Source organism: Rhodoferax ferrireducens (assembly GCF_031458075.1).
Classification (GTDB): Bacteria; Pseudomonadota; Gammaproteobacteria; order Burkholderiales; family Burkholderiaceae_C; genus Rhodoferax_B; species Rhodoferax_B ferrireducens_A.
Genome location: NZ_JAVDXT010000006.1, coordinates 113,199 through 221,268 on the forward strand (window position 1 = coordinate 113,199; position 108,070 = coordinate 221,268).

The 108,070-nt window shown below is 63.9% G+C and carries 102 protein-coding genes and 1 pseudogene (1 of these 103 running past the window's edge); 62 read left to right on the forward strand and 41 right to left on the reverse strand.

Translation table 11 applies throughout. The annotated features are described in order from the left end of the window. Positions 1-570 carry the 5' portion of a Bug family tripartite tricarboxylate transporter substrate binding protein gene (locus J2X19_RS23715; protein ID WP_310377049.1) on the reverse strand. 363 nt of this gene lie to the left of the window's left edge, so the window shows 570 of its 933 coding nt (coding positions 1-570); it begins with the start codon at positions 568-570; its stop codon lies off the left edge, out of view. Between the two features lie 139 nt (positions 571-709). On the opposite strand from J2X19_RS23715, the gene J2X19_RS23720 reads away from it, so the two are divergent. Beyond that, positions 710-1,633: a LysR family transcriptional regulator gene (locus tag J2X19_RS23720; RefSeq protein ID WP_116607433.1), complete on the forward strand. Its 924-nt coding sequence runs from the start codon at positions 710-712 to the stop codon at positions 1,631-1,633. Positions 1,634-1,701: 68 nt separating this feature from the next. On the opposite strand, the gene otnI is transcribed toward J2X19_RS23720, so the two are convergent. The 10 genes from otnI to J2X19_RS23770 all read right to left on the reverse strand — a co-directional run bounded on the left by otnI (position 1,702) and on the right by J2X19_RS23770 (position 11,831). After that, a complete protein-coding gene (gene otnI / locus J2X19_RS23725) occupies positions 1,702-2,493 on the reverse strand; it encodes a 2-oxo-tetronate isomerase (protein ID WP_310376972.1) in 792 nt (263 codons plus the stop codon). Between the two features lie 27 nt (positions 2,494-2,520). Then, the gene (locus tag J2X19_RS23730) at positions 2,521-3,582 is read right to left on the reverse strand and encodes an alpha/beta fold hydrolase (RefSeq protein WP_310376973.1); all 1,062 of its coding nucleotides are present in this window, start codon (positions 3,580-3,582) and stop codon (positions 2,521-2,523) included. 295 nt (positions 3,583-3,877) lie between these two features. Beyond that, a complete protein-coding gene (locus J2X19_RS23735) occupies positions 3,878-4,534 on the reverse strand; it encodes a class II aldolase/adducin family protein (RefSeq protein ID WP_310376974.1) in 657 nt (218 codons plus the stop codon). Continuing rightward, positions 4,527-5,792 carry a 3-oxo-tetronate kinase gene (gene otnK / locus J2X19_RS23740; RefSeq protein ID WP_310376975.1) on the reverse strand — a complete coding sequence of 422 codons (1,266 nt, stop codon included), beginning with the start codon at positions 5,790-5,792 and terminating at the stop codon, positions 4,527-4,529. The genes J2X19_RS23735 and otnK overlap by 8 nt, the downstream gene beginning before the upstream one ends. Position 5,793: 1 nt before the next feature. Then, positions 5,794-6,810 carry a D-erythronate dehydrogenase gene (gene denD / locus J2X19_RS23745; RefSeq protein ID WP_310376976.1) on the reverse strand — a complete coding sequence of 339 codons (1,017 nt, stop codon included), beginning with the start codon at positions 6,808-6,810 and terminating at the stop codon, positions 5,794-5,796. Beyond that, on the reverse strand, positions 6,807-7,802 hold the full coding sequence (ltnD, locus tag J2X19_RS23750) for an L-threonate dehydrogenase (protein ID WP_310376977.1): 996 nt from the start codon (positions 7,800-7,802) through the stop codon (positions 6,807-6,809). The genes denD and ltnD overlap by 4 nt, the downstream gene beginning before the upstream one ends. Next, on the reverse strand, positions 7,729-9,033 hold the full coding sequence (locus J2X19_RS23755; RefSeq protein WP_310376978.1) for an MFS transporter: 1,305 nt from the start codon (positions 9,031-9,033) through the stop codon (positions 7,729-7,731). The genes ltnD and J2X19_RS23755 overlap by 74 nt, the downstream gene beginning before the upstream one ends. 119 nt (positions 9,034-9,152) lie before the next feature. Then, entirely contained in the window at positions 9,153-9,992 is an 840-nt protein-coding gene (locus J2X19_RS23760) for a FadR/GntR family transcriptional regulator (protein WP_310376979.1), read from the reverse strand. 193 nt (positions 9,993-10,185) lie between these two features. Continuing rightward, positions 10,186-11,061 carry a phenylalanine 4-monooxygenase gene (phhA, locus tag J2X19_RS23765; RefSeq protein ID WP_116607425.1) on the reverse strand — a complete coding sequence of 292 codons (876 nt, stop codon included), beginning with the start codon at positions 11,059-11,061 and terminating at the stop codon, positions 10,186-10,188. Continuing rightward, positions 11,049-11,831: a transporter substrate-binding domain-containing protein gene (locus tag J2X19_RS23770; RefSeq protein WP_310376980.1), complete on the reverse strand. Its 783-nt coding sequence runs from the start codon at positions 11,829-11,831 to the stop codon at positions 11,049-11,051. The genes phhA and J2X19_RS23770 overlap by 13 nt, the downstream gene beginning before the upstream one ends. Before the next feature lie 139 nt (positions 11,832-11,970). Here J2X19_RS23770 and J2X19_RS23775 point away from each other — a divergent pair, with 139 nt between their 5' ends. Beyond that, the gene (locus tag J2X19_RS23775) at positions 11,971-12,444 is read left to right on the forward strand and encodes an Lrp/AsnC family transcriptional regulator (RefSeq protein WP_116607423.1); all 474 of its coding nucleotides are present in this window, start codon (positions 11,971-11,973) and stop codon (positions 12,442-12,444) included. Between the two features lie 4 nt (positions 12,445-12,448). On the opposite strand, the gene J2X19_RS23780 is transcribed toward J2X19_RS23775, so the two are convergent. Then, entirely contained in the window at positions 12,449-12,973 is a 525-nt protein-coding gene (locus tag J2X19_RS23780; RefSeq protein WP_116607471.1) for an HdeD family acid-resistance protein, read from the reverse strand. 228 nt (positions 12,974-13,201) lie between these two features. Here J2X19_RS23780 and J2X19_RS23785 point away from each other — a divergent pair, with 228 nt between their 5' ends. The 3 genes from J2X19_RS23785 to lnt all read left to right on the forward strand — a co-directional run bounded on the left by J2X19_RS23785 (position 13,202) and on the right by lnt (position 16,470). Next, entirely contained in the window at positions 13,202-13,936 is a 735-nt protein-coding gene (locus J2X19_RS23785) for a GNAT family N-acetyltransferase (protein ID WP_116607422.1), read from the forward strand. A 123-nt stretch (positions 13,937-14,059) separates the two neighbouring features. Continuing rightward, positions 14,060-14,944 carry an HlyC/CorC family transporter gene (locus tag J2X19_RS23790; RefSeq protein WP_116607421.1) on the forward strand — a complete coding sequence of 295 codons (885 nt, stop codon included), beginning with the start codon at positions 14,060-14,062 and terminating at the stop codon, positions 14,942-14,944. Continuing rightward, on the forward strand, positions 14,944-16,470 hold the full coding sequence (gene lnt, locus J2X19_RS23795; protein ID WP_310376981.1) for an apolipoprotein N-acyltransferase: 1,527 nt from the start codon (positions 14,944-14,946) through the stop codon (positions 16,468-16,470). The genes J2X19_RS23790 and lnt overlap by 1 nt, the downstream gene beginning before the upstream one ends. Positions 16,471-16,480: 10 nt before the next feature. Here the strand turns inward: lnt and J2X19_RS23800 are convergent, their stop codons facing one another. Next, the gene (locus tag J2X19_RS23800; RefSeq protein WP_310376982.1) at positions 16,481-17,098 is read right to left on the reverse strand and encodes a helix-turn-helix domain-containing protein; all 618 of its coding nucleotides are present in this window, start codon (positions 17,096-17,098) and stop codon (positions 16,481-16,483) included. Positions 17,099-17,175: 77 nt separating this feature from the next. Here J2X19_RS23800 and J2X19_RS23805 point away from each other — a divergent pair, with 77 nt between their 5' ends. The 4 genes from J2X19_RS23805 to J2X19_RS23820 all read left to right on the forward strand — a co-directional run bounded on the left by J2X19_RS23805 (position 17,176) and on the right by J2X19_RS23820 (position 22,184). Beyond that, positions 17,176-18,312 (forward strand): NAD(P)/FAD-dependent oxidoreductase, encoded by a 1,137-nt coding sequence (locus tag J2X19_RS23805; protein ID WP_310376983.1) that lies wholly within the window; start codon positions 17,176-17,178, stop codon positions 18,310-18,312. 35 nt (positions 18,313-18,347) lie between these two features. Beyond that, on the forward strand, positions 18,348-19,346 hold the full coding sequence (locus J2X19_RS23810) for a Bug family tripartite tricarboxylate transporter substrate binding protein (protein ID WP_310376984.1): 999 nt from the start codon (positions 18,348-18,350) through the stop codon (positions 19,344-19,346). A 7-nt stretch (positions 19,347-19,353) separates the two neighbouring features. Then, positions 19,354-20,874, forward strand: a complete 1,521-nt coding sequence (locus J2X19_RS23815) for an amidase (RefSeq protein ID WP_310376985.1) — start codon at positions 19,354-19,356, stop codon at positions 20,872-20,874. 230 nt (positions 20,875-21,104) lie between these two features. Next, on the forward strand, positions 21,105-22,184 hold the full coding sequence (locus J2X19_RS23820; RefSeq protein ID WP_116607416.1) for an asparaginase: 1,080 nt from the start codon (positions 21,105-21,107) through the stop codon (positions 22,182-22,184). A gap of 93 nt (positions 22,185-22,277) precedes the next feature. Here the strand turns inward: J2X19_RS23820 and J2X19_RS23825 are convergent, their stop codons facing one another. After that, the gene (locus J2X19_RS23825; protein WP_116607415.1) at positions 22,278-22,472 is read right to left on the reverse strand and encodes a hypothetical protein; all 195 of its coding nucleotides are present in this window, start codon (positions 22,470-22,472) and stop codon (positions 22,278-22,280) included. A gap of 201 nt (positions 22,473-22,673) precedes the next feature. On the opposite strand from J2X19_RS23825, the gene glyQ reads away from it, so the two are divergent. The 4 genes from glyQ to J2X19_RS23845 all read left to right on the forward strand — a co-directional run bounded on the left by glyQ (position 22,674) and on the right by J2X19_RS23845 (position 27,092). Continuing rightward, complete coding sequence (glyQ, locus tag J2X19_RS23830; protein WP_116607414.1) at positions 22,674-23,591, forward strand: glycine--tRNA ligase subunit alpha; 918 nt, start codon at positions 22,674-22,676, stop codon at positions 23,589-23,591. Position 23,592: 1 nt separating this feature from the next. Then, positions 23,593-25,710 carry a glycine--tRNA ligase subunit beta gene (glyS, locus tag J2X19_RS23835; RefSeq protein ID WP_310376986.1) on the forward strand — a complete coding sequence of 706 codons (2,118 nt, stop codon included), beginning with the start codon at positions 23,593-23,595 and terminating at the stop codon, positions 25,708-25,710. 1 nt (position 25,711) lies between these two features. Next, the gene (gmhB, locus tag J2X19_RS23840; protein WP_310376987.1) at positions 25,712-26,287 is read left to right on the forward strand and encodes a D-glycero-beta-D-manno-heptose 1,7-bisphosphate 7-phosphatase; all 576 of its coding nucleotides are present in this window, start codon (positions 25,712-25,714) and stop codon (positions 26,285-26,287) included. Positions 26,288-26,351: 64 nt separating this feature from the next. After that, a complete protein-coding gene (locus J2X19_RS23845) occupies positions 26,352-27,092 on the forward strand; it encodes a lysophospholipid acyltransferase family protein (RefSeq protein WP_310376988.1) in 741 nt (246 codons plus the stop codon). Between the two features lies 1 nt (position 27,093). Here the strand turns inward: J2X19_RS23845 and J2X19_RS23850 are convergent, their stop codons facing one another. Both J2X19_RS23850 and J2X19_RS23855 read right to left on the reverse strand, forming a co-directional pair. Continuing rightward, positions 27,094-27,291 carry a hypothetical protein gene (locus J2X19_RS23850; RefSeq protein ID WP_116607411.1) on the reverse strand — a complete coding sequence of 66 codons (198 nt, stop codon included), beginning with the start codon at positions 27,289-27,291 and terminating at the stop codon, positions 27,094-27,096. Continuing rightward, on the reverse strand, positions 27,291-29,024 hold the full coding sequence (locus J2X19_RS23855; protein ID WP_310376989.1) for a methyl-accepting chemotaxis protein: 1,734 nt from the start codon (positions 29,022-29,024) through the stop codon (positions 27,291-27,293). The genes J2X19_RS23850 and J2X19_RS23855 overlap by 1 nt, the downstream gene beginning before the upstream one ends. 257 nt (positions 29,025-29,281) lie before the next feature. On the opposite strand from J2X19_RS23855, the gene J2X19_RS23860 reads away from it, so the two are divergent. After that, complete coding sequence (locus J2X19_RS23860) at positions 29,282-30,220, forward strand: M48 family metallopeptidase (protein WP_405048740.1); 939 nt, start codon at positions 29,282-29,284, stop codon at positions 30,218-30,220. A gap of 31 nt (positions 30,221-30,251) precedes the next feature. Here the strand turns inward: J2X19_RS23860 and J2X19_RS23865 are convergent, their stop codons facing one another. Beyond that, positions 30,252-31,439, reverse strand: a complete 1,188-nt coding sequence (locus J2X19_RS23865) for an MBL fold metallo-hydrolase (protein ID WP_310376991.1) — start codon at positions 31,437-31,439, stop codon at positions 30,252-30,254. Positions 31,440-31,481: 42 nt separating this feature from the next. Between J2X19_RS23865 and J2X19_RS23870 the strand changes: the two genes are divergently transcribed. Next, a complete protein-coding gene (locus tag J2X19_RS23870; RefSeq protein ID WP_310376992.1) occupies positions 31,482-31,901 on the forward strand; it encodes a MerR family transcriptional regulator in 420 nt (139 codons plus the stop codon). On the opposite strand, the gene J2X19_RS23875 is transcribed toward J2X19_RS23870, so the two are convergent. Further along, positions 31,898-32,299 (reverse strand): cupin domain-containing protein, encoded by a 402-nt coding sequence (locus J2X19_RS23875; protein ID WP_310376993.1) that lies wholly within the window; start codon positions 32,297-32,299, stop codon positions 31,898-31,900. The genes J2X19_RS23870 and J2X19_RS23875 overlap by 4 nt on opposite strands. Before the next feature lie 193 nt (positions 32,300-32,492). Between J2X19_RS23875 and J2X19_RS23880 the strand changes: the two genes are divergently transcribed. The 8 genes from J2X19_RS23880 to J2X19_RS23915 all read left to right on the forward strand — a co-directional run bounded on the left by J2X19_RS23880 (position 32,493) and on the right by J2X19_RS23915 (position 42,921). After that, the gene (locus J2X19_RS23880; protein WP_116607406.1) at positions 32,493-33,671 is read left to right on the forward strand and encodes an isovaleryl-CoA dehydrogenase; all 1,179 of its coding nucleotides are present in this window, start codon (positions 32,493-32,495) and stop codon (positions 33,669-33,671) included. A 153-nt stretch (positions 33,672-33,824) separates the two neighbouring features. Continuing rightward, a complete protein-coding gene (locus tag J2X19_RS23885) occupies positions 33,825-35,453 on the forward strand; it encodes a sensor histidine kinase (protein ID WP_310376994.1) in 1,629 nt (542 codons plus the stop codon). After that, positions 35,434-36,141: a response regulator transcription factor gene (locus J2X19_RS23890; protein ID WP_310376995.1), complete on the forward strand. Its 708-nt coding sequence runs from the start codon at positions 35,434-35,436 to the stop codon at positions 36,139-36,141. Before J2X19_RS23885 ends, J2X19_RS23890 begins: the two co-directional genes overlap by 20 nt. Before the next feature lie 157 nt (positions 36,142-36,298). Next, the gene (locus tag J2X19_RS23895; protein ID WP_310376996.1) at positions 36,299-36,766 is read left to right on the forward strand and encodes an SgcJ/EcaC family oxidoreductase; all 468 of its coding nucleotides are present in this window, start codon (positions 36,299-36,301) and stop codon (positions 36,764-36,766) included. A 330-nt stretch (positions 36,767-37,096) separates the two neighbouring features. Next, positions 37,097-37,756, forward strand: a complete 660-nt coding sequence (gene can, locus J2X19_RS23900; protein WP_116607402.1) for a carbonate dehydratase — start codon at positions 37,097-37,099, stop codon at positions 37,754-37,756. A gap of 36 nt (positions 37,757-37,792) precedes the next feature. Continuing rightward, positions 37,793-39,583 (forward strand): bifunctional isocitrate dehydrogenase kinase/phosphatase, encoded by a 1,791-nt coding sequence (gene aceK, locus J2X19_RS23905; protein ID WP_310376997.1) that lies wholly within the window; start codon positions 37,793-37,795, stop codon positions 39,581-39,583. Between the two features lie 229 nt (positions 39,584-39,812). Beyond that, positions 39,813-41,705 carry a phosphomethylpyrimidine synthase ThiC gene (gene thiC, locus J2X19_RS23910; protein ID WP_310376998.1) on the forward strand — a complete coding sequence of 631 codons (1,893 nt, stop codon included), beginning with the start codon at positions 39,813-39,815 and terminating at the stop codon, positions 41,703-41,705. A gap of 25 nt (positions 41,706-41,730) precedes the next feature. Continuing rightward, complete coding sequence (locus J2X19_RS23915) at positions 41,731-42,921, forward strand: acetyl-CoA C-acyltransferase (protein WP_310376999.1); 1,191 nt, start codon at positions 41,731-41,733, stop codon at positions 42,919-42,921. A 335-nt stretch (positions 42,922-43,256) separates the two neighbouring features. Here J2X19_RS23915 and J2X19_RS23920 read toward each other — a convergent pair. Together J2X19_RS23920 and J2X19_RS23925 are read right to left on the reverse strand one after the other, a co-directional pair. Then, a pseudogene (locus J2X19_RS23920) lies at positions 43,257-43,814 on the reverse strand (IS30 family transposase); the annotation flags it as partial. A gap of 124 nt (positions 43,815-43,938) precedes the next feature. Then, a complete protein-coding gene (locus tag J2X19_RS23925; RefSeq protein ID WP_310377000.1) occupies positions 43,939-44,859 on the reverse strand; it encodes an alpha/beta hydrolase in 921 nt (306 codons plus the stop codon). Between the two features lie 148 nt (positions 44,860-45,007). Here J2X19_RS23925 and galE point away from each other — a divergent pair, with 148 nt between their 5' ends. After that, the gene (gene galE / locus J2X19_RS23930; RefSeq protein WP_310377001.1) at positions 45,008-46,018 is read left to right on the forward strand and encodes a UDP-glucose 4-epimerase GalE; all 1,011 of its coding nucleotides are present in this window, start codon (positions 45,008-45,010) and stop codon (positions 46,016-46,018) included. Between the two features lie 3 nt (positions 46,019-46,021). On the opposite strand, the gene J2X19_RS23935 is transcribed toward galE, so the two are convergent. Next, on the reverse strand, positions 46,022-47,245 hold the full coding sequence (locus J2X19_RS23935; protein WP_310377002.1) for a multidrug effflux MFS transporter: 1,224 nt from the start codon (positions 47,243-47,245) through the stop codon (positions 46,022-46,024). Positions 47,246-47,382: 137 nt separating this feature from the next. Continuing rightward, a complete protein-coding gene (gene metK, locus J2X19_RS23940) occupies positions 47,383-48,570 on the reverse strand; it encodes a methionine adenosyltransferase (RefSeq protein WP_116605677.1) in 1,188 nt (395 codons plus the stop codon). A gap of 149 nt (positions 48,571-48,719) precedes the next feature. Here metK and J2X19_RS23945 point away from each other — a divergent pair, with 149 nt between their 5' ends. Further along, a complete protein-coding gene (locus tag J2X19_RS23945; protein WP_310377003.1) occupies positions 48,720-49,568 on the forward strand; it encodes a lysophospholipid acyltransferase family protein in 849 nt (282 codons plus the stop codon). 11 nt (positions 49,569-49,579) lie between these two features. Further along, positions 49,580-50,446 (forward strand): lysophospholipid acyltransferase family protein, encoded by an 867-nt coding sequence (locus J2X19_RS23950; protein WP_310377004.1) that lies wholly within the window; start codon positions 49,580-49,582, stop codon positions 50,444-50,446. 64 nt (positions 50,447-50,510) lie between these two features. Here the strand turns inward: J2X19_RS23950 and yihA are convergent, their stop codons facing one another. Beyond that, the gene (gene yihA, locus J2X19_RS23955; protein ID WP_310377050.1) at positions 50,511-51,173 is read right to left on the reverse strand and encodes a ribosome biogenesis GTP-binding protein YihA/YsxC; all 663 of its coding nucleotides are present in this window, start codon (positions 51,171-51,173) and stop codon (positions 50,511-50,513) included. Positions 51,174-51,380: 207 nt separating this feature from the next. Between yihA and J2X19_RS23960 the strand changes: the two genes are divergently transcribed. The 5 genes from J2X19_RS23960 (at position 51,381) to J2X19_RS23980 (ending at position 57,396) form a co-directional block, all read left to right on the forward strand. Next, the gene (locus tag J2X19_RS23960; RefSeq protein WP_116605685.1) at positions 51,381-52,019 is read left to right on the forward strand and encodes a c-type cytochrome; all 639 of its coding nucleotides are present in this window, start codon (positions 51,381-51,383) and stop codon (positions 52,017-52,019) included. A gap of 119 nt (positions 52,020-52,138) precedes the next feature. Continuing rightward, positions 52,139-54,247: a cytochrome c biogenesis protein ResB gene (locus J2X19_RS23965; RefSeq protein ID WP_310377005.1), complete on the forward strand. Its 2,109-nt coding sequence runs from the start codon at positions 52,139-52,141 to the stop codon at positions 54,245-54,247. A gap of 1 nt (position 54,248) precedes the next feature. Beyond that, the gene (ccsB, locus tag J2X19_RS23970) at positions 54,249-55,592 is read left to right on the forward strand and encodes a c-type cytochrome biogenesis protein CcsB (RefSeq protein WP_310377006.1); all 1,344 of its coding nucleotides are present in this window, start codon (positions 54,249-54,251) and stop codon (positions 55,590-55,592) included. A gap of 170 nt (positions 55,593-55,762) precedes the next feature. Beyond that, entirely contained in the window at positions 55,763-56,752 is a 990-nt protein-coding gene (gene msrP, locus J2X19_RS23975; RefSeq protein WP_310377007.1) for a protein-methionine-sulfoxide reductase catalytic subunit MsrP, read from the forward strand. Beyond that, the gene (locus J2X19_RS23980; RefSeq protein ID WP_310377008.1) at positions 56,752-57,396 is read left to right on the forward strand and encodes a protein-methionine-sulfoxide reductase heme-binding subunit MsrQ; all 645 of its coding nucleotides are present in this window, start codon (positions 56,752-56,754) and stop codon (positions 57,394-57,396) included. Before msrP ends, J2X19_RS23980 begins: the two co-directional genes overlap by 1 nt. Before the next feature lie 16 nt (positions 57,397-57,412). On the opposite strand, the gene lysA is transcribed toward J2X19_RS23980, so the two are convergent. Together lysA and lptM are read right to left on the reverse strand one after the other, a co-directional pair. Next, a complete protein-coding gene (gene lysA / locus J2X19_RS23985; protein WP_310377009.1) occupies positions 57,413-58,690 on the reverse strand; it encodes a diaminopimelate decarboxylase in 1,278 nt (425 codons plus the stop codon). 133 nt (positions 58,691-58,823) lie between these two features. Then, positions 58,824-59,012: an LPS translocon maturation chaperone LptM gene (lptM, locus tag J2X19_RS23990; protein WP_116605692.1), complete on the reverse strand. Its 189-nt coding sequence runs from the start codon at positions 59,010-59,012 to the stop codon at positions 58,824-58,826. 11 nt (positions 59,013-59,023) lie between these two features. Between lptM and cyaY the strand changes: the two genes are divergently transcribed. After that, the gene (gene cyaY / locus J2X19_RS23995) at positions 59,024-59,353 is read left to right on the forward strand and encodes an iron donor protein CyaY (RefSeq protein ID WP_310377011.1); all 330 of its coding nucleotides are present in this window, start codon (positions 59,024-59,026) and stop codon (positions 59,351-59,353) included. Here cyaY and J2X19_RS24000 read toward each other — a convergent pair whose 3' ends face one another. Further along, on the reverse strand, positions 59,354-61,744 hold the full coding sequence (locus tag J2X19_RS24000) for a penicillin-binding protein 1A (RefSeq protein ID WP_310377012.1): 2,391 nt from the start codon (positions 61,742-61,744) through the stop codon (positions 59,354-59,356). A gap of 268 nt (positions 61,745-62,012) precedes the next feature. Here J2X19_RS24000 and J2X19_RS24005 point away from each other — a divergent pair, with 268 nt between their 5' ends. The 12 genes from J2X19_RS24005 to J2X19_RS24060 all read left to right on the forward strand — a co-directional run bounded on the left by J2X19_RS24005 (position 62,013) and on the right by J2X19_RS24060 (position 73,788). After that, positions 62,013-63,092 carry a pilus assembly protein PilM gene (locus tag J2X19_RS24005; protein WP_310377013.1) on the forward strand — a complete coding sequence of 360 codons (1,080 nt, stop codon included), beginning with the start codon at positions 62,013-62,015 and terminating at the stop codon, positions 63,090-63,092. Continuing rightward, complete coding sequence (locus J2X19_RS24010) at positions 63,089-63,703, forward strand: PilN domain-containing protein (protein WP_116605696.1); 615 nt, start codon at positions 63,089-63,091, stop codon at positions 63,701-63,703. The genes J2X19_RS24005 and J2X19_RS24010 overlap by 4 nt, the downstream gene beginning before the upstream one ends. A gap of 10 nt (positions 63,704-63,713) precedes the next feature. Next, on the forward strand, positions 63,714-64,373 hold the full coding sequence (locus J2X19_RS24015; RefSeq protein ID WP_116605697.1) for a type IV pilus inner membrane component PilO: 660 nt from the start codon (positions 63,714-63,716) through the stop codon (positions 64,371-64,373). Beyond that, positions 64,370-64,912 (forward strand): pilus assembly protein PilP, encoded by a 543-nt coding sequence (locus J2X19_RS24020; protein WP_116605698.1) that lies wholly within the window; start codon positions 64,370-64,372, stop codon positions 64,910-64,912. The genes J2X19_RS24015 and J2X19_RS24020 overlap by 4 nt, the downstream gene beginning before the upstream one ends. After that, positions 64,909-67,050, forward strand: coding sequence for a type IV pilus secretin PilQ (locus J2X19_RS24025; RefSeq protein ID WP_310377014.1), 2,142 nt, complete (start codon positions 64,909-64,911; stop codon positions 67,048-67,050). Before J2X19_RS24020 ends, J2X19_RS24025 begins: the two co-directional genes overlap by 4 nt. Before the next feature lie 25 nt (positions 67,051-67,075). Further along, positions 67,076-68,620 carry an Ig-like domain-containing protein gene (locus J2X19_RS24030; RefSeq protein ID WP_310377015.1) on the forward strand — a complete coding sequence of 515 codons (1,545 nt, stop codon included), beginning with the start codon at positions 67,076-67,078 and terminating at the stop codon, positions 68,618-68,620. Positions 68,621-68,623: 3 nt separating this feature from the next. Beyond that, on the forward strand, positions 68,624-69,163 hold the full coding sequence (locus tag J2X19_RS24035) for a shikimate kinase (protein WP_310377016.1): 540 nt from the start codon (positions 68,624-68,626) through the stop codon (positions 69,161-69,163). Between the two features lie 27 nt (positions 69,164-69,190). Beyond that, entirely contained in the window at positions 69,191-70,306 is a 1,116-nt protein-coding gene (aroB, locus tag J2X19_RS24040; protein WP_310377017.1) for a 3-dehydroquinate synthase, read from the forward strand. A gap of 80 nt (positions 70,307-70,386) precedes the next feature. Next, positions 70,387-71,541 carry a deoxyguanosinetriphosphate triphosphohydrolase gene (locus J2X19_RS24045; protein ID WP_310377018.1) on the forward strand — a complete coding sequence of 385 codons (1,155 nt, stop codon included), beginning with the start codon at positions 70,387-70,389 and terminating at the stop codon, positions 71,539-71,541. A gap of 160 nt (positions 71,542-71,701) precedes the next feature. Beyond that, a complete protein-coding gene (locus J2X19_RS24050; protein WP_310377019.1) occupies positions 71,702-72,352 on the forward strand; it encodes a hypothetical protein in 651 nt (216 codons plus the stop codon). Between the two features lie 4 nt (positions 72,353-72,356). Continuing rightward, positions 72,357-72,929, forward strand: a complete 573-nt coding sequence (locus J2X19_RS24055; protein ID WP_310377020.1) for a DUF1415 domain-containing protein — start codon at positions 72,357-72,359, stop codon at positions 72,927-72,929. Further along, the gene (locus J2X19_RS24060; RefSeq protein ID WP_116605705.1) at positions 72,910-73,788 is read left to right on the forward strand and encodes a class I SAM-dependent methyltransferase; all 879 of its coding nucleotides are present in this window, start codon (positions 72,910-72,912) and stop codon (positions 73,786-73,788) included. Before J2X19_RS24055 ends, J2X19_RS24060 begins: the two co-directional genes overlap by 20 nt. Positions 73,789-73,804: 16 nt before the next feature. On the opposite strand, the gene J2X19_RS24065 is transcribed toward J2X19_RS24060, so the two are convergent. Both J2X19_RS24065 and J2X19_RS24070 read right to left on the reverse strand, forming a co-directional pair. Continuing rightward, entirely contained in the window at positions 73,805-74,017 is a 213-nt protein-coding gene (locus J2X19_RS24065; protein WP_116605706.1) for a DUF1059 domain-containing protein, read from the reverse strand. Between the two features lie 27 nt (positions 74,018-74,044). Next, positions 74,045-75,100, reverse strand: a complete 1,056-nt coding sequence (locus tag J2X19_RS24070; protein WP_310377021.1) for a class I SAM-dependent methyltransferase — start codon at positions 75,098-75,100, stop codon at positions 74,045-74,047. A gap of 225 nt (positions 75,101-75,325) precedes the next feature. Here J2X19_RS24070 and J2X19_RS24075 point away from each other — a divergent pair, with 225 nt between their 5' ends. The 16 genes from J2X19_RS24075 (at position 75,326) to hisD (ending at position 93,060) form a co-directional block, all read left to right on the forward strand. Next, the gene (locus J2X19_RS24075; RefSeq protein WP_310377022.1) at positions 75,326-76,024 is read left to right on the forward strand and encodes an REP-associated tyrosine transposase; all 699 of its coding nucleotides are present in this window, start codon (positions 75,326-75,328) and stop codon (positions 76,022-76,024) included. Positions 76,025-76,203: 179 nt separating this feature from the next. Continuing rightward, positions 76,204-80,934, forward strand: coding sequence for a glutamate synthase-related protein (locus J2X19_RS24080; protein ID WP_310377023.1), 4,731 nt, complete (start codon positions 76,204-76,206; stop codon positions 80,932-80,934). Positions 80,935-80,951: 17 nt separating this feature from the next. Then, positions 80,952-82,430, forward strand: coding sequence for a glutamate synthase subunit beta (locus J2X19_RS24085; protein WP_116605710.1), 1,479 nt, complete (start codon positions 80,952-80,954; stop codon positions 82,428-82,430). A gap of 102 nt (positions 82,431-82,532) precedes the next feature. Further along, a complete protein-coding gene (locus J2X19_RS24090; RefSeq protein WP_310377024.1) occupies positions 82,533-83,375 on the forward strand; it encodes an ABC transporter ATP-binding protein in 843 nt (280 codons plus the stop codon). Next, a complete protein-coding gene (gene mlaE, locus J2X19_RS24095) occupies positions 83,372-84,154 on the forward strand; it encodes a lipid asymmetry maintenance ABC transporter permease subunit MlaE (RefSeq protein ID WP_310377025.1) in 783 nt (260 codons plus the stop codon). The genes J2X19_RS24090 and mlaE overlap by 4 nt, the downstream gene beginning before the upstream one ends. Positions 84,155-84,163: 9 nt before the next feature. Beyond that, a complete protein-coding gene (gene mlaD / locus J2X19_RS24100; RefSeq protein WP_116605713.1) occupies positions 84,164-84,670 on the forward strand; it encodes an outer membrane lipid asymmetry maintenance protein MlaD in 507 nt (168 codons plus the stop codon). 27 nt (positions 84,671-84,697) lie between these two features. Beyond that, complete coding sequence (locus tag J2X19_RS24105) at positions 84,698-85,420, forward strand: MlaA family lipoprotein (protein WP_310377026.1); 723 nt, start codon at positions 84,698-84,700, stop codon at positions 85,418-85,420. Positions 85,421-85,536: 116 nt separating this feature from the next. Further along, on the forward strand, positions 85,537-86,178 hold the full coding sequence (locus J2X19_RS24110) for an MlaC/ttg2D family ABC transporter substrate-binding protein (protein ID WP_116605715.1): 642 nt from the start codon (positions 85,537-85,539) through the stop codon (positions 86,176-86,178). 3 nt (positions 86,179-86,181) lie between these two features. Beyond that, positions 86,182-86,454, forward strand: coding sequence for an STAS domain-containing protein (locus J2X19_RS24115; protein ID WP_310377027.1), 273 nt, complete (start codon positions 86,182-86,184; stop codon positions 86,452-86,454). Positions 86,455-86,528: 74 nt separating this feature from the next. Next, positions 86,529-87,659, forward strand: coding sequence for an aminotransferase class V-fold PLP-dependent enzyme (locus tag J2X19_RS24120; protein ID WP_310377028.1), 1,131 nt, complete (start codon positions 86,529-86,531; stop codon positions 87,657-87,659). Positions 87,660-87,707: 48 nt separating this feature from the next. After that, positions 87,708-88,646: an ABC transporter ATP-binding protein gene (locus tag J2X19_RS24125; protein WP_310377029.1), complete on the forward strand. Its 939-nt coding sequence runs from the start codon at positions 87,708-87,710 to the stop codon at positions 88,644-88,646. Then, positions 88,643-89,398, forward strand: a complete 756-nt coding sequence (locus tag J2X19_RS24130) for an ABC transporter permease (protein ID WP_310377030.1) — start codon at positions 88,643-88,645, stop codon at positions 89,396-89,398. The genes J2X19_RS24125 and J2X19_RS24130 overlap by 4 nt, the downstream gene beginning before the upstream one ends. A 16-nt stretch (positions 89,399-89,414) precedes the next feature. Then, positions 89,415-89,657, forward strand: coding sequence for a BolA family protein (locus J2X19_RS24135; protein ID WP_310377031.1), 243 nt, complete (start codon positions 89,415-89,417; stop codon positions 89,655-89,657). A gap of 19 nt (positions 89,658-89,676) precedes the next feature. Next, positions 89,677-90,957: a UDP-N-acetylglucosamine 1-carboxyvinyltransferase gene (gene murA, locus J2X19_RS24140; RefSeq protein WP_310377032.1), complete on the forward strand. Its 1,281-nt coding sequence runs from the start codon at positions 89,677-89,679 to the stop codon at positions 90,955-90,957. Next, entirely contained in the window at positions 90,954-91,604 is a 651-nt protein-coding gene (hisG, locus tag J2X19_RS24145) for an ATP phosphoribosyltransferase (protein ID WP_310377033.1), read from the forward strand. Before murA ends, hisG begins: the two co-directional genes overlap by 4 nt. A 133-nt stretch (positions 91,605-91,737) precedes the next feature. Continuing rightward, on the forward strand, positions 91,738-93,060 hold the full coding sequence (gene hisD / locus J2X19_RS24150) for a histidinol dehydrogenase (protein ID WP_310377034.1): 1,323 nt from the start codon (positions 91,738-91,740) through the stop codon (positions 93,058-93,060). Between the two features lie 195 nt (positions 93,061-93,255). Here hisD and J2X19_RS24155 read toward each other — a convergent pair whose 3' ends face one another. Both J2X19_RS24155 and J2X19_RS24160 read right to left on the reverse strand, forming a co-directional pair. Next, positions 93,256-94,944: an asparagine synthetase B family protein gene (locus tag J2X19_RS24155; RefSeq protein WP_310377035.1), complete on the reverse strand. Its 1,689-nt coding sequence runs from the start codon at positions 94,942-94,944 to the stop codon at positions 93,256-93,258. A 46-nt stretch (positions 94,945-94,990) separates the two neighbouring features. Beyond that, entirely contained in the window at positions 94,991-96,166 is a 1,176-nt protein-coding gene (locus J2X19_RS24160) for a hypothetical protein (protein ID WP_310377036.1), read from the reverse strand. A 79-nt stretch (positions 96,167-96,245) separates the two neighbouring features. Here J2X19_RS24160 and J2X19_RS24165 point away from each other — a divergent pair, with 79 nt between their 5' ends. Together J2X19_RS24165 and J2X19_RS24170 are read left to right on the forward strand one after the other, a co-directional pair. Continuing rightward, the gene (locus J2X19_RS24165) at positions 96,246-97,490 is read left to right on the forward strand and encodes a glycosyltransferase (RefSeq protein WP_310377037.1); all 1,245 of its coding nucleotides are present in this window, start codon (positions 96,246-96,248) and stop codon (positions 97,488-97,490) included. Between the two features lie 86 nt (positions 97,491-97,576). Continuing rightward, positions 97,577-98,419: a class I SAM-dependent methyltransferase gene (locus J2X19_RS24170; protein ID WP_310377038.1), complete on the forward strand. Its 843-nt coding sequence runs from the start codon at positions 97,577-97,579 to the stop codon at positions 98,417-98,419. 98 nt (positions 98,420-98,517) lie between these two features. Here the strand turns inward: J2X19_RS24170 and J2X19_RS24175 are convergent, their stop codons facing one another. The 11 genes from J2X19_RS24175 to J2X19_RS24225 form a co-directional block, all read right to left on the reverse strand. Next, entirely contained in the window at positions 98,518-99,924 is a 1,407-nt protein-coding gene (locus tag J2X19_RS24175; protein ID WP_310377039.1) for an FAD-binding oxidoreductase, read from the reverse strand. Between the two features lie 92 nt (positions 99,925-100,016). After that, the gene (locus J2X19_RS24180; protein ID WP_310377040.1) at positions 100,017-100,922 is read right to left on the reverse strand and encodes an ABC transporter permease; all 906 of its coding nucleotides are present in this window, start codon (positions 100,920-100,922) and stop codon (positions 100,017-100,019) included. Next, entirely contained in the window at positions 100,919-101,743 is an 825-nt protein-coding gene (locus tag J2X19_RS24185) for an ABC transporter ATP-binding protein (RefSeq protein ID WP_310377041.1), read from the reverse strand. Before J2X19_RS24185 ends, J2X19_RS24180 begins: the two co-directional genes overlap by 4 nt. A 77-nt stretch (positions 101,744-101,820) precedes the next feature. Next, a complete protein-coding gene (locus tag J2X19_RS24190; RefSeq protein ID WP_310377052.1) occupies positions 101,821-102,825 on the reverse strand; it encodes an ABC transporter substrate-binding protein in 1,005 nt (334 codons plus the stop codon). Positions 102,826-102,906: 81 nt separating this feature from the next. Continuing rightward, positions 102,907-103,770 carry a creatininase family protein gene (locus J2X19_RS24195; RefSeq protein ID WP_310377042.1) on the reverse strand — a complete coding sequence of 288 codons (864 nt, stop codon included), beginning with the start codon at positions 103,768-103,770 and terminating at the stop codon, positions 102,907-102,909. Positions 103,771-103,802: 32 nt separating this feature from the next. After that, the gene (locus tag J2X19_RS24200; RefSeq protein WP_310377043.1) at positions 103,803-104,258 is read right to left on the reverse strand and encodes a RidA family protein; all 456 of its coding nucleotides are present in this window, start codon (positions 104,256-104,258) and stop codon (positions 103,803-103,805) included. Further along, positions 104,255-105,568 (reverse strand): amidohydrolase family protein, encoded by a 1,314-nt coding sequence (locus tag J2X19_RS24205; protein ID WP_310377044.1) that lies wholly within the window; start codon positions 105,566-105,568, stop codon positions 104,255-104,257. Before J2X19_RS24205 ends, J2X19_RS24200 begins: the two co-directional genes overlap by 4 nt. A 10-nt stretch (positions 105,569-105,578) precedes the next feature. After that, positions 105,579-106,166 carry an NAD(P)H-dependent oxidoreductase gene (locus J2X19_RS24210; protein ID WP_310377045.1) on the reverse strand — a complete coding sequence of 196 codons (588 nt, stop codon included), beginning with the start codon at positions 106,164-106,166 and terminating at the stop codon, positions 105,579-105,581. A 22-nt stretch (positions 106,167-106,188) separates the two neighbouring features. Beyond that, entirely contained in the window at positions 106,189-106,491 is a 303-nt protein-coding gene (locus J2X19_RS24215) for a 2Fe-2S iron-sulfur cluster-binding protein (protein WP_310377046.1), read from the reverse strand. Between the two features lie 150 nt (positions 106,492-106,641). Further along, positions 106,642-107,298: a TetR/AcrR family transcriptional regulator gene (locus tag J2X19_RS24220; protein ID WP_116605735.1), complete on the reverse strand. Its 657-nt coding sequence runs from the start codon at positions 107,296-107,298 to the stop codon at positions 106,642-106,644. A gap of 59 nt (positions 107,299-107,357) precedes the next feature. Continuing rightward, the gene (locus tag J2X19_RS24225; RefSeq protein WP_310377047.1) at positions 107,358-107,876 is read right to left on the reverse strand and encodes a nucleoside deaminase; all 519 of its coding nucleotides are present in this window, start codon (positions 107,874-107,876) and stop codon (positions 107,358-107,360) included. Positions 107,877-108,070: the final 194 nt, after the last annotated feature.

Below are 108,070 nucleotides of genomic sequence, written 5' to 3' on the forward strand. Positions count from 1 at the left end.
AAAGCTCATCTGCACCTGGCCGCCGATCAGGTCGACCATGGCCGGGCCGCTGCCGCGGTAGGGGATGTGGGTGATGAACACGCCGGCTGATTCCTTGAACAGCTCGGCCGCGATGTGCTGGGTGCTGCCGGCGCCGCTGGTGGCGTAGTTCAGCTGGCCGGGCTTGACCTTAGCCAGCTTGACCAGGGACTGCACATCGTTGGCGCCCAGCGCGTTGTTGACCACCAGCACATTCGGCACCGATCCGACGAAGGCCACGGGCACCAGGTCCTTGTTGCTGTCGTAGTTGAGCTTCAGCAGATGCGGCGCAATCGCCTGGGCGGTGGATACGCCCATTAGCAGGGTGTGGCCGTCGGTGGACTTGGCCACCGCGTCGGCTGCCAGGGTGTTGGACGCGCCGGGTTTGTTCTCTACCACCACGGCTTGCTTGAGCAGCGGGCCCAGGCGGTCGGCCACGGCGCGGGCCATGGCATCGGTGCCGCCACCGGGGGCCGAGCCGACCAGAATCCGCACGGGTTTGCCAGGCCATTCCTGCGCCAGTGCCGGGGCGGCGATGCAGCAGCAGGCCATGGCGGCAGCAGCAGCCCACGCGGTGAAGGGAATGTTCGCCATGCTTGTCTCCAGATGTATTTATGGACTGCATCTTAGAAAGCCGATTGATTCCCGTATATTGAAAGAATTTGATGCATTGATTCCAAGGGGTTATCAAATGAGCGCCACCACCGACACCACCTCGCAGCTGCTGAACCGCTTGCGCATGCGCCAGATTGCCCTGCTGCTGGCCATCGACGAGCACCGCACCCTGCATGCGGCCTCGCAACAGCTGGGCATGACCCAGCCCGCAGCCACCAAGATGCTGCACGAGCTGGAGGACGCGCTGGGCCAGCCGCTGTTCGACCGCGTGGGCCGCGGTCTGCAGCTCAACCCCGCGGGGCAGGCGGTGATGAACACCTTCCGCGGCATGCGCGGCACCATGGAGGCCTTGAACCGTGAGCTGCAGGCGCTGCGGCTGGGCGGGGCGGGCAAGCTGTTCATCGGCAGCATCATGGCTGCGTCGCCGGTGCTGCTGACCGACACCCTGATCCGCCTGAAGGACGAGTACCCGCTGCTGGCCATCGAGATTGCGGTGGACACCAGCGACCGGCTGATGGACCAGATGCGCGAAGGCGCGCTGGACGTGGTGATCGGCCGCATGCTGGGCCCGGTGCGGCAGAACCACCACTTCCGGCCGATTGGCGAGGAGCCGCTGTCCATCGTGGTGGCCACCGACCACCCGCTGGCCGGCAAAGCCCGCGTGTCGTTTGACGACATGCTGCAGTTTCCGTGGATTCTGCAGCCGCACGGCAGCCCGATGCGCGAGGTACTGGAGCAGGAATTCCGCGACCACCACACCACCTTCCGCCGCGGCCTGATCGAGACTTCGTCCATCCTGACCACCACCAACCTGATCTTCAAGACCCAGATGATTGCGGTGATCCCCGAGTCCAGTGCCAGCCGCTACCAGACCCACGGCCTGCTGAAGATCCTGCCCTACACCATCGACCACAAGCTGGCCGCCTACGGCAGCATCGTGCGCAGCGACCGGCCGGTCAGCGTGGCGGCCGCGCGCTTTCTGGAATTGCTGCACGCGTAGATTCAAGCCATTTAAGGCTCTGGCGCAGGTAGGACGTGCGCATGAAGCTATAAATTGTGTAGCGAGCGCTATCGCGGTAGCCAGCCCAGCCCTGCAGATGTGCCGCCGGCTACAGCACCGCGCCGGGGCCGGTATTCGCAGCCTACGTGGCCGGTGTAGCCCAGCGTGTCGAGCAGCGCGAACAAATAAGGGTAGTTGATTTCGCCCTGGTCCGGCTCATGCCGCTCGGGCACGCCGGCGATCTGGATGTGGCCGACCCGGCCGGTGGGCAGATGCCGGCGCAGCTGCATCGCCAGGTCGCCCTCCATGATCTGGCAGTGGTACAGGTCCATCTGCACCTTGAGATTGGCCGCGCCCACGGCCTGCACGATGGCATGCGCTTGGTCTTGCCGGCTCAGGAAGTAGCCGGGCATGTCGCGGCTGTTGATGGGCTCGATCAGCACGTCCACACCCGCCGCCGCGGCCTGCTCTGCGGCCCAGGCCAGGTTCGCTTCGTAGCGCGGGAGCAGCTTGTCGCGGTCCTGGTCTGTCGGCACGATGCCGGCCATCACATGGATGCGCGGGCAGGCCAGGGTCTGGGCGTAGTCCAGGGCCCGCTGGATGCCATCGCGGAACTCGGCCTCCCGGCCCGGCAGGCAGGCCATGCCGCGCTCGCCCGCCTCCCAGTCACCGGGTGGCGCGTTGAACAGCACCTGGCGCAGGCCGTGGGCTTGCAATTGCGCGGCCAGATCGGCGGCAGGGAGGGCGTAGGGGAACAGGAATTCGACGGCGCTAAAGCCGTCCGCGGCGGCGGCAGCAAAGCGATCGATGAAGGCATGCTCGGGATAGAGCATGCTGAGGTTGGCGGCAAATTGGGGCATGGTGTTTTCTGGTGGCGTAAGAAGGAGTCAAGGGGTTTTGCGGGGCACATCCTGCAGCAACCGGGCGAGTTCGTGCTTCCAAAACTTGGCGCGGGTCGTGGTGCCGTGGCCCGAGGTCTCGGGACTGGCGGGGATCAGAAAAACCCGCCCATTCCTGACGCGGCGGATCTCACGGTCCAGCAGGCCCAGCTCCGGCGGGTTGCGTTCGTCGTCTGCAGAATTGATAGCAAGCAGCGCAGCCTGTATGCGTTCCAGGCCCGCAGAAGGGTCGTAGTCGCGGGAAGATTCCCACTGGTACAAATGGTCGTTGGCGTCGCCGGAGAACTTGGCAGCCAGGCGCTGGTCCAGCCAGGTGTCGGCCTGGGCGCTGGTGGGGGCTTGCTGGTACCAGCCCAGGTTACCGCCGTTGGTGGCCAGGCCGTAGAACACCGAGGCGAACTGCAGACTGCGCGGCTGCTGGGTGTATTGGCCGTTCATCCATTCGGGGTCGTTGCGGATAGCGTCTATGACCAGCCTGCGCATCATCCAGTTGCGGCCGGCCATGGCCGTGGGCAGCGAGGCCATGGGCACGGCAGCGTCCATGAAGCCGGGGTGCTTCTGGGCCCAGATCCAGGTCTGCATGCCGCCCATGGAATTGCCCAGCACCAGGCGCAGGTGTTGGATGCCCAAGTGCTCAGTCACCAGCCGGTACTGCGCCAGCACCGCGTCGTCGTAGTTGTACTGCGGGAAAGCCGTACGCATGCCGTCCGATGGCTTGGCCGACTGGCCCGCGCCAATCGAGTCGGGCAGGATGATGTAGTAGCGGCTGGCGTCCAGCGGCTGGCCGGGGCCGAACAATTCGCCCGCAAACTCGGGCGTCAGCATGCCCTTGCCCGAGCTGGTGGTGCCGTGCAGGATCAGCACCGGCTCGCCCGTGGGCTGGCCCACGGTGGTGTAGTGCATGCGCATGCCGGGCAGCACCTGGCCGGTGTGGAAACGGAAGTCGGGTGCCATCCAGTCGCCCTCCTGGGGCGCAGGGTAGTCCGCTGCGTGGCAGGCGATTGCCGCCAGCGACAGGCCCAGCGTGGCCAATGGTTTGCGCAATTCCATGTGCTTTCCTAAGAACCTGTTCAGAGTCATTTTGGGGCCGCGCAGATACCTTTTCGGGATGCGCTGCTAGGCGCAAAACCCAAGCCAAGGCTGATGCCTTGGCTGGTTTTGTAACGACGCAGAGCGCCCGAAAAGGTATCTGCCCTTCGGGTTGGGGTGAAATCGGGCGATTTGTCCGCCATCACCCTTGCATGGGCAGAGAGCCCATGCTGCGGGCGCTGACAGCCAACTCATCCCGATTGCACCCCAACGCGGTCTCAAAAAGACTTTGAACAGGTTCTATACGTGCTTCAGTTCACCAGGCCGCGCCGAACTGCTCGCGCAGTACCTGGATCTGCTGATCGGTTAAAGGATTCGCCCGGGTCATCTGGTACAGACGGGCGGTTTCTTCCAGCTCTTCGAGTACGGCACTGGCCTCGGCCGGGCTGCCGTGCCAGACGTTCGGGCCGAGCCGGTCCAGCATCACGGCGCGTAGCGGCGTGCCGCGCTCCTGCATGGCGGCAATGCGCTGCGCCACCAGCAGGCCAACGGCCGGGTCGCCGGGGCGGTGGTAGGGAATCAGTGGCACATGGCCGACCTTCATCACAAAGTACGGCGTGATTGGCGGCAGGATGTCGTCTGGCTGCCAGACCCCGGACAGGGTCAGCGCCACCAGGTGCGTGCTGTGGCTGTGGATCACGCAGTGCGCCTGCGGCTCGGCGGCGTAGATGGTCCGGTGCAGCACCAGGGTCTTGGAGGCACGGGCGCCGCTGCGCTGTACGCCGTCCGGGCCCACCCTGGCCAGCGTGGCCGGGTCCAGGTTGCCCAGGCAGGCGTCGGTCGGGGTGATCAGGTAGCCGGCATCGTCGGGCAGGCGTACGCTGATGTTGCCGGCGCTGGCATGCACATAGCCGCGTGCATACAGCGAGGCGCCGACGCGGCAGATTTCTTCGCGCAGTTGGAGTTCATTCATGGAGTTGGGCAAAGGCTTGGGTGAAGAAATCCGGGCTGCCGAAGTTACCCGACTTCAGCGCCAGGTGCAGCGTGTTTTCGCCGCTGCGGGCCGAAGTCCAGGGCACACCCGGTTCGATTTGCGGGCCGATCACCATTTGCGTGATGCCCAGCGCCTGCACCACCGCACCCGAGGTTTCGCCGCCGGCCACCACCAGTTGGCGCACGCCGGCATCGACCAGGCTGCGCGCGATAGCGGCCAGGGCGTGCTCGACCAGTTCGCCTGCAGCTGCCACGCCGAGCTGGGCTTGCACGGCCTTCACTGCCTCGGGCTCGGCGGTGGCGTAGACCAGCACCGGGCCGTCCTGCAACAAAGGCGCGGCCCAGGCCAGCGCCTGCGCCACCACATCGTCGCCGCGCGCCAGGGCCAGCGGATCGATGGCGAAACTGGGCCGGCCGCTCAGTTGAAAGCGCAGAACCTGGCCATTGGTGGCCACCGAGCAGCTGCCCGAGACGATGGCGCGCAAGCCGGTGGCCGAGGGCAAACCATCGGCGGCGGCATTCGTGATTTGCCAGTTTTGTGGCAGGCCGATGGCGATGCCTGAGCCGGCGGTGACCAGCGGCATGCCCGTCAGCGCCGGGCCGATGTGCTGCAGGTCGGCGTTGGAGATCGCGTCCAGCACGGCGATCTGCACGCCCTCGGCCTGCAGTGCGGCAAAGCGTGCGCGGATGACATCCGGCCCCTGCGCCACCACGTCATAGGCCACCAGGCCGACCTTGCGCCGGGTCTGCTGCTGCATTACGCGCACCAGGTTCGCATCGCCCATCGGGGTCAGCGGGTGATTGCGCATGCCGCTGTCGGACAGCAGCTGGTCGCCGACGAACAGATGGCCTTTGAAGACCGTGCGCTGGTTCTCCGGAAACGCCGGGCAGGCGATGGTGAAGCGGCTGTCCAGCGCGTCGAGCAGCGCGTCCGTCACCGGGCCGATATTGCCCTCGGCGGTGGAATCGAAGGTCGAGCAGTATTTGAAGTAGATCTGCTGCACGCCCTGGGCCTGCAGCCAGCGCAGCGCTTCGAGAGATTGGGCGACGGCATCGGTCGGGGCGATGGTGCGCGACTTGAGCGCCACCACGATGGCGTCGGCCTGCACCGGCGCCGCGTCGTCCTGCGGCACGCCTATGGTTTGCACGGTGCGCATGCCGTTGCGCACCAGGTTATTGGCCAGGTCGGTGGCACCGGTGAAGTCGTCGGCAATACAGCCGAGCAGGGGGCGGGTCATGTTAGGTCTCCAGAAGCGGGAGCTGCACGGCAGCTGGATTTTCCTGCACGTACTCGTGCAGGATGTCGTTGAAGCTGGCGTCGGCCAGCAGGCCCAGCGCGTTGGCGCGGGCGCTGTGCACGCGGCTGGGCCAGGCGGTGACGATGGCAGCGACGCGGGTATCGGGCACCCAGTCAAGCAGCGCGGTGGCAGCCGGGCCGGCGATGTCGGCCAGCGCCTGCGCCATGGCGCCCACGCTGGTGGTCAGCGCGGGCAGGTTCACCGCTGTGCGCGCGCCCCACTCGGCGGCACTGGCCTGGGCGGCCCTTAGCAAGCCCTGCACAGTGCGGGTCGGCGAGGACAAAGCCACCAGCGTATCGGCGGCCACCGGCACATTCGCGCGCTGCCCCGCCAGCGGTTCGCGCAGCATGCCGCTCAGGAAGCTGGACGCCGCCGCATTGGGCTTGCCGGGGCGCACGGCCACCGTCATCAGCCGCACATTGCGGCCCTGCACCAGGCCGCGGCGGCTGAAGTCGGTCACCAGCTGCTCGCCGATGAACTTCTGGATGCCGTAGCTGTTTTGCGGCGTCGGCAAGGTATGGTCTTCGATCACCGCGGGCAGCGGCTGCTCGGACGTGCTGCCGAACACCGCGACCGAGCTGGAGAACACGAATACCGGCGCCGTGCCCAGTCTTCGGCAGGCTTGCAGCAGGCCTAGAGTGGCGTCCAGGTTGCTGTGCAGGCCCAGGTCCAGATCGGCCTCGCATTCGCCGCTGACGGCGGCCGCCAGATGGAACACCAGGGCGGTGTCGGCCTTCACCAGTTCAGCGCTGGCCAGCAGCGCGTGCAGATCGCCGGCTAGGTGGACCACGCGCGGATCGGCCACCAGGTCGGCCGGTGGCGCAAAACGGTCGGCCAGCACCAGGCGCGCAATCGGCTGCGGCGCCGCGCCTGCGAGGGAGAGCGCGCCGTGGGCCAGCAGGGCCCGCGCCAGGCGCAGGCCCAGGAAGCCGCAGCCGCCGGTGATGAGGATGTTCATTTGTTGGATGCAGGCAGGGTGATGCCTGGGAAGATTTTGATCACCGCCGAATCATCCTCGCGTCCATGGCCGGCTGTCGAGGCCTGCATGAACATTTGGTGCGCGGTGGCCGACAAAGGCAGGGGGAATTTCGTGGCCCGCGCGGTATCCAGCACCAGGCCCAGGTCCTTGACGAAGATGTCCACGGCCGACAGCGGCGTGTAGTCGCCAGCCAGCACATGGGCCATGCGGTTTTCGAACATCCAGCTGTTGCCCGCGCTGTGGGTGATGACCTCGTACAGGGCATCGGCCGCCACACCTTCGCGCAGGCCCAAGGCCATGGCTTCGGCGGCGGCGGCAATGTGCACCCCGGCCAGCAGCTGGTTGATGATCTTCACCTTGCTGCCCGCGCCGGCGGCGTCGCCCAGCTGGTAGACCTTGGCGGCCATGGCGTCCAGCGCCTGGCCGACCTTGGCGTAGGCCTCGGGGCGGCCCGAGGTCATCATGGTCATCTCGCCCGACGCGGCCTTGGCGGAACCGCCGGAGATGGGTGCATCCAGGTACTGCAGGCCCAGGCTGCCCAGGCGCTGCTCCAGCGCGATGGACCAGTTCGGGTCCACGGTGGAGCACATCACGAAGACGCTGCCCGCGGCCATGGCGGCAGCGGCGCCATGCGGGCCGAACAGCACTTCCTCGGTCTGCGCTGCGTTGACCACCACGCTGACCACCACTTCACAGTGCTGCGCCAGTGCGGCCGGATGGGCGTGGGCCACGCCGCCTTCTGCGGCAAAGGCCTGCGCGGCTTCCAGGCGCACGTCGCAGACGTGGACCGTGTAGCCGGCGCGGCGCAGCGACTGGGCCATGCCGCGGCCCATGGCGCCCAGACCTATGACTCCAATGTTCTGACTCATGTGATTTCTCCAGGGGATGTGAAAAAAGTTATCGGTTGACCAGAGCGGCCGGTGTGCGCCAGACGGCAAAGGCCCCCAATACCAACATGCCGGCCAGCACATACATGCCGATCTGCGTGCTGTGCGTCAGGTCCTTCAGATAGCCGATCAAATAGGGGCTGACGAAGCCGGCCAGGTTGCCGACCGAATTGATCACCGCGATACCGGCGGCCGCACCAGTGCCCGACAAAAAGGCCGTGGGCAGTGACCAGAACAAGGGGGCGCAGGTCAGCGTGCCGGCGGCTGCCAGCGACAGGAAGGCGATCGCTACCACCGTGTTCTGCGTGTAAGAGGCGGCCACCGTGAAGCCGATGGCGCCCATCAGAGCCGGAATAATCAAATGCCAGCGGCGTTCACGCTTGGCGTCGGCGCTGCGGCCGAACAGGTTCATGGCGATGATGGCGCAGATGAAGGGAATGGCGCTGAGCAGGCCGATGTTCAGGTTGCCGGTGATCCCGGTGGACTTGACCAGGGTGGGCAGCCAGAAGGTCAGCGCGTACTGGCCCATGACAAAGCAGAAGTAGATCAGGCACATCCACCAGACCCGGCCGTCCTTGAACACGGCCGACACCGAATGCGGGCCTTGCTTGGTGTGCTGGACATCGGCCGCCACTTCGCTGGCCAGAAAGCGCTTTTCATCGTCGCTCAGCCATTTGGCCTTGGCGATGCTGTTGTCCAGCACCATGATGACGGCGATGCCGACCAGCAGCGCGGGCAGGGCTTCGAGGATGAACATCCATTGCCAGCCGTTCATGCCGTAGACGTCGTGGAAGCGGTCCATGATCCAGCCCGAAAGCGGGTTGCCGAAGATGCCTGCCACGGGAATCGCCGACATGAACACCGCCACGATTTTGCCGCGCCGGTGCGCCGGGAACCAGTAGGTCAGGTAGAGGATGACGCCGGGGTAGAAGCCGGCTTCGGCCAGGCCCAGCAGAAAGCGCATCACGTAGAACTGGGTGGGCGTCTTGACGAAGATGAAGGCCGCCGACATCAGGCCCCAGGTGATCATGATGCGGGCAATCCAGATGCGTGCGCCGATCTTGTGCATCAGCAGGTTGCTGGGCAGCTCGAACAGGAAGTAGCCGATAAAGAACACGCCAGCGCCCAGGCCGAACACGGTTTCGCTGAAGCCCAGGTCCTGGCCCATCTGCAGCTTGGCAAAGCCGACGTTGACCCGGTCCAGGTAGGCCACCACGTAGCACAGCATGAGAAAGGGCACGATGCGCCAGAACACCTTGTTGTAGACGCGGGTTTCGGCGTCGTCGCCGGGCAGGGCGAGGGTAGCGGAAGTCATGGAATTGTCTCCTTGGTTGGATTAAGGCCCGGTAGACAGCAGAAATATTTGTCTACTAAGCATGTTGTCGTACAACTTTAATCCAAGCAAAAGATACCCGTATGCGTGGTTTCCCTAGGTTAGCGGGGAGGGCGCGGGCGCTGTGCGGCGGCTGCGGGGCTGGCCGTATGCGGCACGACCAGCTCGCCCAACAGGCGCTCGGCCAGCTGCTTGCCCTGGGCGTTCCAGAACACCGGGTCGGCGCTGCCGATGCGCCGGGCGGCATTCACCATGTGGGTGGCGCCGGCCAGTCGGGCGGCGGCGCTGTCGCCATCTTCAATCGCTTGCACGATGAGCGCGTGCTCGTCGCGCACCTGTTGCGCGAAATCGGCGCGCGTGGCCTCGTTGGCGCGGGTGACGCGGGTGGCATCGAGCAGGAACTGGTTGAGGTAGGCCAGCGTGGCCAGCAGGAAGGGGTTGCGTGCGGCGGTGGCAATGGCGGTATGAAAAGCCACGTCTTCGGCCACGCCGTCGCCGCCGCTGGCCACGGCCCGCTCCAGCGTCTGGATGGTGGCTTTGATTTGCTGGATGTCCTGCTTGCTGCGGCGTGCCGCGGCGAGTGCGGCGGACTCGGCCTCCAGCGCGCGGCGCACCTCCACCATCTGGATCACCGCGTCGATCGAGCCGTCGGGCGCCAGCACCAGCGGCGCCAGGGTGGAGGCCTCGCGGCGCATCACGAATGCACCCGAGCCCTGGCGCGACTCGATCAAGCCCAGCATCTTCAGCCGTGACAAGGCCTCGCGTACCACGGTGCGGCTGACGCCAAAACGCTCGACCAGCATGCCTTCGGTGGGCAGGCGTTGGCCCACGGGCAACTGCCCTTCGCGGATGCTGACGGCCAGGGCATCCGCCAGTTGTTCGGATAAGCGGGCACCCACGCGCAAGGCGGGCATCTGGTCTAGGGGAAACGGGCTGTCCATGGAGGTCTCGGGAGGGCGTTAAGGCTGTTGTGGCAGCGGTGCTGCCGCGCCGGTGAGGGTGCAGAGCCAACAGCTTACACACAAGATGGGGCGAATTCAGGCCCAAGGGCTGCGCGCCCGCGCCAGAATTAACAGCGTTTTAGGCCTCTGGTGCAGGTGTGGATTGCGCAAGTAGCTATTTAATCAATAGCGTTCAAGCCAAGCTGACCAGGGTATCACCTGCGTTGCGCGCATCCGCCGCCAGCTCGCCCAGGGTCTGCACCTGCGCATACAGCGGCGTGAAGTCGGGCGCCGTCAGGTCAAACAGCTGCTGGAAGCTGTCGATCACAAAATAAGTCTGCTGGTAGCTGTCGATCTTGTAGCGGGTGCGCATGCAGCGCGTCACATCCAACGCCAGCCGCTGCGGTTCGGGGCTGCGCACGCTGTGCTGCAGCTCGCCGGACGAGCTCAGGATGCCGGCACCGTAGGCGCGCAGTCCATCCGCTTGCCGCACCAGGCCGAACTCGATGGTGTACCAGTACAGGCGCGACAGCTGTTCGCAGGCGCCCAGGCCATGGGCCTTCAGGCCACCCGCGCCGTAGGCCTGCATGTGGGCGGCAAACACCGGGTTGAACAGCAGCGGCACGTGGCCGAACAGGTCGTGGAACACATCGGGCTCGACGATGTAGTCCATCTCCTCGGGCGTGCGTATCCAGTCGGTCACCGGGAACTTGCGGTTCGCCAGCAGGGTGAAGAACGGCACCTCGGGGATCAGCCCGGGCACGGCCACCACCTCCCAGCCGGTGGCCGGGGTCAGGCGGGCGTTGATTTCCTCAAAGCGTGGAATCCGGTCCTTCACGCCCAGCAGGGGCAGGGCGGCGATAAATTCATCGCAGGCCAGGCCCGGTACCAAGGCCGACTGGCGGTCAAACAGCTGGCGGTAGGTGTCGTGGTCCTGCGCGGTGTAGGCCGCGTAGTTCTGCGGGCAGGTGTAGTCGGCCAGTACCAGGCCGTCGCGCGCATAGTCGCCGCGCGGCGGCCGGCTACCCTCGCCGTAGACCACCGGGGCCGGGGGGGTTAGCGCAGCCATTTGTCGGCCGTGCGTTGGTATTCGCCGGTCACCTGGGCCAGGTGCAGCCACTGGTCGACAAAAGCCTTCATGGCCACATCGCCGCGCGGCAGCAGATAGGCCATTTCGCCGTATTGCAGCGGCTTGTCGGGATTCACCGCGCACAGGCCGGGCTTGAGTTTTTGCTGCACCAGGGCTTCGGCGGCTTCGGTCACAAAGATGTCGGCGCGGCCCTGTAATACCTCGTCAAAGATGGTCAGGTTTTCGGGGTGGATGGTCAGTGTGGCCTGCTTGTAGTTGGTCTTGGCAAACTTTTCGTTGCTGCCACCGGGGTTGGCGATGGCGCGCACGCCGGGCTTGTCGATGTCGGCCAGGGTCTGGAACTTGGTTACATCGGCACAGCGCACGATGGGGGTCTTGCCGTTCACCATGTAGGCGGTGCTGAAGAAGGCCTTCTTCTGCCGCTCGGTGGTCACCGAAATGCCGCCCACGCCGATGTCGCACTTGCCCGCCAGCATGTCGGGCATCAGATTCGCCCAGCTGGTTTTGACGAAGCTGACTTTGGCGCCCAAGGCGGTGGCCAGCGACTGCGCAAGGTCAGCGTCTATGCCTTCGAACACGCCGTCGGCGCGCAGAAAGCTGAACGGCTTGTAGTCGCCCGGGGTGCAGGCGCGCAGCACGCCGGATTGCATCACGTTGTCCAGGGTGGACGGCGTCTGGGCCTGGGCGCACAGCGCGCTGCCCACGGTCAGGGCCAGGGCGGCGGCGGTCTTGCGGAGCGATGTTTGCATGGGGATTCCTGTTGGCGGTGGAGGGGGCTGAATAGCGGCAAAGCCGCTGTTACAACTGTAGGGGTGGGGAAAGGCATTTTTGCTGCAAGTTGGGGCCTGTGCATAGCCTCCTGCGCAGGAAGGTTGCAAAATACAGGCCATGGAAGCACTAGACAAGATTGACCGCCTGATTCTGCGCAGTTTGCAGGCCGACGGCCGGGCCACTTACGACCAGATTTCGGAGCAGGTCAGCCTGTCGCCCAGCGCGGTGCTGCGCCGCGTCAAGCGGCTGGAAGACACGGGGGTGATCGCCCGCTACGTGGCGCTGGTCAAGCCCGAGGCGGTCGGCCTGGGCCTGACGGCCTACCTGAATGTGCGTCTCGAAAAGCACACCGAGAGCCACAAGCGCAACCCCATGGATGTGTTCCGCGCCAGTGTGCAGACCTGGCCCGAAGTGGTGGAATGCGCGTCGCTGACCGGCGAGATGGACTATCTGCTGCGCGTAGTGGTGCAGGACATGGCAGCCTATTCGCGCTTCATCATGGACACCTTGCTCAAGCACCCGAGCGTGGAAGATTGCAAGACCAGCTTTGTGCTGGACCACGTGAAGGCCACCACCGCGCTGCCGGTGTAAAACTTCAGACCGCGTTCGCCACGCTGCGCAGCCGCAGGCCAAAAGCAATCACCAGCGCGCCAAAGCCGATCGCGTAGCTGGCAATCAACCAGACCACGGCCAGTGCATTGCCCGGCGCCACAAACAGCAGCAGGCCGAACAGCACCGCCAGCGCGCCCGACAGGATCAGCCGCCACTCGCCTTCAATCGACTGGCGCATGCGCAAGGCCGCCAGGATCTGGAAGCCGCCCATGGCGACCGACCAGCTGGCCACCAGGGTGGACAAAGCCAGGCTGCTGGTGCCGGGCCAAAAAATCACCAGGCCCGCACAGGCGCCGGCCGCGCCTACCAGTGCCAGCGACCACCAGGGGCGGTCTTCCTCGCGGACCTGGTAGGCGGTGAGCAGCGCCAGAAAGCCGTCGGCCAGCACATAGGCGCCCCAGATCGGGGTCAGGGCGTCCAGTTCGCGGCTGGGGACCAGAAACGCCAGGCCGCCAAACAGCACGGCCACCGCGCCACGGAACACCACCCAGCCCCACTGCCGGCCCATTTGGGTCAAAAAATAATCCGTGTGTATGCGCATGCAGCCGCCCCATCATTTGCTTTTAGATTCCATGCAAAGTTTATGCCTTGAAGCGTAATTTGTGAAATTTTCTGCAACGGTTTGTACACAATTTTTTGGAGGAAAATGTGATTTCTGATCGCAATACCGCGTTATTCCGCAGGGTTTCGTGCGGAACTGCCGCGCAAAACTGGGGAAAACCCTTATATTCGACGGATGCATGAATTGAAGCACCCGTCCCACAGCTCTGCCGATGCCGGCCGGGACCTGTGGCGCTCGCCCTTGGTACGCGGTGGCGTCCACGGCAGCCATGCCGCGGTGGCTTCCACGGTGGTGCCGATCCGCTCCCTGGGCGAGGGGCACCGTGAGCGCATCGCCAACCATTTGCTGGCCCTGGACGCGCGTGACCGCTATCTGCGCTTCGGCTACAACGCCGCCGACCGGCATATCCGCGACTATGTGGATGGCCTGAATTTCGAGCGCGACGACATCTTTGGCATCTACAACCGCAAGCTGGAGCTGATCGCCATGGCCCACCTGGCGTATTCGGTGAATCCGCAGTTCAAGTCCTGCGCCGAGTTCGGCGTGTCGGTGCGGCCCCAGGCGCGCGGCCGGGGCTATGGCGGCCGGCTGTTCGAGCGGGCCGTCATGCACGCCAGCAACGAAGGTGTGGACTTGCTGTTCGTCCACGCACTCAGCGAAAACACCGCCATGCTGAAAATCGCGCGCAAGGCCGGCGCGGTGGTGGAGCGCGATGGCGCCGAGACCGAAGCCTTTTTGCGTCTGCCCGAGGCCACACTCGACAGCCGCATGACCGAGATGGTGGCCGAGCAACTGGGCCAGACCGACTACCAGCTGAAAACCCATGCCAAAAGCTTTTGGGACTTGCTGGAGGCCCTGCAGAACGTGCGCCAGGGCGTGCGCGAAGGCCGGCATAAATCGGCCATGTAAACCCAGGCGCGCCAGGCCGCGTTACAGAGGGTTGTACTGGAATTTGCGCGGCGGGCCGTTGTGTTAACCGCAATCCGCTATCCTTGAGGCTTATCCACAACCGCACGTCCTGCATCCAAGGCTGTGTCAGACCCTTACCCCGCGCGCTCGTCCTCTGTTCCTGAACGTGAAGACAAGCGTGGCTTTCTGCAAAAACTCGCCGAATTCATACATCCCGGGCCGGATTCGCGTGACGAGCTCCTAGAAACCCTGTCCGAAGCCGAGGACAACCACATCATTGGTTCCGAGTCGCGCGTCATGCTCGAAGGCGTGATCCGCATGGCCGACATGACGGCCGGCGAGGTGATGGTGGCTGCCACCCGCATGGACCTGTTGAACATCGCGGCGCCCTTCGACGAACTGCTGCACGTGGTGATCGAAACCGCCCACTCGCGCTTCCCGGTGTTCGAAGGCGAAAAAGAAAACATCATCGGCATTCTGCTGGCCAAGGATTTGCTCAAGTTGCAGCGCGCACCCGAGCTGAACATCCGGGCCCTGCTGCGCCCCGCGGTGTTCGTGCCCGAAACCAAGGGCCTGAACGACCTGTTGCGCGATTTCCGCGGCAACCGCAACCACCTGGCCATCGTGATCGACGAGTTCGGCCGGGTCGCCGGGCTGATCACCATCGAAGACGTGCTTGAGCAGATCGTCGGTGAGATCGAAGACGAGTTCGACATTGCCGAGGACGACGGTGACATCTTCGGCCTGGCCGACCGCACCTACCGGGTCAGCGGCGTGACCTCGATCGAGCGGGTCAACGAGGCCTTCGGCGTGAAGCTGGCCAGCGTCGATCCCGACGACGCGTTTGAAACCATCGGCGGCCTGATCGCCCACGAAATGGGCCATGTGCCCAAGCGTGGTGAGCACTATGCGCTGGCCGGGCTGAATTTTGTGGTGCTGCACGCCAAGGGCGGGGCGGTGCGCTGGTTCAAGGTCTCGCCCGCGGCCGACAACGACAACACCGGTTGATGCGCAGCCTGTTTCGGCGGCGGCCCGGCGCGGTTCCGGCGCTGCTGCTGTGCGTGGTTGCGGGCCTGGCCCAGGCCGCGTCGATTGCCAACCCCTGGAATGGCCTGCCCCTGTGGTGGCTGCAGCTGCTGTCGCTGGGCGGCCTGGTCTGGCTGCTGGAGCGCGCCGACACGCCGCGGCAAGCGGCGCTGCGCGGCTGGCTGTTTGCCAGCGCTTGGCTGACCGGTACCTTCTGGTGGCTGTTCATCTCCATGCACACCTATGGCGGCCTGCCGGCGCCACTGACCGTGCTGGCAGTCGGCGGGCTGGCCATGGCCCTGGCCTTGATCTATGCGCTGGCTTGTGGAGTTTTCAAGGCTCTGGCGCCCGTCCATCCTGCGCTGCGTGCTATCGTTTTTGCGTCTTCGTGGATGCTGGCCGAGCTGGCCCGCGGCCAGTGGTTTACCGGCTTCCCCTGGGGCGCAGGCGGCTATGCGCAACTGGACGGGCTGGCGCTGTTTGCCCGCTATGTAGGCGTGTATGGCGTGGGCTGGATCGCGGCGCTGGTGGCGGCCTGTGTGGTGTTGCGCCAGTGGCTGCCCCTGCTCGCCGTCGGCCTGCTGGCCGGGGCCGCGTTGGCGGTACGCCTGCCGCCCAGCGACCCGGCGGCCGTGCTGCCGGTGACCCTGCTGCAAGGAAATATCCCGCAGGACGAAAAGTTTGAAATGGGTGCCGGTGTGCCGGTGGCGCTGAACTGGTACGGCGAGCAACTGGCCCAGGCGCGTACGCCGCTGGTGGTGGCGCCCGAAACCGCCATCCCCATGCTGCCGCAGCAGCTGCCGGCCGGCTACTGGCCCGGCCTGCTGCAGCGCTTTGCCAGTGGCGGCCAGACGGCCCTGGTCGGCGTGCCGCTGGGCAATGCGCGCGACGGCTATCTGAACGCCGTGGTCGGTCTGCAGCCCGGTAGCCCCAAGCCCTATGAGTACGCCAAGCACCACCTGGTGCCGTTTGGTGAGTTCATTCCGCCGCTGTTCAAGTGGTTCACCGAGATGATGAAGATCCCGCTGGGCGACTTCAATCGCGGTGCGGTCGGCCAGCCCTCGCTGGCGGTAGCCGGCCAGCGGCTGGCACCCAACATCTGCTACGAGGATTTGTTTGGCGAAGAACTGGGTGCGCGCTTCATCGACCCGGCGCAGGCGCCAACTATCTTTGTCAACGTCAGCAATATCGGCTGGTTTGGCAATTCGTTGGCGATCGACCAGCACCTGAGCATCTCGCGCATGCGGACTCTGGAGTTCGAGCGGCCGATGCTGCGTGCCACCAATACCGGCGCCACTGCGATCATCGATTACCGCGGCCAGGTAACGCAGGCCTTGCCGCGGCTGACGCGCGACGTGCTGGTCGGCGAGGTCGAGGGCCGGGGGCTGAACGCCGCCAGCGGCTGGCGCATCACGCCCTATGCCTGGTGGGTGGCCCGCGGCGGGCTGTGGCCGCTGTGGGGGCTGGGCCTGTTGGTCTGGCTGCTGGCCTGGCGCACCCGGCGCTAAGTTGGTGCGCTCAGGCGCTCATCACCACCAGCATCTGGGCTTCGGTACGCCCTAGCGACAGATAGATGTGGCCGACGCCACTGTCGAAGTAGGCCGATTCATTGCGTCCCAGCTCGATGCTTTCGCCGGTTTCAAACTCTAGCCGCACCCGGCCGGACAGCACGGTGACGAACTCCTGGCCCGCATGGCGGATGAAGTCGGGAAACTGGCTGCGCGCGCGCGCCAGGATGCGGCCGTGCATGGGCGTCATGCGCTTGTCTGGGAACTCCGTGGCCAGAGCGCGGTACTCGTAGTTGCCCGAGCTGTACACCGGCGCCGCCGCCACCGAAGACCACACCACTGTGGGCGCAGCCAGGTCGGCCGGCGCGGGTGCGCGGGTGTCGAACAGCTGGTTGATGTCCAGCGCCAGTGCGCGGGCCGCGGCTGCCACTTTCTCGTAGCCCACCGACGATTGGCCGAGCTCCATCTTCGACAAGGTGGACAGCGGTACGCCCGAGCGGGCTGACAGTTCCTTCAGCGTCAGCTTGCGCGCCTTGCGGTAGCTGCGCAGGCGCTGCCCCAGGCGTGCGCGGTCGGCTTCGGGGGCATCGGGAACGTCGAGAGGAGGGCTGGCAGGGCGTGCGGGCATGTCGTTTTCCCTAGGGTGGGCCGGAAGCATCCAGATTTTTCTGGACGGGCATGATTCTCGCATGTGAGAATTCTCATATGCGAGAATTTGACGTCATTATCCTGGGCGCCGGCATTGCCGGTGCCTCCCTGGCCTGGCGCTTGGCGGGCCACTGCAGCGTGGCCTTGCTGGAGCGCGAGAGCCAGCCCGGCTACCACGCCACCGGCCGTTCGGCGGCCATGTTCATGGAGAGCTACGGCCCGCCCATGGTGCGGGCGCTGACCCGCGCCAGCCGGGCGTTCTACGAGCAGCCACCGCAGGGCTTTGCCGAGGTGCCGCTGGTGCATCCGCGCGGCGTGCTGTACCTGGCTTCGCCCGGGCAGGAGGCAGCGCTGGCCAGCACCCGCAGCGCACTCGCATCTACCTGCCCCGGTCTGGAGGAGTGGGATGCCGCCGCCACCCTGGCCTGCGTGCCCTGCCTGCGACCGGAAATGGTGCACGGCGCGCTGTACGACGGCGGTGCGCAAGACCTGGATGTGCACGCCCTGCACCAGGGCTTTCTGCGCGGCTTCCGCAAGGCCGGGGCGCACAGCGCCGAGCTGCGCACCGGCGTCGAGCTGACCCGGGCGCGCCACGATGGCCAGCACTGGACCCTGGAGTTCGCCGATGGCCAGAGCCTGCGCGCCCGCACTGTGGTCAACGCCGCCGGCGCCTGGGCCGACGCGCTGGCTGCGCTGTTCGGCGCCCAGCCGATCGGCCTGGTGCCGCACCGGCGCAGCGCCTTCACCTTCCCGGTGCCCGTGGGCCTGGACGCATCGGCCTGGCCGGCCGTGGTGGGCGTGGACGAGAGTTATTACTTCAAGCCCGATGCCGGGCAGCTGCTGGGCTCGCCGGCGAACGCCGACGCCACCGTGCCGCACGATGTGGTGCCCGAAGAGCTGGACATCGCCATGGGCATCCACCAGATCGAAAGCGTCACCACGCTGCACATCCGCCGCCCCGGCAGCACCTGGGCCGGTTTGCGCTCCTTCGTGGCCGACGGCGAAATGGTCATCGGCTTCGATGCGCACTGCCCGGGCTTTTTCTGGCTGGCGGCCCAGGGCGGCTACGGCATACAGAGTGCGGCCGGCGCCAGCGCCCTGGCCGATGCGCTGATCCGCGGCCTGCCTGTGCCCGACGAGCTGCAGCGCCAAGGGGTAGACCCCGCGGTGCTGTCGCCAGCCCGGCTGCGCTAAACGCACTCTTTTGTTCACCCACCCACGAGGCCACCATGCACCTAACGCCATTCCACGCCACGCGCCGCCGGCTGATCGCCAGCGGCATTCTTGCCTCCACCCTGGCTGCGGCCGGCGGGTTGGCGCAGGCGGCCGACTTCCCGGACCGGCCCCTGACCCTGGTGGCGCCGTATCCGGCCGGCGGTGCGGCCGACGTGCTGGCCCGCATCCTCGGCAAAACGCTGCAGGAGCAGCTGGGCCAGCCGGTGGTGGTGGAGAACAAGCCCGGCGCCGGCACGGCGATTGGCGCGGCCTATGTGGCGAATGCCAAGCCCGATGGCTACACGCTGCTGATCAGCTCCAACTCCACCTTTACCCTCAACCCCGCACTGCAGCCAAAGCTGTCCTACGACGCGGCCAAGGGCTTCGACGCCATCGGCATCGTCGGCTCGGTCGCACTGGCCGTGCTGGTGAACCCGAACGTCAAGGCCACCAACGTGCAGCAACTGGTGGCGGCGGCCAAGGCCAAGCCGGACGATTTCGTCTACGGTAGCTTTGGCAACGGCACCAGCTCCAACTTTGCCGGCGCCATGTTCAACAGCGCGACCGGCCTGAAGATGACCCACGTCCCCTACAAGGGCAGCGCACCGCTGATGACCGATCTGATCGGCGGGCAGATCCCGGTGTCGTTCGATACCGTGGTGGCGGCCTCGCAGCAGCTCAAGAGCGGCAAGGTCCGGGTGCTGGCCGTGGCCACCGCCAAGCGGTCGGCTCTGCTGCCCGACGTGCCCACTGTGAGCGAAGCCGGCTTTCCCGGCGTGGACATGAATGCCTGGCTGGCCCTGGTGGCGCCGCATGGCTTGCCGCCGGCGGTGAAGGCCCGGCTCGAGAAGGCGCTGGCGGCGGTGATGGCCAGCCCGGACACACAGGAGAAGATGAAGCAGGCGGGCTTTGAGCCCGGCTACAGTGCAGTGGCGGATTGGCCGGGCATGGTGACGGCCGATATCGCCAAGATGAAGGCCATCGCCGAGCGTTCACAAATCAAGATTGAGTAAGCCAGATATGGACTCCAGCCTGCCCGAAACCTCCGCCGTTGAACTGCGCCGCCTGATCGGTACACGCCAGCTCTCGCCCGTCGAGCTGATGGACGCCTGCATCGCGCGCATCGAAGCCCTGAACCCGGCCATCAACGCCATCTGCGCCACCGACTTCGACCGCGCCCGCGAAACCGCGCGCCAGGCCGAGGCCCAGGTGATGCGCGGTGCACCGCTGGGCCCGTTGTACGGCCTGCCGCTGGGCGTGAAGGACTTGCAGGACACCGCCGGCCTGCTCACCACCTACGGCAATGTGGGCCTGCGCGGCAACGTGCCCACGGCCGACAACCTGCTGGTGGCGCGGCTGCGCGCGGCCGGCGCCATCGTCACCGCCAAGACCAATGTGCCCGACATGGGGGCGGGCGCGAACAGCCGCAATCCGGTCTGGGGCGCGACCGGCAATCCGTTCAACCCGGCGTTGAATGCGGGCGGTTCATCCGGCGGCTCGGCGGCGGCGCTGGCGGCCGATCTGCTGCCGCTGTGCACCGGCTCGGACACCGGCGGCTCGCTGCGGATTCCGGCTGCGCTGTGCGGCGTGGTGGGGCTGCGGCCGTCGCCCGGCCTGGTGGCGAACGACGCGCGGCCGCTGGGCTGGTCGGTGATTTCGGTGCTCGGGCCTATGGGCCGCACGGTGGCCGACACTGCGCTGCAGTTCGCCGCCAGCGTCGGGCCGGACCCGCGCGACCCGCTGTCGTATCCGGTGGACGCTTCGCAGTTCTGGCCGCTGAAGGACATCGACTTGTCTCGGCTGCGCGTCGGCACCACCGAAGACTTCGGCATCTGCATCGTCGACCCGGAGATCCGCCGCGTGTTCCGCCAGCGGGTCGAGGCGATCCGCCCGCTGGTGGCGCAATGTGAGCCGGTCGACTTGCAGCTGGGCGACGCCGACCGCGCCTTCGACGTCCTGCGTGCCGAGAGCTTTGTGGCCGCGTTCGCCGACACCTTCCGCAATGCGCCCGAGACCCTGGGCCCGAATGTGCGCGCCAACGTGGAGATGGCCGCCGCCATCACCCTGGCCGACCGCGCATGGGCGCACCTGGAGCAGACCCGTATCCAGCGGCGCTTCGCCAAGGCCTTCGAGCAGTACGATCTGATCCTGGCGCCAGTCACGCCGGTCTCGCCATTCCCCTGGACCGAGCTGTTCGCCGGCCGCATCGACGGCCAGGACATGCGCAACTACTACCACTGGCTGGGCCTGACCTATGTGGTCACTCTAGCCACCAACCCGGCGCTGTCGCTGCCCTGCGGCACAGACGAACACGGCATGCCGTTCGGCCTGCAGATGGTCGGCCGCCTGCATGGCGACGCGCAGCTGCTGTCGGCCGCGCAGGCGCTGGAGCAGGTGTTTGCCGCCAGCCCCACGTTGTGCCGGCCGCGGCCCGATCTGCAGGCGCTGGCCCAGGCCCGGCCGGAGCTGAAGTCCATCGTCACCCACCCACCCTTGCACGGCGAACCCGGTAGTTTCCCGGGTGGGCGCACCGCGGTGTAGCGGAATTTGCTATTGAATAAGTAGCTGCTTGCGCAGGTGATATAAGCGCTAAAGGCACTTTTTATATAAATTTTAGAATCCCCACGCCAGCATGCCGATGACCGGCAGCGATGGGGTTATGAAAAGAAGGCATGGGTCTTGCGAGGCCTGTGGGGTGTGCGTCGCTACCATCAGGCACCTCTGATTCGAGGCGGTTTTCATAAGCACAACATCTACAGGAGCAACTCTTTATGCGCATCCATTTCGGGATCGACAAATTCATGGCAGGCGCCGCCATTGCGGCCTTGTCCGCCTTCGCCTCTATCGCCCACGCCCAGGCAGCCAAGCCGAATGTGGTGATTCTGGCCACCGGCGGCACCATTGCCGGCGCCGGCGCTTCGGCCATCAATAGCGCCACCTACGCGGCCGCCAAGGTCGGCGTGGAAAAGCTGATCGCCGGCCTGCCCGAGCTGGCCAATGTGGCCAATGTGCGCGGCGAGCAGGTGTTCCAGGTAGCGTCGGAAAGCCTGACCAATGACAACCTGCTGACCCTGGCCAAGCGCGTCTCGGCACTGGCCAAGCAAGCCGATGTGGACGGCATCGTCATCACCCATGGCACCGACACGGTGGAAGAAACCGCCTACTTCCTGACCCTGGTGGAACGCACCAACAAGCCCATCGTGATGGTGGCTTCGATGCGTCCGGGCACGGCCTTGTCGGCCGACGGCGCGCTGAACCTGTACGACGCGGTGGCCGTGGCCGGCAGCAAGGACGCCATGGGCAAGGGCGTGCTGCTGACCATGAACGACACCATCGACAGCGGCCGTGATGTGAGCAAGAACGTCAACATCAAGACCAATGCTTTCTCCAGCCAATGGGGCCCGCTGGGCATGATCGTCGAAGGCAAGAGCTACTGGTTCCGCGCGCCCATCAAGCGCCACACCATGAACTCCGAGTTCGACATCGACACCATCACCTCGCTGCCGAACGTGGAAATTGCCATGGGCTACGAAGGCGTGGCACCCACCGCTATCGAAGCCCTGGGCAAGAGCGGCATCAAGGCACTGGTCCACGGCGGCCCGGGCAATGGCTCAGTGGCCGACCGCATCGTGCCCTACCTGCAAAAAGTGCGTGCCGATGGCGCCATCGTGATCCGCAGCGCCCGCGTGCCCGACGGCTTCGTGCTGCGCAATGCCGAGCAGCCTGATGACAAGTACGACTGGGTCGTGGCCCACGATCTGCGCCCGCAAAAAGCCCGTATCCTGGCCATGGTCGCCCTGACCAAGACCAGCGACACCAAGGAACTGCAACGCATTTTCTGGGAATATTGATGGAGGCGGGCCATCGGCGGCCTAGCTGCTGATGGCTGCAAAAACGATAGCTGCTACTGCATACAAAATATGCGCTAGCAGCTATTTTTACGTCTATTTGGGAGGAGGGTTTGTGCCATCGCGCCAGGCACGGAATTCGTTGTACGAAGCTTTTTTTGCCGCGCGGCGTTCGCGTTTTTGCTTGCGGTGCCACCAGGCCACGGCGGACCAGACGATGGTGCCCAAGGCCAGTGCTGCGCAGAACAAATACGCCAGAAACCAGCCGAATTCGCTGCCCGTGTCATCCATACAAACCTTTGAAACTGTAGTTTTGTGCAAATGTATGCGGGAGCTGGCAGCAATAAGCGGGCCAAAGTCACACAAGCGGCCTTTTCCTACGCGCTGGCGGACATTCGGCCACCCGGGAGTCGGTTAACGCAGGCCCGGCCAGCAGCCCCGTAAAATCAAAGATTAGGCCGCTGCCGGTGGCCTCCTCTTTTGCAGACCTCCATGAAGACATTCCAGCAAATCATTCTGACCCTGCAGTCCTACTGGGCTGAGCAAGGCTGTGCGCTCTTGCAGCCCTACGACATGGAAGTGGGCGCGGGCACTTCGCACACCGCCACCTTCTTGCGCGCCATTGGCCCCGAGCCCTGGAAGGCCGCCTACGTGCAGCCCAGCCGCCGCCCCAAGGACGGCCGCTACGGCGAGAACCCCAACCGCCTGCAGCACTACTACCAGTACCAGGTGGTCTTGAAGCCCGCGCCGGCCAACATCCTCGAGCTGTACCTGGGTTCGCTGGAAGCCCTGGGCTTCGACCTGAAGAAGAACGACATCCGCTTCGTCGAGGACGACTGGGAAAACCCCACGCTTGGCGCCTGGGGTCTGGGCTGGGAAGTCTGGCTGAACGGCATGGAAGTGACCCAGTTCACCTATTTCCAGCAGGTAGGCGGCATTGACTGCAAACCCGCCACCGGCGAGATCACTTACGGCCTGGAGCGCCTAGCCATGTATTTGCAGGGCGTGGACAACGTCTACAACCTGGTCTGGACCGAAGGCCTGAGCTATGGCGACGTGTACAAGCAGAACGAGGTCGAGCAGTCGACCTACAACTTCGAGCACAGCGACACCGACTTCTTGTTCACCGCCTTCACCGCGCACGAAAAGCAGGCCAAACACCTGATTGGTGCGCAGCTGGCCCTGCCCGCCTACGAGCAGGTGCTGAAAGCCGCGCACAGCTTCAACCTGCTGGACGCACGCGGCGCCATCAGCGTGACCGAACGCGCCGCCTACATGGGCCGCATCCGCAACCTGGCCCGCAGCGTGGCGCAAAGCTACCTGGACAGCCGTGCCCGCCTGGGCTTCCCGATGGCGCCCAAAGAATGGGCTGCCGAAGTCCTGGCCCAGATTGAAAAGAAAGCCGCCTGATATGACCGTGAAGAATCTATTGGTGGAGCTGTTTGTCGAAGAGCTGCCACCCAAGGCCTTGAAGAAACTGGGCGACGCGTTTGCCGGCGTGTTGCTGGAGCAGCTCAAGGCCCAGGGTCTGGCGACGGCCGAGTCGCAGCTCACCGCTTTCGCCTCGCCGCGCCGCCTGGCTGCGCACATCACTGCCGTGGCCGCTTTCGCCGCCGACAAGGCCGTGTCCGCCAAGCTGATGCCGGTTGCCGTAGGCCTGGACGCCGATGGCCAGCCCACGCCCGCGTTGCTGAAGAAGCTGCAGGCGCTGGGGGCGGATGCCGCTGCCGTGCCTGGTTTGAAGCGTGTTCTGGACGGCAAGGCCGAAGCCCTGTTTCTGGAGCGCACGGTGGCCGGCGCCACGCTGCAGGAAGGCCTGCAAAAAGCCTTGTCGGAGGCCCTAGCCAAGCTGCCCATCCCCAAGGTCATGCAGTACCAGCTGGCCGATGGCTGGAGCAGCGTGAACTTTGTGCGCCCGGCCCACGGCCTGGTGGCGCTGCACGGTGCCGACGTGGTGCACGTCGAAGCCCTGGGCCTGCAGTCCGGCAATACCACCCACGGCCACCGCTTTGAAGCCGCGGTAGACCCTGTGGTGCTGAAGGATGCCGACAGCTACGCCGCCACCCTGGCCCGCGATGGTGCCGTGATCGCCAGTTTCGCCGACCGCCGCGCCGACATCGTGCGCCAGCTGGATGCGGCTGCAGCGCAACTCGGTGGTGGTGTCCGTGCTATCGAAGATGAAGCATTGCTGGATGAGGTGACGGCCCTGGTCGAGCGCCCGAATGTGCTGGTCTGCAGCTTCGAGCCCGAGTTCCTTGATGTGCCGCAGGAATGCCTGATCCTGACCATGAAGGCCAACCAGAAGTACTTTCCGTTGCTGAACGCCGCCGGCAAGCTGACCAACCAGTTCCTGGTGGTCAGCAACATCAGTCCGGCCGACGCCAGCGAAGTCATAGGCGGCAACGAGCGTGTGGTGCGCCCGCGCTTGGCCGATGCCAAGTTCTTCTTCGACCAGGACCGCAAGAAGACTTTGCTGTCGCGCGTCGACGGCCTGGACAAGGTCGTGTACCACAACCAGCTGGGTTCGCAGGGCGAGCGCGTGCTGCGGGTACGGGCGATTGCCCAAGCCATCGCCCAGCAACTCGGTGGCGAGGCCCTGGCGCAGCAGGCCGACCAGGCCGCGCAGCTGGCCAAGTCCGACCTGGTGACCGATATGGTCGGCGAGTTCCCTGAGCTGCAAGGCACGATGGGCCGCTACTACGCGTTGAACGACGGCCTGCATGCCGATGTGGCCGATGCGATTGAAGACCACTACAAGCCGCGCTTCGCCGGCGACAGCCTGCCGCGCAACGCCGTGGGCATCGCCGTGGCGCTGGCCGACAAGCTGGAAACCCTGGTCGGCATGTTCGGCATTGGCAACCTGCCCACCGGCGACAAAGATCCGTTCGCGCTGCGCCGCCACGCACTGGGTGTACTGCGCATGCTGACCGAGCAGAACCTGGCGCTGGATGTGACCAGCCTGGTCAACACCGCGTTTGACGTGCTGGGCGACAAGCTGACCGCGCCGCGCGAGGCCTCGGGGCAAGCCCTGCTGACCTTCATCTACGACCGCCTGGGCGGTAGCCTGCGCGAAGACGGCTACAGCGCGCAGGAAGTGGATGCTGTGCTGGCCCTGCGCCCGCAGCGCCTGGCCGAAGTGCCCAAGCGCCTGGCGGCGGTGCGTGTCTTTGCGGCCCTGCCCGAAGCCGCGGCGCTGGCCGCCGCCAACAAGCGCATCGCCAACATCCTGAAGAAGGCCGACAGCGTGGACGCGCATGTCAGCCCGGTGCTGCTGAAGGAAGCCGCCGAAGTGGCCTTGTTTGAGGCCATGGAGAAGACCGCGCCCACGGCCCAGGCGCAGTTCGAATCCGGCGACTACACGGCTTCGCTGCAGTCCCTGGCGGCGCTGCGCGCGCCGGTGGATGCGTTCTTCGACGGCGTGATGGTGAATGCCGAAGAGACGGATGTGCGCCTGAACCGCCTGGGCTTGCTGCAAAGCCTGCACAACGCCATGAACCGCGTGGCCGACCTGTCCAAACTGGCGAGCTGACATGAAAATCGCCATCCTGGACCGTGACGGCACCATCAACGCCGACAGCGACGAGTTCGTCAAGTCGCCCGAAGAATGGCTGCCCCTGCCCGGTGCGCTGGAGGCGATTGCCAAGCTCAACCACGCGGGCTGGCATGTGGTGGTGGCGACCAACCAGTCGGGTCTGGGCCGCGGGCTATTCGACATGGCGGCGCTGAACGCCATGCACGCCAAGATGCACAAGCTGCTGGCGGCGGCCGGTGGCCGCATCGACGCGGTGTTCTTCTGCCCGCATGCGCCCGACGAGGGCTGCCATTGCCGCAAGCCGGCGCCGGGTTTGTTCGAGCAGATCGGCGAGCGCTTCGGCATCGAGCTGCACGGCGTGCCGACGGTGGGCGACAGCCTGCGCGATCTGCAGGCCGGCGTGGCCGCAGGCTGCGAGCCGCATGTGGTGCTGACCGGCAAGGCCGCTGCCTACCGCGGCCATGCGACATTGCCAGTCGGCTTCCCGGTAGGTACCTGGGTGCACCAGGACCTGCTGGCGTTCGCCAACTTCCTCATACAGCGCGAGTCGGCCGCCAAGGCCGTGGCGTCTTAATGCTATTGAATTAATAGCTGCTTGCGCATATGGAATATGTGCCAACTACCTAAAAGATCAAAAAATGTCTCTGTTGCGTTCCGTTGTACACATGCTTTGGCTGGCGTTGACCGTCATCCCCTGGGCCCTGGCCGTGTTGGTGCTGGCGCTGTTTGCCGGCCCGACCCGCATCTACTGGGCCTGCGCGCGCTGGCTGAAGCTGGCCGTGGACAGCGGCACGGTGATTCTGGGCATCCAGAACCGCATCACCGGCATGGAAAACCTGCCCACCGGCCCGCTGGATTCGGCGGTGTTGCTGTGCAAACACCAGTCCACCTGGGAGGCGCTGCTGATGCCGGCCATCATGCCGCGGCCGCTGGCCTATGTGTTCAAGAAAGAGCTGCTGTGGGTGCCGTTCTTTGGCTGGGCCATGGCCTGCATGGACATGATCCACATAGACCGCAGCCAGGGCAGCCAGGCCTTCAAGAAGATGGTCGCCTCCGGCAAGCGCCTGGTCGGCCAGGGCACCTGGATCATCCTGTTCCCCGAAGGCACGCGCATCGACCGCGGCCAGGTCGGCGAGTACAAGACCGGCGGCACGCGGCTGGCCATCCAGTGCGGCGTGCCGGTGATCCCCATCGCCGTGACCTCGGCCAAATGCTGGCCGCGCAAGGCCTTTATCAAGACCCCGGGCATCGTGGACATCTCCATCGGCAAGCCCATCCCCAGCGTGGGTCGCCGCCCGGACGAACTGATGGCCGAGGTGCAGGCCTGGATCGAGGCCGAGATGCGTCGGCTCGACCCCGAGGCGTATCCGCCGCGGTAATTCAGCGACCGTTGATGCGGTCCAGCAGCTTCTGCAGTTGGTCGTTGGCGGCGCTACGTTGGTCGGTGTCGATCTGAAACTGCAGTTCGTGCAGGAATAGCGAGGCCCGGACCCAGGCGTCGCGCATGCCCTGCAGGGCCTCGGCCAGCGCGCGCAGCGGTGCGCCGTCGGCATCCTCGTGCGGTGCGCTGCCAGACATCAGAACACGCTCCATTCCTCTTCATCGGCAGCCGCCTTGGCTTTGGGCAAGGCTTGGGGGGCTGCCGGTTTGCTGGACAGTGTCGGTGGGCGGGCTGCGGTGATGGCCGGCTTGGGGGCTTGGAGTGGCGCCCGTTTCGGCGCACTGGCCCGGGTGGCCAATGCTGATGGGCCACTGCCACCGGGCAGTTGGAACACTGCCACGGTGCCCACCAGCTCGTCCGCCTGGTGGTTGAGGCTGCCCGCGGCAGCGGCCATTTCTTCCACCAACGCGGCGTTCTGCTGCGTTACCTGGTCCATCTGGATGATGGCCTCGCCGACCTGCGATACGCCGCTGCTTTGCTCGCTGCTGGCGGCGCTGATTTCGCCCATGATGTCGGTGACGCGGCGGATAGAGCCAACCACCTCGGTCATGGTCACGCCCGCCTGGTCTACCTGGGCCGTGCCTTGCTCCACGCGCTCCACGCTGGCGTTGATCAGCACCTTGATCTCCTTGGCGGCTTCGGCCGAGCGGCCGGCCAGATTGCGCACCTCGCTGGCCACCACCGCAAAGCCGCGGCCTTGCTCGCCCGCGCGGGCGGCTTCGACGGCGGCGTTCAAGGCCAGGATATTGGTCTGGAAGGCAATGCCGTCGATCACGCTGATGATGTCGGAGATCTTTCTGGACGAGTCGTTGATGCCCTTCATGGTTTCGACCACCTGGGTCACTACTTCGCCGCCGCGGATGGCCACTGCACTTGCGTTCTGCGCCAGCTGGTTGGCCTGGCGCGCGTTGTCGGCGTTCTGTTTGACGGTGGCGTTGAGCTGTTCCATCGAGGCAGCGGTTTCTTCGAGCGCACTGGCCTGCTGCTCGGTACGGCTGCTCAGGTCGTTGTTGCCCTGGGCAATCTGGGCGCTGGCCGCGGCCACGCCCTCGGCATTGCTGCGCACATGGCTGACGGTGCGGATCAGCGACTCCTGCATGCGCTGCACCGAGGCCATCATGCTGGTGCTGTCGTTGGCGCGCACCGGCACCGGGGTGTCCAGCTTGCCGTCGGCCACACGCTGTACGGCCTCGTTGACCTGCGCGGGTTCGGCGCCCAGGGCGCGGGTCAGGCTGCGGGTGATGGTCCAGCCCAGCAGGCCGCCCACCGCCGCGATGGCGGCGGCCAGTGCGACCATCAGCATGGCATAGCGGTTGGCATTGGTCGAGGCTTCGTTGGCCAGGCCTTTGCTCTGGTTGTTTTGGTAGTCCGTTACATCGTCAACTGCCTTGAAAAGCGTACCCTGGGTGGACCGCAGGGAGCCGACCAACTGGTCTGCCGCTTCTTGGGCCTTGCCTTGTCGCGCCAATTCGACAACCTGGTCAATTCCTTGTTCGTAAGGCCCTCTTGTGTCCATGATGGTTTTCAAGAACTCGCGGCCTTTGGGGTTGACGGTACTTTTGTCCAGTTTGCCCAGCAGCTCGGTATTCACTGCCCGCATGGCGGTGATGGTTTTCAGTTCGGCTTCGTGGAACGCAGGGTCCTGCTTGAGCGCGATATTGCGGGCGGTGCGGGCAATGGTGTTGAAGTTGTCCTTGATCTCGGAGAACTGGTCTACCTTGAGCATGCGGTTGTTGGCAATCTCGTCCAGGTTCGAGGCCATTTGCTGCATCTGCACTGCGCCCAGGGCGGCGATCACCATGCCGAGGACGATGGCGCTGCCGAAGCCCAGGCTCAGGCGGGTGCTGACTTTCAAGCGATCAAGTGCCATGGTGGTTCCCTGTGTGGATGAAGAAGAAAGCGGCCGTCGAGCCTGCAACCTAGGTACGGTGAATCTGATCTTGGTGCACCGGTTGTCCGGTGTTTTGTAATCCCTGGCTTTCGTAGCGTCAAGCCACAGGGAATTGCCGGACGTTGCAAACATCCTCCTTGTTGGGGAGCTTTTCCGGACCTTGGGTGCGTTAAGTCACGTCTGCCGGAACCCGTGCTAAGCAGCGAGTCCGGGGCAGCACGCTAAACTTTCCACCTATGCGCAACTTACTGCAATTCACCCTCGATCTATTTGGCCCTGTGCAGCCGCCAGTGCAGTCCCCGATTTCGCTCCCTGTTTCCCCTATGAATAGCAAGAAGAAAAAGGCCAAGGCCCCGACCCACGCGGCCTTGGCTGCGCCGGAGCTGGCCACGGATGCCATGCAGTTGGACAATGCCGCCGCGGGCCAGGTGCTGGCGTCGCCGCATTTCGCGCACCCGCATGCGACCCGCCAGGCCCAGCTGGGCAATGTGCTGGTGGCCTATGCGTTCAAGCGGGCCAAGCGCCGCAGCATCGGCTTTGTCGTCGGCGCCCAGGGCCTGGTGGTGAGCGCGCCGCGCTGGCTGCCGCTGGCCGGTGTGGATGCCGCCGTGCGCGACAAGGGCGGCTGGATCGTGCAGAAGCTGGGTGAGGCGCAGGAGCGCCATGCCCAACAGCAGGCCACGCGCATCAGCTGGGTCAATGGCGGCACGCTGCCGTACCTGGCGCAGCCGCTGGTCATCGACCTGGTGCCTACGCAGCGCGGTGCGCTGCTGAATGGTGGGGTGCTGCAGCTGGGCCTGCCGCTGGATGCGCCGCCCGACAAGATCCGCGCAGCTGCGCACAAATGGCTGCTGGCCCAGGCGCGCGTGCTGTTTGCCGAGCGGCTCAACCACTTCGCCCCGCAACTGGATGTGCAGTGGACCCGGCTGGCGTTGTCGAGTGCGGCAACCCGCTGGGGCAGCGCCAATGTGACCGGTGCGATCCGCTTGAACTGGCGCCTGCTGCACCACCGCATGGAGGTGATCGACTACGTGGTGGTGCACGAGCTCAGCCACCTGCGCCATATGGACCACAGCGCGCGCTTCTGGGACACGGTGGGCTCGATACTGCCCGGCTACCCGGCCCTGCGCGCAGAGCTGCGCAGCTTGGCTATCCCCAAGTGGGAAGATTGTTGAACACCCCCAGGCTTGCGCCGCTACTCGGCGCTTAGGCGCTGACGGGAAGCTCTTCGCTCTCGCCAGGCACCAGGCCGTGCGGATAAGCCAGCGGCGTAGGGCTGAAGCGGTACACGCCGTCGTCGCTGCGTCGGCGCTGCAAATACCCGTCCAGCCATAGCTTGTGCAGATGCGCAATCGCCTCGCCCATGGCGAAGGTGGTCTGGTGCAGGTCCAGCTGGCGTTTGAACAGCACAGGCAGGATGTCGGCTGCACTGCAGCTTTGCTGGTCGCGCGCGAACGCCATCACCCGGCCCAGGTGGTCGCGGTGGTGGTCGTGCAACTGCTGGATGCGCGTGTGCAGGCCCTGGAAGGGTTTGCCGTGGGCCGGCAGGGTCAGGGTGTCGGTGTCCAGCGCGGCAAACTTGTCGATCGAATCCAGAAACTGCTGCAGCGGGTTGGATTCCGGCTCCATGTCGAACACGCTGACGTTGGTGGAGATACGCGGCAGCATCATGTCGCCGCCGATAAGAATGGGGAAGGATTTGTGCAGGATGCCCTGCGTGTCCGTCTGGGCGCTGACGGCATTGCGCGCCGCCCCCTGCTGCACATCTGCGCAGTACAAGGCGATGTGCTCGGGCGCGTGGCCGTAGCCGCTGATGCACTGCCAGTCGCGGCCGCCGATGCGCAGGGTCTGGCCGTCCTGCATGCGCACAAAACTCGGCGGCAGCGCCGGCACCATGGCGGCGTAGTAGCTGGTGCGGGCGCTGATCTTGGCGATGGCCTCCGGGTCGGTCAGGCCGTGCTTCTGGAAGAACGCCGCTGCCCCGGCGCCGCCGTTGCCGCTGGTGTGCAGGCTGTGGTGGTAGGCGGTGAAGTAGTCGGTGGCGCTGATCCACAGCGGCGCGTTCCAGCGCTCGCACAGCCAATAGGCCAGGCCAATGTGGTCGGGGTGCATGTGGGTGACGATGACCCGCAGAATCGGCAGGCCTTCGAGCTGGGTGGCAAAAATCTCTTCCCACTGGGCGCGCGATTCGTCGCGGCTGATGCAACAGTCGACCACGCTCCAACCCGCGCGGCCGTCGATCTCGTCGCGCAGCAGCCACAGGTTGATGTGGTCCAGTGCAAACGGCAGCGCCATGCGGATCCAGCGCACGCCCGGTGCCACGGCCAGGGTCTGGCCTTGCGCGGGCAGGGCGTCGCCCAAGGGGTAGTGCAGTTGTTGTTCCAGCAGGTTCATGGCGGTATAGTTGACGTTTACGTAAACGTCATTTTAGACACCATGGCGATCAGCACCTACAGCATCAGCGACCTGGCCCAAGAGTTCGATCTGACCACCCGCGCCATGCGCTTCTACGAAGACATGGGCTTGCTGCAACCCGAGCGCACCGGCCCGGGCGGCCGCACCCGCGTCTACAGCGCCCGCGACCGCGCCCGACTCAAGCTCACCTTGCGCGCTAAGCGCCTGGGCCTGAGCCTGACCGAGGCCAAGGACGTGATCGACATGTACGACAGCCCGCGCGACACCGCACCGCAGCTGCAGAAGTTCCTGCTGGTGCTGGCTGCCCACCGCGAGCAGCTGGAGGCGCAGCTGGCCGAACTGCTGGCGAACATCGACGAAGTCAAAGCCCACGAGAAAGAGGCGCGGGCCCTGCTGGGCAAAAGCGCCAAAAGCAGCAAGGCCGCCAAGCCCCTGGTTTAGGGCGCAGGCTTGGCCAGCGGCTGGCCTTTTTCCACCACATACACCCCGACCAGCTTGATCGGCGCGCTGCCGTCGTTGTGCGCGTCATGCACCACGCCGGCGGGCACCACAAACGACTCGCCGGCCTTGACGATGCGCGGCGGCTGGCCGTCGACCAGCAGCGTGGCCTCGCCCTCCAGCACATAGCTGATTTCGTCACCGGGGTGCGTGTGGCGGCCGGCTTTGGCGCCGGGCGCTACCTCGACCCGCGCCACCACGGCCTCACGCCCGGGCACCGACACATCGGCCCGGCCCACCAGGGTGCGCTGCAAGCCGCTGTTCTGGGCCATGGCGGCACCGGCGCAGGCCAGCCCCAGCAATAAAAGCGTGCGCGCGGCGGTGGTGGTGAATGCTTGCATGTCTGTCTCCTGCAAAGTGTTGGGTTTGTTGTTGGGTTGGCGGGACGCTCCCGCCCGCGCATTCTCTGCCCAGCGGGCGGATTTGTGTACAGATTCCCCAAATGCGGCCAGCATAGCTATACTTTACGTTGACGTAAACGTCAACTCAAGAAACGGCCGACACGATCGGCCGATAACCCGCAGGAGACAAGCCATGCAATTGCCCGGACTCGACTTTCAACTCGGTGCCGACATCGACGCGCTGCGCGATGCGGTGCGCACTTTCGCCCAGGCCGAGATCGCCCCGCGCGCGGCCGACATCGATGCGACAGACCAGTTCCCCATGGACCTGTGGCGCAAGATGGGCGATCTGGGTGTGCTGGGCATCACCGCGCCCGAGGCTTTTGGCGGCGCCAACATGGGCTACCTGGCGCACATGGTGGCGATGGAGGAGATCAGCCGCGCCAGCGCCTCGGTAGGCCTGAGCTACGGTGCGCACAGCAACCTCTGCGTGAACCAGATCAAGCGCAACGGCAGCGATGCCCAGCGTGAGCAATATCTGCCCAAACTGATCAGTGGCGAGCACGTGGGCGCGCTGGCCATGAGCGAGACCGGTGCCGGCAGCGATGTGCTGTCGATGAAGCTGAAAGCCGAAGACCGCGGTGACCACTACCTGCTCAACGGCAGCAAGATGTGGATCACCAATGGCCCCGATGCCGACGTGCTGGTGGTCTATGCCAAGACCGCACCCGAGCTGGGCGCGCGCGGTGTCACCGCCTTTCTGGTCGAGAAATCCATGCCCGGCTTCTCGGTGGCGCAAAAACTCAACAAGCTGGGCATGCGCGGCAGCCATACCGGCGAGCTGGTGTTCGACAACGTGGCCGTGCCGGCCAGCCACATCCTCGGCGGCCTGAACCAGGGCGCCAAGGTGCTGATGAGCGGGCTGGACTACGAGCGCGCCGTGCTGTCCGCCGGCCCCATCGGCATCATGCAGGCGGTGATGGACAACGTGCTGCCCTATGTGCACGAACGCCAGCAGTTCGGCCAGAGCATCGGCGAATTCCAGCTGATCCAGGCCAAGCTGGCCGACATGTACACCACCTTGCAGGCGGCGCGCGCCTTTGCCTACACCGTGGGCAAGAACCTGGACGCGCTCGGCCCCGACCACGTGCGCCAGGTGCGCAAGGACTGCGCCTCGGTGATCCTGTGGTGCGCCGAAAAAGCCACCTGGATGGCCGGCGAGGGCGTGCAGATCTTCGGCGGCAACGGCTACACCCTGGACTACCCGCTGGGCCGGCTCTGGCGCGACGCCAAGCTCTACGAGATCGGCGCCGGCACCAGCGAGATCCGCCGCATGCTGATCGGCCGCGAGCTGTTTGCCGAGACGCGCTAGCGTTTGCTATTGAATATGTAGCTTCTTGCGCAAGTGGAATATGCGCTGCAGGCCGATTTTCTATCAATGACGGTCTTGGGGGCCGGCGGCGCTTCATCCGCGCTTCACCTGCCTGTCATCTGCGGTTCATGCGGCCGGAAACGATAATGCCGCATGTTTCGCAAACGCCTTACCGTCGCCCTGGGAACCCTGGCTTGCGCCGCACTGCTGCAGGGCGGCGTGTCCTTGTGGGCCTTGCAGGCGGCCGGCGACAAGGTGTACCGCGGTCGCGTCGCCAGCGATGTGCTGGCGGGTTTTCTCGAGCTGTACGGCACCAAGCAGCGCCTGCGTGCCTGGCTGTCGCAGTCCCTGCTAGGCGCGCCGGTAGCGCCGCAATTGCGCGAGCAGCTGCAAAGCGAGATGGCGGCCACGCTGGACCGGCTGGACGCCATGGCCGTGCTGGCGGCCGAGCTGGACGGCGACCGCGGCGCCCTGCAAGCCGAACACCGCCAGCGCCAGGAAGACCTGCGGGTGCTGCACCAGAGCCTGGACGAGCTGCGCATCGCCATGGCCAGCGTGCAACCCCAGCCGCCGAACGACAGCTCGGTGGCGCTGTGGTCGGAAATCACCCGCGTGTTCGATGTGTCCCAGGGCCGCGACCTGCGTTCGCTGCTGGACCGCAACATCGCGCGCGAAAAGGCCGCCGTGGCGCGCGATCGGGCGGCCGCCGACAGCTCCCTGGCCCTGGTGCGCACCCTGGCCCTGGGTGCGGCCACTTCGCTGGCGCTGGCGGCCGCGCTGCTGGCGCTGTACTTTGCCCGCGCGCTGCGCCAACCGCTGGAAGAGCTCAGCACCGGGGTCGAGGCTTTGCAGCGCGGCGAGCTGCAGCACCGGATTCCGGCGCACCGGCACGACGAGTTTTCGCGCTTTGCCCAGCGGGTCAACGCCATGGCCGGCGAGATCGCCCACCACCGCGAGCGTGAAGTGGAGGCCCGCCACCGGCTGGAGGACCTGGTGCAGGCCCGCACCGCCGAGCTGCAGGATGCATTGCAGACCTTGCGCCAGCTCGAAGCCCGGCGCCGCCAGCTGTTTGCCGACATCAGCCACGAGCTGCGCACGCCCACCACCGTCATCCGCGGCGAGGCCGATATCGCCTTGCGCGGGCAGGACAAGCCTGCGGGCTACTACCAGGGCGCGATGCAGCGCATCGTCGGCGCCGCCCAGCAACTCGGCGGCGTGATCGACGACCTGCTGACCATGGCGCGCACCGACATCGATACGCTGGCCCTGCACCGCGAACCGCTGTCTGTGGCCGCACCTTTGCAAGAAGCGGTGGAGCAGGCCCAGACCCTGGGCCTTGAGCACCGGGTGCAGGTGGAGTACACAGCGTCGGCAGAAGACTGGCGGCTGCTGGGCGATGCACAGCGCCTGCGCCAGCTGTTCACCCTGCTGTTGCACAACGCCGTCCGCTATTCGCATTTTGCGGGCGTGGTGCAGGTGCAGGCCTCGTGCGTGGCCGACGCCAGCGGCGCAGCCTTGTGGCAACTGCATGTGATCGACCGTGGCATAGGCATCAGCGCCGATGACCTGCCGCGCGTGTTCGAGCGCAACTTTCGCGGTGAAAACGCCCGGTTGCACCGCACCGATGGCAGCGGCCTGGGCCTGGGTTTGCCGATTGCGGCCATGCTGACCCGCGCCCACGGTGGCCACATCGAGATCGACAGCCAACCCGGCCAGGGCACCAAGGTCAGCTTGCGTTTGCCCCTACTGGTAGAACCCGTTTATGAACATACTGATCGTTGAAGACGACGCCCGCGTGGCCGATTTTCTGGACCGCGGCCTGCGCGCCGAGGGTTACCGCACCCAGGTGGCGCGCAACGGCACCGACGGCCTGGCCCTGGCCCGCCAGGTGGCCCAGCAGGCCCGAGAAGACGGCACGCCCACCGTCATGCTGCTCGATCTGATGCTGCCCGGCATGGGCGGGCTGGAGGTCTGCCAGACCCTGCGCGCCGCCGGCGTGGCCCTGCCCATCCTGATGCTCACCGCGCTCGGCACGCTGGACGACCGGGTGTCCGGCCTGCGCCTGGGGGCTGACGACTACCTGGTCAAACCGTTTGCGTTCGAAGAGCTGTTGGCCCGCATCGAGGCGCTGATGCGGCGATCCCGCGACCTGGCGCCGGCCAATGCGTCCCGGCTGGAGGTCGGCGACCTGGTGCTGGACCGCGATGCCATGCGCGCCAGCCGTGGCGGCCAGGCGCTGACCCTGACCGCGCGCGAGCTGGCCTTGCTGGAGCTGCTGATGTCGGCGCCGGGCCGGCTGTTCAGCCGCGAGCGCATCTTGTCGGCCGTCTGGGGCACGCACGAGGACCCGCTGACCAATGTGGTCGACGTGTACATCCGGCGCCTGCGCAGCAAGATCGACGACGGCCAGGCCCAGCCGCTGATCCACACGTTGCGCGGCCTGGGCTACCGGCTGGAGGCGCTGGGCTGAGGTCACGCTGTTCATCTGGCGTTCATGCCAACGTCAGCCAGGCTTAACGCCGCCAGCAGGCTGGGGTTCATGCCCGGCTTCGACACTTCTTTCACTGCAGCAGATAGCCCGCTGCAGGTTTTGCCCGACCGGGCCAACCCATGAAAGAGTGCACACCATGAAGTCTGTTACCACCCGTTTGATCCCCGCTGCCGCCTTGTTTGTCGTGCTGGCCACCGGCACCGTCCAGGCCAGTGCGCAGAGCTGCCAGACCATCAGTGAAAAAGAAGTCGCCGGCTTGTTCGATCGTTGGAACGATTCGCTGAAGACTTTGGACCCCGCCAAGGTGACGGCCAACTATGCCCCCGATGGCGTGTTGCTGCCCACGGTGACTAACCAGCCGCGCAGCACGCCGGCCGACATCCAGGACTACTTTGTCAAGTTCTTGAAGAACAAGCCCCAGGGCGTGATCGACAAGCGTTTCATCAAGATTGGCTGCAATGTGGCGCAGGATGTGGGCACCTACACGTTTACCTTCAAGGACGGCTCCAAGGTCCATGCGCGTTACACCTATGTGTACGAGTTCAGCAACGGCCAGTGGTTGATTGCCAACCACCACTCTTCCGCCATGCCGGAAAAGTCTTAAGAACCTGTTTTCGGCATATTGGGGGCCACGCAGCAGTCTTCTCGGGAGGGGCTGGTAGGCGCGGCTCGCCGCCCATAGCCGGCTATGGGCAAGAGTCGCAACGCCCCAGACTGCCCGAGAAGGCTGCTGCCCTGCGGGTTGGGGAGAAATCGGGCGATTTGTCCGCCATCACCCTTGCATGGGCAGGCAGCCCAGGCTGCAGGCGCTGACAGCCAACTCATCCCGATTGCTCCCCAACGCGGCCTCCAATATGCCGAAAACAGGTTCTTCTATGCAGGGCCGGTATCGGCCCTGCCGACCGCTTGGCGGGACACGGCAAAATATCCCCCCATGACCCATTCCATTCCCGATATTTTTTCCAACAACCGCGCCTGGGCGGCCCAGATGGAGCGCCAGCGGCCCGGTTTCTTCACCGAACTCACCCGCCAGCAAAAGCCCAAGTACATGTGGATAGGCTGCTCCGACAGCCGGGTGCCGGCCAACGAGATCATGGGTCTGGACCCGGGCGAGGTGTTCGTGCACCGCAATGTGGCCAATGTGGTGGTGCATTCGGACCTGAACGCGCTGTCCACCGTGCAGTTCGCGGTGGACGTGATCAAGGTTGAGCACATCACCGTGGTCGGCCACTACGGCTGCTCGGGCGTGGCGGCGGCGCTGGCCGGCCAGCGCGTCGGTCTGGCCGACAACTGGCTGCGCCACATCCAGGATGTGCGCGACCGCCACTGGCACCTGATCGACGCGATCCCCGAAGGCCACCGCCACGATGCGCTGGTGGAGTTGAACGCCATCGAGCAGGTGGTGAACGTCTGCCAGAGCACGGTCATGGTCGATGCCTGGGCGCGCGGCCAGAAGGTCAGCGTGCACGGCTGGGTCTACGGCATCCACGACGGCCTGCTGCAGAACCTGCACATCACCGTCAGCGGCGTCGAGGCGCTGGAGGCCGCGTACAAGGCGGCGATTGAAGGTGTTTCGCGGGCTGCGCGCAATTAGAACCTGCGTGACTAGCTATTGAAAATGTAGCAATCCATGTTTCCCCAGCGCCTGGACTCCCCGCTCGCCTACGAGATTGCCAAGGCGATGATGGACGGTTTCAACCGGCATTACCGCTTGTTCCGCAGCGAGTCGGCGCGCGCCAAGCACCGGTTTGAAACGGCGGACTGGCACGGCCAGCAGCGGGCCCAGCGCGAGCGCATCGAGTTCTACGACCTGCGGGTGCGCGAATGCTCGACCCGGCTGGAGCGCGAGTTCAAAGCCGGCGAGCAGGGCATGGATGTGTGGCAGCAGGTCAAGCTGCACTACATCGGCCTGCTGGTCGACCACCACCAGCCCGAGCTGGCCGAGACCTTCTTCAACTCGGTCACCACCAAGATGCTGCACCGCAGCTATTTCCAGAACGACTTCATCTTCGTGCGCCCGGCGGTCAGCACCGAGTACATCGAGAACGCCGAGCAGCGCCCCACCTACCGCGCCTACTACCCGACCCGCGCCACGCTGGGCGCAGTGCTGCTGCAGCTGCTGCAGGACTTCGACTTGCAGCGCGCCTTTGCCGACCTGCCGCGCGACATTGCCTGCGTGCAGGCGGCGCTGCAGCAGCAGTTGGGGGAGGTCACGTTGCGCGCCAATTTCCAGATCCAGGTGCTGAGCGGCCTGTTCTTCCGCAACAAGGGCGCCTACGTTTGCGGCAAGCTGATCAACGGCTTCCAGGAGCACCCGTTTGCGCTGCCCATCCTGCACGACGCCGAGGGCAGGCTGGTGATCGATGCCGCGCTGTTCGGCGAAGACGACATGCTGCTGCTGTTCAGCTTTGCGCGCGCCTACTTCATGGTCGACATGGAGATCCCCAGCGCCTATGTGCAGTTCCTGCGCAGCATGATGCCGCGCAAGCCGCGCAATGAAATCTACAACGCGCTTGGCCTGGCCAAGCAGGGCAAGACCCTGTTCTACCGCGACTTGCTGCAGCACCAGCGCCATTCGAGCGACAAGTTCCGCATCGCGCCCGGCATCAAGGGCATGGTGATGCTGGTCTTCGACATGCCTTCGTTCCCCTATGTGTTCAAGCTGATCAAGGACTATTACCCGCCGCAGAAAGACACCAGCCGCGAGCAGATCAAGGCCAAGTACCTGCTGGTGAAACAGCACGACCGCGTGGGCCGCATGGCCGACACCCTGGAGTACAGCGGCGTGGCGTTGCCGCGCGCGCGCTTCGACGACGCGGTGATCGCCGAAATTGAAAAGTTCGCCCCCAGCCAGCTGGAGATCAGCGACCGCGATGCGGATGGCCAGCAGGAGGTGGTGATCCAGCATGTCTACATCGAGCGCCGCATGATCCCGCTCAACATCTACCTGCAGGAAGCTTTCGACGCCGGCCCGGACGACCGCCGCGCGCGCGCCCAGATCGAGCGCGTGGTGCTGGAGTACGGCAATGCCATCAAGGACCTGGTGGCCGCCAACATCTTCCCGGGCGACATGCTGTGGAAGAACTTCGGCGTGACGCGCCACGGCAAGGTGGTGTTCTACGACTACGACGAGATCGAATACCTGACCGACTGCAACTTCCGCAAGCTGCCGCAGCCGCGCACCGAAGAGGAAGAGATGAGCGGCGAGATCTGGTACAAGGTCGGCCCCAAGGACGTGTTCCCCGAAACCTTTGGCCCGTTCCTGCTGGGCAATCCGTTGGTGCGCGAAGCCTTCATGCGCCACCATGCCGAGCTGCTGGAGCCCAGCTTCTGGCAGGCGCACAAGGAGCGCATCCAGGCCGGCTATGTGCACGACGTGTTTCCCTACGAGCAGGACAAGCGCTTCAACCCCGGCCGCTGATCGCGTACACTGCGACCCGCCCGGGGTGTGCAGTGAGCTGCGCTGAGATGGAAATCCAAACCCGCGAACTTGATCTGGTTCATACCAGCGTAAGAAGAGCTTGACGACAGCGCCCCTTTGCGGGCGCGCGCCGTCACACCGTCCCACCTGCAAATGGTGTGGGCATCTCCTTGGGGGTTCGCGCGGTCTGGCTGCGCATTCCGGTCCCCACTTCCACAGGAGACCCACCATGAACGCACCCGACAAATTCACCCAGCTGCTGCGCTACGCCTGCGACCCGCTGCCGGCCTCCAGCAAGCGCTATATCCAGGGCAGCCGCCCCGATCTGCGCGTACCGGTACGCGAGATCATGCAGAGCAACGGCGAAACCGTGGCGGTGTACGACACCTCCGGCCCCTACACCGACCCGCAGGCCCAGATCGATGTGCGCGCCGGCCTGCAAGCCCTGCGCGCGGGCTGGATAGAGTCGCGTGGCGACACCGAAAGCTATGCCGCACGCATCCGCAAGGCGCTGGACGACGGCCGCCAGAGCGAAGAGCACGACGCCCTGCAACTGCTGCGCGCCCAGGCCGCCGGCCTGCAGCGCACGCCGCGCCGCGCCAAGGCCGGCGCCAACGTCTCGCAAATGCACTACGCCCGCAAAGGCATCATCACGCCCGAGATGGAATTCGTCGCCCTGCGCGAGAACCAGAAGCTCGAATGGATGGAGCAGTACGCCGCCAATACCGAGCGCGACCAGCGCCTGGCCGGCAACAGCTTCGGCGCCAGCATCCCCAAGGTGGTCACACCCGAGTTCGTGCGCTCCGAGGTGGCCCGCGGCCGCGCGGTGATTCCGCTGAACATCAACCACCCCGAAGTCGAGCCCATGGCGATTGGACGCAACTTCCTGGTGAAGATCAACGCCAACATCGGCAACTCGGCGGTGACCTCCAGCATCGAGGAAGAGGTTGAAAAGCTGGTCTGGGCGATCCGCTGGGGCGCGGACACGGTGATGGATCTGTCCACCGGCAAGAACATCCACACCACCCGCGACTGGATCATCCGCAACTCGCCCGTGCCCATCGGCACCGTGCCGATCTACCAGGCGCTGGAAAAGGTCGGCGGCATTGCCGAAGACCTGACCTGGGAAATCTTCCGCGACACCTTGATCGAGCAGGCCGAGCAGGGCGTGGACTACTTCACCGTGCACGCCGGCGTGCGCCTGCCCTTCATCCATCTCACCGCGAACCGCATGACCGGCATCGTCTCGCGCGGCGGCTCCATCATGGCCAAGTGGTGCATCGCCCACCACAAAGAGAATTTCATCTACACCCACTTCGATGAAATGACCGAGATCCTCAAGGCCTACGACGTCAGCTATTCGCTGGGCGACGGCCTGCGCCCGGGCTCGGGCGCGGACGCGAACGACGAAGCCCAGTTCGCCGAGCTGCGCACCTTGGGTGAGCTGACGCAGAAGGCCTGGCAGCAGGATGTGCAGGTGATGATCGAAGGCCCCGGCCACGTGCCCATGCACATGGTGCAGGAGAACATGACCGAGCAGCTGAAACATTGCCACGAAGCGCCGTTCTACACCCTGGGCCCGCTGACCACCGACATCGCGCCCGGCTACGACCACATCACCAGCGGCATAGGCGCGGCGATGATCGGCTGGTTCGGCACGGCCATGCTCTGCTACGTCACGCCCAAGGAGCATCTGGGCCTGCCGGACCGCGACGACGTGAAGGTGGGCATCATCACCTACAAGATCGCCGCCCACGCCGCCGACGTGGCCAAGGGTCACCCGGGTGCGCGCTACCGCGACGATGCGCTGTCCAAGGCGCGCTTCGAGTTCCGCTGGATGGACCAGTTCAACCTGTCGCTGGACCCGGAGACGGCGAAGAAATTCCACGACGAAACCCTGCCCAAGGACTCGGCCAAGGTCGCGCATTTCTGCTCCATGTGCGGCCCCAAGTTCTGCTCGATGAAGATCACCCAGGAAGTGCGCGAATACGCGAAGAACCTGGGCGTGAGCGAAGAGGCTGCTGCCGAACAAGGCATGCTGGAGAAGTCGCAAGAGTTCAAGAGCGGCGGTGGCGAAATCTACGTGCCGGTGAACGGGGTGATCCCGATCGCACAGGGGTAAAGTGGGGGCGCAAAGGAGCGCCACTATGTCCCCATCCCCTGATCCCGTCGTCATCCTCGGTGCCGCCCGTACGCCTATGGGCGGGTTCCAGGGCGACTTCGCCGCGCTCGCTGCCCACGACCTGGGCGGCGCGGCGATTCGCGCTGCCGTGGCGCGTGCCGGGGTGGACCCGGCCCGCATCGGCGAGGCGCTGCTGGGCAATTGCCTGATGGCCGGCCAGGGCCAGGCGCCGGCGCGGCAGGCGGCGTTCAAGGGCGGGCTGCCGCAGAGCTGCGGCGCGGTCACCTTGTCGAAGATGTGCGGCTCGGGCATGAAGGCGGCGATGCTGGCGCACGACATGCTGTGCGCCGGCAGTTTTGACGTGATGCTGGCTGGCGGCATGGAGAGCATGACCAATGCGCCGCACCTGCTGCCGAAGGGCCGCAGCGGCATCCGCATCGGCCACGGCCAGGTGCTGGACCACATGATGCTCGACGGCCTGGAAGACGCCTACCAGCCCGGCCGTTCGATGGGCACGTTCGGCGAAGACTGCGCAGCCAAATATGGCTTTACCCGCGCCGCGCAGGATGCGTTTGCCACCACCAGCGTGCAGCGTGCCCAGGCGGCGATTGCCTCGGGGGCGTTTGCTGCCGAGATCACGCCGGTGACCGTGCCCAGCCGCAGCGGCGACATGCTGGTGTCCATCGACGAAGGGCCGGGCAAGATCCGGCTGGACAAGATTCCCACGCTGCGACCGGCGTTCAAAAAGGACGGCAGCATCACCGCCGCCTCCAGCTCGTCGATCAACGATGGCGCGGCGGCCCTGGTGCTGGCCCTGGCATCCACCGCCGAGCGCCTGGGCGCGCAGCCGCTGGCCCGGGTCGTCGGCCACGCCACCCATGCGCAGGCGCCCGAATGGTTTGCCACGGCGCCGGTTGGGGCGGTGCAGAAGCTGCTGACCCAGACCGGCTGGAGCGTGGCCGATGTGGACCTGTGGGAGGTCAACGAGGCTTTCGCCGTGGTGCCGATGGCGCTGATGGCCGAGCTGGATATTGCGCACAGCATCGTCAACGTGCACGGCGGTGCCTGCGCTCTGGGCCACCCTATCGGCGCCAGCGGTGCGCGGATTCTGGTCACCCTGCTGTACGCTCTGCGCGCGCGCGGCCTGCGCCGCGGCGTCGCCACGCTGTGCATAGGCGGCGGCGAGGCGACGGCAATGGCGCTGGAATTGCTATAAATACAAGAGCGTGCCACGCTCTTGAAATGTGCGCAGGTAGGCTATTGGGATTACATTCTTGGTGCCGGATGCTAGGCGGCCAAACTTGCGCTAATTTGGCAACTACGTTAGTACTTTCCGCTGAAGGCGGGGCGTATCTCCGTCCTAGGATGCGGGCTATCACCTCCAGGAGCTTGCCCGTCCCTGTTCAGGGGGCTTCCCTTGGTGGTCGCCGTTGCCGCAGTTGTCGGTGCCCCTTGGCCCGCGGCCGCCTCTGATTGCTGGTATCTGGAGAATGCCACAGCTATTTCCGGCAAAAGTTCAGCCTGGGATTGCATGTCGCTGGACACCGCGTACGGCCTCTTGTTCAATTGCCTCGCAATCACGTTGAGCTGTAGCTGTGAGTAGCAAAAGATGTCGACGCTCTTCGGTATCTACTGTCTGAGCAGCCCGTTCGTGTTCTCATTGCTTCCACGCTGCCAAAGGCTTTGCGGATCGCAGAAGAAGACCTGGATGTCGGTAGCCATCGTGAAGCGCTTGTGTGCTGCCATTTCCTTGCCTCGAACCCAGGTCAATGACTTGTACAGTTCTTGGAGCAGCTTGCGCGCGTTCTTGATGAGCGCATTGACGACCGTCTCAGTGTCCTTGCCGTCGACTTTCACCAACATCACATAGCGCGTCTGGCGCTCGACCAACGTCGCGATCTGACTTTTGCCGCTGCCAAACAGCAAGTCTCCCTCCCAGTGGCCAGGCACAGCTTGATCTTCGACAGACGCCGGTCGTTCGCTGATAGAGACTGCGTCAACGATCTGACCGTGGCCCGCAGTCTTCTGCGTGTAGTGGCGCGAATGGCGCATGCCGAGAGTTCGTCTCAGATGCTCCAGCAGCTCCTTCTTCAAGACACCATGCGCTTGAGTTCAATTTCGACCGTAACAGGTGTCTATTGAAGCGGGCGAAGTACATTCCATCCATGTTCTATGGGGCATATCAGGCTATTTTCATGACCATCTGACAATGCAGCAGCCAGCGCTTGATGGTTCAATCTGGCTTCGGCAAGGACCGTTCCCGTGCAAACGCCACCACGGTGGGCAGTACCGGCGCCAGCCAGTCCAGCGGCCGGGCTAGGGCGGCTACGGTGGTGACGTGGCCAATGCCGTCAAAGATGCGCACGTCTACCTGGTTGCCAGCAGCCCGCAGCTTGCGCGCCAGGCCTTCGGTGTTGCGTTGCGTATTGACGGTCTTGTCGTCTCGCCCGGCCAGCAGCAGGGTGCGCGGGGCTTTGGTGGCTGCATGGTAGATAGGTTGGGAGTCGGCCGGGGTTTGTGGCCAGCCAAAGGCGACCTGGACCTCGGGGTCACCTATGGGCAGGAAGTCGTAGGGGCCGGCCAGGCCGATCCAGCCTGCCAGACGGCTCGGTGCCAAGCCTACATGGGACAGCCAGCGCGGGTCCAGTGCCAGCATGGCGGCGTTGTAGGCTCCGGCAGAGTGACCCATGACCAGCACGCCGTGCGGGTCGCCGCCCAGTGCTTCCGCGTGGGACAGCGTCCATAGTAGCGCCAGCGCGCAATCGCTGAGAAGTTGGCGGTAAGCAACCTGAGGGCTGAGCCGGTAATCGGCCACCAAGGCGATGATGCCGTTGGCCGCCAGCGCTTCGCCGACGAAGCGGTAGTCGGCGCGCTCGCCACGCGTCCAGTTGCCGCCGTAGAAAAATAGGACGACCGGTGCGCTGCCGGACGCCAAGCTGGTTGTGGGTTGGTAGATGTCCAGCAGATGCCGTGGGTCGGGGCCGTAAGGCACGCCGGTCTGGCCGCGGTAGGTGTCGTGGGCGACCAGGCGGTCGAGCGCGGCGGTGGCCGAGCAGCCTGAGAGCAGCGCCATGGCGGCCGCACCGGCGCAGCGCAGGCTGGCGCGGCGGGTGATGGCGCCAGGGCGGGTGGGGGTGACGGAAGGTTGGGTCATGGACTGGGTACGCAGCAGATGGCGGTTTGGATGTTGCAATGGGAAAAACCAGCGTTCCGCCAGTGCCGCTATCGCATCCACGCTGCCATATGGCGCTTCTACAATGCCTGTTTGCCGGACATTCGGCGGTTGTGCACAAGGGATTCTTATGATTTTTGTGACGGGCGGTGCTGGCTATATCGGCTCCCATACCTGCGTCGAACTGCTTAACGCCGGCCTTGATGTCACGGTGTTCGACAACTTCTGCAACAGCCAGGCCGAGTCGCTGGTGCGGGTCGAGCGCATCACGGGCAAGAAACTCCGGGTGATCGACGGCGATATCCGCGACCGGGCCGCGCTGGTGGCCGCACTGCAGTCCAGCCAGGCGACCGCGGTGATCCACTGCGCGGGCTTGAAGGCCGTGGGCGAGTCGGTGCAACAGCCGCTGCGCTACTACGACAACAACGTCGTCGGCACCCTGCGCTTGCTTGAGGCCATGGGCGAATGCGGCCTGAAGACGCTGGTGTTCAGCTCGTCGGCCACGGTATACGGCGATCCGCAGCGCCTGCCCTTGACCGAAGACCACCCGCTGTCGGCCACCAACCCCTATGGCCGCAGCAAGTTGATGGTGGAGGATTTATTGCGGGACCTGCACCGCAGCGACTCCTCCTGGCGCATCGGCATCCTGCGTTACTTCAACCCGGTAGGTGCGCACATCAGCGGCCTGATTGGCGAGGACCCGCGCGGCATTCCGAACAACCTGCTGCCGTTCGTCGCCCAGGTGGCGGTGGGGCAGCGCGAGTTTTTGAACGTATGGGGTGACGACTACGCCACCGCCGACGGTACGGGCGTGCGCGACTACATCCACGTGGTGGACCTGGCTATTGGCCATCTGAAGGCGCTGGAGCGGCTGCAGGTGGTGCCGGACTTTTTGACCGTGAACCTGGGCACCGGCATAGGCTACAGCGTGCTGGACATGGTGCGGGCCTTCGAGCAGGCCAGTGGCAAACCGGTGCCGTACAAGGTGGCGCCGCGGCGGCCGGGCGATATTGCGGCCTGCTATGCCGAACCGAGCGCTGCCCGCGAGCTGCTAGGCTGGCGCGCCGAGCGCGGGCTGGATGCAATGTGTGCCGACGCCTGGCGCTGGCAAAGCGCCAACCCGACCGGGTTCAGCGCTTAGTTTCTAAACGCTGCGCCCGATATCGGGCCAGCGGCGGTGCAGCCAGGTCCAGGCCAGCAAGCCTACCGCCACCATGCAGGTCGACGCAATGGCCAGGGCGATGGCTGAATGCATCACCAGCGGTGCCAACACCCCCGCCACCAACCCGTTGGCGGTAGAGCCCAGGCAGGCCTGCAGCGATGAGGCCATGCCGCGGCGCTCGGGGTAGAGGTCGAGTACCAGCAGGGTGACCGCGGGCACCATCATGGCCCAGCCAAACGCGAAGATGGCCACCGGAAACAGCGCCCAGCTCACATGGGCTTTGAACAGCCAGTTGGCCAGCACATTGACTACCGACACCAGCACCATGATCACAAAGCCATGGCGGATCTGCGTCTTGGCCGGAATCTTGCCCGCCATGCGGCCGCTGATCCAGGCCCCCGACATGATGCCGCTGATGGTCAGCAGGAAGAACCAGAAGAACTCGGTCGGCCGCAGCGACAGCAACTGGCCTAGAAATTCCGGGGCGGACAGCACGTACAGAAACATGCCATTGAAGGGTACGCCGCTGGCCAGTGCCAGCAAGGCAAAGCGCGGGTTTGAGCACAGCTGCCAGTAGCCACGCAGCAGGTGCCGGGCGTTCATGGGCTGGCGTTGCGAGGCATGCAGGGTCTCGGGCAGAAACCGGAAGTTGGCCAGCCACAGCACCAGGCCGACGCCGGTGAGGAACCAGAAAATGCTGTGCCAGTTGATGTGCACAAACAGCCAGCCACCAATGATGGGGGCAATCGCCGGGGCCACGCCGAAGTAGATGGTGATCTGGCTCATTACCTTTTGGGCATCGGCCGGAGCAAACATGTCGCGCACCACCGCCCGCGATACCACGATGCCCGCGCCGGTAGACAGGCCTTGCAGCGCCCTGAAGAACACCAGCTGCCCAATGCTTTGCGACAGCGCACAGCCTGCGCTGGCCAGGGTAAAAATCGCCAGCCCTGTGAGCACCACTGGACGGCGGCCAAAGCTGTCCGACAGCGCCCCGTGGAACAGGTTCATGAACGCAAAGCCGAACAAATAGGCCGACAGCGTTTGCTGCATCTGGGCCGGGGTGGCGTTCAGCGATGCCGCAATACCCGAGAACGCCGGGATGAAGGTATCGATGGAAAACGGCCCGAGCATGCCGAGCAGGGCCAACAAGATAGCCAAAGCCCAGCGTGGCGCGGGCCACAACTGGGCGGCGTTAGGGTTCATAACCAGGGGCGGGGTGGTGGGCCCACCAGTATCCCCGGGAATCGAGTTGCGTGCTTAGCCTTTCAAACCTGCCGCGTTCCGCAGCACCTGGGCCTTGTGCCTTCGGCGCAAAGCCCATTGACCCTGCCATGCAGGACTTAGCCCTTCAGGCCTGCTGCGTTCCGTAGCACCTGGGCCTTGTCAGTACGTTCCCAGGTGAACTCGGGCTCTTCGCGGCCGAAGTGGCCGTAGGCGGCGGTTTTTTCGTAGATCGGGCGCAGCAGGTCCAGCATCTGGATGATGCCCTTGGGGCGCAGGTCGAAGTGCTCGTTCACCAGCGCGGCGATCTGCTCGTCGGGGATCACGCCCGTGCCTTCGGTGTAGACCGTGACGTTCATCGGCCGGGCCACGCCGATCGCGTAGGCCACCTGGATCTGGCACTGGCGCGCCAGGCCGGCGGCGACGATGTTCTTGGCCACATAGCGGGCTGCGTACGCGGCCGAGCGGTCCACCTTCGTAGGGTCTTTACCGCTGAAGGCGCCGCCGCCGTGCGGGCAGGCGCCGCCGTAGGTGTCGACAATGATCTTGCGTCCGGTCAGGCCGCAATCGCCTTGCGGGCCGCCAATGACGAAGCGGCCGGTGGGGTTGATCAGGTACTTGGTGTCCAGCAGCCATTCTTTGGGCAGCACCGGCTTGATGATTTCTTCGATGATGGCTTCGGTGAACGACGCCTTCATCTTCTTGTCGGTTTCCGACTGGTCGGGGCTGTGCTGGGTGGACAGCACCACGGTGTCGATGCTGTGCGGCTTGCCATCCACATAGCGCATGGTCACCTGGCTCTTCGCGTCTGGACGCAGGAAGGGCAGGCGGCCGTCCTTGCGCAGCTGGGCCTGGCGCTCGACCAGGCGGTGCGCGTAGTAGATCGGCGCGGGCATCAGCTCAGGCGTTTCGTTGCAGGCATAGCCAAACATCAGGCCCTGGTCACCGGCGCCAGTGTTCAGGTGGTCGTCGCTCGCGTGGTCCACGCCCTGGGCGATGTCGTTGCTCTGCTTGTCATAACAGACCATGACCGCGCAACCCTTGTGGTCGATGCCGTATTCGGTGTTGTCGTAGCCGATGCGCTTGATGGTGTCGCGCGCCACCTGGATGTAGTCCACATGGGCGTTGGTGGTGATCTCGCCGGCCAGCACGACCAGGCCGGTGTTGGTCAGCGTTTCGGCGGCGACGCGGCTCAGCGGATCTTGTTTGAAGATTGCGTCCAGAATCGCGTCCGAGATCTGGTCGGCCACTTTATCGGGGTGGCCTTCGGAAACGGATTCGGAGGTAAAGAGAAAGTCGTTCGCCATTTTGATGAAGCTCCTGCGTTTTGAAGACAATACACGGATGCGTTGCTTCCAGCTTAGGGCCTTGGCGAACGCTTTAGCAGATTTGTTTTAAGTCGCCCTGCAAGTAGTTCAATTAACTCAGCGACACCATTATTTTACCGCCTCGCCGTATGTCCCTGTTATTTCGATGGTCCGCCCACCTGCCGCTGGCGGTATTGCACATGGTAGGCGCAGTGCTGGGTTGGCTGGCCTATCTGGCCTCGCCCACCTACCGGCGGCGCTTCCGCGAGAACGTGGCCCAGGCCGGGATTGCCCCGCGCCAGGCGCGCCGCGCGATTGCCGAAGCCGGCAAGCTGGTGACCGAGCTACCCTGGCTGTGGCTGCGTCCGCGCGCCGAGAAGCTACCGAAAATCACTTGGCAGGGCGTGGAGCTGCTGGAGGCCGCGCTGGCCCAGGGCAAGGGCCTGGTGTTCATGACGCCGCATGTGGGTAGCTTCGAAGTCGTGCCGCAGGCACATGCGGCGCGCTTCAGCGCGCAGTACGGCGACATGACGATTCTGTACAAACCGTCCAAGTTCGCCTGGCTGGACGCCCTGCTGAAAGATGCCCGCTCGGCCCCCGGCCTGGAGGCCGCGCCCACCACCACGGGCGGTGTGCGCATGCTGCTCAAGTCGCTGAAGCAGGGCCGGGTGGTCGGTATGCTGCCCGACCAGGTGCCCGGCGAGGGCCAGGGCGTGTGGGCGCCGTTTTTTGGCCGGCCGGCCTACACCATGACCCTGGCTTTACGTTTGGCGCGCCAGACCGGGGCGCCAATACTGGTAGCCTTGGGCGACCGCCTGCCCTGGGGGCGTGGTTATGTGATCCATGTGCACCCCCTGCAGCTGCCGCTGGACCAAGGCGACGAGGTCGCGGCCGCCGCGCTGAACGCCGCCATGGAAGACCTGATCCGCCAACGCCCTGGCATGTACCTCTGGAGCTACGCGCGCTACAAGCAGCCGCGGCCAGAATCCCGTCCCTAACTGGAATTTAGATGTTTTCGCATGCAGTGATTGTTTTGATGCGCGTGCTGGCGCGCCTGCCGCTGGCCTGGCTGCGGGCTGTCGGCGCCGCCCTGGGCGTGCTGCTGTTCCAGCTGCTGCGCTCGCGACGGAAAGTGGCGAATACCAATCTTTTGCTATGCTTTCCAGAGCTGTCTGCGCAGGAGCGGCGTGCGCTGGTGCGCAAAATCTTCATACATTTCACCCAGGCCTGGCTGGACCGTGGCTGGCTCTGGCACGGCCCGCCCGAGCGCACCTTGCAGCGCCTGAAGATCGTCGGCGACGTGGCCCAGCTGGACGGTGACACGCCAACGGTGCTGTTCGTGCCGCATTTCGTCGGCCTGGACGCGGGCGCCACCGCCTTGTCGCAGCAGGTGTCGCGCGACTTCAACACCATCTTCACCCCGCAGTCGAACCAGGTGATGGACGCCTGGATCGCCGAAGGCCGGCAGCGCTTTGGCAATGCGCGCCTGTTCGATCGGCGCCAGGGCGTCAAGGAAATCGTTGCCTCGCTGCGCCAGGGCCAGCCGCTGTACCTGCTGCCGGACATGGACTTTGGCGCCAAGGATGCGTTTTTTGTGCTGTTCTACGGTGTGGCCGCGGCCACCGTGCCGTCGCTGTCGCGCTTCGCCCGGCTGGGCCGCGCCAAGGTGGTGCCGGTGCTGACGCGGATGACGCCGACCGGCTACGAGGTGGACATCCTGCCGGCCTGGGAGGACTTCCCCACCAACGACGCCGAGGCCGATACCGCGCTGATGAATCGGCGCCTGCAGGACTACATCGCCACCATGCCCGAGCAGTACTTCTGGGTCCACAAACGCTTCAAGACCCGGCCGCCGGGAGCGGCCGAGGTGTATTGATGTTTGCTATGGTTTTGGTAGCTGCTGGCGCAGTTGGAATATGCGCCAGAAGCCGAAAAGACGCTTAATCTTCGTCGAGGTTTTCTGGCTCGTCCAGCGGCGCAGGGGCCGCCGCTGCCGGGGTGTCCTTGACCACCGGGTGGGCCCACTGCCAGAGCAACTGGCTGGCTTCGTCGATGCCCTGCTTCTTGAGCGCGGAGAACAGCTTGACCTCGCCGCCGCCGGCCTGCAGCCGCGCAATCGACAAGGCCTTGGTGGCTTCCTCGCGGTTCAGCTTGTCGGCCTTGGTCAGCAGGATCAGGAACTTCAGGCCTTCGGCGACCCGGGGGCGCACGATGTCGAGCAGGATCTCGTCCAGCTCGGTCAGGCCGTGGCGCGGATCGCACATCATCACGATGCCGACCAGGTTTTCACGCGTCACCAGGTAATTGGCCATCACCTGCTGCCAGCGGATCTTGTCGGCCTTGGGCACGGCCGCATAGCCGTAGCCGGGCAAATCGGCCAGCACGGCGTCGGTCACGCCCTGTTTACCCAGGCTGAACAGGTTGATGTTCTGGGTACGGCCGGGCTTCTTGGAGGCGTAGGCCAGTTGCTTTTGCTGCGTCAAGGTGTTGATGCAGGTGGATTTGCCAGCATTCGAGCGGCCGACGAAGGCGATCTCGGGCACGGTCAGCGGCGGCAGGTGGTGCAGCTGGGGCGCGGTGGTCAGGAATTTGGCCGTGTGCATCCAGCCCGAGGCTATGACGGCCTGGCTTTTCAGGGGGGGCTGGGGGCCGCGGGGCGCGCCGGATGGGCTCGCCGAGGAGCCATCGGTGGGCGGTGTAGAGGTAGGGATCATGCAATCTTCAGTAGGTTCTCAGCGAGAGAACCGGGCCTGCATTGTAGAATCATTGGGTTGTACGCCCTAGAACAGACAATAGACACACCCCTCGATATGAAGCTTCTTGTCTCCTTGCTTACCGCCGTCGCGCTGGCCGCTCCCCTGATGTCGGCCTCGGCCAACGAAGAAAAAGCCGCAGCGCCCGTGGCCGCCAAACCAGATCTGGTCAAGGGCGAGGCCAGCTTCACCGCTGTATGCGCAGCCTGCCATGGAGCCGATGGCAACTCGGGCATCCCGGCCAACCCCAAGCTGGCGCAGCAGCACCCCGAATACCTGGTCAAGCAGCTGCAGGAATTCAAGTCCGGCAAGCGCAACAACGCCATCATGAAGGGTTTTGCCACCACTTTGAGCGATGAAGACATGCGCAACATCGCTTTCTGGACCGCCTCCAAGAAAGCCAAGCCGGGCTTCGCCAAAGACAAAGAGCTGGTCGCCCTGGGCGAGCGCATCTACCGCGGCGGCATTGCCGACCGCCAGATCGCCGCCTGCGCCGGCTGCCACAGCCCCAATGGCGCCGGCATTCCGGCCCAGTACCCGCGCCTGGGTGGCCAGCACGCCGACTATGTGGCCAGCCAGCTGACCACCTTCCGCGACGGTGGCCGCAAGAACAGCCCGCAAATGACCCAGGTGGCCGCCAAATTGAACGACCGCGAGATCAAAGCTGTAGCCGACTATATCGCCGGCCTGCATTGATGCTGGCTGTGCGCGGCGTTCTCTAGGGAACCAAGCGCCCAGTTCACACCCTAAAAGGGCGGGCCATCTCTGATGGCCCGCCCTTTTTAGATTCTGTTACCGAAGCCTTTTACCGCTCCATGTCAGTTACCACCCACGGCGTTCGCGTCAAAACCGGCTCCCATGCGCTGCGCTCTGCGGTGGAGCTGCTGTCGTCGATGCGGTTCTCGATCTCGCTGTTGACGGTGATCTGCATCGCCTCGGTGATCGGTACGGTGCTCAAGCAGCAGGAGCCGCTGGTCAACTACGTGAACCAGTTCGGCCCGTTCTGGGCCCAGGTGTTTGCCACCGCCAGCCTGACCACGGTGTACAGCGCCTGGTGGTTCATGCTGATTCTGGCGTTTCTGGTGCTCAGCACCTCGCTGTGCATCGCCCGCAGCACGCCCAAGATCCTGGCCGACTTCAAGATATTCAAGGAAAACATCCGCGAGCAAAGCCTGAAAGCCTTTGCGCACCGGGCCGAAGCCGGCCTGGACGAGCCACCCGAAGCTGCGGCCCGGCGCATCGGCCAAACCCTGGTCAGCGGCGGCTGGAAGGTCAAGCTGCAGCAACGTGACAATGGCTGGATGGTGGCGGCCAAGGCCGGCGCCGCCAACAAGCTGGGCTATATCGCCGCGCACAGTGCCATCGTGCTGATCTGCCTGGGCGGCTTGTTCGACGGCGATCTGGTGGTCAAGGCGCAGATGCTGCTCAACGGCAAGTCTGCCTACACCGGCGGCGGGCTGATCGCCGATGTGGCCCCCGCGCACCGGCTGGGCCCGAACAACCCGACCTTCCGCGGCAACATCCTGGTGGCCGAGGGCACGCAGTCCAGCACCGCCATCCTGAACCAGGCCGACGGCGTGGTGGTGCAAGACCTGCCGTTTGCCATCGAACTGAAGAAATTCATCGTCGAGTACTACTCGACCGGCATGCCCAAGCTGTTTGCCAGCGACATCGTGATCCACGACAAGGAAACCGGCGCCGCCATTCCCGCGCGGGTCGAGGTCAACCACCCGGCCAATTACAAGGGAGTGGAAATCTACCAATCCAGCTTTGACGATGGCGGCTCGGCGGTCAAACTGCGCGCTGTGCCGATGGCGGCCGCCACCAAGCCGTTCGAGATCGAGGGCGTGATCGGCGGCAGCTCGCAGCTGGCCAAGGGCGCGGACGGCGAGAAGCTGAGCCTGGAATACACGGCTTTGCGCGTCATCAACGTCGAGAACTTCGGCGCCAACGGCGCGCCGGGCGTGGATGTGCGCAAGGTCGATCTGCGCCACGCCATCGACTCCCGCCTGGGCGCGGCCAACAAGACCCAGACCGAGAAAGTGCTGCGCAACGTCGGTCCCAGCATTACCTACAAGCTGCGCGATGCCGCCGGCCAGGCGCGCGAATTCCACAACTACATGCTGCCCGTAGACACTGGCGACGGCGTGCCCTCGTACCTGCTGGGCATGCGCGAGAACCCGGTGGATGCCTTCCGCTACCTGCGGATTCCGGTGGACGCGCAGGGCGAGATGGGCACCTTCTTGCGGCTGCGCGCGGCGCTGGCCGACCCGGCGGTGCGCACTCAGGCGGTGCAGCGCTATGCGGCCCATGCGGTCGACCGCTCGCGCCCCGAGCTGGCCCAGCAGTTGGCCCAGTCGGCCGACCGGGCCATGGCCTTGTTTGCCGGCAGCGCGCCCACCGGCAAGGGGGCGGCCCTCGGCGGCCTGCAGGCGATTGCCGATTTCATGGAAACCAATGTGCCCGAGGCCGAGCGGGCCCGGGCCGGCGAAGTGTTGGTGCGCATACTGAATGGCGTATTGTTTGAGCTAGCGCAAATCACCCAGGAGCAGGCGGGTTTACAACCGCTAGAGCCGAACGAGAAAACCCAGGGCTTCATGACCCAGGCCGTGCTGGCGCTGAGCGATGCGCAGCTCTACCCCGCGCCCATGGCCTTCCAGCTGACCGACTTCACCCAGGTGCAGGCCAGCGTATTCCAGGTGGCACGTGCACCGGGCAAGAAGGTGGTGTATCTTGGCTGCGCTTTCCTGATCCTGGGCGTGTTTGCCATGCTGTATGTGCGTGAGCGCCGCGTCTGGGTCTGGCTCAGTGCCCGCGACGGCCTGACCCATGCCTCCATGGCCTTGTCCACCAACCGCAAGACGCTGGACGGCGACCGCGAATTTGACCACCTCAAGAGCAAACTCATTGGGGCGAAAGACTGACATGAACACTGCAACCGCACCCGCCACGATACAGCTCCACGAAGCCTACCTGTCCCGCCGCAACCCGTTTGACTGGCTGTTTGCGGTGCTGGTGCTGGCCGGCGGCCTGTTCGCCTTCAGCCGCTACATGGACTTCATGGATGTCTATGAAAAAGGCATTCTGCTGGCCGCCATGCCGGCCGCCATCTGGGTCGGCTGGTTCTGGCGCCCGCTGCGGGGGCTGATGCTGGTGGTGGCGGCGCTGTCCTTGCTGGCCATCTGGTGCTACCAGGTGGACGGGCAGGGCAGCCTGCCGCGCTCGGAAACCGTGTTCTGGCTCAAGTACTTTTTGTCCAGCCAGTCGGCGATTCTGTGGATGAGCGTGCTGTTCTTCATGGCCACACTGTTCTATTGGCTGGGCATGGCTTTTTCGGGCAGCAACAGCGCCAGCATGGAGGCCATTGGCTCGCGCATCGTCTGGGTGGCGGTGACCATGGCCCTGGTGGGCACCATGGTGCGCTGGTACGAGAGCTACCTGATCGGCGCCGATGTAGGCCATATCCCGGTCAGCAACCTGTACGAAGTGTTCGTGCTGTTCTGCTGGCTGACCGCCACCTTCTACCTGTACTTTGAAGCCCAGTACAACACCCGCGCCCTGGGTGCCATGGTGCTGCTGGTGGTAAGTGCGGCCGTGGGCTTTTTGCTCTGGTACACCGTGGTGCGCGAGGCGCATGAGATACAGCCCCTGGTGCCGGCGCTCAAAAGCTGGTGGATGAAGCTGCATGTGCCCGCCAACTTCATCGGCTACGGCACGTTTGCGCTGGCCGCCATGGTGGCGTTTGGTTACCTGATCAAGCAGCAGGCCGACGAGACCCGCTGGTACAAGCTGACGCCGCTGTGGCTGCTGGGCATTGTGCTGTGTTTCATGCCGCTGGTGTTCCGCAAGACCACCACCGAGGCCGGTGGCAGCTACTGGGCGGTGTACCTGGGGATTTCGGCGTTGATCATGGGCACGATCCTGTGGGGTCGTAAACGGATTGCCTCGCGCCTGCCCAGCATCGAGATCCTGGACGACGTGATGTACAAGTCCATCGCCGTCGGCTTTGCCTTCTTCACCATCGCCACCGTGCTCGGCGCCCTGTGGGCGGCCGAGGCCTGGGGCGGCTACTGGAGCTGGGACCCGAAGGAGACCTGGGCGCTGATCGTCTGGCTGAACTACGCGGCCTGGCTGCACATGCGCCTGATGAAGGGCTTGCGCGGCACGATGGCGGCCTGGTGGGCGCTGGCCGGCCTGGGCGTGACCAGTTTCGCCTTCCTGGGCGTGAACATGTTCCTCAGCGGACTACACAGCTACGGAACCTTGTAACGGGCTGGGCTCACCCCCAGGCTGCGCCAAGCCCCTTGCAGGGGGCGATACCAGCGGCCCGGCGGAGCCGGTTCCACGGTATCTCTGGAAGTGTGTCGTTGCACTGCGAAGGAACCTTGTAAGATTTTTTCGTCTCCGACGACTGATAGCCACACATCCAAGGAACCCCCATGCTGATCAAGAACTCTGCCAACGGCTTTGACCACCCCGCCTCCAGCGAGATCACGCCGCAGCGCGTGTACGAGGGGCGGCGTGACATGGTGAAACTGATGGCCAGCGGCGTGGCCGGGGCCGCCTTGGCCAGTTGGGCGGGCCGCGAAGCCCTGGCCCAGGGCTCGGGCAAGTTGGCGCCTTTAGTGGGCGGCAAGTCGTCCGTGGCCGGCGCCAATGTGATGGAAAAGCCCACGGCCTACAAAGACGCCAGCAGCTACAACAATTTCTACGAGTTCGGCACCGACAAAGCCGATCCCGCGCAGAACGCCCACACCTTGAAGATCACGCCCTGGGCGGTGGAGGTCGAGGGTATGGTCAAGAAGCCCGCCAAATACACGCTGGAAGACTTGCTGAAACTGGCCCCGATGGAAGAGCGCATCTACCGCCTGCGCTGCGTCGAGGGCTGGTCGATGGTGATCCCCTGGGTCGGCTATTCGCTGAGCTCGCTGATCAAGCTGGTCGAGCCGACCAGCAGCGCCAAGTATGTCGAGTTCGTCACCCTGGCCGACCCCAAGACCATGCCCTTCGTCGGCTCCCGCGTGCTGCAGTGGCCGTATGTGGAAGGCCTGCGCATGGACGAAGCCATGCACCCCTTGGCGCTGCTGACCTTTGGCATGTACGGCGAGGTGCTGCCGAACCAGAACGGCGCGCCGGTGCGCATGGTCCTGCCCTGGAAGTACGGCTTCAAGAGCGGCAAGAGCATCGTCAAGATCCGCTTCACCGACAAGCAGCCGGCCACCGCCTGGAACAAGGCTGCAGCCAATGAATACGGCTTTTTCTCCAACGTGAACCCCGACGTGGACCACCCGCGCTGGAGTCAGGCCACCGAGCGCCGCATCGGCGAAGACGGCTTGTTCGCCAAGAAGCGCAAGACACTCGTGTTCAATGGCTACGAGGCCCAGGTCGGCCAGCTGTATGCCGGGATGGATTTGAAGAAGAACTTCTGATGGCCACGCTGTCCAAAGCGCTGCTGCACCCTGCCGCCAAGCCGCTGCTGTTCGCGGCCTGCCTGCTGCCCTTCATCTGGCTGGTCTATGGCGCGTTCACCGATGGGCTGGGGGCGAACCCGGCCGAATACCTGATCCGCTCCACTGGTGACTGGACCTTGCGCTTTCTCTGCATCGTGCTGGCCGTCACGCCTTTGCGCACCATCAGCAACACCCCCGCGCTGGCGCGGTTCCGGCGCATGCTGGGGCTGTTTGTGTACTTCTATGTGCTGCTGCACCTGCTGAGCTACAGCGGTTTCGACATGGGTTTTGACCTGGCGGACATCGCCAAGGACATTGCCAAGCGGCCGTTCATCCTGGTCGGCTTTAGTGCTTTTGTACTGCTGACGCCGCTGGCGGCCACCTCGTTCAACCGCGCGATCAAGGCCCTGGGCGCCAAGCGCTGGCAGACCTTGCACAAGCTGGTCTACCTGATCGCCGGGCTGGGCTTGCTGCACTTCTTCTGGATGCGGGCCGGCAAGAACAACTTTGCCGAGGTAGCGGTCTACGCCGCCATCATTGCCGTGCTGCTGGGTTGGCGCGTCGCCCAGTATTTAAAGAAAAAAGGCCTGCAGCGCTTATCTGATAAGCGCGTGCAGCTATAAAAATAATAGTTTTTGTCTAGGCGATGCGACTCTCGAAGCGCAGCTGGTCGGCAATCGTTTCGCGCACCCGGATCAGATGGGCTTGCGGACCGTCGACCAGCACTTCGGCCGCACGGCCCCGGCTGTTGTAGTTGCTGGCCATGCTCATGCAGTAGGCGCCGGCCGATAAAACACCGAGCAGATCGCCGGGCTGTACCGCCAGATCGCGGTCGCGGCCGATCCAGTCGCCGCTTTCGCAGACCGGGCCCACCACGTCGTACTGCGTCGTGGTGCCAGCGCGCGGCGCCAGCGGGGCGATGTGGTGGAAAGCCTGGTACATCGCCGGGCGCGGCAGGTCGTTCATGGCGGCATCGATGATGCAGAAGTTCTTTTGCTCGCCGGGCTTGAGGTACAGCACCTCGGTGATGCAGACGCCGGCGTTGCCGACCAGGGAGCGGCCCGGCTCGATCATCAGCTGGCGCTGGCCGTAGCCGCGTGCGTCCAGCTTGGCCAGCAGCTTGCGCCACAGCACATCGGCCTCGGGCGGGGTGTCGCCCTGGTAGTTGATGCCCAGGCCGCCGCCGAAGTCGATGTGGTGCAGGGTGATGCCGGCGGCTTCGATCGCGTCCACCAGGTCCAGCACCCGGTCCATCGCGTCCAGATACGGGGTTTCTTCGGTGATCTGCGAGCCGATGTGGCAGTCGATACCGACCACCTGCAGGCCGGGCAGGCTGGCCGCGCGCTGGTAGGTGGCGAGGGTGTCTTCGTGGGCGATGCCGAACTTGTTGCCCTTGAGCCCGGTGGAGATGTAGGGGTGGGTCTTGGGATCCACATTCGGGTTCACGCGGATGCTGATGGGCGCGCGCAAGCCTAGCGACAGGGCGACTTCGTTCAGCACTTCCAGCTCGGCCGTACTCTCCACATTGAAGCAGCCGATGCCGGCCTGCAGCGCCTGGCGCATTTCGGCGCGGGTTTTGCCCACGCCAGAGAAGATCACCTTGGCTGGCACCGCGCCAGCGGCCAGCACGCGCTCCAGCTCGCCACTGGAGACGATGTCAAAACCGCAGCCGGCCTCGGCAAATACCTGCAGCACGCCCAGCGAGGAGTTGGCCTTCATGGCGTAGCAGATCTGCGCGTTGCGGCCGGCAAAGCCACGCTGGTAGGCGGCCAGCGCGTCCAGCATGGAGGCTTTGGAATAGACGAACAGTGGCGTGCCGTGGGCTTGGGCCAGTGCGCTGAGGGCTTGGCCTTCCACGCACAAGGCGTTGTCTTGGTAGGCGATGTGGGGATGGCCGGGAAGGGGTAGGGTGGTCATGGTGGCTTACACAAAAAGATGGGCAATGTTAGGGCGGCGGCCGGCGCCGGCCAATAGCAGATGCAAGGTGTTGGCCGCGAACGGCCTGGGTTTTGCAAGCGATGTGGCGATCTCGCCTGCATTCCCTGGTGGATCAGGGCGCCGAGGCCGGTGCCGCAGGTTTCAGGGCTTCGGGGGTCAGGGTTTGGGGCAGGGTAGCGCGGCGGGCTGCAGCGGCTTCTGACGGGTGGTAGAGGTCGCCTTTTTGGCCGCAGCCTGCTAAAACGACCATGACGCCCGCAAGGCAGACGGGGCTGACTAGAATTTGGATTAACTTCAACATAGCGAAATTGTATGACCGACCCTGAATTCATGGACCGCGCGGAAATTTTGCTCAAGGCAGTCGAGGCGAACTGCGACCGTATCAACGACAGCACCGATGCCGATATCGACAACCAGCGCACCGGCGGCATGGTGACGCTGACCTTTCCCAACCGCAGCCAGATCATCATCAACCTGCAAAAACCGCTGCAGGAAATATGGATGGCCGCCAAGTCGGGCGGCTACCACTATAAATTTAATAGCGACCAGTGGATGGATACCAAGGGCCAGGGCGAGTTTTTTGCCAGCCTGACGCGCGATGCGAGCGCGCAAGCCGGCGAGCCGCTCACCTTTACCGCCTGATCAGTTCTTGAACAGGTCCATGATGCGGTTCCGCTCTTCCGCCGCGGGCGGGGTGGGTGTGGCACCCTCTGCGCCCGGAGTGGGCAGTTTGTCGTCCAGCCCCAGGCTGGTCACACCGGTGTTGCGCGCATATTCGGTATAGAACCAGTCGCCGCCCGAGTTGGTCACGCCTTCCGGCGCCACCTGGGCGACCACTGGCACGCCGCTGAGCGCGGTTTCCATGAAGTTGATCCATACCGGCAGGCTTAGGCCGCCGCCGGTCTCGCGCGCGCCCAGGTTGCGCGGCGTGTCATAGCCAATCCAGGTGATGGCCGCCAAGGTCGGCTGGTAGCCGGCGAACCAGGCATCGATAGAGTCGTTGGTGGTGCCGGTTTTGCCGTACACATCGGGCCGTTTGAGGATGCGCTGGGCCGACGCGGCCGTGCCGCGCAAGGTGACCTCGCCCAGCAGGTTGGTCATCATGAAGGCGTTGCGGGCGCTGATGGTGCGCATCGATTCGTCCAGCACCGGCACCTTGGTTTCGACTAGAACCCGGCCCTTCTGGTCCGTCACCTTGGATACCAACCACGGGTTGACGCGGTAGCCGCCGTTGGCGAAGACCGAGTAGGCCGTGGCCATCTGCATCGGCGTCACCGAGCCCGCGCCCAGCGCCATGGTGAGGTAGGCCGGATGCTTTTCGGCCTCGAAGCCGAAGTGGGTGATCCATTCCTGGGCTTTTTGCGGGCCGACGGCCTGCAGCAGGCGGATGGAAACCATATTTTTGGACTTGGCCAGCGCGGTGCGCATGGTCATCGGGCCTTCGAATTTACCGTCGTAGTTCTTCGGTTCCCAGGGCTGGCCGCCGGTGACTCCGGCATCAAAGAACAAGGGGGCATCGTTGACGATGGTGGCCGGGGTGAAGCCATGTTCCAGCGCGGCCGAATAAATGAAGGGTTTGAAGCTGGAGCCCGGCTGGCGCCAGGCCTGCGTCACGTGGTTGAATTTGTTCTTCTGGAAGTCGAAGCCGCCCACCAGGGCCTTGATGGCGCCGTCGCGCGGGTCGAGTGCGACAAAAGCGCCTTCCACCTCGGGTAGCTGGGTGATTTCCCAGGTGTTCTTGGGTGTTTTGGTGACGCGGATGATGGCGCCGCGCCGGATCTTGATGTTTGGCGGAGCCTTGTCCGCCAGACCCGACTGCGCGGGTTTCAGACCGTCGCCAATGATCTCCACGGGGTCGCCATTGCCGCGCACGGCGGTGATCTTCTTGGGGTTGGCATCCAGCACCACGGCCGACATGACGTCGCCGTTGTCGGGGTGGTCGACCAGGGCGTCGTCAATTGCATCGTCGAGTTCTGCCGGTTCCTTGGGCAGGGTGACGAACTTTTCGGGGCCGCGGTAGATCTGGCGGCGTTCGAAATCCATCAGTCCTTTGCGCAGGGCTTTGTAGGCAGCGTCCTGGTCGTCGGCCTTGAGGGTGGTGTAGACGTTCAAGCCCCGGGTATAGGTTTCTTCTCCGTACTGGGCAAACATCAGCTGGCGTACGGTTTCCGTCACGTATTCGGCGTGGATGCGGCTATTGCTGGCACCCGAACGCACTTTGAGTTCTTCCTTGCGCGCAGCGGCGGCCTGGTCTTCGGTAATGAAGCCGTTTTCTTCCATGCGGGTGATGATGTACAGCTGGCGCACCCGGGCACGCGAGGGGTTGGTGATCGGGTTGTAGGCCGACGGCGCTTTGGGCAGGCCGGCCAGCATGGCAGCTTCGGCGATGCTGATGTTCTTCAGCGGCTTGCCGAAATAGGTTTCCGCGGCTGCGGCAAAGCCATAGGCGCGATTGCCCAGGAAAATCTGGTTCATATAGATCTCCAGAATCTGGTCTTTGCTCAGCGCGTGTTCCAGCTTGAAGGTCAGCAGGATTTCGTAGATCTTGCGGGTATAGCTTTTTTCTGCCGATAGATAGACATTGCGCGCGACCTGCATAGTGATGGTGGATGCGCCCTGGCTCTTCATGCGGCCCAGGTTGGCCAGTGCGGCACGCACCATGCCTTTGTAGTCCACGCCGCCATGCTGGTAGAAACGCGAGTCTTCGATGGCCAGTACCGCATCTTTCATGACCTGCGGGATTTGTTTGATGGGCGTGAGGCTGCGGCGTTCTTCGCCGAACTCACCCAGCAGGATTCCTTCCGCAGAGAAAACCCGAAGTGGCAACTTGGGGCGGTAATCGGAGAGTTCGGAGATATCGGGCAGATTCGGGTAGGCCACCGCCAGGGCTAGCCCGATGACGAGTGCCAGCGCCAGTGCCCCAGCCAGGACCAGGCCTGCACACCAGGTCAGCAGACGTAGCAACCAGGCGAGCGGGCCGGTGCGCGGCTTCTCGGCGGCTTTGGGGGCGGTGGAAGAAGGTTTTGAAGACATAGAAAACAGCGAACCCGTTGGCAAATAAGTAGGGGGAGGCAAATGTGTTGGCCCATTTTGCCTTTACGCTAGGCGCTATCGGCGAAGGCGGGCTCGCAGTGGCTCAACGGCTACGATTGTTCGCTATGTGATTGCTGCCGCGTGTACTTTTGGCAACGGTCTGTAGATTTACCGATGGAAATATGCTTTGCTGGGGGGTAGTCTTGCTGATAGCATGCCCAGGAATTGTTAAATTTTGTAGCATCTTGCTCAGCACCGGGAGAAAGATTTGGTCTCATTGGGATCGTTGTTCAGTCGTAAACCCCAGCCTTTGCTGGGTTTAGACATCAGCTCATCCAGTCTCAAGTTGGTAGAGCTCGACCATGACGCCATCGGAAACCTGGTGCTCAAACGCTGTGCTATTGAGCCTTTGGAGCGCGGGTGGATCACCGACGGCAACATTGAAAAATTCGATGAAGTCGCAGAGGCCGTGCGCCGGCTGGTCAAAAAAAGCGGTACCCGCACCAAGAATGTCGCCATGGCTTTGCCGCCTTCTGCGGTGATTACCAAGCGGATTATTTTGCCCGGCGGCCTCTCGGATATGGAGCTGGAGGTGCAGGTCGAATCCGAGGCCAACCAGTACATCCCCTTTTCTTTGGATGAGGTGAGCCTGGATTTCTGTGTGGTCGGTCCCAGCGCCAGCTCCGCCGGCGATGTGGAGGTGCTGATTGCCGCCTCGCGTAAAGAGAAGGTGCAGGACCGGCAAGGTTTGGCCGAGGCGGCGGGGTTGCACCCCGTGATTCTGGATATTGAGTCCTACTCTTCCCGGTTGGCGACCTCGCGCTTGATTGAGCGCATGCCCAATAAAGGGGCGGACACCATGGTCGCGCTGTTTGAGGTCGGTGCCCTGACTACCAGCATGCAGGTCATTTGCAATGACGAAGTGCTGTACGAACGCGACCAAGCCTTTGGTGGCGCCCAGCTGACCCAGCTGATCGTGCGGCAGTACGGCTTTTCGGCCGAGGAGGCAGAGTCCAAGAAGCGTAGTGGTGAATTGCCAGAAGACTATGGCACCACGGTGCTTCAGCCGTTTGTAGAGAGTCTGGCTCAGGAGATTGGCCGGGCATTGCAGTTTTTCTTTACGAGCACTCCGCACAACAAGGTGGATCAGGTAATGCTGGCCGGTGGATCTGCCGCGCTGCCGGGACTTACCGAAGCTGTGACCCAGCATTCATCTTTCACTTGCAGCTTGGCAAATCCATTCGATGGCATGGAGATGGGCGACGACGTCCGTTTGAAAAAAATGATGCGTGAAGCGCCTTCGTATCTGACCTCGTGCGGATTGGCGATGCGGAGGTTTCTGCAGTGATTCTTATCAATCTATTGCCGCACCGAGAGGCGGCCAGAGCGCGGCGGCGCGAGACCTTCAATGTCATGCTTGCGGCTTCTGCCTTGCTGGGCGGGGTGTTGATTGGTGTTGGCTTTCTTTGGTATGAGGCACAAATCTCTGGACAGCAGGAGCGCAATGCGTTCTTGAACAAAGAGATCGCTGTGCTGGATGGGCAGATCAAGGAAATCGCGAACATCGAGGCTGAAATTAAAGCTTTGACAGAGCGGCAGAAAGCCGTAGAAGACTTGCAAGCCGACCGTAATTTGCCGGTTCATTTGTTGAATGAGCTGGTGAAACAGCTGCCAGATGGAACTTACATCACCAGCCTGAAGCAGGAGAATCAAAGCGTAACTATCCAGGGTGTGGCCCAGTCGAACGAGCGCGTATCTGAGTTGTTGCGCAATCTGGCGAATAACACGCCTTGGTTGTCGCGGCCCGATCTGGTTGAAATTGTGGCCAGTACTGTCAGCCTGAGTCCGCGTGACCAGCGCCGGGTAGCGAAATTTAATTTGCGGGTACGTCTAATGCGTTCTAGCGAAGTGCAAAAAGCGGGTGAAACGGCGGCAACTGCTGCGGTTGCCACTCCATAGCAAGAGTGTCATGGCAAAAAAACCTTCAATAGATATTGATTTCAAGGCCTTGCAAGACAGCCTCCAAAGGCAGTTTCGTGACTTGAATCCCAACGATCCGTCGGTGTGGCCGGTCGTGCCACGTTCGCTGCTGTTTTTGGTGGTCGTGGTCGCCGTGGTTGCAGGTCTTTGGTACGCCTGGCTGAGCAGCTACGAAGAGGAACTGATTGTTGAGCAAACCAAGGAGGTTGAGCTACGTGAGGCCTATAAAACTCGCTTGGTCAAAGCAGTGAATCTGGATGCACTGAAGAAGCAGCGTGAGCAAGTGCAGCAATACGTCACACAGCTTGAAAAGCAGTTGCCAAGCAAAGCCGAGATGGCCGCACTTTTGTCCGACGTAAATCAAGCCGGTTTGGGACGTAGCTTGCAGTTTGAGTTGTTTCGTCCAGGCCAGGTGGTGGTTAAAGATTACTACGCAGAGTTGCCTATCTCTGTGCGGGTAACTGGCCGCTACCATGATATTGGTGCGTTTGCATCCGATGTCGCTAATTTGTCCCGGATCGTTACTTTGAATAATTTGTCTATTAATCCGGCTCAGGATGGAAATCTTTCCATGGAAGTCACAGCACGAACCTTCCGCTATTTGGATGCAGATGAAATTGCCGCGCAGAAGCCGGGGGCTAAAAAATGAAATGGCTTCCTTTATGTCTATCTGGCATTTTGGGTTTTGTATTGGTTGGCTGTAGCGTTTCCGGTGAAGATGAGTTGCGTCAATGGATGAGTGAGCAACGCAGCCAGGTACACCCCAAGGTTATGCCCTTGGTTGAGCCTAAGAAGTTCTTGCCCCAGGCCTATACCCAAGAAGCGGCCGTGGACCCTTTCAGTCTGCAAAAGCTGACGCAGGCGCTCAAGCGCGATTCGACACAGAGCGTCGCCAATACGGCTTTAATTGCGCCAGAGTTGGCTAGGCGCAAAGAGGCTTTGGAGGCCTACCCGGTTGATTCCATGGCCATGGTTGGCAGCCTGCGCAAGGCAGGTCAGCCAGTAGCTCTGCTGCGTATTGACAATCTGCTCTACCAAGTGCGGGTGGGAAATTACCTCGGCTTGAACTACGGTCGAGTTACTAAGATTGACGAGTCTGAGTTGACCTTGCGTGAAATTGTCCAAGATTCGACGGGAGACTGGGTTGAGCGGTCCGCTAGTTTGGTGCTACAAGAGGGAGCGAAATGAATAAGCAGAATCAAATGGGGTGGCACATGCTAGATCGATTAGCCGGAGCTTTGGTCTTGGTCTTGGCATCCGTAGCCGCGCAGGCGCAAACTGCGATTGAATCCGTTACGGGCTCAATCCAAAGCGGCTCCGAAGTAATTCGTATCGATCTGAGTGACGCATTGACAGCATTGCCATCGGGGGTCTCTATCCAATCTCCTGCACGGATTGCATTGGATTTTCCGGGCGTATCCAGCAATGTGGGGCGTTCGGCTATCGAAGTGAATCAGGGTAACCTGCGTTCAGTCAACGTCGTGCAGGTGGGTGACCGTTCGCGCGTGGTTTTAAATTTGAAACAAGCCACTTCTTATAAGGCGGAGCTCAAAGGCAAGTCGATTTTGGTGGTGCTGGATGCGGTAGCTGTTGCAGCACCAGCAGTAGGTGCTGCGCCGACTTTTGCCGATGCTGGCAGCCGTGATAAAGCGCCTCTCAAAGACATTGACTTCCGCCGTGGAGACGACAACGTCGGGCGAATCATTGTGTCCCTCAAGAATAGCCAGGTCGGCGTGGATGTTCGCCAGCAAGGGCAAAACCTGGTAGTGGAGTTTTTGAACTCTACCTTGCCCGAGGGCCTGCGCCGTCGCCTTGACGTAGCTGATTTTGGCACGCCTGTGCAAACCGTAACAACCACGCAGTTGGGAGACCGTGTTCGAATGGTGGTTGAGCCCAAAGGTGCTTGGGACCATAGTGCGTACCAAAGTGACGGGCAATTCGTTGTCGAAGTGCGCCAGCAAAAAGTGGACGCGACCAAGTTGGTTCAAGGCCCGGGTTATTCGGGTGAAAAACTGTCTTTGAACTTCCAGAATATTGAGGTTCGTGCACTGTTGCAGGTGATTGCTGATTTCACAAACTTCAACGTGGTGACATCAGACTCCGTAACGGGTTCCGTTACCCTGCGCTTGAAGGATGTGCCTTGGGACCAAGCGTTGCAAATTATCATGGATGCCAAGGGCCTGGGAATGCGCAAGTCAGGTTCGGTGTTGTGGATTGCCCCGAAAGATGAAATTGATGCTCGCACGCGCAAGGATCTTGAGTCGGCTGCATCCATGCAGGCGTTGGAGCCTTTGCAGACCCAGTCTTTTCAGCTGAATTACGCCAAGGCGTCGGATATCGTTACCCAACTGGGGGGCTCAGCGATCGGTACTCCGAACAGCGGACCCCGTTTCCTCAGTTCACGTGGTACAGCGATTTCTGAGCCGCGCACCAATCAGATCTTTGTGAATGACATCCCCAGCCGTCTTGCGGCCGTGCAGGATCTCATCAAGAAGCTCGACATTGCGGTCCGCCAAGTACTGATCGAAGCGCGTATTGTGGAGGCGTCGGACACTTTTGGTAAATCTTTGGGTGTCAAGCTAGGGTCCACTGCCGGAAGTTCCACAACCGCAGGCGTTGCTGCAGGCAGCGTCGGTTTGACGGGTAATACACGCTTTACGGTCGGCACCAGCTATAGCAATGTCACTGCCAGCAACGGCTCCAGTGGTTCTGCTGTGGATACCAGTAGCAACTTTGTCAACCTGCCTGCGGTCGGGCAGGGCGGCTATGACGCAGCTTCGTTTGCGTTGTCGATATTCAGCAGTGCGGCCAATCGGTTCCTGAATCTCGAAATATCGGCTTTAGAGAACGATGGCAAAGGCAAGCTGGTATCCAGCCCGCGTATAGTTACTGCGGATCAAACAAAAGCTTTGATCGAGCAGGGTACTGAGTTTCCTTACCAACAGGCAACTTCTAGCGGAGCCACTTCAGTTGCCTTCCGTAAGGCGAATCTGAAGCTGGAAGTAACGCCACAGATAACACCTGAAGGCAACATCATTCTGGACTTGGACATTAACAAAGACAGTCGTGGTGAAACGACCTCTGCAGGCATTGCCATCGACACCAAACACATTAAAACCCAAGTATTGGTGGAAAACGGCGGTACAGTAGTGATTGGCGGTATCTTTACCTTGGATGAAACCGATAGCATCACCAAGGTGCCAGTGTTGGGGGATATTCCTTATTTGGGTAATTTGTTCAAGTCCAAATCACAAGCCAGTACCAAGAAGGAAATGCTCGTTTTCATCACGCCGAAAATGATCGTTGAACGCTCGGCAGCGCGCTAAAAATTGTTGAAACCGGGAAAGCTATATGCGTTATTTGAAATATGTGTTTGCGTGTTTACTTGCGGCATTGTTGGTCGCTTGTGGTGGAGGGGGGAATCCGGGTGGAACTTCATCTGGTGGCAGTGGTGGCGGTAGTACTACAGGCCCTACGATGACGCTTGAGTTACTTAGCGGGGCTGGTGTGAGCGCTAGTGCACTTTCTACGGTTGAGATCGGTACAGCGCGAGCGACTCTTAAAGACGCAAGTGGGGCGCCAATTAAGGGTGTTATTGTCACGTTTACAGGGGGCTCACTTTTAACTGTTTCGCCTGTTTCAGCAACCGCGCTAACGGACGAGAGTGGTCATGCCTCTGTTGAGGTTCGCGCGAATTCAACTACGTCCCAGGGCGCTGTATCAATAGGTGCGTCTGCAGTAGTATCCACGTCAGTTACTGTTACTGCTCAAAAAGCAATATCGATCACTAGTGCTCCAACTACAGGTGTAGTGAATCCACAAGCTTTGGCAAATGCACTTAATTTTCTGGATATAAACCCATCGGACAAATCGATAGTTTTGGCTGGATCAGGTGGCAATGGCCGATCTGAGTCTGCGACACTGCGTTTTCGGGTGGTTGATAATAACAATACTCCCGTGCAAGGGGCTGTAATTGATTTTAGTGTGGTTCCTGCAAGCGTTGTTACTTTAAATATTGTTTCTGCGACAAGTGATAGTGATGGCGTTGTGTTGACTACTGTTTCATCAAAAAATGTTGCGACAGCGGTTGTGGTTAAGGCTGTTGTAAATGGAAGATCAATTACATCTCAGTCAGATCAGTTGCTTGTCACTACGGGTGTTGCGACGCAAGCTGGATTTGATTTGTCTGCGTCGAAATTTAATTTGAATTCTGCTATTTCCGGAGATTCTTCTGTAATTACTGTGCGCATTAGGGATGCAAATGGAAACCCCGTTGCTGATGGTGTTCCTGTTGTATTTACTTCTGACTATGGTGCTGTGGGTAGTTCTTCTCAGGGTGGATGCGTTACTTTGAATGGTCTGTGTACAGTTAATTATGTTGTTCAAAATCCCCGTCCGCCGGACGGTCAGTTGATTACAGTGATTGCGTCTACACAGGTAGGCTCCGGTGTCAGTATTAGCGATAATATTCAGTTGTCAGCAGTTAATCCTGGTTCCCTCGATGTTTTTGATGCGGATGATTCATCGGGCGTTGCTGTAACGGAATTGGATTTGGCTGGTGTAACAGCTGCGGATGGCGTGTGTACAAAAGCATTTCCTGATTATTTTGTGGGTACTGCTGGTGTTTTGGCGGCCCCCGCGAATACTGCCGTCACATTAGCCGGGCTTACTACAGGATTGACCGCGGCTGTAGTTTCAGGTTCTCCGATCCTTGATTCTTTGGTTCTTGGTGTACGTACTCCGATTTCCTTTACTGTGGCTATGTCCACTACAGTCGGAACTTTTCCATGTGTCGTCGGTGGTACAAATGGTATTGCGATTGCTCCATTGCAATTCAAATTCACTTCTGGAACTATCGTTGGCACTCGTACGATTAATGTGAAGTATCGATATTAAGAGATGCCCGATAGATTGGTTGGCGTGGCTCTCGTAGGCCTCCCCGGCTCCGGTAAATCCACGGTAGGACGGCAGCTTGCAAGACGCTTGCAAGTGCCTTTCATTGACTCAGACCACGTGATCGAGCAGCGCATAGGCTGCTCGATCCGCGAGTTTTTTGAGCGTGAGGGAGAGGCGCGCTTCCGTGATGTGGAAGAAGAAGTCATAGACACCCTGACGCAAAATGGTCCAGGTGTGCTGGCCACCGGCGGTGGAACCGTTTTGCGGCCTACCAATCGCCAGGCGCTGCGTTCGCGGGGGCAGGTGGTGTATTTGCGCTCGACGCCTGAGGAGGTGTTCCGCCGCCTCCGCCACGACGTCAACCGCCCACTGCTGCAGGTGGCCGATCCTTTGACCCGCTTGCGCGATCTGTTTGCCATCCGCGATCCCTTGTACCGTGAAACCGCGCACTTTGTGATCGAAACCGGACGGCCCTCGGTGTCGTCGCTGGTCAATATGATCATGATGCAGCTGGAGCTGGGTGGCGCGGCGCCGGCATCTTGACGGGCGAGGGCTTTAAACTTGACGGCTATGCATTCCACCCCGACCATGGCCACCCAGACCGTTTCCATTAGCTTAGGCGAGCGCAGCTATCCGATTGCCATCGGTACGCAGCTGCTAGACAACCCGGCCACCTGGGCCGATCTGCCGCGCGCGGCGGCCGCGCTGATTGTTACCAACACCACCGTCGGCCCGCTGTATGCGCAGCGCCTGCAGACTGCGCTGCACAGCCATTACGCCAGCATCCACACCGTGGTGCTGCCGGATGGCGAGGCCTATAAGACCTGGGAAACCCTGAACCTGATTTTCGATGCACTGCTCGGCCATGGCTGTGACCGCAAAACCGTGTTGTTCGCGCTGGGCGGCGGCGTGGTGGGCGACATGACGGGCTTTGCCGCCGCCAGCTATATGCGCGGTGTGCCGTTTGTGCAGGTACCGACCACCTTGCTGGCCCAGGTGGATTCGTCGGTGGGCGGCAAGACCGCCATCAACCACCCGCTGGGCAAGAACATGGTGGGCGCCTTCTACCAGCCCTGCAAAGTGGTCTGCGATCTGGACACTCTGGCTACATTGCCACCGCGCGAGCTCAGCGCCGGCCTGGCCGAGGTTATCAAGTACGGCCCGATTGCCGACATGTCCTTGCTGGACTGGCTGGAGGCGAACATGGATGCGCTGCGTGCCGGCGATCCGCTGGCGCTGGCCCATGCGGTCAAGCGTAGCTGCGAGATCAAGGCCTATGTGGTTGGCCAGGATGAACGCGAAGCCGGCTTGCGCGCGATTCTGAATTTTGGCCACACCTTCGGCCATGCGATCGAGGCGGGCATGGGCTATGGCGCCTGGCTGCATGGCGAAGGCGTGGGCAGCGGCATGGTGATGGCCGCGCATCTGTCGCAGCGTCTGGGGCTGATCGACATGGCCTTGGTGGATCGCCTGACCCGCCTGATCGCCCGCGCCGGCCTGCCGACCCGCGGCGCGGTGCTGGATGCAACCGACAACGCCGGCCGCTACCTGCAGCTGATGCGGGTGGACAAGAAGGCCGAAGCCGGCGAGATCAAGTTTGTGCTGATCGACCCACCCGGCAGCGCTGCGGTGCGGGGCGCGCCGGACGCCCTGGTGCGCTCGGTGGTGGATGCCTGCTGCCTGTAAGCGTGTGACATGTATGCTATTTTTAACATAGCTGCTAGCGCAATACCTATAAGCGCTAGAGGCACTTTTTACCTATAAATATGCCTTTGGCTGCCTATGCCTGCAACCCGGCCCAGAGCCGGGGCCGCCGCTTCCCCGAGGTGGCTGCGCCCACCCGCACCGAGTACCAGCGCGACCGGGATCGCATCGTGCATTCCACAGCATTCCGGCGCCTGGTCTACAAGACCCAGGTGTTCCTGAACCATGAGGGCGACCTGTTCCGCACCCGACTCACCCATTCGCTGGAGGTGGCGCAGCTGGGCCGCTCGATTGCCCGGGCACTGGAGTTGAACGAAGACTTGGTCGAGGCCATCGCCCTGGCCCACGACCTGGGCCACACGCCGTTTGGCCATGCCGGTCAGGACGCGTTGAACGCCTGCATGGCCGACCACGGCGGCTTCGAGCACAACCTGCAAAGCCTGCGCGTGGTCGATGCGCTGGAAGAGCGCTACCCGCTGTTCGACGGCCTGAACCTCAGCTTCGAGACCCGCGAGGGCATCCTCAAGCATTGCTCGCGCGCCAACGCCGAAAAGCTCGAAGCCGTCGGCCCGCCGCACCTGGACGGCCGCGGCGATGTGGGACGGCGTTTTCTGGCGCACACCCAGCCCAGCCTGGAAGCCCAGTTGTGCAACCTGGCCGACGAAATCGCCTACAACGCCCATGACATCGACGACGGCGTGCGTTCGGGCCTGATCAGCCTGGAACAGCTGCAAGACGTGCCGCTGGTCGCGCATTTCTACCAGCAGACCCTGACCGAACACCCCCAGCTCACCGGCCGCCGCGTGCTCTACGAGTCCATCCGCCGCATGCTCAGCGCCCAGGTGTACGACGTGATTGCCGCCACCCAGGCTGCACTGCAAACCGCCCAACCGGCGAGTGCCGACGCCGCCCGGCAATGCGCGCCCCTGCTGTGCTTCAGCCCCGCGATGCGCGCGCAGTCGCAGGAGCTGAAGCGTTTTCTGATGAAAAACCTGTACCGCCACGCCCAGGTGATGGACATGACCGGGCTGGCCAAAACCGTGGTGCATGAGCTGTTCGATGCCTACTTGGCCGCCCCGCAGGAAATGGCCCCCGGCTTTGCCGCCCGCGCCGCTGCGGGTGCGCCGCGGGCCGTGGCCGACTACCTGGCCGGCATGACCGACCGCTTCGCGGCGCGCGAGCACCAGCGTTTGACCGGGCAAAAATTACTGGGCTAAAGGAATAACAAAGCTAACTACCCCTCCTCTCGTGCGGCCAGAACGCCTCCCCGCCAGAAACACCGCAGAACTGGCTTTGCCAGGCTGCTGGTGTTGCCCCCTGCAAGGGGGTTGGCGAAAAGTGCGCAGCACTGTAGCCTGGGGGTGAACCCACAAGAACATGAGCTTCCTCAACCAACTCAAAAACCAAGCCCATGCGCTGCGTAACCAGCAGAATGCCGCACAGCACAGCCTCGAGGCCCGGGTGGCGCAGACCGAGGCCGCCTGCCAGACGGTGTCCGCCTACCTGGTCGATCTGGCCCAGCAGCTGAACGTGATTGCACCACCCGCGCCCGCGCTGTCGCTGGATGGCAAGACCCCGTGGCCGGCGATGAAGCTGGTCGACTTCCGTTGCGACCTGCGCAAGAAGCGCGCGCGTGGACTGGACCTGGTGGACTACATCGGCATGGGTTGGCGTATCACGCCGCAGGACGGCCCGCCGGTCAAGGGCGCGGTCAGCGTGAACTTTCCGCCCGATCTGGAGCGGGTCGAGTCCCGGCTGGCCCTGGGCCACCTGCAGCATGAACGCCAGGAGCAGCGCCACCCGGAGACCAACAAGCTGCTGTCCATCCGCTTCGAATACCTGACCTCGCTGATGGGCAGCGTGCGCATCACCCCCGACCACGAGCAGGCCAGCCTGGCGTTTCGCATCAGCAATGCCACCGGTTTCGAGGTGCTGAGCACGCAGTGGGCCGCCAGCGACACCACGCCCGCCATGCTGGACGAGCTGGCCCGCCTGGTGGTCGGCCAGCCGAACCGTTTCATCCGCTGAAGCCATGACGGCTGCCGACACCACCGTGCTGAACGACATGCGCCGCTGGCTGGAGCGCGCGGTGATCGGCCTGAACCTGTGCCCCTTCGCCAAGGCCGTGCACACCAAGGGCCAGATCCACTACGCCGTCAGCCAGGCGACCGACACCGAGGCGCTGCGCCAGGACCTGGTTCATGAGCTAAAAGAGCTGCTGGCGCAGGACCCATCTGCACGAGATACTACGCTTTTGATAGCGCCACAGGTGCTGGCTGATTTTCTGGACTACAACGACTTTCTGGACGTGGCCGATCGGCTGCTGCGCAAAATGAAGCTGGATGGCGTGGTGCAGATCGCCAGCTTCCACCCGCAGTTCCAGTTCGGCGGTACGGATGCGGACGACATCACCAACTACACGAATCGCGCGCCGTACCCTTGCCTGCACCTGCTGCGCGAGGCCAGTATCGACCGTGCGGTGGAGGCCTTCCCCGAGGCCGAAACCATCTTCGAGCGCAACATGGCGACCCTGGAAGCGCTGGGGCAAAACGGCTGGGATGCGCTCGGCGTGGGAAAATCACCCGATGAAGACCCCCAAAAGTAAGCCTCTCGCCACGCCCGCGCTGCCGCCCGAAATCGACCCTGCCCAGTCCGTCGAGCTGCTCAAAGAGCTGCACATCCTGACCCGCGACGGCAAGCTGAACCAGGACTCGCGGCGCAAGCTCAAGCAGGTCTACCACCTGTTCCAGTTCATTGAAAAGCTGCTCGGCGAGCTGCCGGCCAGCGCCCAGGGGCTGACCCTGGCCGACCATGGTGCGGGCAAGTCCTACCTGGGCTTCATCGTCTACGACCTGTTCTTCAAAGCCCTGGGCGCTGGCCACATCTACGGCATCGAAACCCGGCCCGAGCTGGTCGCCAAGTCACAGGAACTGGCGGCACGGCTGGGCTTTGAGCGCATGTCGTTCCTGAACCTCAGCGTGGCCGAGTCCACCCAGTCGGATCTGCTGCCCGCGCGCATCGACGTGGTCACCGCGCTGCACGCCTGCGACACCGCCACTGACGACGCAATTGCCTTTGGCCTGCAAAAGAATGCCCGGGCCATGGTGCTGGTGCCTTGCTGCCAGGCCGAGGTGGCCGCCTGCTTGCGCCAGAACAAGGCGCTGAACGGCACCAAGACGCCGCTGGCCGAACTCTGGCGGCACCCGCTGCACACCCGTGAAATCGGTAGCCAGCTCACCAATGTGCTGCGCTGCCTGTACCTGGAAGCCTGGGGTTACCAGGTGACGGTGACCGAACTGGTGGGCTGGGAGCACAGCATGAAGAACGAGCTCATCATCGCCAAATACACCGGCCATAAAAAGCGGGCTGCAGCCGAGCGCCTGGCCAGCCTGCTGGCCGAGTTTGGCCTGGGCAGCCTGCTGACCACCCGGTTCCAGTTGCCGCAGGACAGCGTCGCCGCCTGAGCCCGCGGCGGCGGCTTCACATCTTGATCGGCGGCGTCAGCGGGGGCGTGCCGGTCTTGAACAGCGAGGTGATTTGCTGGCGCAGTTCCGCCGTGTCCTGGTGGCCGTGCACCGCTACGGCGTGCTGTACCGCCACCTCTAGCAACTCCTTCTCGTCGTCGGCGCTCATCGCCACCGTGCAATTGGTTTCGCTCGGGTATTCGCGGCAGTCTATGTATTTGCGGGTCATGGTGTTCTCCTTCTCCGGTGGCCAGAGCTATGGGCGCGCCTCAAAGACCAGGTTGAACGGGGTCTGCGCAGCACGGCGGAAGTGGCTGAAGCCGCTGCCGGTGACGATGTCGCGTATGCGCGCTTCGCCGGCTTGGGCACCCAGGCAGGCCCCTACCTCCTGCGACCGCGAGGCCGGCGTGCAGATGAAGGTGGATGCCGAATAGAACACCCGGCCCACCGGGTTCAGGTTGTCTTCCAGCCGGTCGCCGGCAAAGGGTTCGACGATCATCCATGCGCCGTCGGGGGCTAGGGTGCTGCGTACATGGGCGCTGGCGCCGGCCGGGTCGCCCATGTCGTGCAGGCAGTCGAACATCGTGACCAGCGCATAGTCGCGGCCGCGGAAATCCTTGGCCTGGGCGACTTCGAAGCGGGTACGGTCGGCCACGCCGGCTTTCTTGGCGGTTTCGCGGGCGATCTCGATCGACGGCCCGTGGTAGTCGAAGCCGATGAAGCTCGACTGCGGATAGGCTTGCGCCATGAGAATGGTGGAGGAGCCATGGCCGCAGCCCACATCGGCCACGCTGGCACCACGCTTCAACTGGGCCTCCACACCTTCCAATGCCGGTATCCAGCTCTGCACCAGATTCGCCGCATAGCCGGGGCGGAAGAAACGTTCGGTGCCGTGGAATAGCGAGGGGTCGTGCTCGTGCCAGCCCAGGCCAAGGCCGGTGCGCAAGGCGCTGGCCATCTTGGGAATGGCCTTGAACTGCGCGACGGCGATCTGGAACGCGCCGGGGATGAAGGCCGGGCTGCCTTCTTCGGCCAGGGCCATGGCCTGTTCCTCGCTCAGGCTGAACAGCTGGGTGGCCGGGTCGTAGTCGACATAGCCGCTGGCCGCCTGGGCGCTCAACCATTCGAGCAGGTAGCGCTTGTCGGTTTCGGTGCGCTTGGCGAGTGCGGCGACGTCGGTAGGCCCTTTGGCGAGGGCTTTGTACAGGCCGAGTTGGTCGCCGACGACGATGGTGGCGGCGTGCATCACGGCCCCAATGTCGTTCACAAAATTGCCCATAAAGGCATTCAGCTTCGCTTCGTTGATGGCCATGGCGGTGCTCCTTCAGAGACTTCTTTTTACGCTGGACCGTGAAACTATAGGAAGCGCTGGCCGGCTTTCAATTGGGGGCTGGAGCAGGGTGTTACACAATTCCCAACGCCAAGGCGCAGGGTTGTTACCGCAGCAACAATGGATTACCAACGGGTGTCTGGAGGTGCCAGGGAAATCGGGGTCAGATTCCAATTATCATGCGGGCCAAACTACCCCTCTACCGCCATGGCCCGGCTTCCCCGACTCACACTTCCCGGTGTTCCGCACCACGTCATCCAGCGCGGCAACAACCGCCAGCCTATCTTTGCCAGCGCGGCCGATCACACGCTGCTGCTTGGCCTGCTGGCCGACAACGCCAAGAAGTTCGATGTACTGGTCCACGCTTATGTCCTGATGGACAACCACTTCCACCTGCTGGTGACACCGCAGACGCAGGACGGCCTGCCGCAGATGATGCAGGCCGTGGGCCGCAGCTATGTGCGCTACTTCAACGACAGCCAGGGCCGCAGCGGCACGCTGTGGGAAGGGCGCTACAAATCCACCCTGGTGCAAACCGAGCGCTATCTGCTGGCCTGCATGGCCTATATCGACCTGAACCCGGTGCGCGCCGGCCTGGTGGCCGATCCGCGCGACTACCCCTGGTCCAGCTACGGCCACTACACCGGTGTGCGCAACGACAAGCTGCTCACCCCGCACCCGCTGTGGTGGGCGCTGGGTAACACCCCGTTTGCGCGCGAAGTGGCTTATGCCGATTTGGTGCATACAGGCATCACGCTGGAGCAGCAGCAGCGTCTGACCCAGTCGGTGTTGCGCGGCTGGGCCCTGGGCGATGCAGATTTTGTGGCGGATTTACAAAAGCGCACTGAGCGCCGGGTCAGCAAAGCGGCGGCGGGCAGGCCGGTTTCGGCTCCAAAATCCCAGTAAAAATGGCCGGAAGCGCTTATATATATTGCGCAAGATGCTACATTTTTAGATGTGTCCCCATTTAATTTCTTATTGATTTAGTCAACAAATAATTAGAATCTGACCCTAATTGTTCCGCTTGGCATTGTTGTTGCTGTGGCTTATGCTTCGAGTCCCCGCGAAACATATAGGAGAGCGCCATGACAACGGCTGCCGAGATCCAGTATCTCAAAGACCACGGTTTGTATTCCTCCAGCAACGAGCATGACGCTTGCGGCCTGGGTTTTGTGGCCCATATCAAGGGCGAAAAGCGCCACGATATCGTCACCCAGGCACTGAAGATCCTGGAGAACATCGACCACCGTGGCGCCGTCGGTGCCGACAAGCTGATGGGCGACGGCGCGGGCATTCTGATCCAAATCCCCGACGCGCTGTACCGCGAAGAAATGGCCAAACAGGGCGTAACCCTGCCGGCTGCCGGCGAATACGGCGTCGGCATGATCTTCCTGCCCAAAGAGCACGCCTCGCGCCAGGCCTGCGAACAAGAAATGGAACGCGCCATCAAGGCCGAAGGCCAGGTGCTGCTGGGCTGGCGCGATGTACCGGTAGACCGCGACATGCCGATGTCGCCCACGGTGCGCAAGACCGAGCCGCTGCTCAAGCAGGTGTTCATTGGCCGCGGCGACGACGTGATCGTGCAGGACGCACTGGAGCGCAAGCTGTATGTGATCCGCAAGACCGCCAGCGCCAACATCCAAAAGCTCAAGCTCAAGCACAGCAAAGAGTATTACGTGCCCAGCATGTCCAGCCGCACGGTGATCTACAAGGGCCTGCTGCTGGCCGACCAAGTGGGCGTGTACTACCTGGACCTGTCCGACGAGCGCTGCATCTCGGCCATCGGCCTGGTGCACCAGCGCTTCTCCACCAACACCTTCCCCGAGTGGCCGCTGGCCCACCCGTACCGCTATGTGGCGCACAACGGCGAGATCAACACCGTCAAGGGCAACTACAACTGGATGAAGGCCCGCGAAGGCGTGATGGCCTCGCCGGTGCTGGCCGCCGACCTGGCCAAGCTGTACCCGATCAGCTTCGCCAACCAGTCCGACACCGCGACTTTCGACAACTGCCTGGAACTGCTGACCATGGCCGGCTACCCGATCAGCCAGGCCGTGATGATGATGATTCCCGAGCCCTGGGAGCAGCACACCAATATGGACGAGCGCCGCCGCGCCTTCTATGAATACCACGCGGCGATGATGGAGCCCTGGGACGGCCCGGCCTCCATCGTCTTCACTGACGGCCGCCAGATCGGCGCCACGCTGGACCGTAACGGCCTGCGCCCTTCGCGCTACTGCGTAACCGACGACGACCTGGTCATCATGGCCTCGGAATCCGGCGTGCTGCCCGTGCCCGAGAACAAGATCGTCCGCAAATGGCGGCTCCAGCCCGGCAAGATGTTCCTGATCGACCTGGAACAAGGTCGCATGATCGACGACGACGAGCTGAAAGCCAACATCGTCAACACCAAGCCCTACAAGCAGTGGATCGACAACCTGCGCATCAAGCTCGACAGCGTGCCAGCCGACGCGGCCCAGCCCGCTGCCAGCGGTACCGCCTTGCTGGACCGCCAGCAGGCCTTTGGCTACACCCAGGAAGACATCAAGTTCCTGCTGTCCCCCATGGCCCAGGCTGGGGAAGAAGGCATTGGTTCCATGGGCAACGACAGCCCGCTGGCCGTGCTCAGCGACAAGAACAAGCCGCTGTACAACTACTTCCGCCAGATGTTCGCCCAGGTGACGAACCCGCCGATCGACCCGATCCGCGAAGCCATCGTCATGTCGCTGGTGTCCTTCATTGGTCCCAAGCCCAACCTGCTGGACATCAACCAGGTGAACCCGCCGATGCGCCTGGAAGTGGCCCAGCCCATCCTCGACTTCGAGGACATGGCCAAGCTGCGCGACATCGAGCGCCACACCCATGGCAAGTTCAAGAGCGCCACGCTGGACATCACCTACCCCGCAAGCTGGGGCCGTGAAGGCGTGGAAGCCAAGCTGGCCTCGCTGTGCGCCGAAGCCGTGGACGCGATCAAGGGTGGCAAGAACATCCTGATCGTCAGCGACCGCGCCGTCAGCGCTACGCAAATCGCCATTCCCGCCCTGCTGGCCAGCAGCGCCATCCACCAGCACCTGGTGACCAATGGCCTGCGCACCACCACCGGCCTGGTGGTCGAAACCGGTACCGCCCGCGAAGTCCACCACTTCGGCGTGCTGGCCGGCTATGGCGCCGAAGCCATCCACCCCTACCTGGCGATGGAAACCCTGGCCGACCTGCACAAGGACTTGCCCGGCGACTTGTCGCCCGAGAAAGCCATCTACAACTACGTCAAGGCCATCGGCAAAGGCTTGTCGAAGATCATGTCGAAGATGGGCGTGTCCACCTATATGAGCTACTGCGGTGCGCAGCTGTTCGAGGTGATCGGCCTGAACCAGGACACCGTGTCCAAGTACTTCACCGGCACCTCCAGCCGCGTCGAAGGCATTGGCGTGTTCGAGATCGCCGAAGAAGCCCTGCGCATGCACAAGGCGGCGTTCGGCGACGACCCGGTGCTGGCCAGCATGCTGGACGCCGGCGGTGAATACGCCTGGCGCGCCCGCGGCGAAGAGCATATGTGGACGCCCGACGCCATCGCCAAGCTGCAGCACAGCGCGCGTTCCAACAACTGGAACACCTACAAGGAATACGCCCAGCTGATCAACGACCAGAGCCGCCGCCACATGACCTTGCGCGGCCTGTTCGAATTCAAGATCGACCCGGCCAAGGCGATTCCGGTGGAAGAAGTCGAACCGGCGAAGGAAATCGTCAAGCGTTTCGCTACCGGCGCCATGTCCATGGGCTCGATCTCCACCGAAGCCCACACCACCCTGGCCGTGGCCATGAACCGCATCGGCGGCAAGAGCAACACCGGCGAAGGCGGCGAAGACCCGGCCCGTTACCGGCAAGAGCTGAAGGGCATCCCGATCAAGCAAGGCCAGACACTGCGCGAGATCATCGGCCCTGAGGTGGTGGAAGCCACCAACTACCCGCTGCAAGACGGCGATTCGCTGCGCTCGCGCATCAAGCAGGTGGCTTCGGGCCGCTTCGGTGTGACCGCCGAATACCTGGTCTCCAGCGACCAGATCCAGATCAAGATGGCCCAGGGCGCGAAGCCGGGCGAGGGCGGCCAGCTGCCCGGCGGCAAGGTGTCTGAATACATCGGCAAGCTGCGCCACTCGGTGCCGGGCGTAGGCCTGATTTCGCCACCGCCGCACCACGACATTTATTCGATCGAAGATCTGGCCCAGCTGATCCACGACCTGAAGAACGTGGCACCGCATGCTTCCATCAGCACCAAGCTGGTGTCCGAAGTCGGCGTCGGCACCATCGCCGCGGGCGTGACCAAGTGCAAGAGCGACCACATCGTGATCGCCGGCCACGACGGCGGCACCGGTGCATCGCCCTGGTCGTCGATCAAGCATGCAGGCGGTCCGTGGGAGATCGGCCTGGCCGAAACCCAGCAGACCCTGGTGCTGAACCGCCTGCGCGGCCGCGTCCGTGTGCAGGCCGACGGCCAGATGAAAACCGGCCGCGACGTCGCCATCGGCGCGCTGCTGGGCGCCGATGAATTCGGCTTCGCCACCGCGCCGCTGGTGGTCGAGGGCTGCATCATGATGCGCAAATGCCATCTGAACACCTGCCCGGTGGGCGTGGCCACGCAAGACCCGGTGCTGCGCAAGAAATTCCAGGGCCGGCCCGAGCATGTGGTGAACTTCTTCTTCTTCATCGCCGAAGAAGTGCGCCAGATCATGGCCCAGCTGGGCATACGCAAGTTCGACGACCTGATTGGCCGTGCCGACCTGCTGGACACCCGCAAGGGCATCGCCCACTGGAAGGCCAGCGGCCTGGATTTCAACCGCCTGTTCGCCCAGCCGAATGTGCCGGCCGATGTGCCGCGCTACCACGTGCAAGACCAGGAACACGGCCTGGAGAAGTCGCTGGACAACGTGCTGATCGAGAAATCGCAGCCCGCCATCCTGCGCGGCGAGAAGGTCAAGTTCATGGAAGTGGCGCGCAACGTCAACCGTTCGCTGGGCGCCATGCTGTCCGGCGCACTGACCAAGGTGCGGCCTGAAGGCCTGCCGGACGACACCATCCGCATCCAGCTGGAAGGCACGGGCGGCCAGTCCTTCGGCGCCTTCCTGGCCAACGGCATCACGCTGTACCTGATCGGCGATGCGAATGACTACACCGGCAAGGGCCTGAGCGGCGGCCGTATCGTGGTGCGACCCAGCATCGATTTCCGCGGCGCGGCCACGCAGAACACCATCGTCGGCAACACCGTGATGTACGGCGCGACCAGCGGCGAATCCTTCTTCAGCGGTGTCGCTGGCGAGCGCTTCGCGGTACGTCTGTCGGGTGCCACCACGGTGGTCGAAGGCACGGGCGACCACGGTTGCGAATACATGACCGGCGGTACTGCGCTGATCCTGGGCAAGACCGGCCGCAACTTTGCTGCCGGCATGAGCGGCGGCGTCGCCTATGTCTACGACGAAGACGGCCAGTTCGCCAAGCGCTGCAATATGTCCATGGTGTCGCTGGAAAAAGTGCTGCCATCGGGCGAACAGCAGGGCCTGGGCGTGGCCGACCAATGGCACAACGGCCAGACCGACGAAGCCCAGTTGAAGAAGCTGCTGGAAGACCACAACCGCTGGACCGGCAGCAAGCGCGCCCGCGATCTGCTGGACAACTGGACCGAAGCCCGTGGCAAGTTCATCAAGGTGTTCCCGCTGGAGTACCAGCGCGCCCTGGGTGAGTTGCATGCAAAAAAAGTGGCTCTAGCGCAGGCGGCATCTGCGCAAGCAGCTATTAAAAATGAAGCAGTGCCGGCTAAGTAAAGAACAAGGATTCAATCATGGGAAAAGTCACAGGCTTCATGGAATACGGCCGGCTGGAAGAGGGCTACAAGCCACCAGCCGAGCGTTTGAAACACTACAAGGAATTCGTCGTCGGGCTCGACGAATCGCAGGCCAAGATCCAGGGCGCGCGCTGCATGGACTGCGGCATTCCGTTCTGCAACAACGGCTGCCCGGTCAACAACATCATTCCCGACTTCAATGATCTGGTGTACCGCGGCGACTGGCAAAACGCCATCGAGGTGCTGCACAGCACCAACAACTTCCCCGAGTTCACCGGCCGCATCTGCCCCGCGCCCTGCGAGGCGGCCTGCACGCTGAACGTCAGCGACCTGCCGGTGGGCATCAAGTCCATCGAGCACGCCATCATCGACCGCGCCTGGGACGAGGGCTGGGTGAAACCGCGTGTCGCCAAGCACAAGACCGGCAAGAAGGTCGCGGTGGTCGGCTCCGGCCCCGCCGGCCTGGCTGCGGCCCAGCAGCTGGCGCGCGCCGGCCACGACGTGACCCTGTTCGAGAAGAACGACCGCGTCGGCGGCCTGCTGCGCTACGGCATTCCCGACTTCAAGATGGAGAAGAGCCACATCGACCGCCGGGTCGAGCAGATGACCGCCGAGGGCGTCACCTTCCGCACCGGCGTGATGGTCGGCGCGGCCAAAGACCCGCTGGGCAAGGGCTCCAAGGTCACCAACTGGGCCAAGGATACCGTCACCCCTGAGCAGCTGCAAAAAGACTTCGACGCCGTGGTGCTGACCGGTGGCGCCGAGCAATCGCGCGACCTGCCCGTGCCCGGCCGCGATCTGGACGGCATCCATTTCGCGATGGAATTCCTGCCCCAGCAGAACAAGGTCAACGCCGGCGACAAGGTCAAGGGCCAGCTGCGTGCCGATGGCAAGAAGGTCATCGTCATCGGCGGCGGCGACACCGGCTCCGACTGCGTGGGCACCAGCAACCGCCATGGCGCGGTCAGCGTGACCCAGTTCGAGGTCATGCCCCAGCCGCCCGAAGAAGAAAACCGCCCCATGACCTGGCCTTACTGGCCGATCAAGCTGCGCACCAGTTCCAGCCATGAAGAAGGTTGCGAGCGCGAATTCGCCATTTCCACCAAGGAATTCATCGGCGAAAAAGGCAAGGTCACCGGCCTGAAGACGGTGCGCGTCGAGTTCAAGGACGGCAAGCTGGTCGAAATCCCGGGTACCGAAGTCGTGATGCAGGCCGATCTGGTGCTGCTGGCCATGGGCTTTGTGAGCCCGGTGGCCAATGTGCTGGACGCGTTTGGCATCGACAAGGACGCGCGCGGCAACGCCAAGGCGTCGACCGACTTTACCGGCGGTTACGCGACCAATGTGCCCAAGGTGTTTGCGGCCGGCGACATCCGCCGCGGCCAGAGCCTGGTGGTGTGGGCCATCCGTGAGGGCCGCCAGGCGGCGCGCGCGGTGGACGAGTTCCTGATGGGCTACAGCGACCTGCCACGTTAAGAGCGAGGACCTGCTAACAGGTCCGGTAAGTCTTGGTAAGTGTAAGTACTAGGACAATCCCTTATCATGCAAAAGCCGGAAACGTTCCGGCTTTTGTTTTTTATGACCTCAAGCCCTTCTGACAACCTTGTTGATATCCGCCAGCTGACCTTCGGGTACGGAGCGCGTCCGGTGCTGGACGGCATCACGCTGTCCGTCCCGCGTGGCAAGGTCACGGCGCTGATGGGCGCCTCCGGCGGCGGTAAAACCACCGTGCTGCGCCTGATCGGTGGCCAGCTCAAAGCCCAGCAGGGCGCGCTGCTGCTCGACGGTGCCGATGTCGCCGGCTTCGACCAGGCGGCCTGGTACGCGGCCCGGCGTCGCATGGGCATGCTGTTCCAGTTCGGCGCCTTGTTCACCGACATGTCGGTATTCGACAACGTGGCGTTTCCGCTGCGCGAGCACACGGACTTGTCGGAAACCCTGGTGCGCGACATCGTACTGATGAAGCTGGGCGCGGTCGGCTTGCGCGGTGCGCGCGACTTGATGCCCAGCGAAGTCTCGGGCGGCATGGCGCGCCGGGTGGCCCTGGCCCGCACGATTGCGCTGGACCCCGATCTGGTGATGTACGACGAGCCCTTTGCCGGGCTGGACCCGATTTCCCTGGGTACGGCGGCGCGGCTGATCCGCGATTTGAACGACACCATGGGCCTGACCAGCATCATCGTGTCGCACGACCTGGACGAAACCTTCCGCATCGCCGACAAGGTGGTGGTGCTGGCCAACGGCAAGATCGTGGCCCAGGGCACGCCCGAGGAGGTGCGCAACAGCAGCGACCCGCTGGTGCACCAGTTCATCCACGCCTTGCCCGACGGCCCGGTGCGCTTCCACTACCCCGGCCCCAGCGTGGAGCAGGATTTTGGTGCCGGCTTGCAGCCCGTGCCGCCTACCGGAGCCCCGCGATGAGCTGGTACAAGCCCTCAGACGTCGGTTTTGCGCTGCGCTGCAAGCTCGGCGATATCGGCCATGCGACCCGGCTGTTTATCCGCCTGCTGGCCCTGGTAGGGCCGACCTTGCGGCGTTTTGGCCTGGTGCGCGACCAGATCCACTTCCTGGGCAATTACTCGCTGGCGCTGATCGGCGTGTCCGGCCTGTTCGTCGGCTTTGTGCTGGGCCTGCAGGGCTACTACACCTTGCAGCGCTATGGTTCCAGCGAGGCGCTGGGCCTGCTGGTGGCGCTGAGCCTGGTGCGCGAACTCGGGCCGGTGGTCACGGCCTTGCTGTTTGCAGGGCGCGCGGGCACTTCGCTGACCGCTGGTATCGGCTTGATGAAGGCTGGCGAGCAGCTCAGCGCCATGGAGCTGATGGCGGTGGACCCGGTGCGCCGCATCCTGGCGCCGCGCTTCTGGGCCGGCGTGATCACCATGCCCTTGCTGGCGGCGCTGTTCAGCGCGGTCGGCATCCTGGGCGGCTGGGTGGTCGGCGTGCTGATGATCGGTGTGGATTCAGGGGCGTTCTGGAGCCAGATGCAGGGCGGCGTCGATGTCTGGCGCGATGTTGGCAACGGCGTGATCAAAAGCGTGGTGTTCGGCTTCACGGTAAGCTTTGTCGCGTTGCTGCAAGGCTATGAAGCCCGACCCACGCCCGAGGGTGTAGCCCGGGCCACGACGCGTACGGTGGTGGTGGCCTCGCTGGCGGTGCTGGCCTTGGACTTTTTGCTGACCGCCACCATGTTCTCTATTTAAGGTCTAGTTATGCAACGCTCTAAAAACGATATCTGGGTAGGTTTGTTTGTACTGTTGGGGGCGGCTGCGTTGCTGTTTCTGGCGCTGCAGTCGGCGAACCTGCTGTCGCTGAGTTTCCAGACCGGCTATACCGTGAGTGCCAAGTTCGACAACATCGGCGGGCTCAAGCCCAAGGCGGCGGTCAAGAGCGCCGGCGTGGTGGTAGGCCGGGTCGAGGGCATCACTTTTGATGACAAAAGCTTCCAGGCGCGGGTGACATTGGCCATGGACCCGCACTATGCTTTCCCCAAAGACAGCTCGCTGAAGATCCTGACCAGCGGCCTGCTGGGCGAGCAGTACATCGGCATTGAAGCCGGTGCCGACGCCAAGAACCTGGCTGCCGGCGACACCATTTCCACCACCCAGTCGGCCGTGGTGCTGGAGAACCTGATCAGCCAGTTCCTGTACAGCAAGGCGGCCGACGGCCCGGAAACCCCGGCTGCACCCGCTGCACCGGCTCCCGCAGTTAAAAAATAAGAGCGGATACCCATTCCCATATTCACTATGAAAAAAATAGCTAAACACGCAATGCTTGCCTGCGCTAGCGGCATATTTCTTGTCATTTCCGGTTGCGCCACCGGCCCCCAGGCGAACCCGCGCGATCCGCTGGAGCCGCTGAACCGCACGGTTTTCGGCTTCAACGAAGTGGTCGACAACGCAGTGCTCAAACCCGTGGCCACGGTCTACACCAAGGTCACGCCCGCGCTGGTGCGTACCGGTGTGACCAACTTCTTCTCCAATTTGACCGAGGTCTGGAGCACCGCCAACAACGCCTTGCAATTCAAGGGCCGCGAGGCTGTGGAAAGCTGGATGCGCTTCAGCATCAACACTGTGTTTGGCCTGGGCGGCATTTTTGATCTGGCTACCGACATGGGGCTGGAGCGGCACAAGGAAGACTTTGGCCAGACCCTCGGCAGCTGGGGCGTACCCTCGGGCCCGTATCTGGTCCTGCCTTTGCTGGGGTCGTCTACCGTGCGCGACACGGCTGCCTTGCCGCTGGACATGCAGGGCAATGCGCTGAATGCGGTGCCGCATTCGGGTGACCGGGACCGCCTGACCGGCCTCAACCTGGTCAACACCCGGGCCAATCTGCTGCGCGCCAGCGCGGTGCTGGATGACGCGGCGCTGGACAAATACACGTTTAGCCGCGACTTCTATCTGCAGGCGCGGCGCAGCGAGGTGTACGACGGCAACCCCCCGGAACCGGCCGCCGAGCCGGCCAAGTAAGGCTGCTCACTGTGTAACCGGGGAGCAAAGTAGGGCTGCGCAATCGGCCTGGTGTCAACCCCGGGGTTTACATTGCCATTATTGAAACGCGGGTTGTCCCGCAAGAGAAGGATTGTATGAAGCGTCGTTTTTTAGGTTCCCTGTTGGCTGGTATGGTGTTTGCGGTGGCGGCGACCACCTCCATGGGGGCTGCGGCCGCCGATGAAGCACCCGATGTGCTGGTCAAGCGCATCTCCACCGAAGTGCTGGACACCATCAAGGCCGACAAGACCCTGCAGCAGGGCAATATCGCCAAGATCATGCTGCTGGTGGACTCCAAGATCATGCCGAACGTGAACTTCCAGCGCATGACCGCCTCGGCCGTCGGCCCAGGCTGGCGCCAGGCCACGCCCGAGCAGCAAAAGCGCTTGCAGGAAGAGTTCAAGATTCTGCTGGTGCGCACCTACTCCGGCGCGCTGGCCCAGGTCAGCGACCAGGAAATCAGCATGAAGCCGTTCCGGGCTGCAGCCGACGAAAAAGAGGTTGTGGTGCGTACCGAGGTCAAGGGCCGCGGCGACCCGGTACAGCTGGACTACCGCCTGGAAAAAACCCCTGGCGACGGTGCCGGCTGGAAGATTTTCAACCTGAATGTGCTGGGCGTGTGGCTGGTCGAAACCTACCGCAGCCAGTTCGCCAGCGAGATCAACGCCAAGGGCATCGACGGTCTGATCACCACCTTGTCCACGCGCAACCAGGCCAACGCTGCCAAAAAAGGCTGATCCATGCTGGTCTTGCCCGCTGAGTTGACCCACGCGCAGGCCACGGCTTCGCTGCGCATGCTGGTGCAGGGCCTGCGCTCGCAGCCGGCTGCGCCGGTGGTGCTGGACGCCACGGCGCTGTCCCGGTTCGACTCGTCGGCGCTGGCCGTGATGCTGGAGTGCCGGCGCGAAAGCATGGCCATGGGCCGCGCCTTCGCGGTGCGCGGCCTGCCGGAGCGGCTGGCGGCGCTGGCCGGCCTGTACGGCGTGGCCGAGCTGCTGCCGGCCGCCGTTTGAAGCGGTTCCAAGGGTAATTACCCAAAGCCTGCGCGCTAAACTGGTCGGCTATTCCTAGCCGATTGGAGCGCACCATGCCTGGACTCTTGCCCCATGTAGACCCCGAGGGTCTGCTTGAATATTCGGTGGTCTACACCGACCGTGCCCTGAACCACATGTCGCAGAGCTTCCAGGGCGTGATGCGTGGCATCTCGGGGGTGCTCAAACAGGTTTACCGGGCCCAGTTGGCCATTGTGGTGCCCGGCAGCGGCACCTTCGGCATGGAGGCCGTCGCCCGCCAATTCGCCACCGACCAGAAGGTGCTGGTCATCCGCAACGGCTGGTTCAGCTACCGCTGGACGCAAATCTTCGATATGGGCAAGATCCCCGCCGCCTCCACCGTGCTCAAGGCCCGGCGCCAGGGCGAGGGCAAGCAGGCGCCGTTCGCCCCCGTGTCGATTGCCGAAGTGGTAGCCACCATCCAGGCCGAAAAACCCGCCGTGGTGTTCGCCCCGCATGTGGAAACCGCCAGCGGCATGATCCTGCCCGATGCCTATCTGCGCGCCGTGGCCGACGCGGTGCACGCCGTGGGCGGCCTGCTGGTGCTGGACTGCATTGCCTCCGGCGCCATCTGGGTCGATATGCAGGCCACCGGCGTGGATGTGCTGGTGAGCGCGCCGCAAAAAGGCTGGAGCGGCTCGCCCTGCTGCGCATTGGTCATGCTCAGCGCCCTGGCGCGCGAGCGCATCGAGTCCACCACCAGCAGCAGCTTTGCCTGCGATCTGCGCAAATGGTTGCAGATCATGGAAGCCTATGAAAACGGCGGCCATGCCTACCACGCAACCCTGCCCACCGACGCGCTGGCCCGGCTGTACACCGTGATGCAGGAAACCCAGGCCTATGGCTTTGACAAGGTGCGCGCCGAGCAGCAGGCGCTGGGCGAGCAGGTGCGTGCGCTGCTGGTGCGCAAGGGCTTCCCCAGCGTGGCGGCACCGGGCTTCCAGGCACCGGGCGTGGTGGTCAGCTACACCACCGACGCCGAGATACAGTCGGGCAAGAAGTTTCTTGGCCAGGGGCTGCAGACGGCGGCTGGCGTGCCGCTGCAATGCGACGAGGGACCGGACTTTCAGAGCTTTCGCATCGGCCTGTTCGGCCTGGAGAAGCTGCACAACGTGGAGCGCACGGTGAAAAACTTGGAGCTGGCACTAGAGCAAATCTTGCCCTAATGCCCACACCCGGCGGCATGGCCCCCCAGCCGTTAAAATCGTCGGCCCATGCCAGCCATCTCCTTCCAGCAGGTCTCCAAGACCTACGCCAGCCCCCGCGGCGCTAAAAATCCCCCCCTCACCGCCCTCGACAGCGTCAGCTTCGATATCGCCCAGGGGGAATTTTTTGGCCTGCTCGGGCCGAATGGCGCGGGCAAAACCACGCTGATCAGCATACTGGCCGGCCTGAACCGGGCCACCGGTGGCAAGGTGCTGGTGCACGGCCACGATGTGGTGGGCGACTACGCCAACGCGCGCCGCCAACTGGGCGTGGTGCCGCAGGAGCTGGTGTTCGACCCGTTCTTCAATGTGCGCGAGGCGCTGCGCATCCAGTCGGGTTATTTCGGTGTGAAGAATAACGACGCCTGGATCGATGAGTTGCTGGAAAGCCTGGGCCTGACCGACAAGGCCAACGCCAATATGCGCCAGCTGTCCGGCGGCATGAAGCGCCGGGTGCTGGTGGCCCAGGCCCTGGTGCACAAGCCCCCAGTCATCGTGCTGGATGAGCCCACGGCCGGCGTCGACGTGGAGCTGCGCCAGACCCTGTGGCAGTTCATCGCCAAGCTGAACAAGCAGGGCCACACCGTGCTGCTGACCACCCATTACCTGGAAGAAGCCGAGGCCCTGTGCTCGCGCATCGCCATGCTCAAGCAGGGCCGGGTGGTGGCGCTGGACCGCACCAGCGAGCTGCTGAAAAATGCTTCCAGCAATGTGCTGCGCTTCAAAGTCGATAGCGAACTCCCCAGCGCCCTGGCGCAGCAGGCCCGGATTACCGGCCGCATCGTGCAGTTCCCCGCGCACAACGCGGCCGAGATCGAGCGCTATCTGGCGGCGGTGCGCGAAGCCGGCCTGACCGCCGAAGACGTGGAGATCCGCAAGGCCGATCTGGAAGACGTGTTTTTGGATGTGATGACCAACGGCTATGTGGCCAACGGAGTGGCGGTATGACCGGCTGGCAAACCCTTTTGTATAAGGAATCGCTGCGCTTCTGGAAGGTCGGCTTCCAGACCGTGGGCGCGCCGGTGCTGACCGCCGTGCTGTACCTGCTGATCTTCGGCCATGTGCTGGAAGGCAAGGCCTTGGTCTACGGCACGATCAACTACACAGCCTTCCTGGTGCCCGGCCTGGTGATGATGAGTGTGCTGCAAAACGCCTTTGCCAATAGCTCCTCCTCGCTGATCCAGAGCAAGATCATGGGCAGCCTGGTGTTCGTGCTGCTGACCCCGCTGTCGCATTGGGGCTGGTTCTGGGCCTATACCGGCTCGGCCGTGGCGCGCGGCCTGCTGGTCGGTGCCGGGGTGTTTGCGGTCACGGCCATCTTCACCGGCGCCAGCTTTGTGGCCCCGCTGTGGATCATCGTGTTCGCCGTGCTGGGTGCGGCCCTGCTGGGCACGTTAGGCATCATCGCCGGCCTGTGGGCAGAGAAATTCGACCAGATGGCAGCGTTCCAGAACTTCGTCATCATGCCCATGACCTTTCTGAGCGGCGTGTTCTATTCCATCCATTCGCTGCCGCCGTTCTGGCAGACCGTCAGCCACCTGAACCCGTTCTTCTACATGATCGACGGCTTCCGCTACGGCTTCTTTGGCGTCAGCGACGTATCGCCCTGGATCAGCCTGGGCATCGTCGGCACTGCGCTGCTGGTGGTCAGCGCCATCACCGTGAACCTGCTGCGCGTAGGCTACAAGATCCGCGGCTAATTAAAAAAATACTCCCATGACTGCTGAAGAACTGCAAAACCTCATCGCCGCGCACCTGACCTGCGAGCACATCGAACTCGAAGGCGATGGCCGCCACTGGTACGCCACCATCGTCTCGGCCGAGTTCGAGGGCCGCCGCGCCATCCAGCGCCACCAGCGGGTCTATGCCACGCTGGGCGCCAAAATGCATACCGACGAAGTGCATGCGCTGTCGATGAAGACCTATACGCCTGCCGAGTGGGCCGCCTTGCCCCGCTAAACCCTACTGATCGCATTCCATGGACAAATTACTCATCCGCGGTGGCCGCAGCCTGCAAGGCCAGGTCCGCATCTCCGGCGCCAAGAACGCCGCCCTGCCCGAACTGTGCGCCGCGCTGCTGACGGCCGAGCCTGTCACCCTGACCAATGTGCCGCGCCTGCAGGACGTGGCCACCATGCTGACCCTGATCCGCAACATGGGCGTGACGGCCGAGCGCTCTGAAGACGGCACGGTGAGCATCAATGCCGGCGCCCTGTCGTCACCCGAAGCCCCTTACGAGCTGGTGAAGACCATGCGCGCCTCGGTGCTGGCGCTGGGCCCGCTGCTGGCGCGCTTCGGCGAGGCCACGGTGTCCTTGCCCGGCGGCTGTGCCATCGGTTCGCGCCCGGTGGACCAGCACATCAAGGGCTTGCAGGCCATGGGCGCCGAGATCGTGGTCGAACACGGCTACATGATCGCCAAGCTGCCCAAGGGCTGGACCCGCCTCAAGGGCTGCCATATCACCACCGACATGGTGACCGTCACCGGCACCGAGAACTTTCTGATGGCCGCGGCCCTGGCCGAAGGCGAGACGATTCTGGAAAACGCCGCGCAGGAGCCTGAAATCTCCGATCTGGCTGAGATGCTGATCAAGATGGGCGCGAAGATCGAAGGCCACGGCACGCACCGCATCCGCATCCAGGGTGTGGACAAGCTGCATGGCTGCTGCCACCAGGTGGTGGCGGATCGCATCGAGACCGGCACCTTCCTCTGCGCCGTGGCCGCCACCGGTGGCGACGTGCTGCTGCAGCACGGCCGTGCCGACCATCTGGACGCGGTGATCGACAAGCTGCGCACCGCTGGCGTGACCGTTACGCCCGAGGCCGACGGCATCCGCGTGCAGTCCGCCGGCCCGGCGCACACCCACCTGAAGGCGCAGAGCTTCCGCACCACCGAATACCCGGGCTTTCCCACCGACATGCAGGCCCAGTTCATGGTGCTGAACTGCGTGGCCCAGGGCCCGAGCAAGGTCACCGAGACGATTTTTGAAAACCGCTTCATGCACGTCAACGAGCTGGTGCGCCTGGGCGCGCACATCCAGATCGACGGCAAGGTGGCCGTGACCGAGGGCGTGGCCAAGCTGTCGGGCGCCACCGTGATGGCCACCGACCTGCGTGCCTCCGCCAGCCTGGTGATCGCCGGCCTGGTGGCCGAGGGCGAGACCGTGGTGGACCGCATCTACCACCTGGACCGCGGCTACGACCAAATGGAAGCCAAGCTGCGCGGCATCGGTGCAGACATCGAGCGAGTGAAAGCATGATTACCTTAGCCCTCTCCAAAGGCCGCATCTTTGACGACACGCTGCCGCTGCTGCGCGCCGCCAACATCGAGGTGCTGGACAACCCCGAAACCTCGCGCAAGCTGATCCTGGACACCAACCAGCCCGGCGTGCGCGTGGTGCTGGTGCGCGCCTCCGACGTGCCCACCTATGTGGAAAACGGCGGCGCTGACCTGGGCATCACCGGACGGGACACCTTGATCGAACACGGCGGCCAGGGCATGTACCAGCCGCTGGACCTGCAGATCGCCAAGTGCCGCATCAGCGTGGCGGTGCGCGCCGATTTTGACTACGAACGGGCTGTGAAGCAGGGTTCGCGGCTGCGCGTAGCTACCAAATATGTAGCAATTGCACGCGAATTCTTCGCCGCCAAGGGTGTGCACGTCGATCTGATCAAGCTCTACGGCAGCATGGAGCTGGCGCCGCTGACCGGCCTGGCCGATGCCATCGTGGACCTGGTGTCCACCGGCAACACCCTCAAGGCCAACCACTTGGTGGAGGTCGAGCGCATCATGGACATCAGCTCGCGCCTGGTGGTCAACCAGGCCTCGCTGAAGCTCAAGCAAGCCCCCATCCGTGCCTTGATCGACGCCTTCGCCAAGGCAGTTGCCGAACGCTCTGAAATTTGAAACACCCCCAGGCTACAGCGCAAGCGCTTTTCGCCAACCCCCTTGCAGGGGGCAACACCAGTGGCCCGGCAAAGCCGGTTCCACGGTGTTTGCTGGAAGAGGTGTTAATTGGCTATCGAGGAAGTTTATTGTTATGAATTTTTTAGCTGCTCCCGCCCGTCTTTCCACCGCCAACGCCACTTTTGAGGCCGAATTCAAGGCGCGTCTGCATTGGTCTGCCGAGGCGGATACGGCGATTGAAAAGACTGTCGCCGACATCCTGGCCGATGTGCAGCAACGTGGCGACGCGGCGGTGCTGGAGTACACGAACCGTTTTGACGGCCTGAGCGCGGCTTCGCTGGCGGAGCTGGAGCTGACCCAGGCCGAACTCAAAGCCGCGTTCGACACCATTCCCGCCGCCCAGCGCGACGCCCTGCAGGCGGCAGCCGCCCGCGTGCGCAGCTACCATGAGGCGCAGAAAAAGGCCTCGGGCGAGAGCTGGAGCTACCGCGATGCCGACGGCACCCTGCTAGGCCAGAAGGTCACGCCGCTGGACCGCGTGGGCATCTATGTGCCCGGCGGCAAGGCGGCCTACCCCAGCAGCGTGCTGATGAACGCCATCCCCGCCCACGTGGCCGGCGTGGCCGAGATCATCATGGTCGTGCCAACACCGCGCGGCGAGAAGAACGCCCTGGTGCTGGCCGCCGCCTACGTGGCCGGCGTGACCCGCGCCTACACCATAGGCGGCGCCCAGGCCGTGGCCGCGCTGGCCTATGGCACGGCGACCATCCCCAACGTGCACAAGATCACCGGCCCGGGCAATGCCTATGTGGCCGCCGCCAAGCGCCGCGTCTTCGGCACGGTGGGCATCGACATGATTGCCGGCCCGAGCGAAATCCTGGTGCTGGCCGACGGCACGACGCCGCCCGACTGGGTGGCGATGGACCTGTTCAGCCAGGCCGAGCACGACGAGCTGGCGCAGAGCATTCTGCTGTGCCCCGACGCCGGCTACATCGCCCAGGTGCAGGCCAGCATTGACCGTTTGCTGAATGAGATGCCACGCGCCGAGATCATCGCCAAGTCGCTCAGTGGCCGCGGCGCGCTGATCCACACCCGCAGCATGGAAGAGGCCTGCGAGATCAGCAACCGGATTGCGCCCGAGCATTTGGAAGTCAGCAGCACCGACCCGCACCGCTGGGAGCCGCTGCTCAAGCACGCCGGCGCGATCTTCCTGGGCGCCTACACCAGCGAGAGCCTGGGCGACTACTGCGCCGGGCCGAACCACGTGCTGCCGACATCCGGCACCGCGCGCTTCTCCAGCCCGCTGGGGGTGTACGACTTCCAGAAGCGCAGCAGCATCATCGAGGTCAGCCGGGCTGGTGCCCAGCTATTGGGCCCGATAGCTGCCGAGCTGGCGTATGGCGAAGGTCTGCAAGCCCATGCAAGGGCCGCCGAGATGCGGCTGAATCCCAAGTAAGATTTTTAGGCGTAAAAATAGCGTCTAGTGCAGACTCTATCTGCGCTGGATGCTATCTTTTTTGATAAAAAAGGGGCTTGAAGGTGTCCCTTCCCCCTTCCAGAAACACCGCGGATCTGGCTCCACCAGTCCGCCGGTGTTGCCCCCTGCAAGGGGTGGGCGGAAAGTGCGCAGCACTGGAGCCTGGGGGTGTGCCTATTTTTCCAGTTTGAACTGGGGCGCGTGGGTTTGCAGCCACTGCTCCAGCATCATCAGAATCCAGACCATCTCACCGTAATAACCGGGGTGCTCCTGCAGCCGTTCGCCCAGCAGGCTGTGGATGAACTCCGGGCGCACGATGTTGCGCGTGGCCAGGCTGTTCAGGGCGTCGGTGGCGACCTGCTTCAGGCCGTCGTGGCGCGTCGCCCAGACGCCGAAGGGCAGGCCGAAGCCCTGCTTCTTCTTGGTCAGGATTTCATCGGGCAGGAAGCCGCGCAGCGCTTCCTTGAAGAACCAGCGCAGCTTCAGGCCCTTGAGCTTGTATTCGGTAGGCAGCTTGAGCGAGAACTCCAGCAGGGCTTCGTTCAGCATCGGGAAGCCCACACCCAGGCCGGCCAGGCGGGTCGTGCCGCAAACCTTGGGCAGATCGCTTTCGGCCAGGGTGTAGCGCCAGTCGAAGGCCAGCATGCGGTTCACCTGGCTGTCGGCCTTGGCCTGGGACCAGACGCTGCGTTGCTGCACGGCCGGGCCCTGGATGTCGACCTGGGCGAGGAAGTCGGGCGTCAGCACGTCGTTCACACCCAGGCGCAACAGCAGGTTGTACATCTGCAGCCGGTCCGGCATCGGCACCTTGGCCTGTTCGACGTAGCTGGAGGCCTTGCGCAGCAGGGCGATGCTGCTGTCGGCCGATTTGTCCAGCAGCGGCTCCATCAGTCCGCTGCGCAGCGCCGAGGGCACGACGCCGTACCAGCCGAACACCCGCTGCTTGGCATAGCGGGCGTTGCCGCCGAACAGTTCGTCGCCGCCGTCGCCGGCCAGGATTTTGGTGACGCCATCGTCTTTGGCCACGCGCGAGCAGTAGTACGAGGGCAGGGCGGACGAGTTGCCGAAGGGCTGGTCGTAGGAGCTAGCCACGTTGGCAATGCTGCGCACCAGGTCGTCGGGCGTCACGTAGTACTCGTGGTGCTCGGTCTTGAAGTGGCGTGCGGCCAGGCGCGCGTATTCCATTTCGTCGTAGCCTTCGGCGTCGAAGCCGATGGAGTAGGTGGCGGCTTTTTCTCCGCTCTTGCCGCTGATGTCGCTGAGCATGCCGGCCACGGTGGAGCTGTCGGTGCCGCCGCTCAAAAAGCAGGCGGCTTTGCCACCGTCGAGCTGGGCCGCCACGGCGTTGCGCACCAGGCCGCGGAACTCGTCGCGCAGGGCGTCGAAGGACACATTGCCTTGTTCAGCAAACGTCGGCACCCAGTAGGGCGCTACCGTCAGCTGGCCGTTGTCAAACAGCGCGTAGTGGCCGGGCGGCAGTCGGAACACGCCTTTGAAGATGGTGCGTGGCGAGGGAATCGCGTGGAAGTACAGGTAGTCGAAGATGGCCTGTGGGTCGATCTCGGCGCCATCCGGTCCCTGGGCCAGCGCATCGGCGCGTTCGGCGAAGCGCAGCTGGCCATCGACCACGCGGTAGCAGAGGCTGCGGATGGCAAAGCGGTCCACCGCCAGGAAGGTCCGCCCCGAGGGCTGTTGCAGGCCCACCGCAAAGTCCCCGGTGGCCTGCAGCGCGGCCTTGGCGGCATCCTGGGCGCAAGCTGCCTGCCAGGCGGCGATGGCGCCGTCGGTGCGGGCCAGTTCTGCCAAACGTGCATCTGCAAAGCGGGGGCTGCCAAGTGCCAGAGAAGGGGAGGTCAGGGACATGGGATAGGGCGGTAAAAAAAGAGGGGCCAAACCACAGCAAGCCGGCTCAAGGCGCGGGCGCTTTCAGCTGCTGCATCGCTCCGGGATTATGCGGGGCAATGTCCAGCGCCCGGGTTTGGGCGCTGTGAATATATTCGCGCTGCGGCCGCAAATCCTGGCCGTCGTTGTTGCCCAGGTCGATGGCCTTGCCCAGCACGGCGGCGGTGGAGCGCAGCCGGTAGCTGCCACCGGGCAGGAAGGCGCTGCGATCGACGTTGAAGTTGTTGCGGAAATCCCCCGGGGTAGTGGGTTGCAGGCGCGCCGGGCCGACCAGCAGATTGTTGACCGCCAGCACGCTGTCGGCGCCGGGCTTGATGCGCAGCCAGCTGCCGCCGCTGGGCAGATCGTCGACCAGGGTGTTGTTCACCAGGTACAGCTGGTTGCTCGGCCATACATAGCCTTCGGCGCCGAAGGAAATGACAGCCGGGTTCTCGGTCAGCGGGCCTTGCTGGACGATATTGCCCAGCACCACAGCCACGCCGCCATTCGGGAACTCCAGCTCGTAGCTGGCGCTGCCGCCGTCGTCCGTCAACCGGTTGTACAGGATGTGGCTGAGCGCGGCCCGGCTTTTCAGCAAATGGCCGGTTTGCGCGTGGTGGAAGTAGCTGCCGGTCACCGTGGCATGGGCGATGCGGCCTATGTACAGATTGTGGTTGTGGCCGTCGGGGCGGTTGTTGTGGGCGAACTCGCTGTTTTCCACCTCCAGTACGGCCTGGCCGTCGTTGTTGGTCAGCAAGCCCATCTCGTTGTAGGTAAACGAGCAGTCGCGCACCAGCAGCCGGCCGGATTCAAAGCGTATGCCCGCGCCGTTGCGGCTGGGCACGCGCGCGTCCGAGAAGTCGAAGCCCTCGACGCTGAACTGGGCCGAGCGCACCACCCAGATGCCCTTGCCCTCGGCGGCCTGGCCGTCGGCGCGCAAACGCACCCGACCCCCCACGGCGCGCAGGCGGATGTTGGCCTGGGTCCATACCGCCACATCGCCCAGGTAGTCGCCCGCATCTACATCAATAATGGTGTTGTCGCCCGCCAGCTTTGCGGAAGCAGCTATTGTTTTGATAGTGCGCAGCGGGCCGACCTGCAGCGTCTTGAATCCTTCGTCGGCGCTGGCAGCGCTGCACAGCAGCAGGGCCGCAACCAGCAGGCCGATGCGGCGAAGAAGGCGGGTGGGGGCAGGCAGTGGCATAAGTACCGGGCATTCTGCCGCAAGGCCCGGCCTGCTTCCCCCGTATGATCCTGCAGCCAAGAACAACCCAGGGTTCCGTGTGAAAACAGTTTTGATGATCGCCTACCACTTCCCGCCGCTGGCGGGCAGCAGCGGCATACAGCGCACCTTGCGGTTCGTGCAGCACTTGCCGGCCTTGGGTTGGCGCCCCATCGTGCTGACGGCCGACCCGCGCGCCTACGAGCGCACCAGCCCCGATTTGTTGGACGACGTGCCCACGGCCACGGTGGTGCGCCGGGCTTTTGCGCTGGACACCGCGCGGCATTTGAACATCCAGGGCCGCTACATGGGCTGGATGGCCCGGCCCGACCGCTGGATCAGCTGGCGCTTCGACGCGGTGCGCCAGGGCCTGCAGCTGGTGAAAGAGTTCAAGCCCGATGCCATCTGGTCGACCTATCCGATCGCCACCGCGCATGTGATCGGCCAGCAGCTGCACAAGAAGACCGGCCTGCCCTGGGTGGCCGACTTCCGCGACCCGATGGCGCAGGACGGCTACCCGGCCGACCCCGACACCTGGCGCAGCTACCAGCGCATCGAGCAGGAAGCGGTGGAAGACGCGAGCCGCAGCGTATTCACCACCCCCGGCGCCGCCCAGATGTACCGCGAACGCTATCCCCAGGCCGCCAGCCGCATTACCGTGCTGGAGAACGGCTATGACGAGGAAAGCTTTGCGCACGCCGCTGTGGCGCCGTCCAGCCCGCTGGCGGCCGACCAGCCGGTGGTCCTGCTGCACAGCGGCATCGTCTACCCGTCGGAGCGCGACCCGACCCAGCTGTTGGCCGCGCTGCAGCGCCTGCGCGCCGCCGGGGATTTGCAGCCCGCGCAGCTGCGCATCCGCTTCCGCGCCTCGGCCCACGACGATCTGTTGACCGGCCTGGCCAGCCAGTACGGCGTGCAAGACTTCATCGAGCTGTGCCCCGCCGTGCCCTACCGAGAAGCCCTGGCCGAGATGCTGTCCGTCGACGCCTTGCTGGTCATGCAGGCCAGTAACTGCAACGCACAAATCCCCGCAAAGATTTACGAATACCTGCGCGCCGGCCGGCCGATACTCGGGCTGACGGATCCACAGGGCGATACCGCGGGTGTGCTGCGCGGCGCCGGCCTGGACGCGATGGCGCGCATCGATTCGGTGGACGAGATCGCCGCGCTGCTGCCCCGTTTTGTGGCCGCCGTGCGGGCCCAGAGCGTGCGGCTGCCCGATCCGGCGGCGGTGCAGAACGCCTCGCGCCAGGGGCGTTCCAAGGCATTTGCCGATTTGCTGGCCGAGGTGGTGGGCAGCCCCTGAGGCTGCAAGCACCCTGAGGGAGGACGGGAGAGAGACAAGAACGAGCTTGCTTGTGCCAGGGGGCTGATTTTTTGGGGTTGTTTCCCATGCGTTCAAAAAATACCTGTTTGGTGTGCGGCGAAGCCAGTGCGCCCTTGTTCGAAAACCTGGTCCTGGGCCGCTACCCGGTGGCGTATTTCCAGTGCCAGAGCTGCGGCCTGGTGCAGACCGAGCACCCCTACTGGCTGGACGAGGCCTATGGCGCGGCCATTTCCTCGCTGGATGTGGGCATGGTCGGACGGAATATCTTTCTGTCCCACAAGGCGGCGCAGACGATTGCCGCGGTGTTCGACCCCGGTGCGCGCTTTCTTGACTATGCCGGCGGCTACGGCCTGTTTGTGCGCATGATGCGCGACAAGGGCTTTGACTTCTACCGCCAGGACCGCTACTGCAGCAACATCTTTGCCCAGCACCTGGACCTGAAGGACCTGGAGCCGCATGCGCGCTTCGAGCTGGTCACAGCCTTCGAGGTGTTCGAGCACCTGGTGGACCCGGTGGCCGAGGTGCGGCAGCTGTTTGACTATGCGGACTCGGTGCTGTTCTCCACCGTGCTGGTTCCCGAGGGCGAACCGCTCCAAAAAGACTGGTGGTACCTTGTGCCCGAAACCGGGCAGCACATCGTGTTTTTTACCGTCCGCGCGTTGGAGCTGTTGGCGCAGCAACTGGGTTGCCGGTTTTTCTCCAACCACGCCGATCTGCACCTGCTCACCCGGCGCGACATCGCCGACCCGTTTGCCGAAAAAAAGAAACCGATCTCGGTGCGGGTGGCCGAGAAATACCTGCGCTGGGCCATGCCCTCTGACCTGCAGGGCAAGAGCCTGCTGGCGCAGGATTTTGAAGCCGCACGGCAGCGCGCCAGCCAGCGGGCTGCGCCGTCCGAGCGGCGCTGAACTACCGGTTGCGCCTTAGAGCGGCTAACAAAAGGCTGTCATCGTCAAATGCACGTCCTCCGTTTGACGCGGCATGGAAAACAACAGAAACAAAGAAATCAGCACGGGGCAGTACTAAAGAATTGAGCCCTTGCTGCCGTCGTAGCCGTAGCGGTTGGCACCCAGCTGCGCAGCTTGCCCGGGTTGAGCAGCCCCTGCGGATCGAAACGCTGTTTGGTGCTGACCACGGCCGGGTCCAGGTTGTTCTGCTTGCCGTCCTCCACGATGTATACATGCGGGTTGTTGATCTGTACGCCATGGTCACGGTAGATCTGCATGATCTGGTTCAGGCGTTCTTCGGTGGTGTAGCGGATGATTTGCAGGCCGCTGCAGTTGAAAGCTCCCTCCTTGGTGCGCAGGAACTCCAGGTGCATCATCACCTCGCCCTTTAGCGCTGCTTCCAGGGCCTTCACCTGTTGGAGGCGGTGCATGGGGTTGAACCCGCTCTGGATGTAGGTGAGGCTCTTGTCCACCTTCAGTGCATGGAGGGTGGTGTGGTTCCAGGTGTATTCCAGTAGCGTCTTGTGGCTTTGCGCCACTTCTTCCGCCGTCTTGCGGTAGGTAATGGCTCCACCCAACGGGGCGGCCATGTCGCGCATGCCGGCCTCGGAATGCGGCGCCACGAGCAGCATCACCGCGTGGCAGCCTTTGGGCAGGTGCTCGGCAAGACTGGTGAAATAGTCGGGGATGGGTGCGGCCACGAAGCACACTTCTTTCTTCTCCAGGCCCGGTGCGCTGCCGAAGCGGTCGGCGAACTCCAGTGCTGCATCGAACTGCTCGAAGGCGACGATGCACTCCGTCCAAGCCACTGCAGGGGTGAGCGCAACTTCCAGCTCCAGCACGATGCCATTGGTGCCATAGGTGTGGTGCAGCAGCATGGCCTCGGGGCCGCGTAGTTCGACGACCTGGGGCTCGGGCTCCACCGTCATCGCGCGTACCGCCAGCACGTTTCCGGGCGCGGCCAGCGGGCCGTGGTTGATCGAGCCTGCGCCCCCAAAGCCACCGCCAAACAGCCCGCCCAGCGTTGCGCTGCGGTAGGTGGAGGGCAGCCAGCGCAGCTCCTGTCCCAGAGGTTTGGTCTGCGCGTCAAAGTCCGCCAGGCGGATGCCCGCCTGCGCGCGGCCTACGCCGCCGCGCACCCAGCCAAAGCTGTTGTAGCCGGAAAGGTCCAGGATCACCCCGCCGTGCAATGGGGTGCTCTGGCCGTAGTTGCCGGTGCCGCTGCCGCGCACGGTGAGGGGGATCTGCGCGCGGGCGCAGGCCGCCACCACCTGGCGGATCTCATCCTCGGTGCGCGGACGCACCGCCATGTCGCCGCGCTTGCCGGCCAGGTCGCGCTTGAGCACGGGGCTGAACCAGGCGAAATCCTGCGACAGGCGACCCACGCGCAGCGGGTCGGCAATCCAGTCCAGGCCGGGTAATAGTTCGGGCAACTGGTGGGCTGGGGTGGTGTTGGTAGTGGTCATGGTGTGTCTCTCATGGATGAATCGGCCTCGTTGGGCAAAAAGGGGCCTCCCACCGCGCATATGGCGCGGCGTGGTGGCGGGATATTTGGGGCTCAGTCCTGCGAGTTTTCGCTGGCGTGCCAGCTTCCGAGAGCCAGGCGGGTCAGCCAGGCCATCAGCACGAACAGCGCCACGCCGGTGAGCGAGATCAGCAGCAGCGCGGCAAACATGCGCGGGATATTGAGCTGAAAGCCGGCCTGCAGGATCTGGTAGGCCAGGCCCGCACCCGTGCCACCTGTGCCGGCAACGAATTCGGCCACCACGGCACCGATTAGTGCCAGCCCGCTGGAGATGCGCAGCCCGCCAAAAAAGTAGGGCAGTGCACTCGGGATGCGCAGGCGCACCAGGGTTTGCAGCCGTGTAGCGCGGTTGAGCTTGAAGTAGCTTTGCAGGTCAGGCTCCACGCTGCGCAGGCCTAGTGTGGTGTTGCTGATGATGGGAAACAGCGCCACAAGCGCCGCACAGACCACCATCGATGCCATCGGGTCCTTCACCCAGATGATGATCAGCGGCGCCACGGCCACGATGGGCGTGACCTGCAGCAGCACGGCGTAGGGGAACAAAGCCGTCTCGATGCGCTTGCTCTGCACAAACAAAAACGAAATCAATACCCCGGCCACCGTGGCCACGCCGAAGGCCAGCACGGTGATCTTGACAGTGACCCACAGCGAGGCGCCTAGCGCAGCCCAGTCGGTGAACAGAGTCTTCATCATCAGCAACGGAGAAGGCACCAAGTAGGGGGGCAGCTCCAGCCCCGTAACCAGGCCTTGCCATAGCGCAATCAGCACCAGGCCCACCAGCAGCGGGTACACGACACGCTGCACGCGGGGCTGCGCCATGAGCGGGATGCGCCGTGCGGCGGCCCGGTGCGGTGCCGGCGCGCGGGTGGGCTGTGCGCTGCGCGCGCTGCGGGGTGGCGCCACGGGGGTGGCAGATGCTATGGGAAAGGGTGTGCTCATGCCAGGGCCTCATCGGTGTCTGCGCTGGCGCGCAGCAGGCTGTCTTGCAGCAGCTTGGCGTAGCGACTGAATTCGGGCGACACCATGAAGTCGGCCGTGCGGGGGTAGGGCGCGTCGATGTGGAACTCTTCCACCACGCGGCCTGGACGGGCGGCCATCATGACCACGCGATTCGACAGGAATACCGCTTCGTGGATCGAGTGCGTCACGAAAATCACCGTCAGTTTTTTCTTGCGCCACAGGTCCAGCAGGTCGGCGTCGAGCTTGTGGCGCGTGATTTCGTCCAGCGCACCAAAGGGCTCGTCCATGAGCAGCAAGTCCGGCTGGGTCACCAGGCCGCGCGCGATAGACACGCGCATCTGCATGCCGCCCGACAATGCACGGGGTAACGCGGTCGCAAACTTCGACAGCCCCACGAGCGCCAGCGCCTCGGCCACGCGGGCATCGGACTCCGGGCGTGGTACGCCCGCCAGGTCCAGCGGCAGGCGCACATTGGTCTGCACACTGGCCCAAGGCATGAGGGTGGGCGACTGGAAAACGAAAGCCATCTTCTTGCCGCTTTCTTCCAGCTGCGCCACGGGCTTGCGCCACAGCTGCAGCCGGCCGTCGGTGGGCTCCAGCAGGCCCGCCACCATTTTGAGCAGCGTGCTCTTGCCGCAGCCCGAAGGGCCAAGCAGGGTGACGAATTCGCCTTCCTGGATGGTCAGATCCACCGGCAGCAGGGCCTGCGTGCCGTTGGGGTAGGTCTTCTCGGCCGAAAGGACCTGCACGGCCGGCGTGGCGCGGTGGGGCGCAGAAGGAGAGGGCTCAGCGGAACTCATGGTGTCGCCTTTCGATGGATGCGGCCGGCCCCGCCAAATGGGCAGGGCAGCGACCGCTGTTTCAGGGCAGGACGGGCTTACGGCAGGACCTTCAGGTCCTTGACGAAGCTGGTCGTGTACGTTTCGGCTAGCTTGACCTTGGCAGGGTCTATGAGCTTGGACTCCACCAAGAAGTCGTAGCTCGCCTTGGCGCGCGCATCGGTCATGGTTCCGATGCCCAGGCCGGCCGCGTCGCCGCCAGTGACCATGCCCATCTCCTTGAGTTTGGCCACGCTGTAGGCCAGCTGTTCGTCGGTCATGTTGGGGTTGTCCTTCTTGATGAGGGCGTTGGCAGGGGCCGGGTCGGCCAGGTAGCTCTTCCAGCCTTCCATCGACGCTTTCACGAACGAGGCCACGGCGGCGCTGCGGTCCTTCAGGGTCTTGTCCATGCACGACACCGTGGTGGCGTAGGCGGGGTAGCCCTGGTCGCTGAACATCAACGTGTTGGCCTTCACTCCGGCCTTGGCGATGGCGAAGGGCTCGGACGTGAGGTAGCCCTGCTGGGCCGTGTTCTTGTCGGCCACGAAGGGCTGGATGTTGAAGGTGTAGGGGCGCGTCTGCGAATCGCTGAAACCGTACTTGGCCTTGAGCCACGGCCAGTAACCGCGCTGCGCGGCCGAGGCGATCAGGATAGTCTTGCCCTTGAGGTCTTCGAACTTCTTCACGTCCTCATGTGCGATCAGCACCTGCGGGTCTTTCTGGAACACGGCGGCCACGGTGGTCACGGGCACGCCGCCCTCGCGCATTTGGATCATCTGCAGGTCGCTGGAGCCCATCACGCATTCGGCCTGGCCTGCTGCCATCATCTGCACGATGTTGACCTGCGGGCCGCCCATCTTGATGGTCACGTCCAGGCCGTACTTCTTGTACAGGCCCGTGGCCAGCGCCTGGTAGAAGCCACCGTGCTCGGCCTGCGCGTACCAATTGGTCATGTAGGTGAATTTTTCCTGCGCGTGCGCGGTGCCCGACATGGTGACGAATGCACCTAGAGCGAGCAGGGCGGTTGCACCAGGTTTGTAAAGGCGGGAGGCAGTCTTTTTCATCATGGCAGTACTCCGGTAGGGTGGTGGGAGGGGGCGGAACGGGGTTCAGGAAACGATGGGGGTGCGGGGATTTCGCAGTTTTCAGGCGAGTGCGGACGAGGCCTCCACATGGCCGGTGTGGTTGGCGCGGCCCCAGGTGGACTCGGGGCGTGCGGCCCACTGAAGGTGGTGCAGCTCGGTGATGGCGGCGGCCCAACTCACGGCCAGCGAATCGAGGATGGCGTGGCCCTGCTCGGCTGTGGCGGGCAGCGGGTCGCCGATGATGCCGCTGGGGCCGAAGTCGCGCGCGCTCCAGGCGCAAGCTGGGCGGCCGTCGGGCGAAAGCAAGGGTGACTCGAAGACGGGCGGGTAGTTGACTACCGCGCGCTCCATGTGCACGGTGTCGGGTGCCAGGGCCAGCATCAGCGCCGTCTCTGCGTGGCCGGCGTGCATGGCGAGCTTCTTTTCCTTGTCCGACAGGTATTTGCCTGCCACGTGCGGCACGCGCCAGGTGAAGCTGGGCACGACGATGAAGTCGCCATGGCGCAGGCGCAACTCGCGTGCGCACATCTCCATCACCTGCGGCTGGCCGCCGTGGCCGTTGACGAACAGCAGCTTGCGAAAGCCCGCGCGGTAGACCGACTCGCCCACCTCGTTCATGGTGGCCAGCAGGGTCTCGCCGCTGAGAGTGACGGTGCCCGGAAAGTGCAAGTGCTCCTCCGACTTGCCGTAGGTGATGGGCGCCATGGCAAACGCGGGCACCTCGGCCGGCAGGCGGGCCAGGGCATGGCCGACCACGCCCGCGCTGATCACGGTGTCGACCGCGCAAGGCAGGTGGGGGCCATGCTGCTCGGTGGCGCCCGTGGGCAGCACGATGACCGTGTTCTCCTTGTCTGGCAGGTCGACGATCTCGGTCCAGCTCAGATAGGGCAGGTAGCGGTGGGGCGGGTTGTAGCCATGCAGCATGGGGTGGGGTCTTTCGTTGATGGGGAAGGTCGCTAGCGCTGAGGCAGATAGGCGGTGGCCTCTACCTCGATGAGGATGTCGGGGGTGGGCAGCACTCCGCTAACCTCGACCACGGTGGATGCCGGTGGTTCGCCCGGGAAGAACAGCTTGCGCACCCGGCTGTACTGGGGAAAGTGGTCCAGGTTCTTGAAGTACTGCACCAGCTTGATCACGTCGGACATCTGCCCGCCCGCTGCTTCGATGGTCTGGCGGATGCGGTCCAGTACATACCAGCTTTGCGCCAGGATCGGGCCTTCCTTGATGTCGCTGCTGAACTCGCCGGTACGGCCAATCAGCGTGGCTGCGTCGTCGGGGATGTCGGCATAGCCGCGCACGATGCGGCTGGCGGCGGGGTCCACGGCAATGATTCCTGAGAGGAACACCATGTCGCCTGCGCGGCGCCACGCGGCGTAGCGGGCCAATGGCTGGGCGATGCCTGGGGTGTTCATGCCATGCTCCTTTGGGATTGGGTTTGGGCCACATGCCAGTTGGCAGAGGGATGGCCGCTGGTGACGCGGCCGTGGCGCAGCACCACACGGGCGTGTGTGCGCGACGGGAAACCCCAGTGGTCGGCTTGGGTGAACACCAGCAGATCGGCCGGCTCATCTGCCTGCAGTGGCAGTATGGGGGCGCCCCGGCGCAGCCAGTCAGTGCGACACAGCGATTCGGACCATTGGTCAAACGGTGCGTCCAATTGCGCAGCCAGCACCCCGGAGGCCAGTGCTTCCAGTGGGTCAAAGCTGCCCACGGGGCAGAACGGGTCTTGCACGTTGTCGCTGGCCACCAGCACGGGGATGCCGCGTGCGCGGGCTTCTTTCACCAGCGTCAGGCCGCGCTGGCGCGGCGTGCGCCCGGTGGTGGCGTCCTGCAGCAGCAAATTGGTGATGGGCAGGGTGACCAGGGTGATGGGCACCTGTGCCACAGCATCCAGCGTGGCGAAGGCCGTGGCTTCGTTCTGCGCTGCTAAGGCGCAGGTGTGGCCACACACCACATGGCCTTCAAACCGCAGTTCTTTCAGCAGTGCTGCCGTGGTGGCCAGGCCTTGGGCGCCCGGGTGCAGCTCTTCGTCCACGTGCAGGTCCACATTCAGGCCATGGTGCTGTGCGGCCTGGAACAGGTTGCGCAGAGCTTGCGGGTTCCAGTTGGTGGAGTGCACAAAGCCGCCCAGCAAGGCGCCCGGGCCGCTGGAAGCCACGGTGGCGGCCAGCTGCATGGCGGTGGCGCGTTCGGCGTACAGGTGCAGGGGGATCAGGGCCACGCGCTCCAGCACCAGGCGGTCGGCCCATTCGTGCGCCAGTTCGCGCAGCACGTGCCAGGCCAACGGGCGGGCCCCGGGCTCCCACCAATCGCAGTGGGTGCGCAGGTGTATGGTGCCGGCCTCGTAGGCCCATTGCAGGGCGCGGCTGGCACGGGCGCGGATGTCGGCCTCGGTCCAGCCCTGGCGGTCCACCATCATGGCCTCGATGGCGCCCAGCAGGCCGGGCTTGACCGTGCCCATGCGGGGCAGGGTGAATGCCTTGTCCAGGTGGGTGTGGGCGTCCACCAGGCCGGGCAGCACCAAGGCGCCGGCCAGGTCCCAGGTGCTGCCTTCCGGCAGCGCACGGGAGGGGGCGTGCGGGGCCATTGCTTCCACACGGCCGTAGGCCAGGTGCAGGTCGGCCAGCGCGGGCTGGTCGCCGTGCATGGGCCACGGGCGGGGCAGCAGCCAGCGCGGCAGGCGGGCGTTCAAGATATGGTCGGGGGCGTTGGAGGCGAGCATGCCGGTCCCCTTACGCGAAGCGCGCCATGGTCTGGCCCACGCGGGTCTTGAAGGCTTCAAGGCGCGTGGGCGTGGCCACATTCATGTGGTAGTAGGCGTGGTAGTCCACCCGCGCCTTACCGCCCGTAAGCAGACGAAGGTAGCGGGTGATGGATTTACGCGGTGGGTCGCCCATGAGCATGGCCGTCCAGCGCGCGCGCCCGTAGGTGACCACGGCGGAAATGCGCTTGATGTGCGTGAGCGAGGGCTTGACGTTCTGCGGGTCGCTGATGTCGAAGGCCACACCGGGCATCAGCACGCGGTCGAAAAAACCCTTGAGCATGGCCGGCATGCCAAAGCACCAGGTGGGAAAGCAGAACACCACGGCCTCGGCCTTGAGCAGACGGTCCACGTAGCCCTGCACGGGTAGGCGGTTGCTGGGCACCTCGTGGTAGCCCAGGCGCTCCTCGCGGCTCAGCACGGGGTTGAAGTCCTCGGCGTACAGGTCGCAGTCGTCTACCTCGTGGCCCGCCGCGCGCAGGTTTCGCACCACCTCGGCATGCAGGGCTGCGTTGTAGCTGGTTTCCACCGGGTGGCAATAGATCACGAGGATGCGCATGGCGGGCTACCTATGGCTGGGGTCAGAGGTCGAGCGTGAGGGAGGGGCCGTGGCTACGGGCGCAGCACACTGCTACATGGGTCAGTTGCTCTTCGGCGCTTAGGCAACTGTCTCGGTGGTCGGGGGTACCTGTGAGCCAGCGCGTGGCGCAGGTGCCGCACACGCCCTGCTCGCACAGCGTGTCGATGGCGATGCCGGCGAGCTGCAGTACGTCGGCCATGCTTTCGCCGGGCGCCACGGGCAGCCGTATCTGGCTGCGCGCGAGCACCAGTTCAAAAGCCTGTTCGGTGGCGGGCAGAGGGACTGCCGTGGCTGAGATTTGCATGTTTGACCATTTGATTTGATCGATTGGTCAAACTATTGCAAATGGCGTGCCAGCAAGGCCTGGTGCGGGTTTGCGCGCGGCGCAGGGGGTACGCCGGGGCTTCAAAGAGGTTTGTGGACCGGATGGGTGCCCACAAGCGGGCATCTGTCTTTAATCTGGTGCAAGGCCGCAGCCCAGCAGCACAAAAGTGGTGAGCTCGCGCACGACAGGTTCACGGTCGATGGCTTCGTCGGGCGCAAGGCCCAGCATGATGTGCACCTGCACGCCGTAGTCGGCGTAGTGCTGCGTCATCCCCCAGATCTGCATGAGCAGCACCGTGGGGTTGACGGCGCGCATGCGGCCCTCGGCAATCCAGCGGTTGATCAGTTCCACCTTCTGCTGGGTGGACTTCACGGCCACGGGCCAGTATTTGCCCAGGTTACGCCCGCCGCCGAGCACCTCAGTGGTAAAGATGCGCGACAGGCCCGGGTTGTCCAGTGCGTAGTCGAGCTTCTTGCGCACGTAGCTGGTGAGTACCTTTTTGGGGTCGTCACTGTTGCTGTCAAAGATGAAGGCGCCGGACCAGCCATTGAGCACCGAATACAGCAGCTCTTCATAGAGCTCTTCCTTGCTGCTGATGTAGTAGTGCAGCTGGGGCTTGGTCAGCCCGGCACGTTCGGCAATGGCTTTGGTGGATGCGCCCTTGAAGCCATGGCGGCTGAACTCGGCGATCGCGGCTTCGCGGATGGCGTCGAGGATGCGTTCACGGCCTTGTTTGACGCGGTTCAGGAGTGCTCCGGATGGGGCATTGGCTTCAGGTTCGGTCATGGACGGGGGGCGCAAGGGTTGAAGGGGAGCGGACAGAGACGGTGCCGATTCTGCCCGCTTCACGTTTTCCAGAAACCGATGTGGGGAACGCTTGCCTCATCGATCAGGGTCGGGCCTATGCACTCGATGGGATGGGGGGATGCCGCGAACACGTCGCGGCAGGACAGCTCTGCATCGCGCTGTTCTGCCCGCTCGCCGCGAAAAACCCGCAGGCGCACGGCATCAATGCCAAACACCACGCGTCCTATGCCAGACCAAAATATGGCGCCCGCGCACATCACGCACGGCTCTGCTGACGAGTACAGAGTGGCCCGGGCCAGGGTGTCGCGGCCCACACGTGGGCTGAGCTGGCGCACGGCATTGGTTTCGGCATGGCCTGTGCAGTCGCCAGTTTCAGTGGTGTTGCAGTAGGCCTCGGCAAGCAGTTCGCCGCCAGCACCAATGACCACAGCGCCAAACGGGCGGTTGCCGCGCGCGCGCGCCGTGCAGGACCAGGCGATGGCCTGGCGCAGATAGGTGCCATCGGTGTCATTGCTGAGCGTGGTTTCTGTGGGTGGTGCAGACGTGAGGGCGGGCATGGGGAGTCTCCGTTGGTGGGGTGATGGCGGGCTTGTTTGTGCAACGGTAGGCGTCTGCGTACCCGCCGTTGCGGGTGTTTTTGCTATGCATTTGGCATGCTGTATGGACCGGGTACCTAGGTAACAGGTGTGCGAGGACATAGTAAACACATAGCTCATGGTTTGCCCAGCGTATTCATATCCAGATGCATGAG

Excerpts from the sequence above, each read along its gene's own strand:
- J2X19_RS24180 (WP_310377040.1), bottom strand. The coding sequence starts at position 100,922 with ATGAGCACACCCTTTCCCATAGCATCTGCCACCCCCGTGGCGCCACCC.
- J2X19_RS23775 (WP_116607423.1), top strand. The coding sequence starts at position 11,971 with ATGGAAGCACTAGACAAGATTGACCGCCTGATTCTGCGCAGTTTGCAG.
- J2X19_RS24070 (WP_310377021.1), bottom strand. The coding sequence starts at position 75,100 with ATGGCCATCAACGAAGCGAAGCTGAATGCCTTTATGGGCAATTTTGTG.
- J2X19_RS24085 (WP_116605710.1), top strand. The coding sequence starts at position 80,952 with ATGGGAAAAGTCACAGGCTTCATGGAATACGGCCGGCTGGAAGAGGGC.
- J2X19_RS24015 (WP_116605697.1), top strand. The coding sequence starts at position 63,714 with ATGGCAAAAAAACCTTCAATAGATATTGATTTCAAGGCCTTGCAAGAC.
- J2X19_RS24155 (WP_310377035.1), bottom strand. The coding sequence starts at position 94,944 with ATGTCCCTGACCTCCCCTTCTCTGGCACTTGGCAGCCCCCGCTTTGCA.
- J2X19_RS23760 (WP_310376979.1), bottom strand. The coding sequence starts at position 9,992 with ATGGACAGCCCGTTTCCCCTAGACCAGATGCCCGCCTTGCGCGTGGGT.
- J2X19_RS24065 (WP_116605706.1), bottom strand. The coding sequence starts at position 74,017 with ATGACCCGCAAATACATAGACTGCCGCGAATACCCGAGCGAAACCAAT.
- aroB (WP_310377017.1), top strand. The coding sequence starts at position 69,191 with ATGCATTCCACCCCGACCATGGCCACCCAGACCGTTTCCATTAGCTTA.
- J2X19_RS24195 (WP_310377042.1), bottom strand. The coding sequence starts at position 103,770 with ATGCTGCATGGCTACAACCCGCCCCACCGCTACCTGCCCTATCTGAGC.
- J2X19_RS23945 (WP_310377003.1), top strand. The coding sequence starts at position 48,720 with ATGTCCCTGTTATTTCGATGGTCCGCCCACCTGCCGCTGGCGGTATTG.
- gmhB (WP_310376987.1), top strand. The coding sequence starts at position 25,712 with ATGAAAATCGCCATCCTGGACCGTGACGGCACCATCAACGCCGACAGC.
- J2X19_RS23980 (WP_310377008.1), top strand. The coding sequence starts at position 56,752 with ATGGCCACGCTGTCCAAAGCGCTGCTGCACCCTGCCGCCAAGCCGCTG.
- J2X19_RS24075 (WP_310377022.1), top strand. The coding sequence starts at position 75,326 with ATGGCCCGGCTTCCCCGACTCACACTTCCCGGTGTTCCGCACCACGTC.
- J2X19_RS23845 (WP_310376988.1), top strand. The coding sequence starts at position 26,352 with ATGTCTCTGTTGCGTTCCGTTGTACACATGCTTTGGCTGGCGTTGACC.
- J2X19_RS24055 (WP_310377020.1), top strand. The coding sequence starts at position 72,357 with ATGACGGCTGCCGACACCACCGTGCTGAACGACATGCGCCGCTGGCTG.
- denD (WP_310376976.1), bottom strand. The coding sequence starts at position 6,810 with ATGAACATCCTCATCACCGGCGGCTGCGGCTTCCTGGGCCTGCGCCTG.
- J2X19_RS23850 (WP_116607411.1), bottom strand. The coding sequence starts at position 27,291 with ATGTCTGGCAGCGCACCGCACGAGGATGCCGACGGCGCACCGCTGCGC.
- J2X19_RS23810 (WP_310376984.1), top strand. The coding sequence starts at position 18,348 with ATGCACCTAACGCCATTCCACGCCACGCGCCGCCGGCTGATCGCCAGC.
- J2X19_RS23950 (WP_310377004.1), top strand. The coding sequence starts at position 49,580 with ATGTTTTCGCATGCAGTGATTGTTTTGATGCGCGTGCTGGCGCGCCTG.
- J2X19_RS24170 (WP_310377038.1), top strand. The coding sequence starts at position 97,577 with ATGCGTTCAAAAAATACCTGTTTGGTGTGCGGCGAAGCCAGTGCGCCC.
- J2X19_RS23785 (WP_116607422.1), top strand. The coding sequence starts at position 13,202 with ATGCATGAATTGAAGCACCCGTCCCACAGCTCTGCCGATGCCGGCCGG.
- J2X19_RS24175 (WP_310377039.1), bottom strand. The coding sequence starts at position 99,924 with ATGACCACTACCAACACCACCCCAGCCCACCAGTTGCCCGAACTATTA.
- metK (WP_116605677.1), bottom strand. The coding sequence starts at position 48,570 with ATGGCGAACGACTTTCTCTTTACCTCCGAATCCGTTTCCGAAGGCCAC.
- J2X19_RS24090 (WP_310377024.1), top strand. The coding sequence starts at position 82,533 with ATGACCTCAAGCCCTTCTGACAACCTTGTTGATATCCGCCAGCTGACC.
- J2X19_RS24160 (WP_310377036.1), bottom strand. The coding sequence starts at position 96,166 with ATGCCACTGCCTGCCCCCACCCGCCTTCTTCGCCGCATCGGCCTGCTG.
- J2X19_RS24215 (WP_310377046.1), bottom strand. The coding sequence starts at position 106,491 with ATGCAAATCTCAGCCACGGCAGTCCCTCTGCCCGCCACCGAACAGGCT.
- J2X19_RS24210 (WP_310377045.1), bottom strand. The coding sequence starts at position 106,166 with ATGCGCATCCTCGTGATCTATTGCCACCCGGTGGAAACCAGCTACAAC.
- thiC (WP_310376998.1), top strand. The coding sequence starts at position 39,813 with ATGAACGCACCCGACAAATTCACCCAGCTGCTGCGCTACGCCTGCGAC.
- can (WP_116607402.1), top strand. The coding sequence starts at position 37,097 with ATGACCCATTCCATTCCCGATATTTTTTCCAACAACCGCGCCTGGGCG.
- J2X19_RS23960 (WP_116605685.1), top strand. The coding sequence starts at position 51,381 with ATGAAGCTTCTTGTCTCCTTGCTTACCGCCGTCGCGCTGGCCGCTCCC.
- J2X19_RS23800 (WP_310376982.1), bottom strand. The coding sequence starts at position 17,098 with ATGCCCGCACGCCCTGCCAGCCCTCCTCTCGACGTTCCCGATGCCCCC.
- J2X19_RS23780 (WP_116607471.1), bottom strand. The coding sequence starts at position 12,973 with ATGGGCCGGCAGTGGGGCTGGGTGGTGTTCCGTGGCGCGGTGGCCGTG.
- hisD (WP_310377034.1), top strand. The coding sequence starts at position 91,738 with ATGAATTTTTTAGCTGCTCCCGCCCGTCTTTCCACCGCCAACGCCACT.
- phhA (WP_116607425.1), bottom strand. The coding sequence starts at position 11,061 with ATGGCTGCGCTAACCCCCCCGGCCCCGGTGGTCTACGGCGAGGGTAGC.
- J2X19_RS23860 (WP_405048740.1), top strand. The coding sequence starts at position 29,282 with ATGCGCAACTTACTGCAATTCACCCTCGATCTATTTGGCCCTGTGCAG.
- J2X19_RS24185 (WP_310377041.1), bottom strand. The coding sequence starts at position 101,743 with ATGAGTTCCGCTGAGCCCTCTCCTTCTGCGCCCCACCGCGCCACGCCG.
- J2X19_RS23755 (WP_310376978.1), bottom strand. The coding sequence starts at position 9,033 with ATGACTTCCGCTACCCTCGCCCTGCCCGGCGACGACGCCGAAACCCGC.
- yihA (WP_310377050.1), bottom strand. The coding sequence starts at position 51,173 with ATGCACACGGCCAAATTCCTGACCACCGCGCCCCAGCTGCACCACCTG.
- J2X19_RS24110 (WP_116605715.1), top strand. The coding sequence starts at position 85,537 with ATGAAGCGTCGTTTTTTAGGTTCCCTGTTGGCTGGTATGGTGTTTGCG.
- J2X19_RS23895 (WP_310376996.1), top strand. The coding sequence starts at position 36,299 with ATGAAGTCTGTTACCACCCGTTTGATCCCCGCTGCCGCCTTGTTTGTC.
- lptM (WP_116605692.1), bottom strand. The coding sequence starts at position 59,012 with ATGTTGAAGTTAATCCAAATTCTAGTCAGCCCCGTCTGCCTTGCGGGC.
- J2X19_RS23890 (WP_310376995.1), top strand. The coding sequence starts at position 35,434 with ATGAACATACTGATCGTTGAAGACGACGCCCGCGTGGCCGATTTTCTG.
- J2X19_RS24035 (WP_310377016.1), top strand. The coding sequence starts at position 68,624 with ATGCCCGATAGATTGGTTGGCGTGGCTCTCGTAGGCCTCCCCGGCTCC.
- J2X19_RS24060 (WP_116605705.1), top strand. The coding sequence starts at position 72,910 with ATGAAGACCCCCAAAAGTAAGCCTCTCGCCACGCCCGCGCTGCCGCCC.
- J2X19_RS24050 (WP_310377019.1), top strand. The coding sequence starts at position 71,702 with ATGAGCTTCCTCAACCAACTCAAAAACCAAGCCCATGCGCTGCGTAAC.
- J2X19_RS23865 (WP_310376991.1), bottom strand. The coding sequence starts at position 31,439 with ATGAACCTGCTGGAACAACAACTGCACTACCCCTTGGGCGACGCCCTG.
- J2X19_RS23720 (WP_116607433.1), top strand. The coding sequence starts at position 710 with ATGAGCGCCACCACCGACACCACCTCGCAGCTGCTGAACCGCTTGCGC.
- mlaD (WP_116605713.1), top strand. The coding sequence starts at position 84,164 with ATGCAACGCTCTAAAAACGATATCTGGGTAGGTTTGTTTGTACTGTTG.
- J2X19_RS23965 (WP_310377005.1), top strand. The coding sequence starts at position 52,139 with ATGTCAGTTACCACCCACGGCGTTCGCGTCAAAACCGGCTCCCATGCG.
- hisG (WP_310377033.1), top strand. The coding sequence starts at position 90,954 with ATGATTACCTTAGCCCTCTCCAAAGGCCGCATCTTTGACGACACGCTG.
- J2X19_RS24125 (WP_310377029.1), top strand. The coding sequence starts at position 87,708 with ATGCCAGCCATCTCCTTCCAGCAGGTCTCCAAGACCTACGCCAGCCCC.
- J2X19_RS23870 (WP_310376992.1), top strand. The coding sequence starts at position 31,482 with ATGGCGATCAGCACCTACAGCATCAGCGACCTGGCCCAAGAGTTCGAT.
- J2X19_RS23730 (WP_310376973.1), bottom strand. The coding sequence starts at position 3,582 with ATGGAATTGCGCAAACCATTGGCCACGCTGGGCCTGTCGCTGGCGGCA.
- J2X19_RS24020 (WP_116605698.1), top strand. The coding sequence starts at position 64,370 with ATGAAATGGCTTCCTTTATGTCTATCTGGCATTTTGGGTTTTGTATTG.
- J2X19_RS24225 (WP_310377047.1), bottom strand. The coding sequence starts at position 107,876 with ATGCCCGCCCTCACGTCTGCACCACCCACAGAAACCACGCTCAGCAAT.
- J2X19_RS23735 (WP_310376974.1), bottom strand. The coding sequence starts at position 4,534 with ATGAATGAACTCCAACTGCGCGAAGAAATCTGCCGCGTCGGCGCCTCG.
- otnK (WP_310376975.1), bottom strand. The coding sequence starts at position 5,792 with ATGACCCGCCCCCTGCTCGGCTGTATTGCCGACGACTTCACCGGTGCC.
- J2X19_RS23815 (WP_310376985.1), top strand. The coding sequence starts at position 19,354 with ATGGACTCCAGCCTGCCCGAAACCTCCGCCGTTGAACTGCGCCGCCTG.
- J2X19_RS23825 (WP_116607415.1), bottom strand. The coding sequence starts at position 22,472 with ATGGATGACACGGGCAGCGAATTCGGCTGGTTTCTGGCGTATTTGTTC.
- J2X19_RS23915 (WP_310376999.1), top strand. The coding sequence starts at position 41,731 with ATGTCCCCATCCCCTGATCCCGTCGTCATCCTCGGTGCCGCCCGTACG.
- lysA (WP_310377009.1), bottom strand. The coding sequence starts at position 58,690 with ATGACCACCCTACCCCTTCCCGGCCATCCCCACATCGCCTACCAAGAC.
- murA (WP_310377032.1), top strand. The coding sequence starts at position 89,677 with ATGGACAAATTACTCATCCGCGGTGGCCGCAGCCTGCAAGGCCAGGTC.
- J2X19_RS24000 (WP_310377012.1), bottom strand. The coding sequence starts at position 61,744 with ATGTCTTCAAAACCTTCTTCCACCGCCCCCAAAGCCGCCGAGAAGCCG.
- J2X19_RS23805 (WP_310376983.1), top strand. The coding sequence starts at position 17,176 with ATGCGAGAATTTGACGTCATTATCCTGGGCGCCGGCATTGCCGGTGCC.
- msrP (WP_310377007.1), top strand. The coding sequence starts at position 55,763 with ATGCTGATCAAGAACTCTGCCAACGGCTTTGACCACCCCGCCTCCAGC.
- J2X19_RS23875 (WP_310376993.1), bottom strand. The coding sequence starts at position 32,299 with ATGCAAGCATTCACCACCACCGCCGCGCGCACGCTTTTATTGCTGGGG.
- ccsB (WP_310377006.1), top strand. The coding sequence starts at position 54,249 with ATGAACACTGCAACCGCACCCGCCACGATACAGCTCCACGAAGCCTAC.
- J2X19_RS24025 (WP_310377014.1), top strand. The coding sequence starts at position 64,909 with ATGAATAAGCAGAATCAAATGGGGTGGCACATGCTAGATCGATTAGCC.
- J2X19_RS24205 (WP_310377044.1), bottom strand. The coding sequence starts at position 105,568 with ATGCTCGCCTCCAACGCCCCCGACCATATCTTGAACGCCCGCCTGCCG.
- J2X19_RS24045 (WP_310377018.1), top strand. The coding sequence starts at position 70,387 with ATGCCTTTGGCTGCCTATGCCTGCAACCCGGCCCAGAGCCGGGGCCGC.
- J2X19_RS24105 (WP_310377026.1), top strand. The coding sequence starts at position 84,698 with ATGAAAAAAATAGCTAAACACGCAATGCTTGCCTGCGCTAGCGGCATA.
- J2X19_RS24030 (WP_310377015.1), top strand. The coding sequence starts at position 67,076 with ATGCGTTATTTGAAATATGTGTTTGCGTGTTTACTTGCGGCATTGTTG.
- mlaE (WP_310377025.1), top strand. The coding sequence starts at position 83,372 with ATGAGCTGGTACAAGCCCTCAGACGTCGGTTTTGCGCTGCGCTGCAAG.
- J2X19_RS24115 (WP_310377027.1), top strand. The coding sequence starts at position 86,182 with ATGCTGGTCTTGCCCGCTGAGTTGACCCACGCGCAGGCCACGGCTTCG.
- J2X19_RS24200 (WP_310377043.1), bottom strand. The coding sequence starts at position 104,258 with ATGAACACCCCAGGCATCGCCCAGCCATTGGCCCGCTACGCCGCGTGG.
- ltnD (WP_310376977.1), bottom strand. The coding sequence starts at position 7,802 with ATGTGCTGGCCGGCATGTTGGTATTGGGGGCCTTTGCCGTCTGGCGCA.
- J2X19_RS23820 (WP_116607416.1), top strand. The coding sequence starts at position 21,105 with ATGCGCATCCATTTCGGGATCGACAAATTCATGGCAGGCGCCGCCATT.
- J2X19_RS23885 (WP_310376994.1), top strand. The coding sequence starts at position 33,825 with ATGTTTCGCAAACGCCTTACCGTCGCCCTGGGAACCCTGGCTTGCGCC.
- J2X19_RS23880 (WP_116607406.1), top strand. The coding sequence starts at position 32,493 with ATGCAATTGCCCGGACTCGACTTTCAACTCGGTGCCGACATCGACGCG.
- J2X19_RS24190 (WP_310377052.1), bottom strand. The coding sequence starts at position 102,825 with ATGAAAAAGACTGCCTCCCGCCTTTACAAACCTGGTGCAACCGCCCTG.
- J2X19_RS23935 (WP_310377002.1), bottom strand. The coding sequence starts at position 47,245 with ATGAACCCTAACGCCGCCCAGTTGTGGCCCGCGCCACGCTGGGCTTTG.
- J2X19_RS24220 (WP_116605735.1), bottom strand. The coding sequence starts at position 107,298 with ATGACCGAACCTGAAGCCAATGCCCCATCCGGAGCACTCCTGAACCGC.
- otnI (WP_310376972.1), bottom strand. The coding sequence starts at position 2,493 with ATGCCCCAATTTGCCGCCAACCTCAGCATGCTCTATCCCGAGCATGCC.
- glyS (WP_310376986.1), top strand. The coding sequence starts at position 23,593 with ATGACCGTGAAGAATCTATTGGTGGAGCTGTTTGTCGAAGAGCTGCCA.
- J2X19_RS24080 (WP_310377023.1), top strand. The coding sequence starts at position 76,204 with ATGACAACGGCTGCCGAGATCCAGTATCTCAAAGACCACGGTTTGTAT.
- galE (WP_310377001.1), top strand. The coding sequence starts at position 45,008 with ATGATTTTTGTGACGGGCGGTGCTGGCTATATCGGCTCCCATACCTGC.
- J2X19_RS24120 (WP_310377028.1), top strand. The coding sequence starts at position 86,529 with ATGCCTGGACTCTTGCCCCATGTAGACCCCGAGGGTCTGCTTGAATAT.
- J2X19_RS24130 (WP_310377030.1), top strand. The coding sequence starts at position 88,643 with ATGACCGGCTGGCAAACCCTTTTGTATAAGGAATCGCTGCGCTTCTGG.
- J2X19_RS23925 (WP_310377000.1), bottom strand. The coding sequence starts at position 44,859 with ATGACCCAACCTTCCGTCACCCCCACCCGCCCTGGCGCCATCACCCGC.
- J2X19_RS23770 (WP_310376980.1), bottom strand. The coding sequence starts at position 11,831 with ATGCAAACATCGCTCCGCAAGACCGCCGCCGCCCTGGCCCTGACCGTG.
- cyaY (WP_310377011.1), top strand. The coding sequence starts at position 59,024 with ATGACCGACCCTGAATTCATGGACCGCGCGGAAATTTTGCTCAAGGCA.
- lnt (WP_310376981.1), top strand. The coding sequence starts at position 14,944 with ATGCGCAGCCTGTTTCGGCGGCGGCCCGGCGCGGTTCCGGCGCTGCTG.
- J2X19_RS24135 (WP_310377031.1), top strand. The coding sequence starts at position 89,415 with ATGACTGCTGAAGAACTGCAAAACCTCATCGCCGCGCACCTGACCTGC.
- glyQ (WP_116607414.1), top strand. The coding sequence starts at position 22,674 with ATGAAGACATTCCAGCAAATCATTCTGACCCTGCAGTCCTACTGGGCT.
- aceK (WP_310376997.1), top strand. The coding sequence starts at position 37,793 with ATGTTTCCCCAGCGCCTGGACTCCCCGCTCGCCTACGAGATTGCCAAG.
- J2X19_RS23855 (WP_310376989.1), bottom strand. The coding sequence starts at position 29,024 with ATGGCACTTGATCGCTTGAAAGTCAGCACCCGCCTGAGCCTGGGCTTC.